Annotated in this window: 108 protein-coding genes, 2 tRNA genes and 3 pseudogenes (2 of these 113 cut by a window edge); 60 read left to right on the forward strand and 53 right to left on the reverse strand. The window is 74.8% G+C overall.

Going from position 1 to position 114472, the window contains the following annotated elements; translation table 11 throughout:
* Positions 1–479: the 5' portion of a response regulator gene (locus WHI96_RS16430; protein WP_345646194.1), read on the reverse strand. 220 nt of this gene lie to the left of the window's left edge; only the first 479 of its 699 coding nucleotides appear in the window; it begins with the start codon at positions 477–479; its stop codon lies beyond the left edge, outside the window.
* Positions 476–2113, reverse strand: coding sequence for a sensor histidine kinase (locus tag WHI96_RS16435; protein WP_345646192.1), 1638 nt, complete (start codon positions 2111–2113; stop codon positions 476–478). Before WHI96_RS16435 ends, WHI96_RS16430 begins: the two co-directional genes overlap by 4 nt.
* 144 nt (positions 2114–2257) lie before the next feature.
* Here WHI96_RS16435 and WHI96_RS16440 point away from each other — a divergent pair.
* From WHI96_RS16440 to WHI96_RS16480, 9 genes and pseudogenes are all read left to right on the forward strand, one after another.
* Positions 2258–3282: pseudogene (locus WHI96_RS16440) on the forward strand (Bug family tripartite tricarboxylate transporter substrate binding protein).
* Positions 3283–3525: 243 nt separating this feature from the next.
* Positions 3526–4488: a Bug family tripartite tricarboxylate transporter substrate binding protein gene (locus WHI96_RS16450; RefSeq protein ID WP_345646186.1), complete on the forward strand. Its 963-nt coding sequence runs from the start codon at positions 3526–3528 to the stop codon at positions 4486–4488.
* Complete coding sequence (locus tag WHI96_RS16455; RefSeq protein ID WP_345646183.1) at positions 4485–5009, forward strand: tripartite tricarboxylate transporter TctB family protein; 525 nt, start codon at positions 4485–4487, stop codon at positions 5007–5009. The genes WHI96_RS16450 and WHI96_RS16455 overlap by 4 nt, the downstream gene beginning before the upstream one ends.
* A gap of 16 nt (positions 5010–5025) precedes the next feature.
* Entirely contained in the window at positions 5026–6528 is a 1503-nt protein-coding gene (locus WHI96_RS16460) for a tripartite tricarboxylate transporter permease (RefSeq protein ID WP_345646180.1), read from the forward strand.
* A 156-nt stretch (positions 6529–6684) separates the two neighbouring features.
* On the forward strand, positions 6685–7059 hold the full coding sequence (locus WHI96_RS16465; protein ID WP_345646177.1) for a hypothetical protein: 375 nt from the start codon (positions 6685–6687) through the stop codon (positions 7057–7059).
* 246 nt (positions 7060–7305) lie between these two features.
* The gene (locus WHI96_RS16470; protein WP_345646174.1) at positions 7306–7440 is read left to right on the forward strand and encodes a hypothetical protein; all 135 of its coding nucleotides are present in this window, start codon (positions 7306–7308) and stop codon (positions 7438–7440) included.
* Between the two features lie 269 nt (positions 7441–7709).
* Positions 7710–8828 carry a dimethylsulfone monooxygenase SfnG gene (gene sfnG / locus WHI96_RS16475; protein ID WP_345646468.1) on the forward strand — a complete coding sequence of 373 codons (1119 nt, stop codon included), beginning with the start codon at positions 7710–7712 and terminating at the stop codon, positions 8826–8828.
* Between the two features lie 146 nt (positions 8829–8974).
* A complete protein-coding gene (locus WHI96_RS27875; protein ID WP_350590274.1) occupies positions 8975–9046 on the forward strand; it encodes a putative leader peptide in 72 nt (23 codons plus the stop codon).
* Positions 9047–9239: 193 nt separating this feature from the next.
* On the forward strand, positions 9240–10478 hold the full coding sequence (locus tag WHI96_RS16480; protein ID WP_345646171.1) for an acyl-CoA dehydrogenase family protein: 1239 nt from the start codon (positions 9240–9242) through the stop codon (positions 10476–10478).
* A gap of 69 nt (positions 10479–10547) precedes the next feature.
* On the opposite strand, the gene WHI96_RS16485 is transcribed toward WHI96_RS16480, so the two are convergent.
* Together WHI96_RS16485 and WHI96_RS16490 are read right to left on the reverse strand one after the other, a co-directional pair.
* Positions 10548–11375 (reverse strand): SDR family oxidoreductase, encoded by an 828-nt coding sequence (locus WHI96_RS16485; protein ID WP_345646168.1) that lies wholly within the window; start codon positions 11373–11375, stop codon positions 10548–10550.
* A gap of 102 nt (positions 11376–11477) precedes the next feature.
* Positions 11478–12791, reverse strand: a complete 1314-nt coding sequence (locus WHI96_RS16490; RefSeq protein ID WP_345646165.1) for a TMEM165/GDT1 family protein — start codon at positions 12789–12791, stop codon at positions 11478–11480.
* A 316-nt stretch (positions 12792–13107) separates the two neighbouring features.
* Between WHI96_RS16490 and WHI96_RS16495 the strand changes: the two are divergent.
* From WHI96_RS16495 to WHI96_RS16505, 3 genes and pseudogenes are all read left to right on the forward strand, one after another.
* Positions 13108–14084: pseudogene (locus WHI96_RS16495) on the forward strand (thiolase family protein).
* 17 nt (positions 14085–14101) lie between these two features.
* Positions 14102–14848, forward strand: coding sequence for a GIDE domain-containing protein (locus WHI96_RS16500; RefSeq protein WP_345646162.1), 747 nt, complete (start codon positions 14102–14104; stop codon positions 14846–14848).
* A 111-nt stretch (positions 14849–14959) separates the two neighbouring features.
* Positions 14960–16468, forward strand: coding sequence for a S1C family serine protease (locus WHI96_RS16505; RefSeq protein ID WP_345646159.1), 1509 nt, complete (start codon positions 14960–14962; stop codon positions 16466–16468).
* A 142-nt stretch (positions 16469–16610) separates the two neighbouring features.
* Here the strand turns inward: WHI96_RS16505 and WHI96_RS16510 are convergent, their stop codons facing one another.
* From WHI96_RS16510 to WHI96_RS16520, 3 genes are read right to left on the reverse strand one after another with little or no spacing between them, the layout of a single operon-like run.
* Entirely contained in the window at positions 16611–17267 is a 657-nt protein-coding gene (locus WHI96_RS16510; RefSeq protein ID WP_345646157.1) for a DedA family protein, read from the reverse strand.
* Positions 17264–18064 carry an MBL fold metallo-hydrolase gene (locus WHI96_RS16515; RefSeq protein WP_345646154.1) on the reverse strand — a complete coding sequence of 267 codons (801 nt, stop codon included), beginning with the start codon at positions 18062–18064 and terminating at the stop codon, positions 17264–17266. The genes WHI96_RS16510 and WHI96_RS16515 overlap by 4 nt, the downstream gene beginning before the upstream one ends.
* 16 nt (positions 18065–18080) lie before the next feature.
* A complete protein-coding gene (locus WHI96_RS16520) occupies positions 18081–18515 on the reverse strand; it encodes a TIGR03618 family F420-dependent PPOX class oxidoreductase (protein ID WP_345646151.1) in 435 nt (144 codons plus the stop codon).
* A gap of 211 nt (positions 18516–18726) precedes the next feature.
* Between WHI96_RS16520 and WHI96_RS16525 the strand changes: the two genes are divergently transcribed.
* Positions 18727–19446: a hypothetical protein gene (locus tag WHI96_RS16525; RefSeq protein WP_345646148.1), complete on the forward strand. Its 720-nt coding sequence runs from the start codon at positions 18727–18729 to the stop codon at positions 19444–19446.
* 161 nt (positions 19447–19607) lie between these two features.
* Entirely contained in the window at positions 19608–20195 is a 588-nt protein-coding gene (locus WHI96_RS16530; RefSeq protein ID WP_345646145.1) for a class F sortase, read from the forward strand.
* On the opposite strand, the gene WHI96_RS16535 is transcribed toward WHI96_RS16530, so the two are convergent.
* Positions 20135–21445: a citrate synthase gene (locus tag WHI96_RS16535; RefSeq protein WP_345646142.1), complete on the reverse strand. Its 1311-nt coding sequence runs from the start codon at positions 21443–21445 to the stop codon at positions 20135–20137. The two genes, WHI96_RS16530 and WHI96_RS16535, sit on opposite strands and share 61 nt — an antisense overlap.
* 69 nt (positions 21446–21514) lie before the next feature.
* On the opposite strand from WHI96_RS16535, the gene WHI96_RS16540 reads away from it, so the two are divergent.
* From WHI96_RS16540 to WHI96_RS16560, 5 genes are all read left to right on the forward strand, one after another.
* Positions 21515–22687, forward strand: a complete 1173-nt coding sequence (locus WHI96_RS16540) for a citrate/2-methylcitrate synthase (protein ID WP_345646140.1) — start codon at positions 21515–21517, stop codon at positions 22685–22687.
* Between the two features lie 103 nt (positions 22688–22790).
* A complete protein-coding gene (locus WHI96_RS16545; RefSeq protein ID WP_345646137.1) occupies positions 22791–24263 on the forward strand; it encodes an MFS transporter in 1473 nt (490 codons plus the stop codon).
* A gap of 543 nt (positions 24264–24806) precedes the next feature.
* Positions 24807–26756 (forward strand): 3-oxoacyl-[acyl-carrier-protein] synthase III C-terminal domain-containing protein, encoded by a 1950-nt coding sequence (locus WHI96_RS16550; protein ID WP_345646135.1) that lies wholly within the window; start codon positions 24807–24809, stop codon positions 26754–26756.
* A 182-nt stretch (positions 26757–26938) separates the two neighbouring features.
* Positions 26939–32560, forward strand: coding sequence for an ATP-binding protein (locus WHI96_RS16555; protein ID WP_345646132.1), 5622 nt, complete (start codon positions 26939–26941; stop codon positions 32558–32560).
* Complete coding sequence (locus tag WHI96_RS16560) at positions 32557–33324, forward strand: beta-ketoacyl-ACP reductase (RefSeq protein ID WP_345646129.1); 768 nt, start codon at positions 32557–32559, stop codon at positions 33322–33324. The genes WHI96_RS16555 and WHI96_RS16560 overlap by 4 nt, the downstream gene beginning before the upstream one ends.
* A gap of 69 nt (positions 33325–33393) precedes the next feature.
* Here the strand turns inward: WHI96_RS16560 and WHI96_RS16565 are convergent, their stop codons facing one another.
* Together WHI96_RS16565 and WHI96_RS16570 are read right to left on the reverse strand one after the other, a co-directional pair.
* A complete protein-coding gene (locus tag WHI96_RS16565) occupies positions 33394–34581 on the reverse strand; it encodes a glycoside hydrolase family 3 N-terminal domain-containing protein (RefSeq protein WP_425571613.1) in 1188 nt (395 codons plus the stop codon).
* Positions 34582–34706: 125 nt separating this feature from the next.
* Positions 34707–35696 carry a glutathione S-transferase family protein gene (locus WHI96_RS16570; protein WP_345646124.1) on the reverse strand — a complete coding sequence of 330 codons (990 nt, stop codon included), beginning with the start codon at positions 35694–35696 and terminating at the stop codon, positions 34707–34709.
* Positions 35697–35731: 35 nt separating this feature from the next.
* On the opposite strand from WHI96_RS16570, the gene WHI96_RS16575 reads away from it, so the two are divergent.
* From WHI96_RS16575 to WHI96_RS16585, 3 genes are all read left to right on the forward strand, one after another.
* On the forward strand, positions 35732–36937 hold the full coding sequence (locus tag WHI96_RS16575) for an acetyl-CoA hydrolase/transferase C-terminal domain-containing protein (RefSeq protein WP_345646121.1): 1206 nt from the start codon (positions 35732–35734) through the stop codon (positions 36935–36937).
* Between the two features lie 340 nt (positions 36938–37277).
* The gene (locus WHI96_RS16580) at positions 37278–38129 is read left to right on the forward strand and encodes a glycine/sarcosine N-methyltransferase (RefSeq protein ID WP_345646119.1); all 852 of its coding nucleotides are present in this window, start codon (positions 37278–37280) and stop codon (positions 38127–38129) included.
* Entirely contained in the window at positions 38126–38962 is an 837-nt protein-coding gene (locus WHI96_RS16585; RefSeq protein ID WP_345646116.1) for a methyltransferase domain-containing protein, read from the forward strand. The genes WHI96_RS16580 and WHI96_RS16585 overlap by 4 nt, the downstream gene beginning before the upstream one ends.
* Before the next feature lie 47 nt (positions 38963–39009).
* Here WHI96_RS16585 and WHI96_RS16590 read toward each other — a convergent pair whose 3' ends face one another.
* The 6 genes from WHI96_RS16590 to WHI96_RS16615 all read right to left on the reverse strand — a co-directional run bounded on the left by WHI96_RS16590 (position 39010) and on the right by WHI96_RS16615 (position 43377).
* Positions 39010–39237, reverse strand: a complete 228-nt coding sequence (locus tag WHI96_RS16590) for a hypothetical protein (protein WP_345646113.1) — start codon at positions 39235–39237, stop codon at positions 39010–39012.
* Between the two features lie 26 nt (positions 39238–39263).
* Complete coding sequence (locus WHI96_RS16595) at positions 39264–40175, reverse strand: alpha/beta fold hydrolase (protein WP_345646110.1); 912 nt, start codon at positions 40173–40175, stop codon at positions 39264–39266.
* Positions 40139–40714, reverse strand: a complete 576-nt coding sequence (locus WHI96_RS16600) for a GtrA family protein (protein ID WP_345646107.1) — start codon at positions 40712–40714, stop codon at positions 40139–40141. Before WHI96_RS16600 ends, WHI96_RS16595 begins: the two co-directional genes overlap by 37 nt.
* A gap of 127 nt (positions 40715–40841) precedes the next feature.
* The gene (pcaG, locus tag WHI96_RS16605; protein ID WP_345646105.1) at positions 40842–41429 is read right to left on the reverse strand and encodes a protocatechuate 3,4-dioxygenase subunit alpha; all 588 of its coding nucleotides are present in this window, start codon (positions 41427–41429) and stop codon (positions 40842–40844) included.
* On the reverse strand, positions 41426–42124 hold the full coding sequence (gene pcaH / locus WHI96_RS16610; protein ID WP_345646102.1) for a protocatechuate 3,4-dioxygenase subunit beta: 699 nt from the start codon (positions 42122–42124) through the stop codon (positions 41426–41428). Before pcaH ends, pcaG begins: the two co-directional genes overlap by 4 nt.
* 29 nt (positions 42125–42153) lie before the next feature.
* On the reverse strand, positions 42154–43377 hold the full coding sequence (locus tag WHI96_RS16615; RefSeq protein ID WP_345646099.1) for a 4-hydroxybenzoate 3-monooxygenase: 1224 nt from the start codon (positions 43375–43377) through the stop codon (positions 42154–42156).
* A gap of 70 nt (positions 43378–43447) precedes the next feature.
* Between WHI96_RS16615 and WHI96_RS16620 the strand changes: the two genes are divergently transcribed.
* On the forward strand, positions 43448–44206 hold the full coding sequence (locus WHI96_RS16620; RefSeq protein WP_345646096.1) for an IclR family transcriptional regulator: 759 nt from the start codon (positions 43448–43450) through the stop codon (positions 44204–44206).
* Between the two features lie 57 nt (positions 44207–44263).
* Complete coding sequence (locus WHI96_RS16625; protein ID WP_345646093.1) at positions 44264–45391, forward strand: epoxide hydrolase family protein; 1128 nt, start codon at positions 44264–44266, stop codon at positions 45389–45391.
* Between the two features lie 4 nt (positions 45392–45395).
* Here the strand turns inward: WHI96_RS16625 and WHI96_RS16630 are convergent, their stop codons facing one another.
* Positions 45396–46625 carry an FIST signal transduction protein gene (locus WHI96_RS16630; protein ID WP_345646090.1) on the reverse strand — a complete coding sequence of 410 codons (1230 nt, stop codon included), beginning with the start codon at positions 46623–46625 and terminating at the stop codon, positions 45396–45398.
* Positions 46626–46721: 96 nt separating this feature from the next.
* On the reverse strand, positions 46722–47189 hold the full coding sequence (locus tag WHI96_RS16635) for a S24/S26 family peptidase (RefSeq protein WP_345646087.1): 468 nt from the start codon (positions 47187–47189) through the stop codon (positions 46722–46724).
* Here WHI96_RS16635 and sodN point away from each other — a divergent pair.
* From sodN to WHI96_RS16665, 6 genes are all read left to right on the forward strand, one after another.
* Positions 47142–47549 carry a superoxide dismutase, Ni gene (gene sodN / locus WHI96_RS16640; RefSeq protein WP_345646084.1) on the forward strand — a complete coding sequence of 136 codons (408 nt, stop codon included), beginning with the start codon at positions 47142–47144 and terminating at the stop codon, positions 47547–47549. The genes WHI96_RS16635 and sodN overlap by 48 nt on opposite strands.
* Positions 47550–48044: 495 nt before the next feature.
* Positions 48045–48536 (forward strand): MarR family winged helix-turn-helix transcriptional regulator, encoded by a 492-nt coding sequence (locus WHI96_RS16645; RefSeq protein ID WP_345646081.1) that lies wholly within the window; start codon positions 48045–48047, stop codon positions 48534–48536.
* The gene (locus WHI96_RS16650; protein ID WP_345646079.1) at positions 48533–48898 is read left to right on the forward strand and encodes an antibiotic biosynthesis monooxygenase family protein; all 366 of its coding nucleotides are present in this window, start codon (positions 48533–48535) and stop codon (positions 48896–48898) included. The genes WHI96_RS16645 and WHI96_RS16650 overlap by 4 nt, the downstream gene beginning before the upstream one ends.
* Positions 48899–48958: 60 nt before the next feature.
* Complete coding sequence (locus tag WHI96_RS16655) at positions 48959–49138, forward strand: hypothetical protein (protein WP_345646076.1); 180 nt, start codon at positions 48959–48961, stop codon at positions 49136–49138.
* 50 nt (positions 49139–49188) lie between these two features.
* The gene (locus WHI96_RS16660; protein WP_345646073.1) at positions 49189–49743 is read left to right on the forward strand and encodes a DUF1697 domain-containing protein; all 555 of its coding nucleotides are present in this window, start codon (positions 49189–49191) and stop codon (positions 49741–49743) included.
* Positions 49744–49997: 254 nt separating this feature from the next.
* Positions 49998–50597: a superoxide dismutase gene (locus WHI96_RS16665; protein WP_349302401.1), complete on the forward strand. Its 600-nt coding sequence runs from the start codon at positions 49998–50000 to the stop codon at positions 50595–50597.
* Positions 50598–50655: 58 nt separating this feature from the next.
* Here WHI96_RS16665 and WHI96_RS16670 read toward each other — a convergent pair whose 3' ends face one another.
* On the reverse strand, positions 50656–51948 hold the full coding sequence (locus WHI96_RS16670) for a competence/damage-inducible protein A (protein ID WP_345645620.1): 1293 nt from the start codon (positions 51946–51948) through the stop codon (positions 50656–50658).
* 405 nt (positions 51949–52353) lie between these two features.
* Here WHI96_RS16670 and WHI96_RS16675 point away from each other — a divergent pair, with 405 nt between their 5' ends.
* Complete coding sequence (locus tag WHI96_RS16675; RefSeq protein ID WP_349302402.1) at positions 52354–53796, forward strand: glycosyltransferase family 2 protein; 1443 nt, start codon at positions 52354–52356, stop codon at positions 53794–53796.
* A gap of 16 nt (positions 53797–53812) precedes the next feature.
* Here WHI96_RS16675 and WHI96_RS27880 read toward each other — a convergent pair.
* Positions 53813–54376: pseudogene (locus WHI96_RS27880) on the reverse strand (acyl-CoA thioesterase); the annotation flags it as partial.
* A gap of 86 nt (positions 54377–54462) precedes the next feature.
* Here WHI96_RS27880 and WHI96_RS16680 point away from each other — a divergent pair.
* The 3 genes from WHI96_RS16680 to WHI96_RS16690 all read left to right on the forward strand — a co-directional run bounded on the left by WHI96_RS16680 (position 54463) and on the right by WHI96_RS16690 (position 56251).
* Entirely contained in the window at positions 54463–54855 is a 393-nt protein-coding gene (locus WHI96_RS16680) for an STAS domain-containing protein (protein WP_345640270.1), read from the forward strand.
* 6 nt (positions 54856–54861) lie between these two features.
* Positions 54862–54954 (forward strand) — tRNA-Sec (locus WHI96_RS16685).
* A gap of 43 nt (positions 54955–54997) precedes the next feature.
* The gene (locus WHI96_RS16690; protein WP_345640268.1) at positions 54998–56251 is read left to right on the forward strand and encodes an amidase family protein; all 1254 of its coding nucleotides are present in this window, start codon (positions 54998–55000) and stop codon (positions 56249–56251) included.
* 31 nt (positions 56252–56282) lie between these two features.
* Here the strand turns inward: WHI96_RS16690 and cds1 are convergent, their stop codons facing one another.
* Positions 56283–57383, reverse strand: coding sequence for an L-cysteine desulfhydrase Cds1 (gene cds1, locus WHI96_RS16695; protein ID WP_345640266.1), 1101 nt, complete (start codon positions 57381–57383; stop codon positions 56283–56285).
* A 20-nt stretch (positions 57384–57403) separates the two neighbouring features.
* Positions 57404–58438, reverse strand: coding sequence for a selenide, water dikinase SelD (gene selD, locus WHI96_RS16700; RefSeq protein ID WP_345640264.1), 1035 nt, complete (start codon positions 58436–58438; stop codon positions 57404–57406).
* Positions 58439–58589: 151 nt separating this feature from the next.
* On the opposite strand from selD, the gene WHI96_RS16705 reads away from it, so the two are divergent.
* The 5 genes from WHI96_RS16705 to WHI96_RS16725 all read left to right on the forward strand — a co-directional run bounded on the left by WHI96_RS16705 (position 58590) and on the right by WHI96_RS16725 (position 63753).
* A complete protein-coding gene (locus WHI96_RS16705) occupies positions 58590–59480 on the forward strand; it encodes a hypothetical protein (RefSeq protein ID WP_345640260.1) in 891 nt (296 codons plus the stop codon).
* Between the two features lie 69 nt (positions 59481–59549).
* Positions 59550–60881, forward strand: coding sequence for an L-seryl-tRNA(Sec) selenium transferase (gene selA / locus WHI96_RS16710; RefSeq protein WP_345640257.1), 1332 nt, complete (start codon positions 59550–59552; stop codon positions 60879–60881).
* 3 nt (positions 60882–60884) lie between these two features.
* Positions 60885–62705, forward strand: coding sequence for a SelB domain-containing protein (locus WHI96_RS16715; RefSeq protein ID WP_349302403.1), 1821 nt, complete (start codon positions 60885–60887; stop codon positions 62703–62705).
* Positions 62706–62753: 48 nt separating this feature from the next.
* Positions 62754–63167, forward strand: a complete 414-nt coding sequence (locus tag WHI96_RS16720; protein ID WP_062400770.1) for an STAS domain-containing protein — start codon at positions 62754–62756, stop codon at positions 63165–63167.
* A gap of 259 nt (positions 63168–63426) precedes the next feature.
* Positions 63427–63753 (forward strand): WhiB family transcriptional regulator, encoded by a 327-nt coding sequence (locus tag WHI96_RS16725; RefSeq protein WP_060710891.1) that lies wholly within the window; start codon positions 63427–63429, stop codon positions 63751–63753.
* A gap of 95 nt (positions 63754–63848) precedes the next feature.
* On the opposite strand, the gene WHI96_RS16730 is transcribed toward WHI96_RS16725, so the two are convergent.
* Both WHI96_RS16730 and WHI96_RS16735 read right to left on the reverse strand, forming a co-directional pair.
* Entirely contained in the window at positions 63849–64334 is a 486-nt protein-coding gene (locus WHI96_RS16730) for a hypothetical protein (RefSeq protein WP_345645800.1), read from the reverse strand.
* 410 nt (positions 64335–64744) lie between these two features.
* Positions 64745–67075 (reverse strand): SpoIIE family protein phosphatase, encoded by a 2331-nt coding sequence (locus WHI96_RS16735; RefSeq protein ID WP_345645803.1) that lies wholly within the window; start codon positions 67073–67075, stop codon positions 64745–64747.
* 214 nt (positions 67076–67289) lie between these two features.
* Between WHI96_RS16735 and WHI96_RS16740 the strand changes: the two genes are divergently transcribed.
* The 4 genes from WHI96_RS16740 (at position 67290) to WHI96_RS16755 (ending at position 70318) form a co-directional block, all read left to right on the forward strand.
* Positions 67290–67718: an STAS domain-containing protein gene (locus WHI96_RS16740; RefSeq protein WP_226355518.1), complete on the forward strand. Its 429-nt coding sequence runs from the start codon at positions 67290–67292 to the stop codon at positions 67716–67718.
* An 82-nt stretch (positions 67719–67800) separates the two neighbouring features.
* Positions 67801–68232, forward strand: a complete 432-nt coding sequence (locus tag WHI96_RS16745) for an ATP-binding protein (protein ID WP_226366845.1) — start codon at positions 67801–67803, stop codon at positions 68230–68232.
* Between the two features lies 1 nt (position 68233).
* Positions 68234–69010 carry a SigB/SigF/SigG family RNA polymerase sigma factor gene (locus tag WHI96_RS16750; protein WP_345645810.1) on the forward strand — a complete coding sequence of 259 codons (777 nt, stop codon included), beginning with the start codon at positions 68234–68236 and terminating at the stop codon, positions 69008–69010.
* Between the two features lie 90 nt (positions 69011–69100).
* Positions 69101–70318: an NAD(P)/FAD-dependent oxidoreductase gene (locus WHI96_RS16755; protein WP_345645813.1), complete on the forward strand. Its 1218-nt coding sequence runs from the start codon at positions 69101–69103 to the stop codon at positions 70316–70318.
* 53 nt (positions 70319–70371) lie between these two features.
* On the opposite strand, the gene WHI96_RS16760 is transcribed toward WHI96_RS16755, so the two are convergent.
* Entirely contained in the window at positions 70372–70593 is a 222-nt protein-coding gene (locus WHI96_RS16760) for a DUF3618 domain-containing protein (RefSeq protein WP_062404273.1), read from the reverse strand.
* 275 nt (positions 70594–70868) lie between these two features.
* Between WHI96_RS16760 and bcp the strand changes: the two genes are divergently transcribed.
* A complete protein-coding gene (gene bcp / locus WHI96_RS16765; protein WP_345645817.1) occupies positions 70869–71336 on the forward strand; it encodes a thioredoxin-dependent thiol peroxidase in 468 nt (155 codons plus the stop codon).
* Positions 71337–72015: 679 nt separating this feature from the next.
* A tRNA-Leu gene (locus WHI96_RS16770) sits at positions 72016–72089 on the forward strand.
* A gap of 18 nt (positions 72090–72107) precedes the next feature.
* Here the strand turns inward: WHI96_RS16770 and WHI96_RS16775 are convergent.
* Positions 72108–72821, reverse strand: a complete 714-nt coding sequence (locus tag WHI96_RS16775; protein ID WP_226355513.1) for a TVP38/TMEM64 family protein — start codon at positions 72819–72821, stop codon at positions 72108–72110.
* A 178-nt stretch (positions 72822–72999) separates the two neighbouring features.
* Here WHI96_RS16775 and WHI96_RS16780 point away from each other — a divergent pair, with 178 nt between their 5' ends.
* Positions 73000–73398: a carboxymuconolactone decarboxylase family protein gene (locus WHI96_RS16780; protein WP_345645822.1), complete on the forward strand. Its 399-nt coding sequence runs from the start codon at positions 73000–73002 to the stop codon at positions 73396–73398.
* A 3-nt stretch (positions 73399–73401) separates the two neighbouring features.
* On the opposite strand, the gene WHI96_RS16785 is transcribed toward WHI96_RS16780, so the two are convergent.
* The 10 genes from WHI96_RS16785 to WHI96_RS16830 all read right to left on the reverse strand — a co-directional run bounded on the left by WHI96_RS16785 (position 73402) and on the right by WHI96_RS16830 (position 79904).
* Entirely contained in the window at positions 73402–74088 is a 687-nt protein-coding gene (locus WHI96_RS16785) for a non-canonical purine NTP pyrophosphatase (protein WP_345645827.1), read from the reverse strand.
* Positions 74085–74834, reverse strand: coding sequence for a ribonuclease PH (gene rph / locus WHI96_RS16790; protein ID WP_425571605.1), 750 nt, complete (start codon positions 74832–74834; stop codon positions 74085–74087). The genes WHI96_RS16785 and rph overlap by 4 nt, the downstream gene beginning before the upstream one ends.
* Before the next feature lie 67 nt (positions 74835–74901).
* Positions 74902–75690, reverse strand: coding sequence for an MBL fold metallo-hydrolase (locus WHI96_RS16795; RefSeq protein ID WP_345645833.1), 789 nt, complete (start codon positions 75688–75690; stop codon positions 74902–74904).
* 8 nt (positions 75691–75698) lie between these two features.
* Positions 75699–76100, reverse strand: a complete 402-nt coding sequence (locus tag WHI96_RS16800) for a hypothetical protein (RefSeq protein WP_345645836.1) — start codon at positions 76098–76100, stop codon at positions 75699–75701.
* Positions 76093–76467 (reverse strand): hypothetical protein, encoded by a 375-nt coding sequence (locus WHI96_RS16805; RefSeq protein ID WP_345645839.1) that lies wholly within the window; start codon positions 76465–76467, stop codon positions 76093–76095. Before WHI96_RS16805 ends, WHI96_RS16800 begins: the two co-directional genes overlap by 8 nt.
* Before the next feature lie 64 nt (positions 76468–76531).
* A complete protein-coding gene (gene murI, locus WHI96_RS16810; protein WP_345645841.1) occupies positions 76532–77362 on the reverse strand; it encodes a glutamate racemase in 831 nt (276 codons plus the stop codon).
* Positions 77359–77961 (reverse strand): rhomboid family intramembrane serine protease, encoded by a 603-nt coding sequence (locus WHI96_RS16815; protein WP_345645844.1) that lies wholly within the window; start codon positions 77959–77961, stop codon positions 77359–77361. Before WHI96_RS16815 ends, murI begins: the two co-directional genes overlap by 4 nt.
* 49 nt (positions 77962–78010) lie before the next feature.
* Entirely contained in the window at positions 78011–78958 is a 948-nt protein-coding gene (locus WHI96_RS16820; RefSeq protein WP_345645847.1) for a PLP-dependent cysteine synthase family protein, read from the reverse strand.
* Between the two features lie 62 nt (positions 78959–79020).
* Positions 79021–79296, reverse strand: coding sequence for a MoaD/ThiS family protein (locus WHI96_RS16825; protein ID WP_062404265.1), 276 nt, complete (start codon positions 79294–79296; stop codon positions 79021–79023).
* Between the two features lie 113 nt (positions 79297–79409).
* Entirely contained in the window at positions 79410–79904 is a 495-nt protein-coding gene (locus WHI96_RS16830; RefSeq protein ID WP_149665789.1) for a M67 family metallopeptidase, read from the reverse strand.
* 134 nt (positions 79905–80038) lie between these two features.
* On the opposite strand from WHI96_RS16830, the gene WHI96_RS16835 reads away from it, so the two are divergent.
* Complete coding sequence (locus WHI96_RS16835) at positions 80039–81724, forward strand: bifunctional metallophosphatase/5'-nucleotidase (RefSeq protein ID WP_345645857.1); 1686 nt, start codon at positions 80039–80041, stop codon at positions 81722–81724.
* A gap of 16 nt (positions 81725–81740) precedes the next feature.
* On the opposite strand, the gene WHI96_RS16840 is transcribed toward WHI96_RS16835, so the two are convergent.
* The gene (locus tag WHI96_RS16840; protein WP_345645860.1) at positions 81741–82292 is read right to left on the reverse strand and encodes a DUF2017 domain-containing protein; all 552 of its coding nucleotides are present in this window, start codon (positions 82290–82292) and stop codon (positions 81741–81743) included.
* 2 nt (positions 82293–82294) lie between these two features.
* Positions 82295–82603, reverse strand: a complete 309-nt coding sequence (gene clpS / locus WHI96_RS16845; RefSeq protein ID WP_345645862.1) for an ATP-dependent Clp protease adapter ClpS — start codon at positions 82601–82603, stop codon at positions 82295–82297.
* Positions 82604–82751: 148 nt separating this feature from the next.
* On the opposite strand from clpS, the gene WHI96_RS16850 reads away from it, so the two are divergent.
* Positions 82752–84038: a nicotinate phosphoribosyltransferase gene (locus WHI96_RS16850; RefSeq protein WP_345645865.1), complete on the forward strand. Its 1287-nt coding sequence runs from the start codon at positions 82752–82754 to the stop codon at positions 84036–84038.
* 3 nt (positions 84039–84041) lie between these two features.
* Complete coding sequence (locus WHI96_RS16855) at positions 84042–84617, forward strand: isochorismatase family protein (RefSeq protein ID WP_345645867.1); 576 nt, start codon at positions 84042–84044, stop codon at positions 84615–84617.
* Between the two features lie 106 nt (positions 84618–84723).
* Here WHI96_RS16855 and WHI96_RS16860 read toward each other — a convergent pair whose 3' ends face one another.
* Entirely contained in the window at positions 84724–84864 is a 141-nt protein-coding gene (locus WHI96_RS16860) for a BCCT family transporter (protein WP_349302404.1), read from the reverse strand.
* Between the two features lie 536 nt (positions 84865–85400).
* Between WHI96_RS16860 and WHI96_RS16865 the strand changes: the two genes are divergently transcribed.
* Together WHI96_RS16865 and WHI96_RS16870 are read left to right on the forward strand one after the other, a co-directional pair.
* Complete coding sequence (locus WHI96_RS16865) at positions 85401–86549, forward strand: aromatic ring-hydroxylating oxygenase subunit alpha (RefSeq protein ID WP_345645870.1); 1149 nt, start codon at positions 85401–85403, stop codon at positions 86547–86549.
* 134 nt (positions 86550–86683) lie between these two features.
* On the forward strand, positions 86684–87349 hold the full coding sequence (locus WHI96_RS16870) for a GntR family transcriptional regulator (RefSeq protein ID WP_345645871.1): 666 nt from the start codon (positions 86684–86686) through the stop codon (positions 87347–87349).
* 276 nt (positions 87350–87625) lie between these two features.
* Here WHI96_RS16870 and WHI96_RS16875 read toward each other — a convergent pair whose 3' ends face one another.
* The 8 genes from WHI96_RS16875 to WHI96_RS16910 all read right to left on the reverse strand — a co-directional run bounded on the left by WHI96_RS16875 (position 87626) and on the right by WHI96_RS16910 (position 98229).
* On the reverse strand, positions 87626–90136 hold the full coding sequence (locus WHI96_RS16875) for a GcvT family protein (protein WP_345645874.1): 2511 nt from the start codon (positions 90134–90136) through the stop codon (positions 87626–87628).
* A gap of 32 nt (positions 90137–90168) precedes the next feature.
* The gene (locus tag WHI96_RS16880; RefSeq protein WP_345645877.1) at positions 90169–90837 is read right to left on the reverse strand and encodes a sarcosine oxidase subunit gamma; all 669 of its coding nucleotides are present in this window, start codon (positions 90835–90837) and stop codon (positions 90169–90171) included.
* The gene (locus tag WHI96_RS16885) at positions 90827–93643 is read right to left on the reverse strand and encodes a 2Fe-2S iron-sulfur cluster-binding protein (RefSeq protein WP_345645880.1); all 2817 of its coding nucleotides are present in this window, start codon (positions 93641–93643) and stop codon (positions 90827–90829) included. The genes WHI96_RS16880 and WHI96_RS16885 overlap by 11 nt, the downstream gene beginning before the upstream one ends.
* On the reverse strand, positions 93640–93930 hold the full coding sequence (locus WHI96_RS16890) for a sarcosine oxidase subunit delta (protein WP_345645883.1): 291 nt from the start codon (positions 93928–93930) through the stop codon (positions 93640–93642). The genes WHI96_RS16885 and WHI96_RS16890 overlap by 4 nt, the downstream gene beginning before the upstream one ends.
* Before the next feature lie 17 nt (positions 93931–93947).
* Positions 93948–95225 carry a sarcosine oxidase subunit beta family protein gene (locus WHI96_RS16895; protein WP_345645886.1) on the reverse strand — a complete coding sequence of 426 codons (1278 nt, stop codon included), beginning with the start codon at positions 95223–95225 and terminating at the stop codon, positions 93948–93950.
* Positions 95222–96526: a serine hydroxymethyltransferase gene (gene glyA, locus WHI96_RS16900; protein ID WP_345645889.1), complete on the reverse strand. Its 1305-nt coding sequence runs from the start codon at positions 96524–96526 to the stop codon at positions 95222–95224. Before glyA ends, WHI96_RS16895 begins: the two co-directional genes overlap by 4 nt.
* A 180-nt stretch (positions 96527–96706) precedes the next feature.
* Positions 96707–97876: an NAD(P)/FAD-dependent oxidoreductase gene (locus tag WHI96_RS16905; protein ID WP_345645892.1), complete on the reverse strand. Its 1170-nt coding sequence runs from the start codon at positions 97874–97876 to the stop codon at positions 96707–96709.
* Positions 97876–98229 (reverse strand): bifunctional 3-phenylpropionate/cinnamic acid dioxygenase ferredoxin subunit, encoded by a 354-nt coding sequence (locus WHI96_RS16910; RefSeq protein WP_208825742.1) that lies wholly within the window; start codon positions 98227–98229, stop codon positions 97876–97878. Before WHI96_RS16910 ends, WHI96_RS16905 begins: the two co-directional genes overlap by 1 nt.
* A 316-nt stretch (positions 98230–98545) precedes the next feature.
* Here WHI96_RS16910 and WHI96_RS16915 point away from each other — a divergent pair, with 316 nt between their 5' ends.
* The 3 genes from WHI96_RS16915 to WHI96_RS16925 all read left to right on the forward strand — a co-directional run bounded on the left by WHI96_RS16915 (position 98546) and on the right by WHI96_RS16925 (position 102065).
* Positions 98546–99985: an MFS transporter gene (locus tag WHI96_RS16915; protein ID WP_345645899.1), complete on the forward strand. Its 1440-nt coding sequence runs from the start codon at positions 98546–98548 to the stop codon at positions 99983–99985.
* 119 nt (positions 99986–100104) lie between these two features.
* Complete coding sequence (locus WHI96_RS16920; RefSeq protein WP_345645902.1) at positions 100105–101478, forward strand: L-serine ammonia-lyase; 1374 nt, start codon at positions 100105–100107, stop codon at positions 101476–101478.
* Positions 101479–101561: 83 nt separating this feature from the next.
* On the forward strand, positions 101562–102065 hold the full coding sequence (locus WHI96_RS16925; protein WP_345645905.1) for a hypothetical protein: 504 nt from the start codon (positions 101562–101564) through the stop codon (positions 102063–102065).
* A gap of 5 nt (positions 102066–102070) precedes the next feature.
* Here the strand turns inward: WHI96_RS16925 and WHI96_RS16930 are convergent, their stop codons facing one another.
* A complete protein-coding gene (locus WHI96_RS16930) occupies positions 102071–102961 on the reverse strand; it encodes a thioesterase family protein (protein ID WP_345645907.1) in 891 nt (296 codons plus the stop codon).
* A gap of 145 nt (positions 102962–103106) precedes the next feature.
* On the opposite strand from WHI96_RS16930, the gene WHI96_RS16935 reads away from it, so the two are divergent.
* The gene (locus WHI96_RS16935) at positions 103107–105200 is read left to right on the forward strand and encodes an ATP-dependent DNA helicase (protein WP_425571606.1); all 2094 of its coding nucleotides are present in this window, start codon (positions 103107–103109) and stop codon (positions 105198–105200) included.
* Between the two features lie 73 nt (positions 105201–105273).
* Positions 105274–105690 (forward strand): organic hydroperoxide resistance protein, encoded by a 417-nt coding sequence (locus WHI96_RS16940; protein WP_345645910.1) that lies wholly within the window; start codon positions 105274–105276, stop codon positions 105688–105690.
* On the opposite strand, the gene WHI96_RS16945 is transcribed toward WHI96_RS16940, so the two are convergent.
* The 4 genes from WHI96_RS16945 to ctaD all read right to left on the reverse strand — a co-directional run bounded on the left by WHI96_RS16945 (position 105674) and on the right by ctaD (position 109794).
* The gene (locus tag WHI96_RS16945) at positions 105674–105892 is read right to left on the reverse strand and encodes a hypothetical protein (RefSeq protein ID WP_345645913.1); all 219 of its coding nucleotides are present in this window, start codon (positions 105890–105892) and stop codon (positions 105674–105676) included. The two genes, WHI96_RS16940 and WHI96_RS16945, sit on opposite strands and share 17 nt — an antisense overlap.
* 136 nt (positions 105893–106028) lie before the next feature.
* Positions 106029–106784, reverse strand: coding sequence for an aminoacyl-tRNA hydrolase (locus WHI96_RS16950; protein WP_345645916.1), 756 nt, complete (start codon positions 106782–106784; stop codon positions 106029–106031).
* The gene (serB, locus tag WHI96_RS16955) at positions 106781–107992 is read right to left on the reverse strand and encodes a phosphoserine phosphatase SerB (protein ID WP_425571602.1); all 1212 of its coding nucleotides are present in this window, start codon (positions 107990–107992) and stop codon (positions 106781–106783) included. Before serB ends, WHI96_RS16950 begins: the two co-directional genes overlap by 4 nt.
* A 47-nt stretch (positions 107993–108039) precedes the next feature.
* On the reverse strand, positions 108040–109794 hold the full coding sequence (ctaD, locus tag WHI96_RS16960) for an aa3-type cytochrome oxidase subunit I (RefSeq protein WP_345645919.1): 1755 nt from the start codon (positions 109792–109794) through the stop codon (positions 108040–108042).
* A gap of 237 nt (positions 109795–110031) precedes the next feature.
* On the opposite strand from ctaD, the gene WHI96_RS16965 reads away from it, so the two are divergent.
* Positions 110032–111153, forward strand: coding sequence for an acyltransferase family protein (locus WHI96_RS16965; RefSeq protein WP_345645921.1), 1122 nt, complete (start codon positions 110032–110034; stop codon positions 111151–111153).
* On the opposite strand, the gene WHI96_RS16970 is transcribed toward WHI96_RS16965, so the two are convergent.
* Positions 111146–111952 (reverse strand): PIG-L family deacetylase, encoded by an 807-nt coding sequence (locus WHI96_RS16970; RefSeq protein ID WP_345645924.1) that lies wholly within the window; start codon positions 111950–111952, stop codon positions 111146–111148. The genes WHI96_RS16965 and WHI96_RS16970 overlap by 8 nt on opposite strands.
* A 126-nt stretch (positions 111953–112078) precedes the next feature.
* Between WHI96_RS16970 and WHI96_RS16975 the strand changes: the two genes are divergently transcribed.
* From WHI96_RS16975 to boxC, 3 genes are all read left to right on the forward strand, one after another.
* Complete coding sequence (locus tag WHI96_RS16975; RefSeq protein ID WP_345645928.1) at positions 112079–113746, forward strand: benzoate-CoA ligase family protein; 1668 nt, start codon at positions 112079–112081, stop codon at positions 113744–113746.
* A 98-nt stretch (positions 113747–113844) separates the two neighbouring features.
* Entirely contained in the window at positions 113845–114288 is a 444-nt protein-coding gene (locus tag WHI96_RS16980; RefSeq protein WP_345645930.1) for a GNAT family N-acetyltransferase, read from the forward strand.
* Positions 114289–114388: 100 nt separating this feature from the next.
* A protein-coding gene (gene boxC, locus WHI96_RS16985; RefSeq protein WP_345645932.1) for a 2,3-epoxybenzoyl-CoA dihydrolase crosses the window boundary here: on the forward strand, positions 114389–114472 show its start. It continues 1650 nt past the right edge of the window; 84 of the gene's 1734 nt are visible here — the first part of the coding sequence; its start codon is at positions 114389–114391; the stop codon falls past the right edge of the window.

Below are 114472 nucleotides of genomic sequence, written 5' to 3' on the forward strand. Positions count from 1 at the left end.
GTCAGCCCCTTCGGCATCCGTTCCGGGCCGCCGGGGGTGCGGGCCGGGGCGGCACCGGTGCCGCCGAAGAGCCGGTCGATGTCGGACTGGTCGCGGACCCGGTCCAGGTCGCGCCGGATCCGCGTCGCCCGGTGCACCTGGGCGGCGAGCGCGGCGGAGTCGAACGGCTTGACCAGGTAGTGCAGCGCACCGCCGTGCAGGGCGGCGGCGACCGTGTCGGAGTCGTCGGCCGCGGTCACGACCAGCACGAACGGGTCGTCGGAGGCCCCGGTGCGCAGCCGCGTCAGCACCTCCAGGCCGGACATGTCGGGGAGGTAGACGTCGAGCAGCACCAGCTCCGGGCGGAGCCGGGCGGCGGCGTCGAGGGCGTCGGCGCCGTTGTGCGCGACGCCGACCACGGTGCAGTCCGCGATCCGCTCCACGTAGCCGGAGTGGACCTTCGCGACCATGAAGTCGTCGTCGACGACCAGGACCCTCACACCCGCACCCCCGTCGGCGCCACCGGCAGCACCGGCAGCACCGCCTCGAACACCGCACCGACGCGGCCCGCCGGTGCCGGCCGCACCGCGATGGTGCCACCCCGGCGCAGGCACGCCTGCCGGGCCAGGGCCAGGCCGAGCCCGCGGCCGCCGATCTCGGCGGCCTTGGTCGAGTAGCCGGCCCGGAACACCTCCTCGGCCAGCTCGGAGGCGATCCCGGGGCCGGAGTCGCGGACCTCGACCCAGACCTCGTCGCCGTCGGTGTCGCCGCCGCCGGCGAGCCCGATCTCGATCCGGCGCGGGCCGTCCCGCCCGGCGGTCGCGTCGATCGCGTTGTCGATCAGGTTGCCGAGCACGGTCACGAGGTCGGCGGACAGGTCCGGGTCGTGGTCGGGGTCGGTCGGGTCGAGCCGGGACTCCGGGTCCAGGGCCAGCTCGACGCCGCGCTCGGCGGCCTGGCTGTTCTTCGCGACGAGCAGCGCGGCCGTCGCCGGGTCGCCGACGCTGGCGGTGACCTCGCGGCGCCACCCCTCCGAGGCGGCGACGATCCCGGCGACGAACCGGCGCACCTCGTCGTGCTCGCCGAGCTCGGTGAGCCCGGCGATGGTGTGCAGCCGGTTGGAGAACTCGTGGGCCTGGGCGCGCAGGGTGTCGGTGACGGTGTGCGAGGCGTCGAGCCGGTGCTGCAGGGTGGTGAGCTCGGTGCGGTCCCGCAGCGTGACCACGGCGCCCACGTCGCGGCCGTCGACGCGGACCGGGCGGCGGTTGAGCACCAGGGCCCGGGTGTCGCGCAGCACGAGCTGGTCCTCGCCGTCGGCGGCACCGGTGAGGACCTCGCGGAGCCGGTCGTCGAGGCCCAGGTCGGCGACGGCGTCGCCCTCCCGGGCGCCGGGCAGCTCCAGCAGCTCGCGGGCGACCGGGTTGAGCAGGGTGATCCGGTCCGCGGTGTCCAGCCCGACGACGCCCTCCTTGATCCCGAGCAGCATCGCCTCGCGGCGCTGTACCAGCTCGACGATCTCGTCGGGCTCCAGGCCGAGGGTCTGGCGGCGGACCCGCCGGGCCAGCAGCAGCGACCCGAGGACGCCGACGCCCAGCGCCAGCCCGAGCAGCGCGCCGGTCTCCGCGCGGGCCCCGGCGAGGGACTCCCACAGCGACGGCGCGCGGATCCCGGCCGACACCAGCCCGGCGACGGCGCCGCGGTCGTCGATCACCGGCACCTGGGCGACGACGGTGCGCCCGTCGGGGTTGCCGACCCAGGCCCGGCCCTGCGGCGCGGTGCTGGCACCGGGGTCGAAGCGCTGCCGGACCCGGGACGGGTCCGGCGAGGTGCGCACGACCAGCCCGGCGTCGACGATCTCGATCTCGTCGGCCCCGGACAGGTTCTCCGCGCTGCGGGCGAACGACGGCAGCAGGTCGTAGCGGCGGGTCTGCAACGCCTCGCGGACGGTCGGCACGGACGCGACGTCCTCGGCGACCGACAGCATCCGGCGTCCCTGGGTCTCGCGGAACGACTCCGAGGACTGCACCGCGGCCAGCGCCGCGACCGCGCCGAGCAGCACGAGCACGACCACCAGCTGCCAGACGAGGAACTGGCGGGCCAGCGGTCCGCCCGTGCCCCCGGCGCGCCGTCGCATGCGCCCAGCGTAGGACGCACGGCGACGGCGGCGGCCACGCGAGGCGGTGGGACCACGACGCGTCGCGCGGCTCACCCTCGGTGGACCGGCCCGGCCGCGGACGCGCAGACTCACCGGCGGCGGCACGGCGACGGGCGGGTGGACATGGCGGGGACGGTGACGCGGCCCGGCGGGCCACCGGTCGCCCGCCGGGGTCCGGTCGTCGCGCTGGTCGCGGTGCTCGTGCTGGCCCTCGCCGCGGTCGTCGTCCCGATCGTGCTCACCGACGGGCCGCGGCCGTTGTCCGACCTGCGGATCCTGGTCCCCAATCCACCCGGCGGCGGCTACGACGTCACCGCCCGCAGCGCGGCGAAGGTGCTGTCCGACAACGGGATCACCGGCCCGGTCGAGGTGTTCAACCTGTCCGGCGCCGGCGGGATCGCCGGGCTCGGCCGGGTCGAGGGCGAGGCAGGCAACGGCAGGCTCCTGATGAGCATGGGGCTCGGGATCGTCGGGGCGACCGCCTCCCGCGACACCCCGCTCTCGCTGGCCGACACCACGCCGATCGCGCGGCTGACCGAGGAGTCGGAGATCGTCGTCGTGCCCGCGGACTCGCCCTACCGCGACGTCCGCGCGCTGCTCGACGCCTGGCGCGCCGCCCCCGGCGGACTCACCGTCGGCGGCGGCTCGACCGTGGGTGGGCCGGACCACCTCGCCACGATGCTGCTCGCCGAGGGCACCGGCATCGCGCCGCCCGGGTCCGCTACGTGTCCTACGAGGGCGGCGGTCCGCTGCTCGCGGCGGTGCTGCGCGGCGAGGTGGCCTTCGCGGTGTCCGGGGTGGGCGAGTTCGCCGACCAGATCGGGTCCGGTGACCTGCGGGTGCTCGCGGTGACCGCGGGCGAGCGGGTCCCCGGCCTCGGCGTGCCGACGCTGCGCGAGTCCGGGGTGGACGTCGAGTTCAGCAACTGGCGGGGGCTGGTCGCGCCGCCCGGCCTGCCCGACGCCGACCGCGCCGCGCTGGCCGACGCCGTCGCCGCGATGCGCGACACCCCCGAGTGGCGGCAGGTGCTGGCCGCGAACGGGTGGCACGACGCCTGGCTCCCGGGCGCGGACTTCGCCCGGTTCACCGCCGCCGAGAACGAGCGGGTGGAGCACGTCCTGGGTGAGCTGGGCCTGCGGTCACGCTGACCCCGCGGTCCCGGTCCGCGATGACCGAAACGACCACAAGGACCGTTGTGGTCGTTACCGAGACACGGGGCGGGTGGGTCCGCACACTTCACCGCGTTCGCTTCGCAACGGTGAGATCGGACGCACATGCCCCAGTCGACGGCCCCTCCGCAGTCGCAGGAACCGCCCTCGCAGCACCGGCCCGCGCCGGACGACCCCACGCCGCCCGTGCCGCGGCCCCGGGTCGGACCCCTCCTCGGCACGGTGGTGGCCGTCCTGGCCGCCCTGCTCCTCGTCCCGCCCGCGGTGGGCGCTATCGGCGGCGGCGGCGACGGCACCCAGCTCCGCGGACTGCGGATGCTGGTCCCGAACGCCCCCGGCGGCGGCTACGACGTCACCGCCCGCAGCGCGGCCAAGGCCATGGAGGACGCCGGGCTGACCGGGTCGGTCGAGGTCGTCAACCTGCCCGGTGCGGGCGGCACGGTCGGGCTCGGCCGGACCGTCAACGAGGCCGGGGACGACCGGCTCGTGATGAGCATGGGCCTGGGCGTGGTCGGCAGCGTGTACTCCAACGACTCGCCGGTCACGCTCGAGCAGACCACGCCGGTCGCGCGGCTCACCGAGGAGACCGAGATCGTCGTCGTCCCCGGTGACTCGCCCTACCGGAACCTCGGCGACCTGTTGGCCGCCTGGCGGTCGGCCCCCGGGAGGACCCCGGTCGGCGGCGGATCCTCCCCCGGCGGTCCGGACCACCTGGCCCCGATGCTGATGGCCGAGGGCGCCGGGGTGGATCCGCGCACGGTCAACTACGTCTCCTACGACGGCGGCGGCGAGCTGCTCGCCTCGGTCCTCGGCGGCAAGGTCGCGTTCGGGGTGTCCGGGCTCGGCGAGTTCGCCGACCAGGTCGCCTCCGGCGACCTGCGGGTGCTCGCGGTGACCGCGGGCGAGCGGGTCCCCGGCCTCGACGCGCCGACGCTGCGCGAGTCCGGCATCGACGTCGAGTTCACCAACTGGCGCGGCGTCGTCGCGCCGCCGGGGCTGGACCCCGAGGGCGTCGCCGAGCTGGAGCGCGCCTACGCCGACCTGCACGCGACACCGGAGTGGCGGGAGGTGCTGGCACGCAACGGCTGGCAGGACGCGTACCTGCCGGGGCCGGAGTTCGGCCGGTTCCTGGCCGAGGAGGACGCCCGCGTCGAGCGGGTGCTGACCGGGCTGGGGCTGACGTGACGACCGTCGGGGACACCGGGACCACTCGCTCGTGGTGGTCCGAGCACTCCGAGCTGGGTGTGTCGGTGCTGCTGGCCCTCACCGGCCTGCTGGTGCTCGGCGACACCCTCGCCGAGGGCGGCGGCGGCACCGCGTCCGACCCGCTCGGACCCCGCACCGTCGCGTTCGCGCTCGGCACGGCGCTGCTGGTCCTGGCGGCGCTGCTGACCGTCGACGTGCTGCGCGGCGGCCGCGGCGAGGCCGAGGGCGGCGAGGACGTCGACCTCGACACCGCCATGGACCTGCGCACGGTCGGGATGCTGGCCGGGGTGATCGTCGCGACCGCGGCGCTGATCCCGGTGGCCGGCTGGCCGATCGCCGGGACCGTCCTGTTCGCCGGCGCCACGTACGCGCTCGGCTCGCGCGCGGTGCTCCGCGACCTCGGCATCGCCGCCGGGGTCTCCCTGCTGACCTGGGTCCTGTTCGACGCGGTGCTCGGCGTCGACCTCCCGGGCGGCCCGCTGATGGGGGTACCGGGATGATCGAGGTGCAGTGCTGATGGGCACGTTCGACCTCCTCATGAACGGGTTCGCGCACGCGCTGACCCCGCAGAACCTGCTGTTCGCCGCGTTCGGGGTGCTGCTCGGCACCGCGATCGGCGTGCTGCCGGGCATCGGCCCGGCGATGGCGGTGGCACTGCTGCTGCCGGTGACCTACGCGTTCGACCCGACCGGCGCGTTCATCATGTTCGCCGGCATCTACTTCGGGGCGATGTTCGGCGGGTCGACGACGTCGATCCTGCTGAACACCCCCGGTGAGTCCGCCTCGGTGATGGCGGCCATCGAGGGCAACCCGATGGCGAAGTCCGGGCGCGGCGCCCAGGCGCTCGCCACCGCCGCGATCGGGCACTTCATCGGCGGCATCGTCGGCGTGACCGGGCTGGTCCTGGTCGCCCCGCTGATCGCCTCGGTGGCGGTCGACATCGGCGCACCGGACTACTTCGCGATCATGGTGCTGGCCTTCGTCGCCGTCAGCGGCGTGCTGGGCGCCTCGCGGGTCCGCGGGTTCGCCGCGCTCGCCCTGGGCCTGACGATCGGCCTGGTCGGGCTCGACCCGATCTCCGGGCAGCCGCGGCTCACCTTCGGGGTGCCGCAGCTGGCCGACGGCATCGACGTCATCATCGTCGCGGTCGGGCTGTTCGCGATCGGCGAGGCGCTCTGGGTCGCCGCGCACCTGCGGCGACGCCCGCAGGAGGTCATCCCGGTCGGCCGTCCGTGGCTGGGCCGCGAGGACCTGAAGCGCACGTGGAAGCCGTGGCTGCGCGGACCGTTCATCGGGTTCGGGTTCGGCTCGATCCCGGCCGGCGGCGCCGAGATGTCGACGTTCATGGCGTACGTGACCGAGCGGAAGCTGTCGAAGCACCCGGAGCAGTTCGGGAAGGGCGCCATCGAGGGCGTCGCCGGGCCGGAGTCCGCGGCCAGCGCGTCGTCGGCGGGGACGCTGGCGACGATGCTGACCCTCGGCCTGCCGACGACGGCGATCGCCGCCGTCATGCTCGCCGCGTTCCAGCAGTTCGGCATCCAGCCCGGCCCGCTGCTGTTCCAGAAGGAGCCGGACCTGGTCTGGACGCTCATCGCGAGCCTGTTCATCGGCCTGGTCATGCTGCTGGTGCTGAACCTGCCGCTGGCCCCGGCCTGGGCGACGCTGCTGCGGATCCCGCGGCCGTACCTGTACGCGGGCATCCTGTTCTTCGCCTGCGTCGGCGCCTACGCGGTGTCCGGCCAGCCGGTCGACCTGCTGGTGCTGCTCGCGATCGGCGGCATCGGGTTCCTGATGCGCCGGTTCGGGCTGCCGGTGCTGCCGGCGATCATCGGCGTCATCCTCGGCCCGGACGCGGAGCTGCAGCTGCGCCGCGCCCTGCAGATCGCCGACGGCGACGTCACCACCCTGGTCTCCACACCGCTCGCGATCGTCGTGTACTCGCTGATCGCGATCCTGCTGGTCGCCCCGGTCGTGCTCCGCGCCGTCCGCGCCCAGCGCCGCGACTCCGAGCGGGTCTGACCCGGTCGGTGCCCCGACGCCCCCGCGGCCGCACCGGCCGCGGGGGCGTCGTCGTGCGCGCGGTGATCCGTGCGCCGCGCGCGTCCGGACGCACGCGCGGCACGGATCACCGCGCGCAGCGGATCACGTCACGGCGGGGTGGGGCAGGATCGGGTCATGGGGTTCGACGCCGCCCGCGCGCTCGCCGAGACGCTGCTGGCCCACCAGCGCCCGGAGCTGTGGGAGCGTGCGCAGCGGGCGGCGATCGCGGCCCGCGCCGCCGCCGAGGACGGCGGGCACGACCGGGACCTGCTGATGACCGCCGCGGTGCTGCACCCCATCGGGCACTCGCCGGTCGCCCGCCGGACCGGGGACCCGCAGCGCGACGCCGCCCGGTTCATCGAGGTCCGCGGCTACGACCCGCGGGTCGTCGAGCTCGTCGCCGGGCGCGGCCCGCTCGCCGGTGCGCTGCTCGCCTGCACCGACGCGGCGACGGTCACCCCACCGCGTGCGGACGATCCGCCCGCAGGAGCGGCGCCGACCGTGTCGTAGCGCGATCCCGGGCCGGTGGCGATCACCGAGACCCCGCGGCGGGTCCGCGACCGGCCCGGCGCCCGTGGCCGGGCGGCGGCGCTGCGGCCGGGCGCATCGGCGACGTCGACGCGCCCGGTCAGGTTCCGGTCGAGCGCGTCGGCACCCGTCACCACGACCTCGGCAGCCCGAGCCCGCCGTAGACGGCCGCGACGGCGGCGACGGCCGCCCGCAGATCGCGTTCCCCGTCGGTCCCGGTGAGGGCGCGTGCTGGTGCACGCCTGCATCGGCGCGATCCGGTCGACGCTGTTCCTCCGCACCGGCCCGGACCAGCACCGGCTCGTGGGGCTGCTCGGCGGGCCGGCGCACGGCCTGCTCGGGGTCGACCCGGTCCGCCGGTGAGGACCCGTGGTGATCTCCCCGGCATCCGGTTGACAACAACCGGCTCCGCGGGTTCGGTGGGAACGTGACCGGCTTCCTGCTGACCCGACGCCGTCACGTCGACAATCTCGTCGTCGTGAGCCAGGCCTGTCGCTGATCGCGTCACCGCAGGTCCGTTTCCTCCTTCTTTCCTCTCTTTTCGGCGCCGTCGTGCGCCCGTCTGCCGTGCCCGGCACACCCCCGAGGAGTCTCCCGTGTCCGATGCTCTCGACACCACGCCCAACACCCGGATCCAGGAGCCGCTGAAGTTCGCGTACTGGGTCCCGAACGTCTCCGGCGGACTGGTCACCAGCACCATCGAACAGCGCACCGACTGGGGCTTCGAGTACAACAGGAAGCTGGCGCAGACCGCCGAGAACAACGGCTTCGAGTACGCGCTGTCCCAGATCCGCTACATGGCCAGTTACGGTGCCGACCACCAGCACGAGGCCACCGCGTTCTCCCTGGCCCTGGGCCTGGCCACCGAGCGGCTCAAGGTGATCGCCGCCGTCCACCCCGGCCTGTGGGAACCGTCGGTGCTGGCCAAGTGGGTCGCCACCGCCGACCACCTGACGAACGGCCGGCTCGCGGTCAACGTCGTCTCCGGCTGGCTGAAGGCCGAGTTCACCGCGATGGGCCAGCCGTGGCTCGAGCACGACGAGCGCTACCGTCGCAGCAACGAGTTCATCCGGGTGCTGCGCGAGATCTGGACCTCCGACGGCGGCGCCGAGTTCGCCGGCGACTTCTACCGGATCCGCGACTTCGACCTCAAGCCCCGCCCGGTCGACGTCCCCGGCCGTCCGCACCCGGAGATCTTCCAGGGCGGCAACTCCACCGCGGCCCGCTACAACGGCGGCACCGTGTCGGACTGGTACTTCTCGAACGGCAAGGACTACGACGGCTTCTCCGAGCAGGTCGAGGAGGTCCTCGGCCACGCGAAGACCGCCGAGCGCCTCCAGCCGGTCCGGTTCGGGCTCAACGGCTTCATGATCGCCCGCGACGGCGAGAAGGAGGCCAGGGACACCCTGCGCGAGATCATCGAGAAGGCCAACCGGCCGGCCGTCGAGGGCTTCCGCGACGCCGTCCAGCAGGCCGGCAACTCCACCGGCGACAAGCGCGGCATGTGGGCGGACTCGTCGTTCGAGGACCTCGTCCAGTACAACGACGGCTTCAGGACCCAGCTGATCGGTACCCCGGAGCAGATCGCCGACCGCGCGATCGAGTACAAGCGGCGCGGCGCGAACCTGCTGCTGCTCGGCTTCCTGCACTTCCAGGAGGAGGTCGAGTACTTCGGCGCGAAGGTGCTGCCGATCGTCCGGGAGAAGGAGGCCGAGCTGGCCGCCCGCGAGCCGCAGCTCACCACCGTCTGACCGACACCGTCCGCACGGGCCCGGCGACCGTCGTCGCCGGGCCCGTCCGCGTTCCCGGGGTCCGTCCTGACCGGACATCCCGCGCCGCGTCCCATTCCCGGGAACGTCTCGTTGACTCCGCCGTGATCTCCCCGAACACTGGGACCGTGCTGTTCACCGAGCTCACCCGTCGACGCCACGTCGACCTCTCGCGTGTGACCTCGTCGCTCTGTCGCTGACCGGCATCCCCGCGGAGCAGGCTCTCTGACCTGGGCCGCGGCCGGCGACCCGCTCGCCGGTGACCGCCCCGACAGTTCCCTCCCGTCCGGGCACACCGCTCTCCCGCCGATCCGGTGCGCATTCCCGCGCGTATCCGCCGAATCGTGCGCCACCGCGCCCGGACACCTTTCTCCGACGACGAGGAGACACGTCATGACCACGACCGAGAACCGTTCCGCGCCGACCACCGTCGAGTCGCTCGACTGGTCCGCCACCCCCACCGACGCCGCGGGCTGGCTGGCCCGGGCCCGCGACGTCCGCCGCGTCCTGGAGCGCGACGCCGCGGCCCGCGACCGGGCGGGCGCCACCCCGCACGACGAGGTCGCCCTGCTGAAGGACTCCGGCCTGGTCACCCTGCTCGGCCCGGTCGAGCACGGGGGCGGTGGGCAGGAGTGGCCGTTGGCCTACCGGGTGATCCGCGAGGTCGCCGCGGGCGACGGCTCCATCGGTCAGCTCCTCGGCTACCACCTCCTCTGGTTCTGGGCCGCCCGGCTGGTCGGGACGCCCGAGCAGATCGCGGCGGTCGAGGCCGACGCCACCCGGAACCGCTGGTTCTTCGGGGGCGCGGTCAACCCGCGCGACGCCGACCTGACCATCCGCGACGACGGCGACGAGCTCGTGTACTCCGGCCGCAAGTCCTTCTCCACCGGCAGCAGGGTCTCCGACGTCACCGTGCTGGAGGGTGTGATCGAGCAGACCGACACCCACGTCTTCGCGATCGTGCCGAGCCACCAGGAGGGCATCGTCTTCGGCGACGACTGGGACAACGTCGGCCAGCGCCTCACCGAGTCCGGCAGCGTCACGATCACCGACGTCCGGGTGCCGTGGGCGGCGGCCGCCGGGTTCACCGACAGGGTGTTCACGCCGCGGGTCTACAACACGCTCAACGTGCCGATCATCCAGCTCGTCTTCGTGTCGTTCTACCTCGGGATCGCCCGCGGGGCGCTCGAGACCGCGGCGCGCTTCACCCGCGAGCGGACCCGGCCGTGGCTCTACGGCGGTCACGAGCGCGCCGTCGACGAGCCCTACCAGCTCGACCTCTACGGCGACCTGCACGCCAAGCTGTGGGCGGTCGAGGCGCTGGCCGACGCCGTCGCGCAGGAGCAGCAGGTGATCCACCGCGACGCCGACGGCGTCACCGCCGAGCAGCGTGGCGAGCACGAGGTGCGGGTGGCCGCGGTGAAGGCGCGGGCGTCCGACGTCGCGCTGGAGATCACCTCGGGGATCTTCGAGGGCCTCGGGGCCCGCGCGACGACGACGGAGCTGGGCTTCGACCGGTTCTGGCGCAACGTCCGCACACACACCCTGCACGACCCGGTCGCCTACAAGCGGCGCGAGGTCGGGGCGTGGGTGCTGCGCGACGAGCTGCCCGAGCCGACCTGGTACACCTGATCCCGCCCGCGGTGCCCGCCCCGTCCGGTCGGGGCGGGGCGGGCACCGCGCCGGGACCGCGGCGGCGCGTCAGGTCAGGGCGGCGCGCAGCGACCCGGCGTGCTCGGCCGCCCAGGCCTCCACGGTGGTCCCCGGCCGCCCGGTGACCTGCTCGACCACACCGTTCGGGGCCGCCGCGCCGGCCCGCAGGAACTCCCCGAGGACGGTGTGGACGACGACGTCCGCCCGGTCGGCGCCCATCGACCCGGCCAGCGCGGCGGCCGCCTCGTCCGGGGTGACCTGCTCGAACCCGATCGGCACCCCGGTCGCCCCCGCGATCGCCGCGACCCACCGGCGACGGGTGACGGCCTCCGGGCCGGTGAGGGTGAGCGCGCGCCCGTGGTACTCCTCGCCCGCGGTCAGGGCGACGGCGGCGACCTCGGCGATGTCGGTCATCGCGGTCGGGGTGCTCGCCAGGTCCGGCCACGGCTCGCGGACCACCCCGTGCGCCGCGATCTGCGGCAGCCACATCCGGCAGTTCTCCACGAAGTCCGCGGGCCACAGGTGGGTCCACGGGACCGGCGCGGCCTCGACCGCGGTGACGACCGTCCCCCACCAGCTCTCCGGCTCCCCGGACAGGTCGACCACGTGCCCGACCCCGGCGGCCGCCGCCCGGTCGAGGACCTCGGCCACGGTGGGCACGTGCGGCGCGAGGTAGAGCGCGCGGACGCCGTCGAACACCCCGTCCAGCGACGCCGGCCGGTGCAGTGAACCGCGCACGACCTCGACGTCGCCGGGCAGGGCGGCCCGGACCGGGTCGACGGTCAGCGCGCGGACCGGCTCGTCGGTGCGCGCCAGCAGGTGGTCGACGACCATCCGGCCGATGTTGCCGGTCGCGCCCGTGACCAGAACCGTCATGTCCCCACCGTACGACGGCGCGGACCGCCCGACACGACACCGCCCGCCCCGGTCGCGCCGCGGCGGGCGGTGTCGTCCCGCGGCGCCGCGGTGTCGTCGCGCTCAGCCGACGGTCGTGCGGTCGCCCTCACCCGCGGGGGTGCGGTCGGTGCGGATCCGCGGGAGGAACCGGCCGGTCCGGGCGCGGTACTCGTCGTACTCGGCGCCCAGTGCGGTGCCCAGGCCGAGCTCGTAGACCGCGCGGGCCTGGATCTGCACCGCGACCAGGATCAGCACCCCGGCGAGCACGCCGAGCAGGGTCGGGGCCATGAACAGCATCCCGGCACACCCGACGATCAGGCCGGTCAGCGCGGGGTTGCGGACGCGGCGGTAGATCCCGCCGGTGGCGAGCACCGGGCGTCGTGCGGCGTCCGGGTCACCGGCCGCGGCCGCACCGGCCTCGGTGGCCGAGCGGCGCCACACCGTGCCGAGCTGCAGCATCGCGACCGCGACGACGGCGAAGCCGAGCAGCAGCAGCCCCGCTCCGACGACGGCGACCGCCGGCCGGGCCAGCACCGAGATCGGCTGGAGCACGTCGAGGGCCACCAGCAGCGGCGCCCCGAAGCCGAGCACCGCGGCCAGCACGAACAGCGTGCGGGCCCACCAGGCCGGGCTCCCCGGGGTCCGGGCGACGTCGAGCCTGCGCTCCCCGCGGGCGCGGTGCGCGCGACCGCGGAACCACAGCCCGGCGCCGACGGCGAGCGCCCCCAGCACCAGCGCGGCCCAGCCGAGCCCGTGGTGTCCGGCGACGTCGAACACGCGGCCCCAGGCGCCCTCGCCCCACACCTGCGGGACGGCCTCGTACAGCAGCCAGGCGCCGAACACGAAGAACATCGCCGCGGCGCCGACCGAGATGGCCCGCTCCGGGAGCCGCTTGCCGAGCTGGCGCCCGACGACGATGGCCAGCCCGTCCGCGGCGACCATGCCGACCGTGGACCCGGCCCAGATGCCGATCGACCCGGCGAGGGTGCCGTGCTGGGCGGCCAGGGTGATCGTCGCGAGCATCGTCTTGTCACCGAGCTCGGCGAGGAAGAACGCGACCGACGCGGCGACGACGGCGGACCCGCCGGCCCGCTTGGCCTTGGCCTCCTCGTCCTCGGAGAGGCTGTCGCCGCGCAGCGTCCAGGCGCCGAACGCCAGGAAGGCGACCGCGGCGACCAGCGCGATCCAGCCGGTCGGGATCGACGCGCCCAGGCCGTAGCCGACGGCGACCGACACGAGGTGGGTCACCGAGGTGGCGATGGTGATCCCGATCAGGACCGGGATCGCGTTGAAACGCGTGGCGAACGTGAGGGCCATGAGCTGCGACTTGTCGCCCAGCTCGGCCACGAAGATGACGCCGAAGCTGATCGCGAACGCGATCAGGAATCCGTCCATGTCCATCCCTCGATCTCGACCGGACCGAGGTTCGGGGTGCCCTCGATCCGGTGCATCCGGATCGAAGGTCTCGCTCGCCTGGTGGTGGTCAGGCCGCTGCACCCGGGTCGGCCGTCGGAGTACGAGGCGGACCAGTATGTCGAGCGCAGCGTTGGGAGCTACTCCCCTTCGCGTACGCCGGAGACGGTACCTCATCGATCCAGAGCGTCTCGACACCTGATGCGCATCCGGTGCTGTGACCGCCCTCTCAGCGCCGACCCCTCCGATGGCTTAGCGTCGCGAACGAGTCGTGTCACCGGTGACCGGGGAGGACCCCGTGCCCGAGGCCGTCGTCCGCGCCGCCGTCCGCACACCGATCGGGAAGCGGAAGGGGTCCCTGGCCGGGGTCCACCCGGTCGACCTGTCCGCCGCCGTGCTGAGCGCCCTGGCCGAGCGGACCGGGATCGACCCCGCCGTCGTCGACGACGTCGTGTGGGGCTGTGTGAACCAGGTCGGCGACCAGGCCGCGCAGATCGGCCGCTACGCGCTGCTCGCCGCGGGCTGGCCGGAGACGGTGCCCGGGGTGACGGTGAACCGCGCGTGCGGGTCGAGCCAGTCCTCGTTCGACTTCGCGGCCGGGATGGTGCTGGCCGGGCAGTACGACGTCGTCGTCGCCGGTGGGGTGGAGTCGATGACGAGCTCGCCGCCGCCGCGATCGACGCCGGTGTGTTCGACGACCAGCTCGTCGACGTGCCCGGCGCGCCCGGGTTCGCCGCCGACGAGGGCCTGCGCCGTGGCACCACCGCCGACACCCTGGCCGCGCTGACGCCGTCGTTCTCCGCGGACGGGGTGATCCACGCCGGGAACAGCTCGCAGATCTCCGACGGCGCGTCGGCGGTCCTCGTGACCACCCCGGAGCGGGCCCGCGAGCTCGGCCTGACCCCGATCGTGCGCCACCACTCCGGGGCCGTGTCCGGTGCGGACCCGCTGCGGATGCTGACCGGGCCCGTCCCGGCGACGCAGAAGGTGCTGAAGCGTTCCGGGCTGTCGATCGGTGACATCGGCGCGTTCGAGGTCAACGAGGCGTTCGCGCCGGTCCCGCTGGCCTGGCAGGCCGAGCTGGGCGCCGACGACGCCGTGCTCAACCCGCTCGGCGGGGCGATCGCCGTCGGGCACCCGCTGGGGGCCTCGGGCACCGTGCTGCTCACCCGCCTGGTGCACCACATGCGCGACCGCGGGATCCGCTACGGACTGCAGACCATGTGCGAGGGCGGCGGCACCGCCAACGCCACGATCGTGGAGCTGGTCGCCTGACCTGCTAGGTTCCGCCCGTGCTGTGGGTGGGGATCATCGCGCTGCTGGCCGGGGCCGCCTGCATCTGGGTCGCGGTCCGCACCCAGCGCCGGGTGCACGCGATGATGGCGGCCGAGACGCTGTCGGTGCCCGAGCTGCTCGACCTCGCGGGCGTCGCGGCGGAGCTCGCCGGGCGGCCGGGCACGTTCCGGAAGGTCTGCGAGGTCGTCGGACGGACCGCGCCCGCCCCGGTCGGGGTGCTGCGCTCCGAGCTCGCGGGCGTCGACTGCGTGTGGCACATGCACCGGGTCGAGCGCCGGTTCGAACGCCGGGAACGCGACGACGAGGGCCGCACCCGGACGCAGACCCACACCGAGACCGTGTCCGAGCGGACGTCCCCGCACGGCTGGGCGCTGCTGCGCGACGGTCACACCGTCGGCGTCGACCCGGGCGGGCGGCACCCGGACCCGGTGGAACGGGTGCTGGACCGGTTCGACCCGGCCGACGACCGGGGCCGTGGGGGGGACCGGACCGTCGGCTACCGCAACCAGGAGTGGGTGCTGCGCCCCGGCGTCGCGATGTACGTCCTCGGCGAGGTCGACGACCGCGACGGGCCTCTGGTGATCCGGCCGCCGCAGGACCCCGGCGGGACCTTCGTGCTGTCCACCCGCACCGAGGCGGAACTGACCGACTCCGACCGGCGCGCGCAGCGGCTGTGGGCACGCGGCGGTGCCGCCCTCGCGGTGCTGGGACTGGTGCTCACGGTGGTCGGCGCGATCTCCTGACCTGCCCGGACCGCCGGTGAGGACCCGCGTGCCGGGCACTCTCACCCGATGCCCGAGCGATTCCCAGCGCGGTCACAGGGTCGTCTCAGGGTCACGGCGCACAGTTGCCCCATGACCGAGAACGGGCCGGGAACGGGCGAGTCGTCCGACGGACGGACCTCCACCGGAGGCGGCGCCACCGACCCCGTCCGGCCCGCACGGCGTCACGAGGGGGCGGTCCCCGCCCACCCGGCCGGCGACGACGGCACCCGCGCACAGGAGGCGACCACCGTGACCGACACCGACCACCGGCAGCAGGGCGGCAGCCAGGGGGGCTCCCCGGGCGCGCAGACCCCCCCGCCGTGGGCGACGACGAGCAACCCCACGATCCCGGCCTACGGCGCGGGCAGCCCGCCCACCTCGGTGTACCCGCCGTTCCCGCAGCAGGGTCCGGCACCGAGGCCGCCGCGCCGGTTCGGTGCGGGCCTGGCCGCCGTCGCGCTGACTGCCGCCCTGGTCGGCGGTGCGGCCGGCGTCGGCGGCGCCTACCTGGTGCTCGACGGTTCCTCCACCCCGGCCACGCTGACCAGCGCCGCCGCCCCCGGCACCCCGGCCACCCCCGCCGACGGCTCGATCGCCGGCGCCGCGGCCGCGATCACCCCGAGCACGGTGGACATCCAGGTCCGCACCGCGCAGAGCGTCGCCGAGGGGTCCGGGGTCGTCCTGACCTCCGACGGCCAGATCCTCACCAACAACCACGTGGTCGCCAACGCCACCGACGGCGGCCGGATCACCGTGTCCACCGCCGACGGCAGGCAGTACACCGCGACCGTCGTCGGCACCTCCCCCAGCTACGACCTCGCCGTCATCAAGCTGCAGGGCGCCACGGACCTCAAGCCCGCCACCCTCGGGGAGTCCTCGAGCGTGCAGGTCGGCGAGCAGGTCGTCGCGAACGGCTCGCCGCAGGGCCTGTCCGGCACCGTCACCGCGGGCATCGTCTCGGCGCTGAACCGGACCGTCACCGCGGGCGGCGACGGCCAGGCCCCGGTCGTCTACAACGGCCTGCAGACCGACGCCCCCATCAACCAGGGCAACTCCGGCGGCCCGCTGGTCAACCTGGCCGGGCAGGTCGTCGGCATCAACTCCGCGATCGCCACCGCCGGGCAGAGCTCCGGCTCGATCGGGCTGGGCTTCGCGATCCCGGTCGACACCGCCAAGCGGGTCGCCCAGGAGCTGATGGACTCCGGCGTCGCGACCAAGCCGCAGCTCGGCGTGCAGGGCTCGGTGTCGGCCTCCGGCAGCGCCCCGGGTGAGACCGCGGGCGCCCAGATCACGACGGTGGAGCCGGACTCGCCGGCGGCCGCCGCGGGCATCACGGCGGGCGACGTCGTCACCAAGGTCAACGAGTACCCGGTGTCGAGCTTCGCGGACCTGATCGCCCGGGTCGGCAACTTCACCCCCGGCCAGCAGGTCACGCTGACCGTCGGCAGCGGGTCCGGTGCCCGCGAGGTGCCGGTGACGCTCGGCAGCGTGCGCGACACCGCCGCCGCGACCGCCCAGAACGGGGCGCGCACCGTGCCCGAGGGCGGCTCCACCGGCGAGCTGCCGTTCGGCATCGACCCCTTCGGCGGCGGCAACTGACCCGATCCCCGGGGCGACGCCACGCCCCGGGCATCCGCTCCGGCCGGGCGCGACATCCCCCCTCCCGTCGCGCCCGGCCGGTTCCGTGTGCACCGGTGGACGGGCGTGCCGCGCGCGTGCCGGGACGGCGGGGCTGCCGGGCTCAGCCGGTGGGGCGCCGGGTCCGTAGCCGGGTCCGCACCCGCCCGGCCAGCGCGGTGACCGCCGCGACGACGGCCACCAGCCCGACCGCGAGCAGCGCAGCCACCAGCGGGGAGTCGGTGAGGTTGCCGGTCAGCACCCCGAGCACGCCGTAGAGCAGCGTCCACAGCACCGCCCCGGCCGCGACCGCGGGCACCAGCTTCGCCCAGGCCATCCCGGAGACCGCGGCCGCGATCAGGGTCGGCACCCGCCCCGCGGGGGCGACCCGTCCGACCAGCACGACCAGCCAGCCGCGCTCGGCGAACGCGCCGCGCATCCGTTCGATCCGGACCGCGGTGCGCTCACCGCCGAGCCGCCCGCCCGCGACCGCGGCGCGGACCGGGTCACCGGCCAGCCGGGCGACGGCGAAGGTGATGACGTCACCGAGCAGGGCCGCGGCGAAGGACAGCAGCAGCACCACCGGCAGCGACAGTGCGGAGCTGGTCATCGCCGTCGCGGCGGCGGCGCCGACGATCGCACCGGTCGGCACGACCGGCACCACCGAGCCGAGCAGCACTCCCCCGGCGACGACGAGGTAGGCGATCCGCCCGGCGTCCGGGCTGAGCTCGGCGTCGAGCCACTCCTGCGCGGACGCGGCCAGCAGGTGCGGCGCGCTCACGCCGGCGTTCCGACGGCGGCACCGGGCGGGAGCACGAGGGTGCGGGTGGGCAGCCCGGCCGCGGCGACGGCGTCGGCGAAGTCGTGGGGCGGGCGCACGAGCAGCTCCCGCATCCGGGACCCGGTCCGGCCCGGGACCGAGCACAGCCCGGCGACGGCGAGGGTGCCCCAGTGCACCGGCAGCGCGACGGCCGGTGCGAGCCGCCGGACGGCCTCGGCGGCACCGGCCGGGTCGAGGTGGCCGGGGCCGAGGTTCGGGCCCCAGCCCCACACCGGCAGCGCGGCGAGGTCGATCGGGCCCCGGGCGGCGACGTCGTCGAGCCCGGGGAACAGGCCGGTGTCCCCGGCGACGTAGACGCGCAGCCCGTCGCCCTCCAGCAGGTGCCCCATCGCGTCGGCCTGCGGGCCGTGGGTGAACCGGGGCCCCCACCGGTGCCCGGAGTGGTCGGCCGGTGTGCCGGTGACGCGCAGCCCGTCGAAGACCCGGGTCTGCCCGACGGCGAGCTCGGAGACCCGGGCGACCCCGCGGCGGCGGAGCCAGTCGCCGGCGCCCGCGGGCACCACGACCTCCACCGCGCGCGGCAGCCGGCGCAGCGAGGCGAGGTGCAGGTGGTCGGCGTGCAGGTGGGAGATCAGGACGAGGTCGGCCCCGGCGGGCCCCCGCGGGTCGACGGCCGGCGCGGCACGGCGCAGCGGCCCGACCGAGCGCCCCAGCACGGGGTCGGTCAGGACGGTGCGCCCGCCGATCCGCAGCCGCAGGGTGCTGTGGCCGAGGAAGGTCGTCTCCGGCAGGTCCACACCGGCGAGTATCCCCTCAGGCGTTGCCGAGGACCCGGTCGACCGCGATCTGCAGCACCACCCGCTGGGGGTTCTCCCGGGGCTGCTTGTACTCGGCGGCGTAGCGGCGCTCGGCGTCGGCGACGACGTCGGGCTCGTCCCGCACGACGGCGCGGCCCTCCAGCGTGGACCAGGTGCGCCCGTCGACGACGGTGACGCTGACCCGGGCCCCGTCCGGCCCGGCCGCGGCGACGTTGCGCGCCTTCTGCGACCCACCGCTGCAGATCACCCGGGCGATGCGCTCGGCCACGTCGACGGTCACCCCCACCGGAACCGCGTGCGGGGTGCCGTCGCGGCGCGGGGTCACCAGGACGCACGGGCGGCGCTGGGACCAGAACTCGACGAACGCGTCGGAGACGGCGTCGTCGAGGGACCGGCGGCGGCGCCGGGGCGGTTCGGGGGTCGTCGTCACGGTCGCCATCCTGGACGTCGCACCGGGCCCCGCGCGCCGCGGCACGCCGAGGCCCCGGTCACTCCGGGCGACGCCACCCGCCCCGGTGATCCCCGTACGGGCGACTTCCCTGGCCCTGTCGACCGGGTGTCGCTTCACTCTCCGCCATCGGACAGGGCGTCACGTTCGCCCCACCGGTCACCAGGATCACGTTCGTCACAGGGAGTGGATCATGACCGCACGTTCGCTCGTCCGCCGCACCGGCGCCCTCGCCGCGTCCCTCACCCTCGCCGCGCTCGCCGGGGTCCCGCTGGCCGGGTCGGCGTCGGCCGCGGAACCGGCCGTCACCCCGGTGGCGAGCCCCGTCTCGGCCGCCGTCGCCACCGCGGGCCCGGTCGTCACGGCCCCGGCCCAGGAGGACACCGAGGAGCCGCCGGCCGAGGAGCCCGCGGACGACGCGACGCCGGCCGACGAGGACCCGGACGCCACCGCCCCGGACCCGACCGCACCCGAGGAGACGGCGCCCGAGGAGACGGCGCCCGAGGAGACCGCCGCGGCCCCCGAGGCGACCACCCCCGCGGCCGGCGCCCCCGCCGCCGGAGCTCCCGCCGCCGGGCGCGGCAGCGACCTGGACTGCGTCGACCTCTCCCGTGGTCAGGCCCAGGCCGTGCTCGCCGCCGACCCGTCGGACCCGAACAACCTGGACCGCGACGACGACGGCCGGGCATGCGAGGGCTCGGACCTCGTCGCGGCCGCCGGTACCGGGCAGGTGCGGGCCGTCCCGGGCGGCGGCGTCGAGGCCGGTGACGGCTCCGGCGGCGCCGGGGTCGACCCGACGGTGTTCCTGCTGGTGGGGACGGGCGCGATCCTCGCCGCCGGGGCGGGCGTCGTGGTGGGGAACGGGCGTCGCACCGGCCGCGCCGCACTCCCCCTGACCACCCGCCACTCGTGACCCCCGCCCCCGCACCCGCGCACCCGTGGGGACACCGGACGCGCACCGGTCCGGAGAACGCGCTCCCGATCGGGGACGCGTCCTCCGACCCCGCGCGCGTCCGGGATCCGCGGGGGCCGCTCGGGCCACGTGGGTCGCGCGGGCCCCGTGCGGTGCGACGGGTGTGGTGGGGGGTGCTCGTCGTGCTGGCCCTGGCCGTCCCGCTCGGGGCGCCGCCGGTGGCGCTCGGCGGGGCGGTGCCGCCGCTGCCCACCACCACGCTCCGTCCGGCGGCGGCCCCGCTGCCGCCGTCGGAGCCGGTGCGGGTGCGGGCGCCCTCGATCGGGCTCGACAGCGGGCTCGTCCCGCTCGGACTGACCGGGCGCGGAACCCTCGAGGTGCCGCCCGACGGCGCCGACACCGGCTGGTACACCGGCGCCCCCACCCCGGGCGCCCGGGGACCGGCGGTGCTCGCGGCGCACGTCGACTGGGACCACGAGCCGGGCCCGTTCCACCGGCTGCACGCACTGGCCCCCGGTGACCTGGTGTCGGTCGACCGCGCCGACGCCACCACCGCGACCTTCGAGGTCCAGGCCGTGCGCCGCTACGCCAAGGACCGCTTCCCCACCGCGGCCGTCTACGGCGACCTGCCCGGCGCGGGCCTGCGGATGATCACCTGCGGCGGGACGTTCGACCGGGGTGTGCGCAGCTACACCGACAACGTCGTGGTGCTCGCCTCGCTGGTCGACCCGGGCCGCGGACCGGTGTAGACGCCGGTCGGCCGGAACCGCGGACCGGGCTCGGCGTACTCCTCCCGGGCGTGCGCCACCCAGCCGACCGTCCGGGCGCAGGCGAACAGCAGCTCGCCGGCGTCGGGGCGCAGGTCGTGGGCGTGCATCAGCGCGGCGAGCGCCAGGTCGACGTTCGCGGCGGGGCCGTCGCCACCGCGGTCCATCCCCGCGACGACGGCGTCGACGCAGGCCACGACGCGGTCCGCGGCCGGGTCGGCGCGCAGCCGGTCGAGCAGGACCGTGGCCCGCGGGTCGGTGCCCCGGTAGACCGAGTGCCCGAAGCCCGGGACCCGCTCGCCGGCCCGCAGCCGCTGGGCGAGCGCGCCGGGCGGATCGTCCAGCGCGTCGGCGAGGAAGCGGTACGCGAGCCCGCTGACCAGACCGTGCCGGGGCCCGTCGAGGGCGCCGAGCCCGGCCGAGACGACGGCGTGCACGTCGGCCAGGGTGCTCGCGGCGACCCGGGCGGCGACCGTCGACGACGCCAGGCCGTGGTCGGCGAGCAGGACCAGCGCGGCGCGGACGTGTCCGGCCGTCGCCGGCGCGGGTACCCGGTCCGGCTCACGGACCAGTGCCGGCAGCAGCCGCTCCGCCAGGTCGGCCCGGTCGGACCCCGCGAGCACCGGCTCCGCCCCGGGGCCCGACTCCTCGCCGGGCCCCGCCCCCACGGCGCCCCGTGGCTCGCCCGCGGCGCCCGGGTCCCCGGCGAGCGCGGTCACGACCGTCCCCAGCAGCGACGACGCCGTCGCCACCACCGCGCCCGGCCGCGCGTCGGCGCGCAGCGGGTCGGCCGCGGCCACCGCGGCGACGGCGAGCCGGAACCGGTCGGTCGCCCGGGCCCCGGCGGGGGCGGCGGCGAGCACGGCGCGCGCCGGGGCGAGCAGGTCCGGGTCGGCGTCGAACGGCACGCGGCCCGGGACCTCCCACAGCAGGGCCGCGACGTGCTCGAGGTCCGAGGACCCCGCGAGCGCGGGCACCGCCACCCCGCGGAACCACGGCCCGCCGTCGGCGACGAGTGTGATCCGCGTCCTGATGCGCTCGACCGTCCCGGACGGCTCGCCCGACTCACGGCCGCGCGCGGCCAGGGCCTCCACCTCGTCCTGGGCGAACCGGCTCCCCCGCCGCTGCGCGCCGCGCACGCTGGTCAGCAGCCCGCGGCTGGCGTAGGCGTAGACGGTCTCCCGCTTCACACCGAGGCGTTCCGCGGTCTCGGCGGCGGTCAGGTACTCCACGACGTGCACCGTATCAACATTGACTGGATCAATATTGACAATGGTTCCCGACGGGCGGACGGTCCGGTCATGACCAGCACCGACAGCATCGGCGCCGCCGTCCCGCAGGTCCCACCGGGCCTGCGCGGCGTCGCCGTCACCAGCACCCGCATCGGGGACGTCCGCGGCGACGAGGGCTTCTACCACTACAGCCGGTACTCCGCGGTCGACCTCGCGCGCACCCGCACCTTCGACGACGTGTGGTTCCTGTTCGTCCACGGCCGCCTCCCGGACGCGGACGGGGCCGCGGAGTTCGCCGCCACCACCGCCCGGCGCCGGGCCCTGCCCGCCGCCGTCGCCGCGCAGCTGCCCGCGATCGCCGACGCCTGCGGGCCCGACCTGCTCGCCGGGCTGCGCACCGCGCTGTCGCTGCTCGGCCCGCAGCACGGGATGCGCCCGCTCTGGGACGACCCGGCGGCGGGAGCCCGCGACGCCGCGACCGTCTGCGCCGCGACTCCGACCGTCCTCGCCGCGCTGCACCGGCTGCGCCACGGCCTCGACCCGGTCGCGCCGCGCACCGACCTGTCCTCCGCAGCGAACTGGCTGTGGATGCTGGACGGGGCCGAGCCCGCGCCGGCGCACGTCCGCGCGCTCGACGCCTACCTCGTCGCGACGGTGGACCACGGCTTCAACGCCTCCACCTTCACCGCCAGGGTGGTCGCCTCCACCGGCGCCGACGTCGCGTCCTGCGTGGTCGCCGCGCTCGGGGCGTTCGCCGGGCCGCTGCACGGCGGCGCCCCCGACCGGGCGCTGGAGAGCCTCGACGCGATCGACCGCGACGCCGACGGCTCGCCGGAGCGCTGGGTGGCCGACCGGCTCGCCGCGGGGATGCGGATCATGGGGTTCGGCCACGCCGTCTACCGCGGGCCGGACCCGCGCTCGGCGCTGCTGCGCGAGGTCGCCGCGGAGCTGGGCGGGCCGCTGCCCGCGCGTGCCGCCGACGTCGAACGGCGGGTGGCCGCCACCCTCGCGGAGCTGCGCCCGGACCACCCGCTGTTCGCGAACGTCGAGTTCCACGCGGGCGTCGTGATGGAGGGCTGCGGGATCCCCCGCAGCATGTTCACCCCGACGTTCGCGGTCAGCCGGGTCGTCGGCTGGTGCGCGCACGTGCTGGAGCAGGCCGCGCAGCGACGGCTGATCCGGCCCTCGGCGGTCTACGACGGCCCGCCGCCGCCCGAGCCGGTCCCCTCGCGCGGGGGATGACCCGGGTTGCCGGACGGGTGACCGGCGTGCTCATCTGATGGGTGACTCCCGCTTGCGCGGGGCTCACCCGTCGGCACGATCTGTCACCCACCACGGAGGTCGAGTGTTCCGGGCACGCCGTCCGCACCAGCAGCCCGGGAGCACCCACCCCGAGGGAACCGCACCGGCGCCACCGCGCCCCGGCGTCGCGATCGCCGTCCTGGCCTCCTGCGGGCTGCTCGTCTCGCTGGTCCAGACCATGGTCGTCCCGCTGCTGCCGCGGTTCCCGGAGCTGCTCGACGTCAGCGGGTCGACGGCGTCGTGGCTGATCACCGCCAACCTGGTCGCCGGCGCGGTGTCGGCGCCGGTACTGGGGCGGCTCGGCGACATGTTCGGCAAGCGGCGGATGCTGCTCGTCGCGCTCGGCCTGGTCGGGGTGGGGTCGCTGCTGGGCGCGCTGGCGCCCGGGATCGGGCTGCTGCTCCTCGCCCGGGTGCTGCAGGGCGCCGCGTTCGGGGTGATCGCGCTCGGGATGAGCCTGATGCGCGACGTCCTGCCCGCCGACCGGGTCGGGTCCGGGGTCGGACTGATGTCGTCCTCGCTCGGGTTCGGCGGGGCCATCGGGCTGCCGATCACCGGCGTCGTCGCCCAGTTCGCGAGCTGGCGCTGGCTGTTCGCCGGGGCCGCGGTGCTCGGCGTCGTGCAGATCCTGCTGGTCCGCCGGCTGGTGACCGAGTCACGGCTGCGCACCGGCGGCCGGTTCGACGTGCCCGGGGCGCTCGGCGTCGGCGGGGCGCTGGTGTGCCTGCTGCTGGCGATCTCCAAGGGCAACGACTGGGGCTGGGCCTCCCCGACCGTGCTCGGCCTGTTCGCCGGCACCGTGGTGCTGGTGGCCGCGACCGTCCGGTACGAGCTGCGCGTCCCCGCGCCGCTGGTGGACCTGCGGGTCTCGGCACGGCCCGCGGTGCTGCTGACCAACCTGGCCTCGGTGCTGGTGGGCTTCGCGATGTTCGCCGGCTTCGTGCTCGCCACGCAGATCCTCCAGGCGCCGGCCGCGACCGGCTACGGGTTCGGGCTCTCGCTCGTCGTCGCCGGGCTGGTGCTGCTGCCGATGGGCGGGTCGATGGTGGTGTTCTCCTCGGCCTCGGCGCGGCTGTCGCGGCTGCGCGGCCCGCGCACCACGCTGGTGGTCGGCACGCTCCTGCTGGGGGCGGGCAACTTCGCCTTCGCCGCGATGCCCTCGACGGTGCCGCTGCTGATGACCGCCTCCACCGTGGCCGCGGTCGGTGCCGCGCTCGCCTACTCGGCGATCCCGCTGACGATCATGCGGGCGGTGCCGGAGTCCGAGACCGCCGCGGCGAACAGCCTCAACACCCTGGCCCGCCAGCTCGGCACGAGTTCGTGCACCGCGGTCGTCGCCGCCGTGACCGCGACCTACGTGCTCGGCGAGGGCGGACCCCCCTCGGCGACGGCGTACACGATCTCCTTCGTCGCGGCGGGCGCCGCCGGGCTGCTCGCCACGGTGCTGGTGCTGCTCACGCCCACTCCGGCGGCGGGGACCGTCGGGACCCCGGCCCCTGCCACCGCCCACGGCTGAGCACCGGACGACCCGGGAACGGGACCCCGGAAACGCGACCGCATTCCGCCGACGCATTCCTCCCCGGGTGCCGTTCCGGCGGTCCCGCGCGCCCGCCGCGCCCCCGCGGACGACCGTCCACATCGGAGGCACGACGCCACCCTCCCCCCGTTCGGACGACGGCGCACCCCACCAGGTGCAGGTGGCGACCACCGCACGGGCTGTGACGCCGACGACCACACTCCCGCCTGCATGTGCACCCGTCGGGGCCGACCGGTCGTACCCGGTGATCATTCCACTGTGGACGGACCCTGCCCGCCAGCCTGCGGATCTGCCGAACTCCTTTGGGGAACCGACGAGTAGAACCGACCGGTAACATTCTCGCCGGTAACAGTCCGAGTTGACCTACCATCCGTGAGAGCGCACACTCGGCGGCTGGATCACATTCCGATCGTGACTGTTCATCGATAGCGTTGCAGCCACCGCAACCGATCCGATCGACCAGGCCGCACCGCGTCCCGCCTGGCGATTCCGCCGGTCGACGCCGCTGCTGGAGGTCGTCACATGAAACCGTTCGTGGTCAACAACCACGACCGACTGGTCTTTCCCGCCAATTTTCTCGGAGAACTCGACTTCTCCGTCATCGACGAAATGGAGCAGTTCACCGCCATCGTCGGTCGCGATTTCGAGGCAAAGGCGCCCACCGGCACCGACATCCTCGAGCGGGTCACCAGCGGCGCCTACGAGAGCCGCTTCGCGCTGCTGCGCGACATGAGCCAGAACCTGTTCTGGGTCAACCGGTACACGCTCACCATGTTCGAGAAGCGTCCGACCCGCTGGCGTGACCTGCCCCGCCACCGCAACGACGTCTTCCTCCCGCTGCTCACCCCGTGGCGCGACGGCGACAAGAAGGTGCGGGCCGTCGCCGACGCCTTCGCCGCGCTCCCCAGCACCTGGGACGAGGAGACCGAGCGCCGCATCTTCGACCTCCTCTTCGACGTCTACGGCAACCGTCGCCACCACGCGACCGAGCTGCCGGCCGTCAAGCCGACCGTCGAGCAGTTCCTCACCACGCCGGGGGCGCAGACCTTCGTCGTGCCGCGGCACGACCCGGACTACCCGGTCTTCTCCTTCAACGAGATCCTCGACGCCCACGCCGAGCGTCCCGAGCTCGAGGCCCTGACCCGCTGGGCCATGGTGCTGCACAACCAGTACCCCTGGGACCGTGCCGCCACCGAGCTGCGCACCGCCGACGAGATCGGCGACGACGAGTACGTCATCGCCTTCCACCCGCGCAACCGCGACGTCGAGCAGTTCCTGGACCGCGCCACCGGCACCCGCCCGGCGCGCCGTGGCCGGCTCTCCACCCAGTCCGACCCGGTCGAGCCCGCCACCCCGCTGCCCCCGATCCGGGTCCGCGAGGTGTTCGCGGTGCAGCCGAAGGTCGAGGCGCTCGCCGTCGTCCGGGGCGAGCACGTCTGCTCCAACGACGACGTCGTCCGCAACTCCGCGTTCTCCTGGTCGCCGATGAGCGCCGACGAGATCTCCGCCAAGACCGGTATCGACCAGCGCCGCTACACCGAGCTGGACATCGAGGACCTGGCCTGGGCCGCCGCGGTCCGCGCGCTGGAGCACTCCGGCCGCGACCGCTCCGAGATCGGCGCCGTGCTCGTCGCCACCTGCACCAGCGAGCGGCTCATCCCGTCGCTGTCCACGTGGCTGTCCGGGCGGCTCGGCCTGCTCCAGACCCACTGCTCGGCCGACATCGTCGCCGCCTGCGCCGGGCTGCCCTACGGCCTGTCCGAGGCCGTGCGCCAGCTGCAGGAGGTGAACCGGCCGGTCCTGCTGGTCTGCGTCGAGAAGTTCTCCGACAAGATCGGCAACGTCCGCACCTCTCGGATGATCTTCGGTGACGGCGCGGCCGCGATGGTCGTCGCCCCGGCCGCCGAGGGCGAGCGCGGCGACATCGACCTGCTGCAGACCTACGCGTCGGGCCCGGACACCCAGGTGAACTCGATCATCTGGCCGAACCCGGAGTTCGACAACGACATCACCGTCTACGGCCCCGAGGTCAAGGCGCTCGTCGCCCGCTACCTGACGCAGATGATCGGCGAGCTCACCGAGCAGCCCGGACCCGAGGGCGAGGGCTCGATGCTCGACGCCGTCGACCTGATCGTCCCGCACCAGGCCAACAAGACGATGATCCTGCAGCTCGCGGGTGAGGCGGGACTCTCGGCCGACCAGCTGTACTTCAACATCGAGTCGATGGGCAACGTCTCGGCGGCGTCCATCCCGATCGCGCTGTTCGACTCGGTGGCCGACGGCGTCGTGTCCGGCCGGACCCGGGTCTTCGCGCCCGGCTTCGGGGCAGGCGCGGTGGGCGGCTACGCGGTGCTCGAGGTCGACCCGGCCGTGATGGCACCGGAGGTCCACCTGGACCCGACCACCGCGACGGTGGCCGAACCGGTGGCCGCACCGACCTCGGACGACGTCCGCATCGCCTTCGGAGAGTAGCCACGAGCGGGTGACACGGGCCACAGTAGGCGGGAAGATCCCCGTCAGAGAGGTGAGCCCGCCCGCATTCCGGCACCGACCGGGCCACCGTCCGCCGACCGCCGACCGCACGACGACGATGTCGATGCGGCACCCCCGCCGCCATCTCGTCGTCGCACCCGTAGGAGCAGTGAAGCCCAGCCATGTTCTCGCGCATCGCCATCGTCAACCGCGGCGAACCTGCCATGCGGTTGATCAACGCCGTCCGTGAGTGGAACGCCCAGAACGGGCCCGACCACCGCCTGCGCACGATCGCGCTGCACACCGCCGTCGACCGGCGGTCGATGTACGTCCGCGAGGCCGACGAGGCCGTCCTGATCGGGCCGGACGACCCGGACCACATGGGCGCCAGCCCCTACCTCGACCACGCCGAGCTGGAGCGCGCGCTGCGCGCCACCCGCGCCGACGCGGTCTGGCCGGGCTGGGGCTTCGTCTCGGAGAAGGCCGACTTCGTCGAGCTGTGCGAGCGGCTGGGGATCACCTTCGTCGGCCCGTCGGCCGAGGTGATGCGCCGGCTCGGGGACAAGATCGCCTCCAAGCAGCTGGCCGAGTCGGTCGGCGTGCCGATGGCGCCGTGGTCGGGCGGCCCGGTCGCGGACCTGGACGAGGCGCGCAAGGCGGGCGAGTCCATCGGCTACCCGCTGATGGTCAAGGCGACCGCCGGCGGCGGCGGGCGCGGCATCCGGTTCGTCGCCGGTCCCGAGCAGCTGGACGAGGCGTTCGAGCGGGCCGCGTCGGAGGCGTCGCGGACCGCCGGTGACGCGACCGTCTTCCTGGAGCGGGCGGTGTCGGGCGGGCGGCACGTCGAGGTGCAGGTGGTCGCCGACGCCACCGGCGACGTCTGGACCCTCGGCGTGCGCGACTGCTCGGTGCAGCGCCGCAACCAGAAGGTGATCGAGGAGTCGGCCTCCACCGCGCTGGACGCCGAGCAGGAGGCGCAGCTGCGCGCCGCGGCCGCCGACCTGGCCCGCGCCGCGGGCTACGTCAACGCGGGCACCGTCGAGTTCCTGTACCAGCCCGAGGAGAAGCTGCTCTCCTTCCTCGAGGTCAACACCCGGCTGCAGGTCGAGCACCCGGTCACCGAGGCGTGCACCGGCATCGACATCGTGAAGCTCCAGCTGCACGTCGCCGCGGGCGGCACGCTCGCCGAGGTCGCACGCCAGGTCCCGGTGGCCCGGGGCTGGGCGATCGAGGCCCGGCTGACCGCCGAGGACCCGGAGCGCGAGTTCGCGCCCGCGCCGGGACGCATCGAGCACCTCGCGCTGCCGTCCGGCCCGGGCATCCGGGTCGACACCGGCGTCGCCGCGGGCGACGTCATCCCGCCGCAGTTCGACTCCATGATCGCCAAGGTGATCGCCTGGGGCCGCGACCGCGACGAGGCCCGCGCCCGGCTCTCCCGTGCGCTGCGCCAGACCTCCGCGGTGATCGACGGCGGCTCCACGAACAAGGCGTTCCTGCTGGACCTGCTCGACCGCGACGAGTTCCGCTCGGGCGAGCTGCAGACCACCTGGCTCGACGGGATGATGGCCGACGGCTACGCCCCGCCGCGCCGCCTGGACGTCGCGCTGCTCGCCACCGCCGTGCAGAGCCACGACGGCCACGTCGCCCGCCAGCAGGACCGGCTGTTCCGCTCCGCCGAGGCCGGCCGGCCCGAGGTGGGCTACGAGACCTGGCACCAGACCGACGTCACCGTCGCCGGGCAGTCCTACAAGCTCACGGTCGCCCGCACCCGCGCCGGCCGCTACACCGTCGAGCTGGACGGGGTGTCGGTCGACGTCGACGTCGAGCGCAACGGCGCCTACGAGCGCCGGCTCACCGTCGGCGACCTGTCCTGGACCGTGCTGTCGGTCGCGCAGGAGGCGGACTACCTCGTCGAGGTCGACGGCGCCGTGCACCGCATCTCCGGCGGCGAGGCGGGCATCGTCCGCGCCCCCGCCCCGGCGATGGTCGTCGCGCTGCCCGTCACCGCGGGCCAGACCGTCGCCGAGGGCGACACCCTCGCCATCGTCGAGTCGATGAAGCTGGAGACCTCGCTGCGGGCGCCGTTCGCCGGCATCGTCGCCGAGATCCTCGTCCCGGCCAACACCCAGGTCGACGGCGGCACGAAGCTCGTGCGGCTGGAACCGTCGGCCGACGCGGACGCAGCAGGCCCCAGCGGGGAGCGCGCCGACCTGTCCGCGTTCGCCGCGTCCGGCGCCGACACCGACGCCGCCGCGACCGCGGCCGACGCCCTGTCCGCGCTGCGCTTCCAGGTGCTGGGCTTCGACGTCGACGAGCGCCAGGCCCGCCCGCAGCTGCGCCGCCTCGCCGGCGCCCGCGAGCAGCTGGCCGCCGACGACCCGGCCGTGCTGGCCGGGGAGACCGCCGTCCTGCAGATCTTCGCCGACCTGTGCCAGCTCTCGCGCAACCGGTCCGAGACCGACGACGAGACCGGCGAGACCGAGCGCAACCCGCAGGAGTACCTCTACGCCTACCTGCGCTCCCGCGACGCCGACGACGAGGGCCTGCCCGAGTCGTTCCGGGCCAAGCTGCGCCGGGCGCTGGCCCACTACGGCGTCACCGAGATCGACGGCGGGGCCGGCCGCGCCGACGACCTGGGACCCGCGCTGTACCGGATGTTCCTGGCCCACCGGCGCGCGCCGCAGCAGGTGCCGGTCGTGCTGGACCTGCTGAACTGGCGGCTGCGCCACCCGGAGTCGGTCGCGAACCTGTCCCCCGCGGCGCGCGAGGACTACCTGCGCACCCTCGACGAGGTCGTCGTCGCCACCCAGCTGCGGCACCCCGTCGTCGGGGACACCGCGCGGCTGGCCCGCTACCGGGCGTTCGACGCCCCGGTCGTCGCCGCCGAGCGGGACCGGGCGCTGGCCGAGGTCCGGGAGAGCCTGGACGTGCTCGCCGCGGACCCGGAGACCGCGGACCGGGCCCGCCGGATCGACATCCTCGTCGGGTCCTCGGAGCCGATCCTGGGCGTGTTCGGGGAGCGGCACGACGCCGTGCTGCTCGAGGTCATGACCCGGCGCTACTACCGGGTGCGGGTGCTGCGCGACCTGGAGCTCGTCGAGCACGCGGGCAAGCCGCTGCTGACCGCCCGCTACCAGCACCTGGGCCGGGACCGCACGGTCTTCGCCTCGGTGATCGACAACAACGACCCGGCCGCCGCGCAGGCCGTGTCCGACGAGCTGCGCCGCCGCGTCGGCGAACTCGACGGGGACCGCACCGCACTCGTCGACCTCTACGTCACCTCGACCAAGGCCGACGACGGCGGTGACCCCGACGCCCGCGCCGAGCGCGTCCGCGCCGCGCTGGGGAAGGTGCCCGCGCACCTGCACCGGGTCGCCGTCGCCGTCCGCCCGAACCCGCGTGCCGCGGGTGCGGCGAGCGACGAGGCCGAGCCGCCGACCTGGTTCACCTTCCGGCCCGACGAGACCGGCGAGCTGGTCGAGGACCGCACGCTGCGGGGCATGCACCCGCTGGTCGCGGACCGGCTGCGGCTGTGGCGCTTCCGCAACTTCGAGCTGCACCGCCTGCCCGCCGCCACCGACGTGCACCTGTTCCGGGCCACCGGCCGCGAGGTCACCGCCGACGACCGGCTGGTCGCGATGGCCGACGTCCGCGAGCTGACCGTGCTGCGCGACGAGGAGACCGGGAAGGTCCGCTCGCTGCCGCAGTTCGAGCGCGCCCTCGACGCCTGCATCAACTCGCTGCGTGCCGCCCGCGCCGGGGACCGCACCCTGGCCCGGATGTCGTGGAACCGGATCGCGCTCTACGTGTGGCCGGAGGTCGACGTCCCGCTCGCCGAGCTGGACTCGGTGGTCCGCCGGCTCGCGCCGCGCACGGCCAACCTCGGTCTGGAGCAGGTTCTCGTCGAGTTCCGCACCGCCGATCCGCAGGTCACCGGCGGCCAGGGCGGTCCGCGCTCGATGCTGCTGCGCATGTCGCGCCCGCCCGGCGCTGGGCTCACGGTCAAGCTCGACCAGCCCCCGACCGAGCCGATGCGCGAGCTCGACGCCTACGACCAGAAGGTGCTCAAGGCCCGTCGCCGCGGCGCCGTCTACCCGTACGAGATCGTCCCGCTGCTCACCGCCCCGGTCGACGCCGGCCCGGGCACCTGGCAGGAGTACGACCTCGTCGACCCGGCCGACCCGGCGCTGCCGGTGCCGGTCGACCGCGCGCCCGGCGGCAACAGCGCCAACCTGGTGCTCGGCGTCGTCTCGGTGCCGACCCGGCGCTACCCGGACGGGATGAAGCGGGTCGTGCTGCTCGGCGACCCGACCCGGGCGCTCGGCGCGATCGCCGAGCCGGAGTGCCGCCGCGTGATGGCCGCGATCCACCTGGCCCGCGAGCTGGACGTGCCGATCGAGTGGTTCGCCGTCTCGGCCGGCGCGAAGATCGCGATGGACTCCGGCACGGAGAACATGGACTGGATCTCCCGGGTGCTGCGCGGGATCATCGAGTTCACCCAGGACGGCGGGGAGCTCAACGTCGTCGTCACCGGCATCAACGTCGGCGCCCAGCCCTACTGGAACGCCGAGGCGACGATGCTCATGCACACCAAGGGCATCCTGGTGATGACGCCGGACTCGGCCATGGTGCTGACCGGCAAGCACTCGCTGGACTTCTCCGGCGGTGTCTCGGCCGAGGACAACTTCGGCATCGGCGGCTACGACCGGATCATGGGCCCGAACGGGCAGGCGCAGTACTGGGCGCCGGACCTGGGCGGCGCCGTGGGCGTGCTGCTGGCGCACTACGCCCACACCTGGACCCAGCCGGGTGAGCGGTTCCCGCGGCCCGCGCCGACCACCGACCCGGTCTCCCGCGACGTCACCACGGCGCCGCACTCCGGGCCGAACTGCGACTTCACCACGCTCGGCGAGATCTGGGCGCCGGAGACCAACCGGGAGCGGAAGAAGCCGTTCGACATCCGCTCGGTGCTGCGCGGCGTCGCCGACGCCGACCACCCGACGTCGGAGCGGTGGGCCGACATGCACGACGCCGACTCGGTCGTCGCGCTCGACGCCCACCTCGGCGGCCAGCCGGTCGCGATGATCGGCATCGAGTCGCGGCCGCTGCCGCGGCGCGGGCCGCGCCCGGTCGACGGGCCGTCGCAGTTCACCGCCGGGACCCTGTTCCCGCGCTCGTCGCGCAAGTGCGCGCGGGCCATCAACGCCGCGTCGGGCAACCGGCCGCTGGTCGTGCTGGCGAACCTGTCCGGGTTCGACGGCTCGCCGGAGTCGCTGCGCGGCCTGCAGCTGGAGAACGGCGCCGAGATCGGCCGGGCCATCGTCAACTTCGACGGCCCGATCGTGTTCTGCGTGGTCTCCCGCTACCACGGCGGCGCGTTCGTCGTGTTCTCCGGGACACTGAACGACAACATGGAGGTCGCCGCGATCACCGGCTCCTACGCCTCCGTGCTCGGCGGGGCGCCCGCCGCGGCCGTCGTGTTCGCCGGCGAGGTCAACGACCGCACCGCCAAGGACGAGCGGGTCACCGGCCTGGAGACCCGGATCAAGCAGGCCGTCACCGACGGCGACGAGGCGACGGCGGCACGGCTGCGCGGCGACCTCGCCACCCTCCGCCCCGACGTCCGCTCCGAGAAGCTCGGCCAGGTCGCGGACGAGTTCGACACCAAGCACTCCATCGAGCGGGCGCAGTCCGTCGGCTCGGTGCACCGGATCGTCTCCGCCGACCAGCTCCGGCCGTACCTGGCCGACGCGGTGCAGCGGGGAATGAAGCGCACTCTCGACACCCTTGGAGGACATGCATGACCGCGATCACCGACACCCACCCGGAGCAGCGCGTCGCCATCGTGACCGGCGGTGCGCGCGGGATCGGCGCCGCGATCACCACCACCCTGGCCCGCGCCGGGGTGCACGTGGCCGCCGGCTACTCGTCGAACTCCCGGGCCGCCGACGAGCTGAAGGGCAAGCTGGAGGCCGAGGGCGCGTCGGTCTCGGTGCACCAGGGCAACGTCGGCTCGCCCGAGGACTGCCAGCGGGTCGTCAACGAGGTCCTGGAGCAGCGGGGCCGCGTCGACTACCTGATCAACAACGCCGGCATCACCGTCGACAAGACCGTCCGCAAGCTGACCGTCGACGACTGGCACGCCGTGCTGCGGATCAACCTGTCCGGCGCGTTCTACATGGCCAAGGCCGTGCTGGAGCACATGACCGACAACGAGTTCGGCCGGATCGTGAACATCTCCTCGGTGATCGGCCAGACCGGCGCGATGGGACAGGCCAACTACGCCTCGTCGAAGGCCGGCCTGATCGGCTTCTCGAAGTCGCTGGCGCAGGAGGTCGCCCGCAAGGGCGTCACCGTCAACTGTGTCGCCCCCGGCTTCATCGAGACCGAGATGGTCGCCGCGGTGCCGGAGAAGGTGCTCGAGAAGATCGTCTCGAAGATCCCGGTCGGCCGCCTCGGCCAGGCCGACGAGATCGCCCGCGCCGTGCAGTTCCTCGTCGACGACCGCGCCGGCTACGTGACCGGTTCGGTGATCAGCGTGAACGGCGGGCTGGACATGGCGTCCTGACCGTCGTTCTCTCCGGCCGAGGGCCTCGCACGGTGTCGTGCGGGGCCCTCGTGCCTTCCGCGGGTGCGCTCAGCCGCGGCTGCAGAGCCCCTTGGCCGCCAGCACCCGCGCGACGGCGGTGTCGTTGGCCTGCACCGTGATCCGTCCGTCGGTCAGCGCCTTCTCCGCCGCGTCGAGCAGCGGGGCGACCGGGGTGACGTTGGAGAACAGGGCCATGTCCGCGCCGGCGGCCAGGGCCCGGGTGGTGGCCTCGGCGAGCCCGAAGCGGTCGGTGATCGCCTTCATCGCTCCGAGGTCGTCGGTCATGGCGAGGCCGTCGAACCGGTAGTCCTCGCGCAGCAGCCGGTAGGCGGCCGGGGCGATGCTGGTGGGCACGTCGGTGGTCAGACCCGGGACGTCGAGGTGGCCGAGCATGACCCCGACCCGCCCGTCGAGCGGCTTCCCCGGTCCGACGAGGTCGGCGTAGGGCCGGAGGTCATCGGCACGCAACCGGTCCAGCGGCGGTGTGCTCACCGAACCCTTGTGCGAGTCGCCGGAGCTGTGCCCGTGGCCGGGGAAGTGCTTGAGGACGCCGAACACCCCGCCGGCCTGCTGCCCCTCGGCCCAGGCCGCGGCGTAGCGGGTGACGGTGGCCGGGTCGTCGGAGAACGAGCGGTCCCCGACGACGGCGGCGCGCGGCTGGTCGGAGACGTCCACCGACGGCGCGAGGTTCCAGGTCACGCCGCGGGCCCTCAGCTGCCCGGCGCGCTCACGGGCGATCCCGGCGACCTGCTCGGGGCTGTCGGACGCGGCCATCTGCCGGGCGCTGGGGACGTCGCCGTCGAGCTCGTCGATGCGCTGGACCCGGCCGCCCTCCTCGTCGACGGCGACGGCGAGCGGCGTGCGGGACGCCTTCTGCAGCGCCGCGAGCCGGTCGTCCTGCAGCAGCGCGGTCGCGTTGCCGCCGAGGAACACCCCGCCGACCTGCGAGTCCCGCACGATCGCGGTGGCGCCGGCCGGGTCGGCGGCGTCCACCCCGACCATGAGGCGCTGGGCGAGCCGGTCGCGCGGGGACAGCGCCGCCACCATCGGGGCGCAGGTGTCCGGGTCCGGCGCCGGCTGTGCCGCCGGCGCCGCCTGCGGCTGTGCGCCCGGCGGGGCGGCGTCGGTGCTGTTCGCGGTGAGCCGGGGCCCGGCGACGGCGACGAGCCCCGCCGTCAGCGCGCCCACGACGGCGGCGGTGAGCAGTCCGGTGCCGCGACGGCGTCGCTGCCGGATCACGGGGTGGGGTCGTCCAGGCGCTCGCATCGCGACCATCGTGACAGGCCCTCCCCGGCCCGGCGCCCCCGCCGCGCCGCGGTCACCGGCTCCCCCGGCTCGACCCGCTCCTCCGGATGCGGGGCTCAGCCGATCGCGGGGACCCGCTCGGACTCCGGCGGCGGGCCGGGCGGGGTGCCGTCGCCGAACGGGCGTCCGCCCAGCTCCGCGCGGCCGTGCGCGGTCGTCCAGCCCGCGGTGTCGGGCCCCTTCGGGACGATCCCGGTCGGGTTCACCGACACGTGCACGCCGTAGTAGTGCTGCTTGACCTGATCGAAGTCGATGGTGTCGCCGAAGCCGGGGGTCTGGAACAGGTCCCGGGCGTAGGCCCACAGCACGGGCAGCTCCGTGAGCTTGTGCCGGTTGGCCTTGAAGTGGCCGTGGTAGGCGGCGTCGAAGCGGACCAGGGTCACCCACAGCCGGATGTCGGCCTGGGTGATCGAGTCACCGACCAGGTAGCGGCGCGTCGACAGGTGCTCGGACAGCTCGTCCATCCGGGACCACAGGGCGTCGTAGGCGCGGTCGTAGGCGCGCTGGGACGAGGCGAACCCGCACTTGTAGACGCCGTTGTTGACGTCGTGGAAGATCCCCTCCCCGATCTCGTCGATCGCCTCCGGGTCGGTCCACAGGTCCGGGGCGCCGTCGCGGTGGAGCCCCCGCCACTGGGTGGACAGGTCGCGCTCCAGCAGCGCGTACTCGTTGGTGACGACCTTGCCCGAGGCGACCTCGACCATCGCGGGCACGGTGACGCCCTCGTCGTAGCCGGGGACGGCCTTCTCGTAGGCCTCGCGCAGGTACTCGATGCCGAGCACGGGGTCGACGTTCCCCGGGGCGAGGTGGAAGCGCCAGCTGCGCTCGTCGTGCAGCGGGCCCGCGATGCCCATCGAGATCGCGTCCTCCAGCCCGAGCAGCCGCCGGGTGATGATCACCCGGTTCGCCCAGGGGCAGGCGCGTGCGCCGACGAGGCGGTAGCGGCCCGCCTCGACCGGCCACGGCGACGACCCGTCGGCCGTGATCCGCTCGGCCACCCCGAGCGCCTCCCGTACGAACTCACCGCTGTCCTGGTCGGTCCCCATGCCCGCCAACGCTAGCCCTGTGGTCGGATGGGCGCATGGGCGTCGACGGTGACCTCGCACGCGGTCTGTCCGAGCTGGTCGCGCCGGGTTCCCGGGTGGCGCTGGCCGACAGCTGCGGGCTCCCCTACGCGCTCGCCCGCCCGCTCTCGGCGGTCGCGGCCCGGGCCGGGGGTGTGCGGCTCGTGCTGGGCTGGGTGCCCGGCCCGGCCCCGGACCTCGAGCCGGACGCGTTCGCCGACATCCGCACCGTCGTCGGGGGGCCGGGAGCGCGGGCGCTGATCGAGTCCGGGCGCGCGCACCGGGTCCCGGCCCGGCTCTCGGCGACGCCCGCGCTGCTGGCCGGCCCGCTGCGCCCGGACCTGCTGCTGGCGACCGTCGTCCGCGACGACCGCGGTGACCTGCGGTTCGGCGCGGAGGCCTCCTGGATGCGCGGCCTGTACGACGCCGGGGTCCCGGTCGCGGCGGTCGTGTCCCGCTCCGCGCCGCACGCCGACGCCGGTCCCCCGCTGGCCGGAGTGGCGGTGCTCGGTGAGGTCGACGGACCGGACGGGGCCCCGCACACCGTCGCCACCCCCGCGCCGCGCGACGCCGACCGGGCGGTGGCCGCCGCGGTCGCGGGCCTCGTCCCGGCGGGGGCGCGGATCCAGTTCGGCCCCGGGCGGCTGGCCGCGGCACTCGTCGAGGCCCTGGACGTGCCGGTCGCGGTGGACTCCGGGCTGCTCGCCGACGCGGTCGTCGACCTGGACGAGCGCGGGCTGCTGCGCGGGACACCGTCGTCGACGGCGCTCTACGGCAGCCCCCGGCTCTACGACTGGGCCGACCGGCTGGGCCGGGCCGGCTGCGGCACGGTCCGGCCGGTCGAGCACACCCACGACGTGTCCCGGCTCAGCACGGACCCGGGGCCGCTGGTCGCGCTGAACACCGCGCTGGAGATCGACCGGGACGGCCAGGTCAACGTGGAGGGAGTCGCCGGCTCGGCGACCGGGATGATCGGCGGGCACCCGGACTTCGCCGCCGCCGCGGCCCGCGGGCCGGGGCTGTCGGTGATCGCGCTGGCCTGCGCGCATCGGGGCCGCCCGACCCTGGTGGAGCGGCTGGGCGGACCGGTGACGACGCCGTCGTACGACGTCGACGTGGTCGTCACCGAACGGGGTACGGCGGACCTGCGGGGGCTCGGCCGCGGGGAGCGGCGACGCGCGCTGAGCGCCCTGTGGGACGGCGCCGTTACGCCGGACGGATGAACTCCGATCCACGGTGTGACCGGAACCACAGATCACCCGGGGTGAACGGATCGCCGACGTCCCGGCCGCGGGCCGCCGCCGGCCGGACGGCCGCGCCGCGACGTCCACTCCGGACCCACGACGTGTGACGACCACATGACGTCACTGGTGGGCCCGCGCGCCGCCGGTCACCGCCCGGGCCCGCTCGCCGCCGCCCGGAAAATCCCCGGATGACCGGCTGAGTTGCGCATAACACAACTCCGGCGGCCGTTCCAGGCTCACCCTGGGTGAGCGGACAGGGGCCGCGGGGGCACCTACGGTCAGGACCGTCCCGCACCCGAGCGCCGAGGAGGCGCGCCCCATGACGGCAGACCACCGCAGCGGGCTCCGGGGGCCCGCCAGCACCGTGCAGGAGTTCGGCGACGCGCCCACCGAGGTCCGCGAGTCCACCCACTACAAGCACGAGTACGTGCAGACGTTCGTCGACAAGTGGGACGAGCTGATCGACTGGCGGGCCCGCTACGCCAGCGAGGGGCGGTTCTTCGTCGACCAGCTCCGCACGCGCGGCGTCACCAGCGTGCTCGACGTGGCGACCGGCACCGGCTTCCACTCCGTCCGGCTGCTGGAGGAGGGCTTCGAGACCGTCGTGTCCGCCGACGGCAGCGCCGAGATGCTGGCGAAGGCCTTCGACAACGGGATGAAGTTCGGCGGGCACGTGCTGCGCGTCGTGCAGGCCGACTGGCGGTGGCTCAACCGGGACGTGCACGGCGAGTACGACGCGATCATCTGTCTCGGGAACTCGTTCACCCACCTGTTCTCCGAGCGGGACCGCCGCAAGGCGCTCGCCGAGTTCTACGCGATGCTCTCCCACGACGGCGTGCTGATCCTGGACCAGCGCAACTACGACGCGATCCTGGACAACGGCTTCACCTCGACGCACCGGTACTACTACTGCGGCGACGACGTCGTCGCCGAGCCGGAGTACGTCGACGACGGTCTCGCCCGGTTCCGCTACCGGTTCCCCGACGGGTCCCAGTACCACCTGAACATGTTCCCCCTGCGCAAGGACTACACCCGCCGCCTCATGCACGAGGTCGGGTTCCAGCGGGTCGACACCTACGGCGACTTCCAGTCGACCTACGCCGACGACGAGCCCGACTTCTTCGTGCACATCGCCGAGAAGGCATACCTCGACCAGGAGGACGCCGAGTGACACGGACGACCCAGGACACCGCCGAGCACACCGCCCGGTCCTACTACGACTCCGACGACGCCGACACCTTCTACTCCCGGGTCTGGGGCGGCGAGGACATCCACGTCGGCGTCTACGACGCACCGGACGAGCTGATCTCGGTCGCCAGCGCCCGCACCGTGACCCGGATGGCCGAGGTCGCCGGGGTCGGCCCCGGCACCCGGGTGCTCGACCTCGGGGCGGGCTACGGCGGCGCGGCCCGCCGGCTGGCGGCCGCACACGGGGCCACGGTGCACTGCCTCAACCTCTCCCCGGTGGAGAACGCCCGCAACGAGCGGATGACCCGGGAGCAGGGCCTGGCCGGTCGGGTCGAGGTGACCACCGGCAGCTACGAGGACGTGCCGGTCGAGGACGCCTCGGTCGACCTGGTGTGGTCGCAGGACGCGTTCCTGCACTCCGGCTCCCGCGACACCGTGCTGGACGAGGTCGCCCGGGTGCTCCGCCCCGGCGGGCAGGTGGTGTTCACCGACCCGATGGCCGTCGACGGGCTCGACCAGTCCTCGATCCAGCCGATCCTCGACCGCATCGCACTGTCCACGATGGCCACGCCCGGCTTCTACACCGACGGCCTGGAGCGGCGGGGCTTCACCGGGGTCCGGTTCCTCGACCACGCCGAGCACCTCGCGACCCACTACCGCCGGGTGCGCGAGGAGCTGGTGGCGCACGAGGAGGAGCTGTCGTCGTCGATCTCGGGGCCCTACCTGACGGCGATGAAGGCGGGCCTGCAGCACTGGGTGGACGGTGGCCGCGCCGGCAAGCTCACCTGGGGGATCGTGCACGCGGTCCGGGCCTGAGGACGGGCTCCGGCCCGGACCCCGCACGGGGCACGGGCCGGGCGCGCTCAGCCGTCGTCGTCGGCGTCGTTGCCGCCGTCGTCGCCGTCCTGCCGGCCGTCCTGGTCGTCGTCGCCGTCGCGGTCGTCGTCGTCCGTGCCCTGCTGCTGTTGCTGCTGCTGGGGGGCCGGCGCGGGGGTCGCGGACCCGCCGCCGCAGGACGCGGCGGTCGTGAGGACGAGCGCGAGCGCCGCGAGGGTGCCGAGCAGCGCCCGGAGAGGGGTGGTTCGTCGCATACGCACGAGTCTTCCGGATCGCCCGGTCAGCCGCAGAGGAAGGCGCGCACCGCCGCGGTGGTGGCGGCGGGCTGCTCGTCGACGAGGAAGTGCCCGGCCCCGGTGACCGCCTCCCCGGTGACCAGCCCGGGATCGGCGGCCGCGCGGCGCCAGACCTCCAGCGGGCTCTCGCCGTTGGCGCCGACGACGCCGCGCTCGCCCCACAGCACCAGGGTGGGCGCGGCGATCCGCTCGCCCGCCGCGTCGGAGGCGGCGTCGTGCTCCAGGTCGATCGAGGCGCCGGCGCGGTAGTCCTCCAGCATCGCGTGCCGGGCCGCCGGGTCGGCGAACGCGCGCTCGTAGCTGGCCAGTGCCTCGGGCGGGTGCGCGTCCAGTCCGGAGCCCCAGCCGCCGAGCAGCGAGTGCAGGTAGCCGATCGGGTCCCCGGCGATGAGTCGCTCGGGCAGGTCGGCGGGCTGGATGAACAGGAACCAGTGGTAGTACGCCGTCGCCAGCGCCCGGTCGGTGTGCGCGTAGACGTAGGCGGTGGGGAGGATGTCGAGCAGCGCGGCCCGCGCGACGCGCTCGGGGTGGTCGAGCAGCATCCGGTGGGTGACACGAGCGCCGCGGTCGTGACCGACCACGGCGAAGCTGTCGAACCCGAGCCGCGCCATGACGTCGACCTGGTCGGCGGCCATCGCCCGGAACGAGTAGCCGGCATGGTTCTCGCCGTCGGAGGGGCGGCCGGACTCGCCGTAGCCGCGCAGGTCGGTGGCGACGACGGTGTGGTCGCGCGCCAGGTCCGCCGCGAGCGGCCCCCACATGGCGTGGGTCTGCGGGAAGCCGTGCAGCAGCAGGACGGGCGGGCCCTCGCCGCCGCGCACCCCGTGGACGACGACCCGCTCCTCGGGCGGGCCGACGGTCAGGTCGAAGGCGTCGAAGTCGACTGTTCCGGGCACGGGTGCCGTCCTCCCTGGTCGGGTCGCGCACCGGCGGCCGGCCGCGCCACATCGAACACCCAGAACCGCAGCACCGCGAACCGCAGCAGCCCGCCGGCGAGGCTGGCGACCGCGACGACCGCGGCCTCCTCCCCCGGCGTGGTGGCCCCGGCCAGCTGGTGCAGCGCGAGCAGCACCGCGGAGGTGTAGGTCGCGTAGAACGCGACGGTGCCCGCGTCCTGCACCCACTCGCGCAGCCGGTGCGCGGGGGCGCCGTCGAAGGCGAAACGGCGGCTGGCCTCGGTGCTGATCGCGGTGGTGAGGACCAGCGCGACCAGGTTCGCCGGGACGGCCGGGAGCACCGGGCGGAACAGCAGGAACAGGGCGGCGTTCAGCGCCGTCGCCCCACCGCCGACGGCGGCGTAGCGGGCGAGCTGCACGGCCAGCGGGTACCGCCGCGACAACGCGACGACGGTACCGGTGACGCGCCCGCGGACCCGGGCCGCGGAGGTCGCCGGGTCCCCGAACGGCACGTGTGCCGCCGACTGTGCTGCGTCCACCGGTCCTCCCGCCCCTGCTGGGTAGATCTTCGCAGGAGTACCCCCGACGGATCACCGGGAATCAACCGGACGCGTCACACCTCCACGGTGTGATGCCCCGGGCGGGTGCGCGCGCGGCCGGGCACCGTCACAGAGCGAGGAACACCGTCTCCCCCTCGCCGCGCAGGCGGATGTCGAACCGGTACCGGCCCGGCCCCTCCGCGACGGCGACGAGCGTGTGCCGGCGCGTCTCCGGGACCGCGGCGAGCAGCGGGTCGGTGGCGTGGGCCTCGGCGTGCTCGGGGAAGTAGATGCGGGTGACGACGCGGTCGAGCAGGCCGCGGGCGAACACCGAGACGTTCACGTGCGGAGCCTCGACGGAGCGCGCATCGGAACCGGGGGACGCCCCGTCGGGCAGCGCACCCGGTAGCACGGTGCGGATCCGCCACCGGCCCTCGTCGTCGGTGGGGCAGCGGCCGAAGCCGCGGAAGCCCTCCACCGTGGACGTCGCCGCGCCGCGCGGGTCGTCGGGGTGGTCGAAGCGGCCGTCCGGGTCGGCCTGCCAGGTCTCGACCAGCGCGTCGGGCACGAGCGCGCCGGTGCCGTCGACCACGGTCCCGCTGATCAGGACGGCGCCCGGGGTGCCGTCGGGCACGACGTCCGGGCCGTCCGGCCAGGGCAGGCCCAGCGACAGGTAGGGGCCGACGGTCTGGGTGGGGGTCAGCGGCAGGCTCATGCGTGGGGCTCCTCGAACGCGGTGGCGCCGCGGCCGCGCAGCACGATGTCGAAGCGGAAGGCCAGCGCCCACTCGGGGCGGGTCGCGTCGAGGTCGAAGGTGGACACCAGCCGCCCGCGGGCCGCCTCGGGCGTCGCGTTGTAGATGGGGTCCTGGCCGAACAGCGGGTCGTCCGGGAAGTACATCTGGGTGACCAGCCGCTGGGTGAACGCGCGGCCGAACAGCGAGAAGTGGATGTGGGCGGGGCGCCAGGCGTTGTGGTGGTTGCCCCAGGGGTAGGCGCCGGGCTTGATCGTGGTGAAGGAGTAGGCGCCCCGGGCGTCGGTGAGGACGCGGCCGCCGCCGGTGAAGTTCGGGTCGAGCGGGGCGGGCCGGTCGTCCCGGCGGTGGGCGTAGCGGCCGGCGGCGTTGGCCTGCCAGACCTCGACGAGGGTGTCCGGCACGGGGCGGCCGTCGGAGTCCAGGACGCGGCCGGAGACGACGATGCGCTGGCCGATCGCCTCGCCGCCGGCGCCGACCGTGAGGTCGTCGTCGCCGGGGCGGACCGGGCCGGTGAGCAGCGGGCCGGTGATCTCGGTGAGCCGGTGCGGCAGGATCACCGGCTGCTCGGACGGCGCCCGCAGCGCGGTGCTGCGGTAGTCCGGGGAGAGCAGCGGTGCGTGGGTCCCGGCCGGGACGGGGGCGTAGCCCTGCATCGGCGGTCCTTCCTCGTGGTGGGTGGGGGCTAGACGGCGCCGTGCGGGAGGCCGACGTAGTTCTCGGCGAGGCTCGTCGCGGCGGCGCGGGAGGTGACGGTGTAGCGCAGCTGGGAGCGCTGCAGGCCGACCCCGAACGCGTCGCCGCCCTCGGTGGCGGGGTCGAAGCGGTGCAGCATCGAGGTCATGGACCAGGAGAAGTGCTCGGCGCGCCAGACCCGGCGCAGGCAGGTGTCGGAGTAGGTGTCCAGGCCCCCGGTGTCGCCGTCGCGCAGGGCGCGGACGACGGCGTCGGCGAGCACCCGGACGTCGGCGATGGCGAGGTTCATGCCCTTCGCGCCGGTGGGCGGGACGATGTGCGCGGCGTCGCCGGCGAGGAACAGCCGCCCGCGGCGCATCGGGGCGGCGACCATGCTGCGCATCGGGGTGACCGAGGGCTTCTCCAGGAACTCGCCCTCGTTGGTCGTGAAGCCGTCGCAGGCCAGGCGGGTGTGCAGGGCGTCCCAGATGCGGGCGTCGGACCAGTCGGCCGACCTGGTGTCATTCGGGACCTGGACGTAGAGCCGGGTCACCTCGGGGCTGCGCATCGAGTAGAGCGCGAAGCCGTCGTCGTGGTGGGCGTAGACGAGCTCGTCGGTGGTGGGCGCGGCCTTCGCGAGCACCCCGAGCCAGGAGAACGGGTGGACCCGCTCGGCGACGTCCGGCGCCACCAGCGGGCGGGAGACGCCGTGGAAGCCGTCGCAGCCGGCGACGACGTCGCAGCGCAGCACGTGCCCGGTGCCGTCGGCGTCGGCGTAGGTGACCGACGGGGTGTCGGTGTCGACGTCGTGCAGCGCGACGCCGGAGACGCCGAACTCGACCGGCAGACCCGCGTCGTCGACGCGGTCGGCGAGCAGGTCCTTCACGACCTCCTGCTGGCCGTAGACGGTGATCCCGGTGCCGACGAGGTCGGCGAAGTCGATCCTGTGGTCGGCGGCGGGGGCGCCGGGGGCCTCGGCGAAGCGCAGCGAGATCCCGGTGTGCGGCATGCCCTCGCGGTCCAGCCGTCCGGCGACGCCCATCCCGCGCAGCAGCTCGACCGTGGGCGCCTCCAGCACCCCGGCGCGGACCCGGGCCTCGACGTAGGCGCGGTCGCGCGACTCCAGGACCACCGAGTCGATCCCGGACAGCGCGAGCAGCTTCGCCAGAACGAGCCCGGCCGGGCCCGCTCCGACGATGCCGACCTGGGTCCGGGACTCGCGTCGCTGCGTCATGGGGGTCACCTTCCCGCCCCGGCACCGGAGCATTCGACCTCGCTTCCGCTCTGCGGAAGAATGCCCGGTCATGACGACGCGTCCGGTCCGCTCGGGGGTCACCGCGCGGGTGCTGGACGTGCTGGGCGCGTTCAGCGCGCAGGCCCCGGTGCTCGGGCTGACCGACATCGCCCGGCGCACCGGGCTCCCGCTGACGACGGTGCACCGGATCGCCGGCGAGCTCGCCGCGGGCGGGGCGCTGGACCGCGGCGACGACGGCCGCTACCGGATCGGGCTGCGGCTCTGGGAGATCGCGCACCTGGCCCCGGCCAGCCGCGGGCTGCGGGAGTCGGCGATGCCGTTCCTGGAGGACCTGCACGAGGTCACCCGGCACAACGTGCAGCTCGCCGTGCTCGACCCGGACGACGCCGGCGAGGTCGTCTACGTCGAGCGCCTGTCCAGCCGTGACGCCGTCTCGATCGTCACCCGGACCGGGTCACGGCTGCCGTCGACGGCGACCGGGGTCGGGCTCGTGCTGCTCGCGCACGCCGACCCGGCCGCGGTCGAGGCCGTGCTGGCCCGTCCGATCCGCCGGTTCACCCCGTGGACGGTGTGCCACGCCGACGGCGTCCGGGCGCTGCTCGCCCAGGCCCGGACCAGCGGCGTCGTGGTGTCCGACCGGCAGATCGAGGAGGTGTCGATGTCGGTGGCCGCCCCGGTGCGCAGCGGCGACGGGCCGGTCGTCGCCGGGCTGTCGATCGTCGTGCCGGCCGCGACGAACCCGCACACCCTGGTGCCCGCGGTGCGCGCCGCGGCGCGCGGCATCAGCCGGGCGCTCGCCGCATCGTGATCGTTCCGATGCCGTGGCCGGTACGCCCGTCGGGGTGTTCCGTGCCACCGTGACGACGTGCGCGACTTCCGGATCGAGATCCCCGACGCCGAGCTGGACGACCTGCGTGAGCGGCTCGCCCGCACCCGCTGGCCGGACCCGGCGACCGTCGACGGCTGGTCCCAGGGCGTCCCGCTCGACTACGCCCGCGAGCTGTGCGAGTACTGGCGCACCCGCTACGACTGGCGCCGCGTCGAGGCCGAGATCAATGCGTGGCCGCAGTACCGCACCGGCCTCGACGGCGGCGGCGACGACTCGGTCGAGATCCACGTGCTGCACGCCCGCTCGAAGCACCCGGACGCGATGCCGCTGCTGCTCACCCACGGCTGGCCGGGCTCGCTGGTCGAGTTCCTCGGCGTGCTGCCCGCACTGACCGACCCCGAGGATCCGGCCGACGCCTTCCACGTCGTCGTGCCGACGCTGCCCGGGTTCGGGTTCTCCGGCAAGCCCACGGCGACCGGGTGGGGGGTCGAGCGGATCGCCGTCGCCTGGGCGCAGCTGATGGACCGGCTCGGCTACGAGCGCTTCGCCGCGCAGGGCGGCGACTGGGGCTCGATGATCACCTCGGCGCTGGGGACCGCGGCCCCGGAGATGCTGTACGGCATCCACCTCACGATGGCACTGGCCCCCAAGCCCGACGACGCCGCCGAGCTCACCGCGCAGGAGAAGGCCGACATCCGCTTCTCCAAGGAGTTCTCCCGCTACGGCTCCGGCTACTCCGCCGAGCAGTCCACCCGTCCGCAGACCATCGGCTACGGGCTCGCCGACTCCCCCGCCGCGCAGTGCACCTGGATCGTGGAGAAGTTCTGGGACTGGACCGACTGCGCGGGCCACCCGGAGAACGTGATCAGCCGGGACCGGCTGCTGGACAACGTCATGCAGTACTGGCTGGGCTCGGCCGGCGCGTCGTCGGCGCGGATCTACTGGGAGAGCTTCGTCCGCCGCCGCCTCGACGACGTCGAGGTCCCGACCGGCGTCGCCCAGTTCCCGCACGAGATGGTGAAGCTCCCCCGGTCCTGGCTGGAGCGCCGCTACACCGACCTGCGCTGGTTCTCGCGTCCCGACGTCGGCGGGCACTTCCCGTCGCTGGAGCAGCCCGAGTCCTTCGTCGACGAGGTGCGGGGGTTCTTCCGGACCCTGCGCTGAGGTCTCAGACCACCAGCACGGACGCGGTGAACGCGTGCAGGTGGTTGCCCGGACCGACCGGTCCGATCTCCCCGGCGGCGAAGAAGCCGGCCACCCGGGGACCGGCCGCGTCGCCGGAGCCGCTCGCGTGCGGGTCGAGACCGACGCGCACGGCGTGGACGTCGTGGTCGGCGTCGCCGAACATGCCGGCGCCGCGGCCGTTGCAGGAGAACAGCAGCGCGCCCGCGGCCGGCGCGGCGCGGCGCACCGGGGCGAGCAGCTCGTGCAGGTCCTGGGCGGCACCCGCGGCGTCGCGGACCTGGAAGCGCACGGTGGTGCCGACCTCGACGACGTCGCCCGCGATGACGGCGCCGTCGCCGACGTCGACGGCCAGCACCGCGCGGACCAGGAAGTCCCCGCGGTCGTGGGACTCGGCGTACTCGTCGACGGCGACGCCCAGGTGCAGCCCGGTCAGCGCCTGCTGCTGCTCCTCGGGCGGCAGCGCGGTGACGATCTCGCGCAGCCGCTCCGCCGCGGGCCGCCCGGCGAGCTCGGCGATCCGGTTCTCCTCCGCGCGGGTGACGACCATCGGCGGCCCGATCGGGCGGCACCCCTGGCTGACGACGACCCGCGCGTCGGACGTGCCGCCGAGCAGCACCCCGACCGCGCCGCCGTGGTGCACCGTGCCGCCGGCGAACAGCCGGTCGACCCCGGGGCCGCCGGGCCCGCTGGCCAGGCCGCCGATCACCGGGAAGCCCGGGTTCGTCGACGCGAGCCGGTCCAGCACCCCGCTGACCGGGAACACGAACGGGTCGGCGAGCAGGACGGCGACGCGGTCGTCCTCGGCGGGCGGGACCAGGCCGCGCACGCCGATGGCGTCGCGGCCGTCCGGTCCGGCGCCGGGGCGGCGCTCGGCGACCGGGAAGATCGTCCGGACCCGGGTGCCGGGCAGCGACGCCGCCCAGACGGCGACGGCGGGCTCGCCCTCGACGCCGCGGCCGTCGGCCATCACGCCGTGCGCGGTGGTCCCGATCGTCGCGCCGGGCGCGGCGAGCTCCATCACCCGCAGCCCCGCGGCCTCGACCTCCTCGACGGGAGCGGCGGGCCCCGCACCGGGGCAGAGGAAGAACACCACGAGGTCCGGGACGACGCCGAGCGCCGCCAGCGCCTGCCCCGTCGCGACCTCCGCGGCCCCGACGAGATCCGGCCCGACGGCCAACCCGTCCCCGACCCGCACACGCCCGTCCGCACCCATGGCTCCCGACGCTACGTCAGCCGGCGGCTCGCACACGGGTTCGGGCGTCCCGCACGGGATCGGGACCCGTGGGGGACGCCGGTTCCCGTGCGGGACTCAGCGGCGGGGGGCGGGGACCCGGCCGGGGCGGGGCCAGAGGCGGTGGCGGGCGACGGCGTGGACGCGGGCGGGGCCCAGGGTGGTCGAGTCCGTGGACCCGAACGGGTTGTCGCCGCGGACGTGCCAGCCGTCGCCGTCGGGGTGCACGGCCCGCTTCACCGACAGCTGTCCGGGGCGGGACCCCCAGGTCACGAGGACGACGTCGCCGGACCGGACGGGTGCGCCGAACCGGACCAGCACGACGTCGCCGTCGGACAGGGCCGGGGACATCGAGGGCCCCCGCACCGTCACCCTCCGCAGGCGCATCGCGGACTCCCTCCAGAGTGGATCTCCCGTGACGTGGTCGTCCTGCCCGACCACCGTCGCGAGGGTAGGGTCGCCGATGCCAGAACGATCACCCCACCAGGGAGGACACTCATGCGGCTGTCCCGCATTCTCCGTCCGCGACTGGAGGCCACCGCGCACTGCGACCTCCCCTGCGGCGTGTACGACCCGGCCCAGGCCCGGATCGAGGCCGAGTCGGTCAAGGCGATCCAGGAGAAGTACCAGGGCAACGAGGACGTGGACTTCCGGTCCCGCGCCATCGAGATCAAGGAGCAGCGCTCCGACCTGGTCAAGCACCACCTGTGGGTGCTCTGGACCGACTACTTCAAGCCGCCGCACTTCGAGAAGTACCCGGAGCTGCACGAGCTGTTCAACAAGGCCACCAAGGCCGCCGGCGCGTCCGGCACCAAGGGCTCGAACGACCCGGCCACCGGCCAGGAGCTGCTCGACTACATCGCCCAGATCGACAAGATCTTCTGGGAGACCAAGCAGGCCGCCTGATCACAGGCTCTGAGACGGCGCTGACCAGCGGGAACCTTCTCCCGTCGGTCAGCGTCGTTCTCGTTGTCGGGTGGTCTCCGACGGCCCCACCACGGCCCAGGGGCGCCCTCGCCGGCCCCGCTCTCCCCCACACGCCCCGGCTGCGGTTCGAGTGCCATCCCGTCGGCCTGGCGCGGCCCGACCGCGCGGTCGTCCGTGAGCAGCCCCTCGACGCACACCGGCGGCCGACCGTCTACGACGAACACGCCCACGACGTCATCACCCGATCCCCCGCACCGGCACCCGGCCCCCGACCCGGTTCAAGGCCGACGGTGTCCGAGACCCGGCAACCGGCCAGGAGCGGTCACCGATCATCTGAAGCCGGCCCGTCGCGCATCATCCGAACCCGGACACACGCTTCGACCGCGTCTGCCGATGCACCGCCCGCAGGGCCCGACCCCACGAGAGCACCACTCGGGTCTTGACAGCTACCTGTCGTATCGACAGGATCCTGTCATGAAATCAGGGGCGGCGGCAGCGGGTACCGAACTCGTCCTGGACGTGTTCATGATCAATGGCCTACTCCTCGGTGCCGGCGACCGGCTGGCGGCTACCGAAGGTCTGACGTCCGCGCGCTGGCAGGTTCTGGGCGCGATCGCCCTCGCCGGCGAGCCTGCACCGGTCCCTCGCGTCGCCCGTCGGATGGGATTGACCCGGCAGAGCGTGCAAGCCTCGGTGAACCGGCTCGTTCATGACGGGATGCTCACCTCCGAGCCGAACCTCGATCATGCGCGCTCGCCGCTCTTCGGCCTGACCGACATCGGGACGGCGGCCTACGAGCGCCTCACCGCCATACAACAGGAGTGGATCGAAGGACTCGTGGCCGATCTGCCCGCCGCCGAGCTGCAGGCCGCGTCCCGCATCCTGCGGACCCTGTCCGTCCGCCTCGGGTTCGACACCGAGCCGGCTGCGCAGATCTCACGAACGACGAGAGGGGTTGCGACATGAAGTTCCGAGAGGTCGACCGGCAGGTCACGTACGCCGAACAGCTCGACGGCGACGAAGGGCCGATAGAGCTGATCAACCTCTTCACCATGGATATCGCCGATGTGGACCTCTTCCTGCGGGTCTGGAGCGATGACGCGGCGTTCATGAAGCGCCAGCCGGGCTTCGTCCGGACTCAGCTGCACCGCGGTACCGGCGGAAGCGCGACGTTCGTCAACATCGCCACCTGGGAGTCGGCAACCGCACTACGTACGGCCTTCACCTCGCCCGAGTTCCGCGCCGCGGTCGCCAGATACCCGCACAGCGTCGAAGCGGCGCCGCAGGTATGCACCCCGGTCGCGGTCCCCGGAATCTGCACGGCCTGATCGCCGGGGAGGTCGGCCGGGCGAACAGAACTGCGGGCAGCCGCCCGCAGACGGCCCGGAGTGAGCACGACCAGCGTCCGTGCGTGGTGCGACGGGTCGGCACTCGACCGGGCCCTGAGCCGGCTGGACCCGGCGGCCGCAGGCCGGCAGCGGGCGGGGACCCTGGTCCTGCGCTCGGACCGGCTCACCCCGGCGGGGCCGGCCGCCGCCGTGCCGGCCGCCGCCGACCGCCCGTCGTGACCCTCGGGGTCAGGATGACTCGTCGTCGTCGACGCGGCACCATCCCCGGCATGCGTACCCACGTCGCGCTGCTGCGCGGGATCAACGTCGGCGGCCACGGCAGAGTCCCGATGGCCGACCTGCGCCGGGCGCTCGGCGAGCGCGGCTGCGCCGACGTCGTCACCCACATCCAGTCCGGCAACGTCGCACTGACCAGCCCCGCGGGCGACGACGAGGTCGCCGCCACGGTCGGTGCGGTGCTGGTCGAGGAGTTCGGCGTCGAGCGCCCGGTGGTCGTGTTCGGCCGCGACGACTACCTCGCCGCGGTGGCGGCGAACCCGTACCCGGAGGTCACCGACGCGAAGCAGCTGCACGCCGTGTTCCGGTCCGACCCGGTGTCCGACGACGACCGCGAGCGGATCGCGGCCGCACTGGCGGCCGAGCGGGCGAAGGGCGGGCGGGGCGACGCCGTCGCCCGCGGGCGGGTGGTCTGGCTGCACCTGCCCGACGGACTGGGGCGCAGCGAGCTCGCCACCCGGCTGGCCGCCCGGACGAAGGGCGGCGGCCAGGGCGGGACGATGCGGAACCGGGCGACCGTGGAGAAGCTGGCCGAGCTCCTGGGCTGATCCGGACGCGCGACGGCGCCGCGGCCGCGTCCGGCCGGACGTGGCGCACGGCGCCGTCGACGGTGGATTCGAGCTGCCAGAACGATCCCCACCGCGTCGCCCGCATTCCTGCAAGTGACTTGCAGAAGGGTACATGTGGCGACTCGCTGCGTCCATGCGTGCGCGTCACCCGTCGCGGGTAGGCAGCAGTTGCTACATAGTGGCACGTGACCACGCGTGGCATCCCGCCGCGCGTCCCCACGAGGAGAGGACCCATGGCCGAGTACACGCTCCCGGACCTGCCCTACGACTACTCCGCGCTCGCCCCGCACATCGCGCCCGAAATCATGGAGCTCCACCACTCCAAGCACCACAACACCTACGTCCAGGGCCTCAACACCACCCTCGACAAGCTCGCCGAGGCCCGCGACAAGAACGACTTCGGCGCCGTCGTCGGACTCGAGAAGACCCTCGCGTTCAACCTCGGCGGCCACGTCAACCACACCGCCTTCTGGAACAACCTCTCCCCCGACGGCGGCGACAAGCCCACCGGCGACCTCGCCACCGCCATCGACGCCGACTTCGGCTCCTTCGACGGCTTCCAGGCCCACTTCACCGCCGCCGCCACCACCATCCAGGGCTCCGGCTGGGCCATCCTCGGCTACGACCAGCTCGGCGGCCGCCTGCTCATCCACCAGCTCTACGACCAGCAGTCCCAGCTCCCCGCAGGCCAGACCCCCATCGTCCTGCTCGACATGTGGGAGCACGCCTTCTACCTGCAGTACAAGAACGTCAAGCCCGACTACGTGAAGGCCTGGTGGAACGTCGTGAACTGGGCCGACGCCGCCGAGCGGTTCGCCGCCGCGAAGGGGTGAGCCTCCCCCGCACCGCCAGCGCGCCCCGTCCGGGATCCCCGGGCGGGGCGCCGTGCTCTCAGCGGTGCGCGCCCGGCCCGGTGACGCCGGTGGCGCGCAGCAGCAGGTGCATCGCCAGGTCGACCGAGCGCTCGCGGACGTCGGCGCGACCGCCGGGCAGCTGCGGGTCGCGCGCGATGACCTGGCCGTCGGCGGTGGTCACGCAGAAGCAGACGTAGCCGACGGGCTTGGCCCCGGTACCGCCGCCGGGGCCCGCGACGCCGGTGACACCGACGCCGACGTCCGCCCCGAACCGCGCCCGTGCACCGTCCGCCAGTGCCCGCGCGACCTCCGGCGACACGGCTCCGTGCGCCTCGATGAGCGCGGCGGGGACGTCGAGCAGCGCGGTCTTGGCCTCGTTCGAGTAGGCGACCACGCCCCCCGCGACGTAGGCCGACGACCCGGCCCGGTCGACGAGCCGCCCGGCCAGCAGCCCGCCGGTGCAGGACTCCCCGGTCGCGACCGTCCAGCCCTTCGCGCCCAGCGCCGCGGCGAGCAGCTCGTCGGTGGTGCTGCCGTCGTCGCTGACGAGTGCGCGGCGGTGGCGGTCGACGATGCGGGCGGCCAGCTCGCGGGCCACGGGCTCGGCGCCGGGCAGCGGGTGCAGGTCGACCTCCAGCTCCGAGCGTCGCAGGCAGGTGGTCACCTCCACCCCGGACACGTCGAGCTCGGCCTCCAGGTCGCGCAGCGTCTCGGCGATCTCGGACTCCGGCAGCCCGGCGAAGCGCAGGAGCGTGGCCTCCGCGCGGGGCACCCGGGTCAGCAGCTCCGCCACCGGGGCCGACTCCAGCGCGGCGGGCCACATGCCCTGCAGCTCGCGCGGCGGCCCCGGCAGCACGACGACGAGCGGCCCGCCCGGCCGCGTCACGGCCAGCCCCGGCGCGGTCCCGACCGGCTCGAGGACGCTCGCGCCGCGCGGCACCCTGGCCTGCTTGGCCGTCGCCGCGTCGAGCGCGGGCCCGGCCCAGCCGGCGCGGCTCGCCCAGCCGGCGACCCGGTCGTGGATCCGGCCCTGCAGCGCGGTGTCGACCTCCGTCTCCGCGCCCGCGAACCCGGCGACGACCTCGGCGGTCAGGTCGTCGGCGGTCGGCCCGAGCCCGCCCGAGGTGACGACGAGGTCGTCCGAGGCGACGAACTCCAGCGCCGAGCGCAGGTCCTCCGGGCGATCCCCCACCAGGAGGACCCGGGAGACGGCGAACCCGAGCTCGCCGAGGGCGCGCGCGACGAAGGGGCCGTTGGCGTCGGCGACGTGGCCGGTGAGCAGCTCGCTCCCGGTGACCAGGACCGACGCGGTGGGACGGGACTCGCTCATGATCCGAACCTACCCGCGCCGGGACGTCCGCACCCCGTCGCGCGCGGGGTCACCATCGGTGCAGGTCCGCGGCGTCGGGACGCCGTCCGGTGTGGACTCGCCACCCGTTCGGGTGATGACCGTGGGCGACACGCCCGGAACCGGACCACTCCGGCGTGTCGTCGCATCGCGAACGCCGCTCGTCGTGCCCCCGGACGGCCGTGGGCAACCGCACACAGCGGCCGCCGTCGTCACCCGTACGGCACACGATCGGGCGGCACGGCTCCGACCTGCGTCGACGCCGCCCGTCGCACCACATCCGGTGAACTCCGCGACCACGCACACGCATGGTGTCCGTTCTCCGGCAGCTGCGCACTCTCAGTGTGAGCACAGCGGGCGTACCCGACACTGTGTCCCATGTCAGGGATGTCTGCGCCGAACGACGCCGCGACCTGGGTCGGTGAACTGGACCGGCTCGGCCCGCTGCGTGATCTGCGGGTCGACCCGGCCTTCCACGCCGCCCGTCTGCTCGTCACCGTCGGTGGCACTCCGCAGGGCCAGGTGACCGTGCCGCTGCGTGGCGGTCGCGCGACGGTCGCGGAACTGCGGTCCGCGCTGATCACCCTGGGGTCACCCGAGCAGGTGGCCCCGGCGCCGGTCGCGGGCGCCCCGGTGACGGTGGTGATCGCGACCCGCAACCGGCCCGAGTCGCTGGCCCGCTGCCTGCGCGCGGTGCTCGCCTCCGACCACCCGGCACTGTCGGTCGTCGTGGTCGACAACGACCCGCCGGACGAGCTCACCCGCGACACCGTCGCCGCTGCCGGGTCCCCGCGGGTCCGCTACGTCCGCGAGCCCCGCCGGGGCGCGTCGGTCGGGCGCAACCGGGGTCTGGCCGAGGCCCGCACCGAGATCGTCGCCTTCACCGACGACGACACCGAGGTCGACCCCGCCTGGGCCTCGCGCATCGCCGGCGCCTTCGCCACCGACCCCGAGCTCGCCTGCGTCTCCGGCCCGGTGCTCGCCGCCCGCCTGGGCAGCCCCGAGGAGCGCGCCGCCGACGTCGCCCTGGCCTGGAACAAGGGCTTCACCCCGCGCCGGTTCACCCTCGCCGAACCCCCCGCGGACTCCCCGATCTTCCCGTTCGCCCCCGGGCTGTTCGGCATCGGCGCGAACCTCGCCGTGCGCGCCGGGGCCGCCCGCGCCGTCGGCGGCTTCGACGAGGCCATGGGCCCGGGCACCCCCACCCACGGCGGCGAGGACTGCGAGTTCCTCGTCCGCATGATCCTGGCCGGCCACGTGCTCGGCTACGCCCCGGGCGCCTACCTGTGGCACCACCACCGCCCCGACCAGGCCGCGCTGCGCAAGCAGATGGAGGGCTACGCCGTCGGGCTGGGCAGCTTCCTGGCCAAGGTGGCGCTGTCCCCGCAGGGCCGGTCGGTCGCGCTGCGCCGGCTCCCGGCGGCCGTCGCCCGGCTGCGCCACATCTCCGACCGCGAGGCCGGGGCCGGCGACGCGATGCCCGACGACGCCGACCAGACGCGCAACCGGGGCCTGCTGAACGGCCCGCGGGCCTACCTCCGGTCGCGCCGCGCGGTGCGGCGGGCCGGCGGAGCGGTGCCGCCGCTGATCGGGCCGGCGCGGGCCGGGACGACCGCCCCGCACAAGATCCTCGCGACCGGCGGCCACCCGGCCGTCACACCCGCCCGGCCGCAGGGCACCGGCGGGTACCCGGCGGTCGCGCCGGACCGGCCCCGGAGCACCGCACACCCGGCCGCCGCACCCGGGCGCCCGCAGGACACCGGCGGGTACCGGCCCGTCCCCGTCCGCACCGGCGGCCCGTACGGCGCCGGTCCCGCCCGGCGCGGCTGAGCCGCCGCGGGCCGGCGACCAGCCGTCGCGTCGTCGTGTCGAGAACCCCCAGGGTGCACTCCACCTCGGCCGCGAGATCGTCCGTTCGGGCGCCGTCGGCCGCGGCCACCCGGACGATCCGGTGACTCATCGTGAACGGCTTGCGCGCCGTGCACGCGATCACCGCGTCGATCCGCAGCTGGTCGCCGGCGCTCGGCTCGGCCCGGGAGTGCGCCGTCGTCGGCAGCAGCACGATCGTCGGACCGTGCGTGCCGAGCGCGTGCTGGGACGCCCCCGCGGCGCGGACGTGCTCCCTCCGGGCGTGCTCGCCGCACTGGTGGTAGACGGCGTGGTTGACGTGCCCGTTCACGTCCGTCTCGTAGCTGCGGACACCGATCCGTACCCCGAACGGCGGAGACTGCTCGACGCCCGTGGTCCACTCCCTGCCGGCTGCGCCGGACCACCCCGGGCAGCGCGCCCGACCGCGTCGCGGAACGTTTGTGCCACCCACGACCGCGGTCGTAGGGTGGGAGGCCGCGCTGACTAGGCTGGTGCGGAGGCAGCACGAGCGGTACGTCAAGCAACGGCGGCCGGTTGTCACTCACGGTGAGGTCGACGGCGCGTCCCGGAACGGACACGAGCACGTCGACGGCGCCGACGGCGACGACTCGCGAGGGAGCACGACACATGAGCAGTGAGACGCCCACCGGTGTGGGGGGAGACCAGGGCCCCGACGTCGGCGAGGTCGTCCGCTTCGAGGTGGTCGAGCACGGTGACGGCGCCGTCGTCGTCCACGTGCACGGCGAGATCGACACGATGACCGCGCCCGTGCTGAGCGCACGACTCGCCGAACGGATCGGCTCCGCGAGCCTGCTGGTGGTGGATCTGACCCGGGTCACGTTCCTCGGGTCGGCCGGGCTGGCGGCGCTCGTCGAGGGCAAGGAGAAGGCGGAGAACGCCGGCAGCCGGCTCCGGCTGGTCTGCGGCTCGCACGCCGTCACCCGCGCACTCGAGGCGACCAACCTGATGTCCCTGTTCGACGTGGCCGACGGCGTGCCGGAGGCGCTCCGCACGGCCTGACGACCCGGAGGCGTATGGGTGCCTGGTGGCCCCCGCGGTCTTCAACACCGACGTGGCCGAGCATCTCGGCCAGGCGGGTTCGATTCCCGTCCGCCTCCGCCGACCACCACCCCCGACGACCGGGACGACGAGCCCCACCGCGATGAGCATCCGGCACCTGGACGAGCTGTCCCCCACCTCGGGTGACGGCCCGTCCGGGGTGTCGGGGCTCGCGGCCGCGGTGCGCGAGGGACGGCTGAGCGCGGCCACGGTCGCCGAGCGGCTCCTCGCCACCCCCGACGACGCGGTCCCCGTGGGCGCCGGGCTGGTGATGGACCCCGGGCCGCTGCGCGCGGCCGCCGCGGCGCTCGACCGACGCACCGACCGGTTCGCCCTGCCGCTGGCGGGCGTCCCGGTGGTGGTCGAGGACGGCATCTCCGTCGCCGGGCGGGGGGACGAGATCGTGCGCAGGCTGCGGGCCGCGGGCGTACTCGTCGCCGGGCGGGTGCGGACCGCCGAGCACGACGTGGGCCTCGACGCCACCCCGGGCGGCCGGGCCACCGCCACCGTGGTCGCCTCCGGCGTCGTCCCCCTCGGGATCGGCGTGGACGGCGACGGCACCCTGCGCTGCGCGGCCGCCGCGCACGGGATCGCCGCACTCAAGCCGGGCCGCCGGGTGCTCCCGCTGCCCGACGCCGCCGAGCGGCGCTGGTGCGGGCTGGCCGAGCCGACCCTGCTCGCCGGGCGCGCGGAGGACCTCACCGCGGTACTCGACGCGCTCTCCCGCGGCACCGGCGGGCCGCCCGCGCCGTCGTCGGTGCTACGGCTCACCACCCCCGCCGGCACCGACCCCCGATCCGCCGCGGCGCCCGTCTCCTCGCTGGCCGCGTCGCTGCGCACCGGCCGCACCCGGCTCGCCGGGCCGGACTCGGCGTCCGCGGTGCACGCGGCGATCCGGCTGCTGCAGGACGCCGGGCTGGGCCTCGTCGCGGCCGACCCGCCGTACCGGGCCGTGCTGGTCGTGCACTCGGCCCGCCGCCGTCAGGCCGGGCTCGCCCGCCGGGTGGAGGACCTCGGCCTCGACCCCGCCGAGCTGCCGCGCAGCGCCCGCAGCCTCGTCCGGCGTGGCCGCCGCGTCCGGCGCCTGGGCGGGCTGCGTCCCGCGACGCCCGCGTCGTGGCGGCAGCGGATGGTCGGCTGGCTCGACGACGCCGGCGCCGAGGCCGGTCTGCTGCCCGCCCCGCCCGGGGCGTCCGGGGCCGGCTCCACCGGGGTGGCCGCGTGGAACCTGGCCGGTCTGCCGTCGGTGGTCGCGCCGGTGCACCGGCCCGGGGAGCACGGCTGCGTGCAGCTCGTGGGACGGCCCGGGTCGGAACGGCGGCTGCTCGCGACCGCCGCCCTGCTCGCCGGGGAATGATCCGCGGCCCGGTCCGGGCCGGCGTGCCGGCTCAGTCCGCGGGCGGGGACCAGACCCCGGTCGCGACGAACCGGTCGAGGGTCTCCGTGTAGGGCGCCAGGTCCATGCCCTGGGCGGCGACCCAGGCGTCGTCGTAGTAGCTGTGGCGGTAGCGCTCGCCGCCGTCGCACAGCAGGGTGACGACGCTGCCCGCGCGCCCGGCGCGCAGCATCTCCGCGACGACCTGGTAGACGCCCCACAGGTTGGTGCCGGTCGATCCGCCCGCCCACCGGCCGGTGCGGTCGCGCAGGTGGCGCGCGGCGGCGACGCTGGCCGCGTCGGGCACCGGGACCATCCGGTCGATCACCGACGGGACGAAGCTCGGCTCCATCCGGGGCCGCCCGATCCCCTCGATCCGCGACGCCGACCCGGTCGCGTACGCCGGGTCCCCCGCCGTCCAGCCGGGCAGGAACGCCGACCCCTCCGGGTCGACGACGGCCAGCCGGGTCGCGAGCCGCCGGTAGCGCAGGTAGCGGCCGATCGTGGCGGAGGTGCCCCCGGTCCCGGCCCCGACGACGATCCACTCCGGCACCGGGTGCGGCTCCTCGGCCAGCTGGGCCAGGATCGACTCGGCGATGTTGTTGTTGCCGCGCCAGTCGGTCGCGCGCTCGGCGTAGGTGAACTGGTCGAGGTAGTGCCCGCCGGTGGCCGCGGCGAGCCGCTCGGCCTCGGCGTAGACCTCACCGCCGTGGTCGACGAAGTGGCAGCGCCCGCCCTCCCGCTCGATCAGCGCGATCTTCTCCGGGCTGGTCGAGCGCGGCATGACCGCGACGAACGGCACCCCGAGCAGCCGGGCGAAGTACGCCTCGGAGACCGCCGTCGACCCGGAGCTGGCCTCGACGACCGTGGTGCCCTCGGTGATCCAGCCCGACGCGAGCGCGTAGAGGAACAGCGACCGGGCCAACCGGTGCTTGAGGCTGCCGGTGGGGTGCACCGACTCGTCCTTGAGGTAGACCTGCACGCCCCACCCGGCCGGCAGGTCCAGCACGTGCAGGTGGGTGTCGGCGGAGCGGTTCGCGTCGGCCTGGACACGGCGCACCGCCTCGTCGACCCAGGCGCGGGTACGGGCACAGGAACGGTCGACGGGCTGCACGCCCCGACCCTAGATCGGTCTCAGAGCCGGACCAGCCCGGTCCCCTCGGTCACGGTGCCGATCCGGGCCGCGTCGTACCCGCGCCCGCGCAGCCACGCGACGGCGGCGTCGCCGCGGCCGGGGGCGGCGCCGAACAGCAGCCCGCCGGAGGTCTGGGCGTCGGACAGGACCAGCAGGTCCTCCTCGCCCGCGGAGCCCGCGACGATCCGGTCGTCGATCCAGGCGCGGTTGCGCAGCGTGCCGCCGGGGACGACGCCGTCGGCGACCAGCTCCCGCACCCCGCCGAGCAGCGGCACCGCGGCGACGTCGACGTGGGCGTCCACCCCCGAGGCGACGGTCATCTTCGTGAGGTGCCCGAGCAGGCCGTAGCCGGTGACGTCGGTGCAGCCGGTGGCGCCCGCCCCGCGGGCGGCCGCGGCGGCGTCGTCGTTGGGGGTGGTCATGACGGCGACGGCGGCGTCGACGTCCGCGGGAACCCCGCGCTTCACCGCGGTGGTGGTCACGCCGATCCCGAGCGGCTTGGTCAGCACCAGCTCGTCGCCCGGGCGCAGGCCGGCGTTGGTCAGGACCCGGTCCGGGTGCACCTCCCCCACCACGGCGAGGCCGTACTTCGGCTCCGGGTCGTCGATCGTGTGCCCGCCGACGACGGCGAACCCGCACCGGCGCCCCACCCCGGCGCCGCCCTCCAGGACGGCGGCCAGCACGTCCGGCCCGAGCTGCTCGGACGGCCAGCAGACCAGGTTCAGCGCGAACAGCGGGGTGCCGCCCATGGCGTAGACGTCGGAGACGGCGTTGGTGGCGGCGATCGCGCCCCAGGTCCCCGGGTCGTCGACGATCGGGGTGAAGAAGTCGGTGGTCGCGACCAGCGCACGGTCCGCGGACAGCCGCCAGACCGCGGCGTCGTCGCCGGTGTCGGTGCCGACCAGCAGGTCCGGATGGGACGGGGGCGTGACCGCCGCCAGGACCTCCCCCAGCTGGGCCGGTCCGAGCTTGCAGCCGCAGCCCGCGCCGTGGCTGAACTCGGTGAGACGACGGACGACACCGGTGTCGGACATGCCCCCATCCTGGCAGCGTCGCTCCGTGATCGCCCGCGTCACACACCGTCGACCGCCGGGCTGCCGCCGTCCGCCGAACGGGGGCTGTCGGGCTGCGCCGGGGACACGGAGACTGACGCACCGTGAGCAGCTGCACGGGGGGTACGACGAGGTGACCGACGGTGTCACGGATGCCGGCGCCGAGGTGACGGCCGAGGACGTACGCGACGACGAGACGACCCGTTCCGGGAACGCGGTCCCCCCGGCCGGACCCGTTCCCGAGGCCGCGGTCCCTCCGACGACGGCCGCCGGACTGCCGCAGCGCGCCCCGCGCGGCGGCGACGGTGCCCGCAGCGTCGAGCACACCGTCGAGGACCTGGTGGGCCGCCTCGCCGCGGCCGAGCACGGCCGCGACGCCGCCGAGCGCCGTGCCGAGGCACTCGCCGCCGCCCTGGCGGACGCCCGGTCCCGGCCCGCGGAGACCTTCGGGATGCGCGCGGACAAGGTGCTGCGCATGGCCGAGCACGAGGCCGCGATGCGGCGGCGCACCGCCGAGACCGAGGCCGCGCAGCTGGTGGAGGCCGCCCGCGACGAGGCCGCCCGGATCGTCGACGACGCCCGTGCGGAGGTCGACCGGCTCCGTGCGGCCGGGGTGGCCGCGCGGCGGGACGGCGAGCTCGTCGCGGACACCGCGGCGTCGATGCACTCGCACGTGTCCGCGCTGCGCTCGTCGGTGCGCGAGGAGATCGCCCGGCTGCACGAGATCCTGGGGTCCGAGCTCGGCAGGCTCGACGCACCCGCCCGCGCCGCGCGGGGCGCCGACCAGGGCGAGCGTGTCCGGCGCCCGGTGGGCGGCCCGGCGCACGCGCTGCGGACCGGGGAGGCGCCCGGGGCCGACGGGGCCCCCACCGTCGACGCCGCCGCGGTCGAGGACCACGACGACGAGGCCGTCGACCTCCCGGCGGTGGTGCTGCCCGAGCAGCGGGAGCCGGAGCCGCCGGCCGACGCGGCCCCGGCGACCGGCACCGCCGCCACCACCGAGGGCGAGCAGCGGACGTCCTGACCCCGGGCCCCGGAGCGCGACGGCCCGGAGCACGGGACAGCGCGGTGTGACGGGGGTTACGGTGCGCCGGTGACCCCCGCCGAGCCCGACCCGCGCCGGCGCGTCCCCCGGACCGACGTCGTCCTGGCCGATCCGGCGCTGGCCGGGGCCGCCGCACGGCTGGGCCGCCCGCGGGTCAAGCGCGCCGTCGTCGCGGCGCAGCAGGACGCGCGGGCGGGCCGGATCACGCCGGAGGAGGTCGCCGCCGTCGCCGGGGCGGCGCTGCCCGCCGCCGCGACCGGGATCCGGGCGGTCCTCAACGCCAGCGGCGTCCTGCTGCACACCAACCTGGGCCGGGCGCCGCTCTCGGCCGCCGCCGTCGACGCGCTGGGGGTGGCCGCGGGCACCTGCGACGTCGAGCTGGACCTGGCCACCGGGCGGCGCGGGCCGCGCGGCACGGACGCGCTGGCCGCGCTGCGCGACGCCGTCCCGGGTGCGGGGGCGGCCTGGGTCGCGAACAACGGCGCCGCCGCCCTCGCGCTGGTCTGCGCCGCGCTCGCCGGCACCGGCCGCGAGGTCGTGGTCTCCCGCGGGCAGCTCGTCGAGATCGGCGACGGCTTCCGCATCCCCGAGCTGATCGAGTCCACCGGGGCCCGGCTCCGCCCGGTCGGCACCACCAACCGCACCCACCTGCGCGACTACGCCGGCGCGATCGGCCCGGACACCGCGTTCCTGCTGGTGGTGCACCCGTCGAACTTCGTGGTGACGGGGTTCGTCTCGGCCGTCGGGGTCCGGGAGCTGGCCGGGCTGGGGCCGCCGGTCGTCGTCGACATCGGGTCCGGGCTGCTGACCCCGCACCCGCTGCTGCCCGACGAGCCCGACGCCGCGGGCACCCTCGCCGACGGCGCCGACCTCGTCACCGCCTCCGGGGACAAGCTGCTCGGCGGACCGCAGGCCGGTCTGCTCCTCGGCGGCGGGGACCGCGGGGCCGCCCTGGTCGAGCGGGTGCGGCGCTTCCCGCTGGCCCGGGCGGTGCGCGTCGACAAGCTGACCCTCGCGGCGCTGGAGGCGTCGGTGGCCGGTCCGCCGACGCCCGTCCGGGAGTTCCTCGACGCCGACCCGGCGGCGCTGCGGGCGCGGGCCGGCGCGCTCGCCGCGGCCCTGGCCGCCGACGGGATCGACGCGACCGCGGCGGACACCGTCGCCGGGGTCGGCGGGGGCGGCGCGCCCGGGGTGGAGCTGCCCAGCGCCGCGGTCGCGCTGCCCGAGCGGTACGCGGCCGCGCTGCGCGCCGGTGACCCGCCGGTGCTGGGCCGGGTCGCCGACGGGCGCTGCCTGCTCGACCTGCGGGCGCTGCCGCCGTCGGCGGACGCGACGCTGGCCGGGGCCGTGCGCGCGGTGCCCGTGCGTCCGGGGGGCTGAGCCGTGCACGTGCTGTGCACCGCGGGCCACGTCGACCACGGCAAGTCCACGCTGGTCCGGGCGCTGACCGGGATGGAGCCCGACCGGTACGCCGAGGAACGCCGCCGCGGGATGACCATCGACCTAGGCTTCGCGTGGACCGAGGTGCCGGGGGCGGGCACGGTCGCGTTCGTCGACGTCCCCGGGCACGAACGCTTCGTCGCCACGATGCTCGCCGGGGCCGGCCCGGTCCCGGCGGCGCTGTTCGTCGTCGCCGCGGACGAGGGCTGGATGCCCCAGTCCGGGGAGCACGCCGACGCGCTCGCGGCCGCGGGCGTCACCGACGGACTGCTCGTGGTCACCCGCTCCGACCTGCTCGACCCCGAGCCGGCCCTCGACGACGCCCGGGCCGCGCTCGCCGCCCGCGGGCTCGGCGGCTGGCCCTCGGTCGCCGTCTCCGCCCGCACCGGCGCCGGTCTCGACGCGCTGCGCGGCGCGCTGGCCGCGCTCACCGCCCGGCTGCCCGCACCCGACCCGGACGGGCCCGTGCGGCTGTGGGTGGACCGGGCGTTCACCGTCCGCGGGGCCGGGACGGTCGTCACCGGCACGCTGCGCAGCGGCACCGTGCGCCCCGGTGACACCCTGGAGCTCGACGGCGCGGCCGGGCGGACACCGGTGACCGTGCGCGGGGTGCAGGAGCTCGGCGAGCCGGTCGACGCCGCCGTAGCGGTCGCGCGGGTCGCGCTCAACCTGCGGGGCGTCGCACGCGACCGGGTCGACCGCGGCGACGCGCTGCTCGGCCCGGGGGCGTGGCCGGTGACCGGGGAGGCCGACGTCCGGCTGCACGGGGTCGGTGGGCCGGTGCCGCCGCCGTCGTCGCCGGTCGGGCTGACCCTGCACGTCGGCTCGGCGGCCGTGCCGGTGCGGGTACGACCGCTCGGTCCCGGCCCGGCGGGCGGCGACCCGGTCGTGCGGCTGACCCCGGCGCGGCCGCTGCCGCTGCGGATCGGGGACCGGGCGGTGCTGCGTGATCCGGGTGCCGGGCGGATCGTGGCCGGGGTGACGGTGCTGGATCCGGCACCGCCGCCGTTGCGCAGGCGCGGCGCGGCCCGCCGCCGGGCCGACGAGCTCGCACGGGTCGGTGCCGTCCCCGACGCCGACGCCGAGCTCGCCCGGCGCGGCACCGTCCGGGCCGACGACCTGGTGCGCTGGGGTGTGCCCGCAGGGGAGGTGGCCGCGCTCGCGGCCCGGGTCCCCGGCGCGGCGGGCCGGTTGCTGCACCCGGCCACCGCCGCGTCGGCGGCCGCCGCACTGGCCGTCGCCGTCGCGGCGCACGACGCCGAGGACCCCCTCGACCCCGGGCTGCCGCTCGCCGCGGCCCGGCGCGCCGCGGGGCTGGCGGACGTCGCGCTGGTGGAGACCGTGCTGTCCGCCGTCGACGGGGCCGGTCTCGTCCTGCGCGACGGGCGGGTGCGGGCCGCCGCGGACACCGGCCCGCCCGCCGCCCTGCGCGACGCCGCGGCCCGGGTGCGCGCCGACCTCGCCGGGGCCCCGTTCGCCGCGCCGGGGGCGGCCCGGCTCGCGGAGCTGGGGCTCGGGCCGCGGGAGCTGGCGGTGCTCGACCGCGCCGGGGAGCTGCTGCGGGTGGCCCCGGAGGTCGTGCTCGGCCCCGACGCGCCGGAGCGGGCGGTCGCCGCGCTCGGCGGGCTCGACGGCGCGTTCACCGTCTCCGCCGCCCGGGAGGTGCTCGGCAGCAGCCGCCGCGTCGTCGTGCCGCTGCTGGAGCTGCTGGCCCGCAGGGGCCTCACAGTGCGGATGCCCGACGGGACACACCGCCTGCGCTGAGCGGGCTCCGAGTGGCGACGCCGTGCCGCGGTGCCTACCGTCGACCCAATGACCGACCCCCGTCCGCCCGCCGCCGGCACCACCGACGGCTCGGGCGGGACGTCACCCGATGTCACCGACACCTGCGACGGGCTGCGGCTGGAGACCTCCCGGCCCGCGGACGGGACGGTCGTCGTCGCCGTGACCGGTGAGCTGGACATGCTGACCGCGCCGGAGCTGCGGCACGCGGTGGCCGAGCAGATCTCCGCGGCCTCGCTGGTCGTGCTGGACCTCGACGGGGTCCGTTTCCTCGGCACCTCCGGGCTGGCGGCGCTGATCGAGCTGCGGGAGCAGGCCCACCGGGCCGGGGTCGAGCTGCGTCTGGCGTGCACCGAGCGGCGTGTCCTGCGCCCGATCGGTATCGCCGGGCTGCACCATCTGTTCGACATCCACGACGATGTGCAGGCCGCACTCGACTCCTGAGAAAGTGACCTGAGTCACATCTCGTGATGCCCGGATCGGCCCGTCATCGCGGCGCAGCTCGCGGCGCGGAGGCGCGTGGCGGTGTCGTGAACAGGGGCGATGTCCGGCCCGTCCGACCGCGCGACCGGCCCCGGCCACCTCGCACGGCCCGTCGCTAGCACCGATCCCGACTTCGCGCAGGTTTGATCTCGAACCCCCTCGGGAACCGGGGTGAGGAGCCAACCCGGTCCTCCCGGGCCCCGAGCGACGAGGTGAGCACGTGAGCGACGTTTCCCGGCTTCCCGGCCCGATGGACGACGTGTGGCAGTGGCAGCGACTGGGTGCGTGCCGCGGCATGGACAGCGCCGTGTTCTTCCACCCCGACGGGGAGCGCAACCCCTCCCGGTCGCGTCGCACCGAGCGCGCGAAGCAGGTCTGCCGGGGATGTCCCGTGCTGCAGGAGTGTCGCCGCTTCGCGCTGGCCAGCCGCGAGCCGTTCGGCGTGTGGGGCGGGCTGGGCGAGTCCGAGCGACGCGCCATCATCGAGCGTCGCGACGCGGAGCGCATCGTCGCCGAGCAGGGCCCCGGTCTCGCCGCCGTCGTCTGACGGGCCACGTACGACGGATCACCGATCCGGCACGGCCCGCCCGGGATCCGGGCGGGCCGTCGTGCTGTCCGGCCGTCCTGCCGCACGGCCGGGTGTCAGACCGCCGAGGGCAGTGCCTCCGGCTCGGTGACCTCCTCCGCGACGGGCCCGGCGGGCCGGTAGGGCAGCACCGGCAGGCCGTAGACGCGGGCGACGCGGCGCACCGCGCGGCGGACCACCTCGAGCTCCGGGTCGTTCACCGGTCCGGCGGCGGCCGGGGCCACGCACCAGGTGTCGTCGTCGGGGTCGAACCCGACCAGCTCCGAGAGCGCCGCGACGAGGTCCGCCTCGTCGCCGTCCTGCACCGCCCAGCGCAGCCCGAGCCGGTGCACCCGCACCCGCTCGACCGGCAACGCCTCCACCGGCACGTCCTCGGTGTCGTCCTCGGCCGCCAGCAGCTCCCGCGCCTCGGCCGGTGTCAGCGGGCGCCGCGTGGGGGCCGGGTCGTCCCGCACGACCAGCAGGTCGGTCTCCCCCGCCGCACCGGAGAGCGCCGCGAGCGGGCCCCCTGCACGGGCGGACTCCGCCGCGGTCAGTGCCACCGCGACCAGCCTCCGCGGTCGCGTCGTCCCCAGCCCCACGCTCGCCCCCGTCGATCCCACACGCCGTCGTCCGTCGAGTACAACGCCCGGATCCCCGATTCGGCCGCCGATTACCCACCCGGACGGACGAGTGGGGTCACCCGGTCCACGAGCGGGAGACGACCCCCTGTCCGGAACCCGTGGACGGCGCCGACCGCAACACCGCCGTGACCTCGGCCCGCCCACCGGTAGCGCGTATGGGCCGGACGGTCGAACGGCGCAGGCCGACCGCCGAGCGGGGCACCGCCGGTGAGCGGTCGCCCCGGACGGTCGAACCCGGACGCCCGACGCGGCCGGAGCGGTCGGCCCGATGGGTCGGTGCGGCCGGTCCGGTCGGTCGGTGCGACCGGTCGGGCCGGTCCAGCGGATCGTCAGGCCTGGTGGTCCAGACGGATCGCGAGCAGCGCGATGTCGTCGTCGAGCCGGTCCGGCAGGCACACCTCGAGCACCCGCTCCACCACCCGCTCCGGGTCGGCGTCGGACGGCAGCTCCTCCAGCGTGCGTTCGATGAGGTCGGTGCGGGCGTCGGCGTCCTCACCGACGATGTCGGTCAGACCGTCGGTGTAGAACACCAGCAGCGACCCGGCGGCGCACGGGACGGTGGCGCCGCCGCGGTGCGCCCCGGCGGCCCGCCCGAACTCCGGCACCGCGCCGAGCATCGGCGAGTGGTGCGCGTCGAGCCGGTGCAGCCGGCCCTGCGGGTCGCGCAGCAGCGGCGGCGGGTGCCCGGCGTTGGCGTAGGTCAGCTCGCGTCCGCCGTCGGGGCCCGCCGGCCCGAACCGGGCGTACACCGCGGTCGCCATCGCGGCGATGTCCAGGCCCTGCACCAGCTGGTCGCAGCGGTCGAGCACCGGCCCGGGCGCGTCACCGCCCCAGGCGTAGGAGCGCAGCACCCCGCGCAGCTGCCCCATCGCGGCCGCCGCGGACAGGTCGTGCCCCACCACGTCGCCCACCGCGGCGCCGACCGAGCCGTCCGGCATCGGCAGCACGTCGTACCAGTCCCCGCCCACCTGGTTGCCGTCCGCGCCGACCAGATAGCGGGCCGCGACCCGCATCCCCGGGACCTGCGGCAGCGCCGGGAGCAGACTGTGCTGCAGGGTCGCCGCCGCGGCCCGCTCCACCTCGTAGAGCCGGGCGTTGTCGACGGCCAGCCCGGCCCGCCCGGCCAGGTCCGAGGCGAGGTGCAGGTCGCGCTGGGTCCAGCGACGGCCGTAGGGGAACTGGGTGGACAGCGTCACCAGGCCGAGCACCCGGCCGCGGCCGAGCAGCGGGACGACCATCGCCGAGCGCAGCCGCAGCCGCTCGTAGGCGTCGGCGGCCTCCGGGTCGTCGGGGTAGACCTCGCGGCCGTCGTCGGGCAGCTCCTGCACCAGGTACGGCTTGCCGGTCCGCACCGCGGTCTCGGCCTGCTGCTCGATCCGCACGGCCCCCAGCGGACCGGACCGCGACAGCAACGCCTCGTCGTCGGCGTCGCGGGCGGCGACGGCCATCCGTTCGCGGGTCGCCCCGTCGGGGGTGTCGAGCAGGTCCACCGTGCACAGGTCGGCCAGCTCCGGCACCACGATCCGGGAGAAGCGGCGGCAGGCGTCGGCCACGTCGAGCGCCGTCGTCATCTGGGTGGTCGCCTCGGCCAGCAGCCGCAGCTGGGCCCGCGCGGCCTCGGCGTCGGCGAGCGCCGCCCGCCGCTCCTGCTCGACGACGACCCGCTCGGTGACGTCGCTCTGCACGCCGACGAAGTTGACCAGCTCGCCGTCGCCGTCGTGCACCGGCGAGATGGACACCTGGTTCCAGAACGCGGTGCCGTCGCGCCGGTAGTTGAGCAGGACCTCGGTGATCGCACGCCGTTCCCGCAGCGCCTCGCGCACCCGGCGGACCGCGGACCGGTCGGTGTTGGGGCCCTGCAGGAACCGGCAGTTGCGCCCGACGACCTCGTCGAGCGGGTACCCGGTCAGCCGTTCGAACGACGGGTTCACCCAGGCCAGCGGGTCGTCCTCACGCTGCGGGTCGGAGATGGTGAACGACATCTCGGTGGCGAGCACCGCACGGTCGCGCAGGAACCCCATCCGGTCGCGGTCCTCGCCCTGGCCGGCCTCGGAGTCCGACAGCGGCAGCAGCACGGCCAGCGCCCGGCCGGGCCCGGTGGTCGAGGCCTGCGCGAACGTGCCCTGGCCCTGGGCGCCCGGGTCGGCCAGCGCGAACCCGGTCACCCAGACCAGGGTGCTGGTCGCCGTGCCCCCGTCCGGGAGCGCGGAGCTCGCGTGGCGCGCACCGGCACCGTCGACCGGGACGCCGTCGCGGTCGGGCATCAGGCCCGGCCCGTGCAGCGCGACCGGCTCGCCCGACACCGCCTCGCCGGAGGCGATCCTGGCCAACGGGGACCCCTCGCCGGTGTACGGACGGCCGTCCAGGTCGGTCAGCCGCGCGGCCTCGCTCCACTCGCGGACCCCGATGGGCAGCCGCACCGGGCGGTCACCGGCCAGCTCCAGCGCGGTGGTGTTGGCGTAGACGATCCGGCGCTCGGAGATGTCGATCATCAGGACGGCCACCTGCGCCCCGCCGCGCACGTGCGGCATGGCCGGGGTGCTCGGCTGCTCCCCGAAGGACTCCACCGAGGTCGCGACCGCCTGGTCGACGGCCCGGTCCACCGCGTCACCGGGGGGACCGGCCGGGGCGTCGGGGCCGAGATCGGAGTACCGCGTCACCCGCGCGAGCCTAAGGGCAGGCGCCGTGCCGGGCCCGCCGAGCCCGGCCGGTATCGTCGGGCCCGGTCTCCTGTCGTGGGTGGACCGGACCCGGCGCGGGCCAGGACGGCCCCGCCGCGACCCGGTGCGTCGTGCGGCGCGAGAAGACACCTGCCCGTCGAGAGCACGGCGGCGCTCCGCAACGCTTCCGCGCCGCCCGGCGCCCGACACGGAGGTGATCACCCTGCCCGGATCCGCGCCGGCGCAACCGTCCCGGGGGGACGGGGACGCCGAGCTGGACGGCACCGACTCCGCCCACCTCGGTGTCGGCTTCTCCTCACCGCGCAGCGGCCTCACCGTGCTGACCGTGCGCGGCGAGGTCGACACCCTGACCGCACCGCGTCTCGAGACCGCACTCGACGAGCTGCTGGACCTCGCGCCCGACGGCGACGGCCGCGACCTCGCCGTGGACCTGGAGGGCGTCACGTTCCTCGCCTCCAGCGGCCTCGGCGTGCTCATCCACACCGCCCGGCGGGCCGCCCGGGACGGACGGCGGCTGTTCGTCGTCGCCACCAACCGGGCCGTGCTCCGGCCGCTCGAGGTCACCGGCTCCGCCCAGCTGTTCACCGTCCTGCCCGACCAGGAGGGCATTCCCGGCGCCTGAGCGGGCACCCGGTCCTGCACACCCCCGCCGGAGGCGACATGATCCGGCCCGACACCCCCGTCGTACGAAAGGACTCGTCAGCGTGGCCCAGGAGGACGTGGCAGGCACGGCGCACGGCGCCGGCACCGACAACACCGTCGAGATCAGGGTCGCGGCGCGGCCCGCGCTGATCCCCACGGTCCGTGCGGTGGCCTCCGACCTCGCCGCACGCGCGGACTTCGACCTGGACGCGGTCTCCGATCTGCGGATGGCCGTCGACGAGGCGTGCGCGACCCTGGTCGCGATGGCCGCCCCCGGTTCGCCGCTGCGGTGCACCTTCGCCGTCTCCGACGAGCGGATCGAGGTCGCCGCCCGGGTCGAGACCGGCACCGGCGCGCAGCTGCCCACCGACTCCTTCGGCTGGCGGGTCCTGCAGACCCTGGCCGACCACGTCGCCGTCGAGTCCGGTGAGGAGGACGGCGGGCGCCCGGCCCTCACCATCCGGCTGCACAAGCTCGCGGGTCACGGGCTGTGACGTGACGGCGGACCCCCAGTACGCCCACCTCACCCCGCTGCTCGAGCAGTACGCGGGTCTCGACGACGGCGACCCCCGCCGGGAGCGGCTGCGCGAGCAGCTCGTCACCGGCTACCTGCCCGTCGCCCAGCACATCGCCCGCCGGTTCAACCACCGCGGCGAACCCCTCGACGACCTCGTGCAGGTCGCGACGGTCGGGCTGATCAACGCCATCGACCGGTTCGACCCGGAGAAGGGCGGCGAGTTCTTCTCCTTCGCCGTGCCCACGATCTCCGGTGAGGTGCGCCGGCACTTCCGGGACCAGAGCTGGTCGATGCGGGTGCCGCGACGGCTCAAGGACATGCACGTGTCGATCAACGGCGCGGTGTCCGAACTGTCCCAGACCCTCGGCCGCGCGCCCCGGCCCTCGGAGCTCGCCGAGTACCTCGACCTGCCCGTCGCCGAGGTCCTGGAGGGGCTGGAGGCCGCCGAGGCCTACCGCAGCTCCTCGCTCGACGAGATGCTGTCGTCGGAGGACGGCAGCGCCACCGTGGGCGAGCTGGTCGGCGACGCCGACGCCGAGCTCGACCGGGTCGACTACCGCGAGTCGCTGCGCCCGCTGCTCGCCGAGCTCGCGCCCCGCGAGCGGACCATCGTGATGCTGCGGTTCTTCGGCAACCGCACCCAGACCCAGATCGCCCAGGAGGTCGGCATCTCCCAGATGCACGTCTCCCGGCTGCTCGCGCAGACCCTGTCGCGGCTGCGCAACCGGCTCGACCCGGAGGACCGCACCTTCTGACGCCCGGGCCGCGCGGCGGCCTCGTGCCCCGTCCGCGAGGATCGGGGCGGGACCGGCGCACCGTCCGGGCCCGGAGCGGGGAGGTAGGAGATGAGCGTGCCGGAACACGTGCTGGTGGTCGGCGCAGGTCTGGCCGGGCTGCGCACCGTGGAGAACCTGCGCCGGGACGGTTACGAGGGCCGGATCAGCCTGGTGGGGGCCGAGGAGCACCTCCCCTACGACCGCCCGCCGCTGTCCAAGCAGTTCCTGGCCGGTGAGTGGGACCGCATCAAGGTCGACCTCTGCACCGCCGAGGACCTCGACGAGCTCGGCGTCCGCACCCACCTCGGCCGCTCCGCGGTCGCCCTGCGGCCCGCCGAGGACCCGGCCGACGGCTCCGAGGTCGAGCTCGACGACGGCACCGTGCTGCACGCCGACGCCGTCGTCCTCGCCGTGGGGGTCACCTCCCGGGTGCTCGACGACCAGCCCGGCTCCGCGCACCTGCTGCGCGCCGTCGACGAGTCCGAGCAGCTGCGCGACGCGCTGGCCGCGGCGTCGTCGCTGCTCGTGGTGGGGGCCGGGTTCATCGGGGCCGAGGTCGCGAGCACCGCCCGGGACCGGGGCGTCGCGGTCACCGTGGTCGAGAGCGGCGCCGTGCCGATGGCGCGGCTGCTCGGCGAGGAGGCCGGCGCGGTGGTGGCCCGGCTGATGACCGAGGCCGGTGTCGACCTCCGCACCGGGGTCTCGGTGTCGGAGCTGACGGACGCGGGAGCCACGCTGTCCGACGGGTCGACGGTGACGGCCGACGAGATCGTCGTCGGCGTCGGCGGGATGCTCGACCTGGGCTGGCTGGAGGCCACCGGCGTCGACGTCGCCGACGGCATCCCCTGCGACCACCGCGGCCGCGTCGACGGGCTGACCGGGGTGTGGGCGGCGGGCGACGCCGCCGCCTGGACCGACCCGGACACCGCCGAGCGCACCCGGCTCGAGCACTGGACCTCGGCGAGCGACCAGGCCGCCGCGGTCGCCGCGGACATCACCGGCACGACCCCGCCGCCCGCCGCGGTGCCGTTCTTCTGGTCCGACCAGTTCGGCATGAAGATCCAGCTCGTCGGGCGGCCGGACCGCGCGGACTCGCTGCTGCCGCTGCACGGCGGGGGTCTCGACGACGGCCCGGTGAAGGGCACGGTGCTCGGCTACCTGCGCGGCGACGACCTCGTCGCCGTCGCCGGGTTCGGCGCGGCCCGGCTCGTCGCCCGCTACCGCCGCCCGCTGGCCGAGGGCGCCGACCGCGCCGCGACGCTGGAGCTGCGCGACTCGCTGTCCTGACACACGAACGCCCGGCCGGTGCGCACACCGGCCGGGCGTGACGTGCAGGCGGTCTAGCGGAAGATCGAGCGGACGATCGCCAGCCCGACCAGCGCGCCGACCGCGATCAGCGAGTACTTGACCTTCGGGTCGGCGAGCCGCTCCGCGAGCTGCTCCTTGCCGCCCTCGATGAGGTTCTTCGGGTTCGCCCGGTCCGCCAGGGCGTCCAGACTCTCGGCCAGCGCGTCCCGGGTCTTCTCGATCTCGCGCTGGATGTTCTCGGGGTCGCGGGCCACCACGTCCACCTCCGGTTCGGCCGGTACGCGTCCGCGCCCGGGAGTCCTGCTGCTCGCGCCCGACGCTGCCCGGACACCGACGTCCGGGCAGCGCGAGCGGCGTGGCACACACCGTAGCCACCGCACGGACCGGTCCGCGCGCCCGGCCACCGGCGCGCCGCCGATCGGGTCGGCCCGACGGTCGTCCGCGCCGCCTCCGTCCACAACCGGCGGGTACGTCCACAGGCACCGCACTCGGGTCCGCGGCCCGCCCGGCGGGTGGCACGCTGATCGTCATGAGCACACGGCTGCAGGCGGGCGACACCGCCCCCGACTTCACCCTCGACGACGCCGACGGCACGGCCGTCTCCCTGGCGGACTACCGCGGCCGCAAGGTCGTCGTCTACTTCTACCCGGCGGCGAGCACCCCGGGCTGCACGAAGGAGGCCTGCGACTTCCGCGACAACCTCGCCGAGCTGAACGGCGCGGGCATCGACGTGCTGGGCATCTCCCCGGACGAGCCCGCCAAGCTCGCGACGTTCCGCGACGACGAGGAGCTGACCTTCCCGCTGCTGTCCGACCCGGACCGCGGGGTCCTCACCGCCTGGGGCGCCTTCGGCGAGAAGAAGCTCTACGGCAAGACGGTCACCGGCGTCATCCGGTCCACCTTCCTGGTCGGCGAGGACGGCACGATCGTCGACGCGCAGTACAACGTGAAGGCGACCGGGCACGTGGCGAAGCTGCGCCGGGACTGGAAGGTCTGATGCCCGTCCGGCCGGCGGGCGCGGGGTGAGCGGACGTGCCCCGCGCCCGCCGGTGGACCGACGAGGAGCTGGTCGCGGCGGTGGCGGCGGCGCGGACCCTGGCCGAGGTGTGCCGGGCCCTCGGGCTGCGCCCGGGTCGCTACGACCGGCTGCGTGCCCACATCGCACGGGTGGGCGCCGACGCGAGCCACCTGCCGGGCCCGGTGGAGGGCCGTCGACGCCACCACTGGACCGACGACGACCTGGCCGACGCGGTCCGCAGCTCGGTCTCCCTCGCCGAGGTGATGCGCAGACTCGGCTACCGCCCCAGTGGTGGCATGCACCGGTTCCTGCGGTCCCACATCCGCACCCTCGGGCTGGACACCTCGCACTTCACCGGCCGGGCCTGGGCCCGGGGTCGGACGTTCCCCGGGCGGCGGCCCGTCCGGCCGCTCTCGGAGATCCTGGTGCGGGACTCGGACCACCGTGGCAGCGCGGGGCTGCGGCGCAGGCTGATCGCCGAGGGGCTCAGGGCCGCGCGGTGCGAGCAGTGCGGCCTGACCGAGTGGCGGGGCAGCCCCGCACCGCTCGAGCTCGACCACATCAACGGAGACCACACGGACAACCGGCTGGAGCACCTTCGTATCCTGTGTTCCAACTGCCACTCGCTCACCGAGACGTGGTGCGGCCGAAAGAACCAGCCGGCGTACTCCAACTGGCAGAGAGACACGGCTTAGAACCGTGACAGTGCGGGTTCGAATCCCGCCGCCGGCACGCGTCGCGTCGCCCGCCTCACCCGGCGGGCGGCGCGGTCCCGGCCGGCTCCGCGCCCCCGGGCGCGACGCCGTCGGCCTCGTCCGGCAGCGGCCGCCGGGCGGCGAGCAGCACCCCGCCGAGCCCGAGCACCGCGCAGATACCGGAGACCAGCAGCAGGGCCGGCGGTACGTGCCCGGTCACGGCGTCGCCGAGCGCGACGACGGCGATGGTGCTCGGCGCCGACCCGATCACGGTGCCGACCAGGTAGGGCCAGAACCGCACCTGGGACAGCCCGGACAGGTAGTTGAGCACCGCGAACGGCACCATCGGGATCAGCCGCAGCGAGGTCACCGCGAGCACGCCGTGGTGGTCGAGCCTGCGGCGCACCCACACCGCGCGCGGGTGGCCGGCGTAGCGGGCGACGAGCCGCCCGCCGGTGGCCCGGACGAGCGCGAACGCCACGACCGCGGACAGCGCGGTCGCGAACAGGGTCAGCGCCGCACCGCCGACGGCGCCGAACAGCACGCCGGCGGACACGGTGAACACCGTCCGGGGGAAGGGCGGGACGTTCAGCGCGACCTGGAGCAGCACGAACACGACCGGGCCCCAGATCCCGGCGGCCTCCACGGCGCGGCGCAGCTCACCGAACCGGGGGACGGCGGACAGCCCCAGGGACCGGGCCACGAGTACGACGAGTGCGGCCGCGAGCACCAGCCCGAGGCAGCCCAGCAGAAACCGCCACCACCGCACGGAGATCACGGTACCGAGACCCGCGCCGGTGCCGTCGGCCGCGGTCGCCGCACGTGACCGGGCTCCCCCGTGTGCGCCGCCGACCGCGGCCGACCGGCGTGGCCGGACACCTCCGGGCGCTGCGCCGGGCCCGGTCGGCGCGCGTGCCGCCGGGGTCGGCCGTGGGACGCTGCCGACCATGAGCGACTCGGGTATCGACCCCGCCGAACTGGACGCCGACGGGCTGGCCGTGCGCCGCGAGGTCCTCGGCTCGGACCACGTCGACGCGGCGCTGGGCCGCGTCGACGGCACGACCGCCGACTTCCAGAAGCTGATCACCCGCTACGCGTGGAACGAGATCTGGACCCGCCCCGGGCTGGAGCGCCGGATGCGCTCGGCGGTGACCCTGACCGCGCTCGTCGCGCACGGGCACTGGGAGGAGTTCGAGCTGCACGTGCGGGCGGCCCGGCGCAACGGCCTGACCCCCGACGAGATCGTCGAGATCATCCTCCAGACCGCGATCTACTGCGGGGTCCCGGCGGCGAACTCGGCCTTCCGGATCGCACAGCGCGTCCTGGCCGAGCCCGCCCCCGAGTAGCCCTCAGCCGTCGACGAGCAGCGCCTGCAGGTGCGGGACGAGCGCGCGCAGCGCGGTTCCCCGGTGCGAGGCCGCGTCCTTCTCCTCGGCGCTGAGCTCCGCCGAGGAACGGCCGTCGCCCTCCGGGGCGAAGATCGGGTCGTAGCCGAAGCCGTTCTCCCCCCGCGGGGCGCGCAGCAGGGTGCCGCGCCACGTCCCGTGCACCACGGTGCGCCCGGGCACGGAGGCCTCCGCGTCGGGGCCGCCGGGGCCGTCGGTGCTGTCCGGGCCACCGGAGACGGGGACGGCGGCGGCCGCCTCGGGCGTCACGAGCGCGGCGGCGCACACGAACGCGGCGCCGCGGCGCTCGTCGGGGACGTCGGCGGTCTGTCCGAGCAGCAGCTCGAGGTTGGCCCCGTCGTCGCCGTGCCGGCCGGACCAACGGGCGGAGAAGATGCCCGGCATGCCGTTCAGGGCGTCGACGGTGATGCCGGAGTCGTCGGCGATCGCGGGCAGCCCGGTCGCCGCGGCCGCGTCGCGGGCCTTGGCGAGCGCGTTCGCGGCGAAGGTCGCACCGGTCTCGGGCGCCTCCGGGAACTCGGGGACGTCCGCGAGCCCGACGATCTCCACCCCGGAGAGCCCGGCGGCCTCGGTGATCCGGCGCAGCTCGACGAGCTTCTCGGCGTTGCGGGTGGCGAGCAGGATCCTCACGCCTCGTCCTCCTCCCCCGCGTCGTCGGCGGCGGACGCGGCGGCCAGCTTCGGGTGCGGTGCGGCGAGCACCTCGACCTGCAGGCGGGCCAGCTCGGCGATCCCGGCGAGCGCGGAGTCCAGCATGGCGTCGAGGGTCGAGCGGGAGAACGTGGCGCCCTCGCCGGTGCCCTGGACCTCGATGAGGGTGCCGGTCTCGGTGGCGACGACGTTCGTGTCGACCTCGGCCCGTGAGTCCTCGGAGTACGGCAGGTCGAGCCGGACGCGGCCGTCGACGACGCCGACCGACACCGCTGCGACCTGGCAGGAGATCGGCTTGGGGTCGGAGAGCTTGCCCTGCTCGCCGAGCCAGGTGACGGCGTCGCACAGGGCCACGTAGGCGCCGGTGATGGCCGCGGTGCGGGTGCCGCCGTCGGCCTGCAGGACGTCGCAGTCGATCGCGATCGTGTTCTCGCCGAGCGCGCGCAGGTCGATGCAGGCGCGCAGGGACCGGCCGATCAGCCGGGAGATCTCGTGGGTGCGGCCGCCGATCCTCCCCTTCACCGACTCCCGCGACGAGCGGGTGTCGGTGGCCGAGGGCAGCATCGCGTACTCGGCGGTGACCCAGCCGAGGCCGGATCCCTTCCGCCAGCGCGGTACCCCGTCGGTGACGCTGGCGGCGCACAGCACCTTCGTGTCACCGAACTCCACCAGCACCGATCCCGCGGGGTGCTTCTGGAAGCCCCGGGTGATGGTCACCGGCCGCATCTCGTCGTCGGTCCGGCCGTCGGCCCTGCCCTCTGTTCGTGTCACCCGGCCATCGTAGGAAGCCGGCTCAGACCTCGAACACCGCGTCGGGCCGGGCGAGCTCGACGGTCCCGCCGAAGGCCGCCTTGGCCTCGGCGCCGAGGGACTCGCGGTCGAACCAGGCCGGGACGTGCGTGACGACCAGGCGCCGGGCCCCGGCGGCGGCGGCGGCGTGCTCGCCCGCCTCCCGACCGGACAGGTGCACCCCGGGCGGCCCGGCCTCGGCGTGCGGCCAGCTGGCCTCGCAGAGCAGCAGGTCGGCGTCGCGCGCGGCCTCGACGAGCCCGGGGCAGGCGGCGGTGTCCCCGGAGTAGGTCAGGACCCGGCCGCGGTGCTCGAGGCGCAGGGCGTAGGCGGGGCAGACGTGCACGACCTCGTGCGCGGTGACGGTGACGGCGTCCTCGCCGGTGCCGACGGTGAACGGCTCGCCCACCACGAGGTCGTGGAAGGAGAAGACGTCGGTGAGGTCGGTGCGGGCGTAGTCGGCCTCGGTGACGGCGTCGGCGCGGGCGAAGCGGGTGTGCGCACCGGCCGGGGCGTGCACGGCCAGCTTGCGTGCGGTCGCGTCGAACGGGGGCCGGGGGTGGTAGCGGCGGTGCACGACCAGCGAGGGGAAGTCCGAGCAGTGGTCGGGGTGCAGATGGCTGAACACGGTGGCGTCGAGGGAGAACGGGTCGGCGTGCCGTTGCAGGGCGCCGAGGGTGCCGTTGCCGAGGTCGAGCGAGAGGCGGGTCGCCCCGGCCTCGACGAGGTAGCCCGATGCCGGGGACTCGGGTCCGGGGCCGCTGCCGGAGCACCCGAGAACGATCAGCCGCATGCGCGACCCTAACCCGTTCGTGAGGTACGCCGCAGCCACCAGAGACCGACGAACGGCAGCACCAGCGGGACGAAGCCGTAGCCGGCGCCGAAGTGCGACCAGACCGTCCCGCGGGGGAAGTCGGCGGGGACGAAGGTGGTGAACGCGCCGACGGCGAGCACGCCGACGAGCTCGAACACCACGGCGGACCGGGCCAGGCGGCGGAAGCCGGGGCCGGTGCCCGCCAGACCGACGGTGGCCAGGATGTAGACGAAGCCGGCGAGCGCGGACAGCGAGTACGCGAGCGGTGCCTCGCCGAAGCGTTCGGCGATCTGCACGCCGGCCCGCGCCGAGGCCGAGAGCGCGAAGACGCCGTAGACGGCGATGAGGATGCGGCCGGGGCCGGTGGCGGTGGCGCGGGGCTCAGGCACCGGGCACCCCCGGGATCCACAGGCCCTGCAGGCGCAGCACGGCGACGAGCGTCCCGATCGCGCCGACGGCGATCACGGCGCCGCCCCAGCGGCTCGGCTCGGCGGTGGCGAACTGCAGCGCGATCACCGGGACGCAGACCGCGACGGCGAGGTAGATGAGGAAGGTCGACTGTTCGGGCAGGGTGACCCCGCCGAGCAGGACCCGGTACGCCGCGATCGCCGCCTGCACGACGATGAGCGCCACACAGATCCCGACCGCGACGGAGTGCACCCGGCTCGGGGGCCGGTTCAGCGCCGTCGTGACCAGGCCGAACAGCGCGGTGGCCGAGAGCGCCACGGTGATCACCAGGACGAGCGTTCCGATCACGGCCGGAACGCTACCCCGCGCCCCCCGGCCCGCTGCCGGAGGACCCGCACCGGCGGGCGGACCGTCATGCGGACGGGAGCGCGGCGCCCGCGCGGCCCACGACCGAGCCGATCTCGGGGCCCAGGAAGCGGCGGCCGAGCCTGGCGAAGGGCTCCGGGTCGCCGGTGGCGAGGAAGCGGTGCGGCGCGGGCGGGGTCGTGTCGTCGCGCAGCAGGTCGTGCGCGTGCAGGGTCCGGACCAGGGTGCGGGCGGTCTCGTCGGCCGAGGACACCAGCGTCACGTCCGGGCCGAGGACGATCTCCAGTACCCCGGACAGCAGCGGATAGTGGGTGCAGCCGAGGACGACGGTGTCGACGCCGGCACGCTGCAGCGGCTCCAGGTACCCCTGGGCGACGCCGAGCACCTGCCGTCCGCTGGTGGTGCCGCGCTCCACGAAGTCGACGAAACGGGGGCAGGCCACCGAGGTGATCTCGGTGTCGCGGGCGGCGTCGAAGGCGTCGGTGTAGGCACCCGACGCGATGGTCGCGGCGGTGCCGATGACGCCGATCCGGCCGTTGCGGGTGGCGGCGACGGCACGGCGCACGGCCGGGCGGACGACCTCGACGACCGGCACCGGGTAGCGCTCGCGGAAGTCGGCGAGACAGGCCGCCGAGGCCGAGTTGCAGGCGATGACCAGCGCCTTGACACGTGAGTCGACGAGTTCGTCGCCGATGGCGAGCGCGAGGCGCCGGATGTCGGCGAGCGGGCGTGGGCCGTAGGGGCTGTGCGCGGTGTCGCCGACGTAGACGATCTGTTCGGCGGGCAGCAGGTCGATGACCGAGCGGGCGACGGTGAGCCCGCCGACGCCCGAGTCGAAGATCCCGATCGGTGCGTCGATACCGGGTGCGTCGCTCACACCCGCGAGGGTAGGCGGTCCGCCCTGGCGACCCAGTAGGCGGCGGCGACTCCGCCGATCGCGCCGAACAGGTGGCCCTGCCAGGACACCATCGGGTCCGACGGCAGGACGCCCCAGAGGATCGAGCCGTAGAGCAGGAACAGCAGGACCGCGAGCAGGATCTGCCTGCCGTTGCGGGCGTAGAAGCCGCGGGTGAGCAGGAACAGGAACCAGCCGAACACGATGCCGGAGGCGCCGAGGACGGGGGCGGGCGAGGTCAGCCACACCCCGAGCCCGCTGACCAGCCAGATCGTGGCGGTGACGGCGACCCACTGGACGGGGCCGCCGGACATCGCGAGGAAGCCGAAGATCAGGAACGGGAGGCTGTTCGCGGCGAGATGGGCGTAGTCGCCGTGCAGCAGCGGCGCGGTGAGGATCCCGGACAGCCCGTCGACGTCGCGCGGGTAGATCATCGCGGCGGAGTCGACCATCCCGCCCGATGCCTGGTCGACCGCCTCGATCGCGTAGAGCGCAACGGTGAACACCAGCATGATCACCGCGGCGCGAACCGGCGCGGGCGGCAGCACACGGGCGGGGCGGCCGTCCGGGAGTGCGGTCATGTCACCCACGGTACCGGCACGGCCGCCCACTATGCCCGTTGTGCCCGGTTCAGGCCCAGAGGTGACCGTCGATGCCCTGCGCAGCGGTGCCCAGGTCGCCGGAGTAGGCACCGGTGGACAGGTACTTCCAGCCGCCGTCGCAGACGATCATGACGACGTCGGCGCGCTGCCCGGCGTCGAGCGCCTTGTTCGCGACGCCGAGTGCGGCGTGCAGGATCGCGCCGGAGGAGATCCCGGCGAAGATGCCCTCCTGCTCGACGAGCTGGCGGGTGCGGCGCAGCGCGTCGTAGGAGCCGACCGAGAACCGGCCGGTCAGCACGGTCTCGTCGTAGAGCTCCGGGACGAAGCCCTCCGACAGGTTCCGCAGGCCGTAGACGAGCTCGCCGTAGCGGGGCTCGGCCGCGACGACCTGCACGTCGGGCTTGTGCTCGCGCAGGTAGCGCCCCGCGCCGACGAGGGTGCCGGTGGTGCCGAGCCCGGCGACGAAGTGGGTGATCGACGGCAGGTCGCGCAGGATCTCCGGGCCGGTGCCGCGGTAGTGCGCGTCGGTGTTGGCCGGGTTGCCGTACTGGTAGAGCATCACCCAGTCCGGGTGCTCGGTGGCGAGCTGCTTGGCGACGGCGACGGCCTGGTTCGACCCGCCCGCCGCCGGCGAGGAGATGATCTGCGCGCCGTACATGGCGAGCAGCTGCCGGCGTTCGGCGGAGGTGTTCTCCGGCATCACGCAGATGATCTCGTAGCCCTTGAGCTTCGCTGCCATCGCGAGCGAGATCCCGGTGTTGCCCGAGGTGGGCTCCAGGATCGTGCAGCCGGGCGTGAGCAGCCCCTGCTTCTCGGCGTCCTCGATCATCGCCAGCGCGGGCCGGTCCTTGATCGAGCCGGTCGGGTTGCGGTCCTCCAGCTTCGCCCACAGCCGCACGTCCTCCGACGGCGACAGGGACGGCAGCCCGACCAGCGGGGTGTCGCCGACGGCGTGCAGCAACGAGTCGTAACGCACGGGTTCTCCTCACACGACGGCACCGGGCGGGGACGCCGCCCGGTGCCGGGGTCCGGTGGGGCTCAGCGACCGCCGGCCACGGCCGGGAGGATCGTGAACGTGGAGGACTCCGTGACCGGGGCCTCCAGGCCGCCGGCGAAACGGATGTCCTCGTCGTCGACGTAGATGTTGACGAAGCGGTGCAGCTTGCCGTCGGTGATCAGACGGTCCTTGATGCCGCTGTGCCGCGACTCCAGGTCGTCGATGACCGCCGAGACGGTGTCGCCCTTCGCCTCGACGGTCTTCTCGCCGTCGGTGTGCGTGCGAAGGATGGTGGGGATGGAGACGGAGACGGCCATCTCGGTGATCACTCCTGGTGGGTCGCTCTGGCGTGGATTCTGCACGCGGCAACGCGGCCGGAGTACGGCGACATTCCCGCGCGACCTCCGGCGCGGGTGCGCGAGAGGGTCGATCAGGCCCGGTCGGGCACGTCGTCGGAGCCGGTGTGGGAGAACATGTAGGACTCCACGACCGCCAGCTCGTCCTCCACGACCTCGCCGTCGGCGAGGTGGTAGGAGCGCACCTCGGGCTCGGCGTCGGCGGTGGCGAGGCCCACGATCAGCCAGTGCTGGTCGGGGGTCCACTCCATCTGGGCGACGTCCTTGGGCGACGGGTAGGCCTCGGGCAGGCCGGTGTGCGCCACCGGCCGCCGCGGCAGCCGCGTGTGGGAGTGGACGACGAGCATGCGGCGCTCACCGGCCGCGTCCAGCTCGCGCTCCAGGCGGATGTCCTCGGCCGGGGAGAAGGCGAAGTCGCTCGCCACCTCGTCGGCGTTGGTCATCGGCACGTAGCGCTCGGGGTGCTCACCGGTCTCGGGACCGACGAGCTGCCCGCACGACTCGACCGGGAAGTCCCGGCGGGCATGCGCGACGATCGCATCGACGAGGTCGGACCGGAGGACGAGCACGACCAGAGGATACGCGGACCCGTCCGCGGGACCGCACACCCGCCGGGCCGGAACCGGCCGTGCACCCACTCGACACCACGATCTGTGATCCCGGCCACGGCCTCCCGCGCAGGGGTACGTCCATACTGCCCTGCGTGCCCTCCTCCGGTCGCCGTGTCGGATTCGTCCTCGCCGCCGTGCTCGTCGTCGTCCTGGCGGTGGGGGTCACCGTCGAGGCGGTGACGCTGTCGGGCCGCCCCGCCGCGGGCGCGCCCGGCTCCGGCACGGTGCGGCTCATCGCGCTCAACGACCTGCACGGCAACCTGGAGCCGCCCGCGGGTTCCTCGGGCCGGGTGAGCGACGACGCCGGCGCGCAGGTCGAGGCCGGTGGCGCCGCGTTCCTGGCCGCGCACGTCGCGGCGCTGCGGGCGCAGGTCCCGGCGAGCGTGGTGCTGTCCACCGGCGACAACGTCGGCGCGTCCCCGCTGGCGTCGGCGCTGTTCCGCGACGAGCCGACCGTCGAGGTGCTGGAGCGGATCGGCGTCGCCGCGTCCGCCGCGGGCAACCACGAGTTCGACGAGGGCATCACCGAGCTGCGCCGGCTGCAGCGCGGCGGCTGCCACCCGGCCGACGGCTGCCGCTTCACCCCGTCCTACGACGGTGCGTCGTTCCCGGTCCTGTCCGCGAACGTGACCGAGGGCAGGCAGCCCGCGCTCGCCGCGTCGACGGTGGTGGAGGCGGGCGGCGCCCGGATCGGCGTGATCGGCGCCACCCTGTCCGAGCTGCCCGACCTGGTCTCCCCCGACGGCATCCGCGGCCTGGAGGTCGGCGACGAGGTCGCCGCGGTCGACGCGGCGTCGCGCGAGCTCACCGCGCGGGGGGTGCGGGCGCAGGTGCTGCTGCTGCACCAGGGCGACGAGGCGACCGGCGACGGCGGCCCGGACGCCTGCGCGATCGAGCCCGGCGGGCCGGGGTCGCGGATCGCGGCGGCGGTGTCCGCCGACGTCGACGCGGTGTTCTCCGCGCACACCCACCAGCAGTACACGTGCTCGGCGACCGACCCGGCCGGGAACCCGCGACCGTTCGTGCAGGGCCTGTCGTTCGGCAGGCTGCTGTCGGTGGTCGACCTCGCCCTGACCGGCGACGGCGACGTGGACCGCGGCGCGACGACGGCCCGCAACGAGGTCGTCACCCGCGACGTCACGCCCGACCCGGCCGTCGCCGACGTCGTCGACCGTGCGGTCGCGCAGTCGCGGCCGCTGGCCGAGCGTCCGGTCGGGACGGTGGCCGGTCCGCTGCTGCGCGCGGCCGCGCCGACCGGGCTGTCCCCGCTCGGCACGGTCATCGCCGACGCCCAGCTCGACGCCTCCCGCGGCGACGGTGCCCAGCTCGCCCTCACCAACCCCGGCGGGGTGCGCGCGGACCTGGTGCCCGGCGCGGGCGGGCGGGTCACCTACGGTCAGGCCTACACCGTGCAGCCGTTCGGCAACATCCTGCAGACCATGACGCTCACCGGCGCCCAGCTGCGCGCGGTGCTCGACCAGCAGTTCACCGTCGACGACGGCCCGACGGTCCTGCAGAGCTCGTCGAACCTGCGCTACACGGTGGTGGCCGGGAACCGGGTCGGTGACATCTCGATCGGCGGCGTCCCCGTCACCGACGACGGACGCTACCGGGTCGCGACGAACAACTTCCTGTCCGCGGGCGGCGACGGCTTCGACACCTTCACCGCCGGGACCGAGCTGGTCGGCGGCCCGGTGGACCTCGACGCGTTCGTCGCCTACCTGGGCGCGAACCCGGGTCTGGCCGCGCCGTCCACCGACCGGATCGTGCGCCGTTGAGGGGTGGCCCGGCGGGTCAGAGCCCGCGGACGCGGACCCGGACCAGGGAGTCCTGCACGTAGGTCAGCCAGTGGTAGACGCCGAGGTGCTGGGCCCGCGGGTCGTCGTCGGGCAGCTGCTCGGGCATGTCCTCGTTCACGTCGAGGGCGGTGCCGAGCGCGAGCCGCACGTCGTTCAGGGCGGTCAGCCAGGCGTCGACCTGGGCCTCGGTGAGCTCGAGCCGCCCGCCCGCCTCGGGCAGGGTGTCCAGCACGGTCGCCGCGGCGGTGTCCTTGGCCTCGATCAGCGACGGCTCGTGCAGCGAACGCATCCCCCCGGCGAGGTCGGAGTCCTCGGTGGTGAAGTCCGGCAGCAGCCGGGCCAGCACCCGGTCGGTCGGCCGCGACGTCGGACCGGTGCGGATGCCGGTGAGCTCGGCGAGCTCGTCGGTGGACGCGAGCTCGGCACGACCGGCGAGCATCTGGCGGATCTCGACGAACAGCCCCCGCAGGACGACGGCCTCCTCGCCGGAGAACCCGGAGGTGTAGCGGACGCGGTCGCCCCGGCCGCTGCGCTTCCAACCGTTCACGCTCAGGCCCGCTGCATGGTGGCCCACAGGCCGGCCGCGTGGAGCTGGGCGACGTGTCCCTCCACGGTGTCCTTGTCCCCCGCCGACACCGCGGCGCGTCCCTTGTGGTGCACGTCGAGCATCAACGCGGTGGCCTTCGACTCGGGGTAGTGGAACACCTTCTGCAGCACGTAGGTCACGTACGACATGAGGTTGACCGGGTCGTTCCAGACGATGGCCTGCCACGGCGTGTCGGGGCCGGCGGACTCGTCCAGGTCGGGCGTGACCTGCTCGGTGGGCGCCGGGGACGGCGCTGGGGACGGCGCGGACATGCGCCCCATGGTGGCACAGCCGGGACAGCGGTCACGGCCCGACCGCACGCCCGCGGCGGTGCCCTCCGGCCCGGCCGCACGGCCCGCGGACGGCACCGGCCACAACGGCACCGACCACGGCGGCGCGGGCGGCCGTAGGCTCCCGGCCATGACCGGCCCGGCCCTGCTGACCGACCGCTACGAGCTGACGATGGTGGCGGCGGCCCTCGCCGACGGCACCGCGGAACGCCACTGCGTCTTCGAGCTGTTCGCGCGCCGCCTGCCCGACGGGCGCCGCTACGGCGTCGTCGCCGGGACGGGGCGGCTGCTGGACGCGATCGAGCGCTTCCGGTTCTCCGACGCCGACCTGGAGTTCCTGGCCCCCGTCGTCGACGCGGCGACCCTGGATCGGCTGCGCGACCACCGCTTCTCCGGCGACGTCGACGGCTACCCGGAGGGCGAGCTCTACTTCCCCGGCTCCCCCGTCCTGACCGTGACCGGCTCCTTCGTCGACGCGGTGATCCTGGAGACCGTGGCCCTGTCGATCTACAACCACGACAGCGCGATCGCCTCGGCGGCGGCGCGGATGGTGACCGCGGCGGCCGGGCGGCCGCTGATCGAGATGGGCTCGCGGCGCACGCACGAGGAGGCCGCGGTGGCCGCCGCACGGGCGGCGTACCTGGCGGGCTTCGCGACGACGTCGAACCTCGCCGCGGGCGCGCGGCACGGCATCCCGACCGCGGGCACCGCCGCGCACGCCTGGGTCCTGCTGCACGACGACGAGCCCACCGCCTTCGCCAGCCAGGTCGCGGCGCTGGGGACCGGGACCACGCTGCTGGTCGACACCTACGACATCCGCCGCGGCATCTCCCACGCCGTCGCGGCCGCCGGGCCCGGGCTGGGTGCGGTCCGCATCGACTCCGGGGACCTCGGCGAGCTGGCCCGCCAGGCCCGCGAGCAGCTCGACGCGCTCGGTGCCACCGGGACCCGGATCGTGCTGTCCGGCGACCTCGACGAGTACGCGATCGCCTCGCTGCGCGCCGAGCCGGTCGACTCCTACGGCGTCGGGACCTCGGTGGTCACCGGGTCGGGCTCGCCGACGGCCGGGATGGTCTACAAGCTCGTCGAGGTCGACGGGCGGCCGGTGTCCAAGCGGTCGAGCGCGAAGGAGTCCCGCGGCGGGCGCAAGGCGGCGCTGCGCCGGTTCAAGCCGACCGGGACCGCGGTAGAGGAGGTCGTGTACCCCTACGGCACCGACCCGGTCCTCGGCCCGCACGACCGGGCGCTGCCGGTGCCGCTGGTGCGGGACGGGAAGGTCGTCGCCGACGACGCCGTCACCGGGCTGGAGGCCGCCCGGGAGCGGCTGCGGACGGCGCTGGTCGCCGTACCGTGGGAGGGTCTGAAGCTGTCCCGCGGCGAGCCTGCGATCCCGACCACCTTCGTCACCGGGAGCTGAGCCATGGCACGAGCGTTGATCGTCGTCGACGTCCAGAACGACTTCTGCGAGGGCGGCGCCCTCGCGGTGGCCGGTGGGGCCGCCGTGGCCGCCGGGATCGGGCCGCTCGCGAACGGCGGCCGCGACGGGCAGGTCTACGACCACGTCGTCGCCACCCGGGACGTGCACGTGGACCCGGGGCCGCACTTCTCCGACACACCGGACTTCGTCGACTCCTGGCCGCCGCACTGCCGCGCGGGGACGCCGGGCGCGTCGTTCCACCCGGCGCTGGACGTCGCGCCGATCGAGTGCGTCTTCGACAAGGGCGCCTACACCAGCGCCTACTCCGGGTTCGAGGGCGCGAGCGCGAACGAGTCGGGCACACCGCTGGGCGACTGGCTGACCGAGCGCGGGGTGACCGAGGTCGACGTCGTCGGACTGGCGACCGACCACTGCGTCCGGGCGACCGCCCTCGACGCGTCCCGGCTCGGGCTGGCGACGACGGTGCTGCTGCACCACTGCGCCGGGGTGGCCCGGGAGACGACGGAGCGGGCGCTGGCCGCGCTGGCCGAGGCCGGCGTGGAGCTCCGCACCGCCTGAGCCGGGAACGCGTTCCGGACCTGCGTCGACCCGGTCGTCGCCGGCGCGGCGGACCCGGGTGGCGGGGACCGGAAGAAGGTCGGCGGCTCGGTGACCCCGGAGAACGTCAGCCCGATGCCCGTGCCGCCGAGACCGTCATCGCGGTCCAGGAGACCGTGCGGAACTCGGGCTCGTCGTCGTCTCCGCCGAGCGTGATGCGCCCGAACCGGGCCCCGGCAACACGTGCTCGAGCAAGATACTCGATCAATATATCTGTGCACGCCAGAGTGGGTCCGAAGCGGCCGTCGAGCCCCGACCGGCCGCCCGGAACCCGGCGACACCGGAGTCGTCACCGTGCCCCCAGCGGTTCCGACGCCCACCCGCGGCGACCGGCGCACGCCCCGGGCCTGCACGAACACCACCGCTGCGGCCCCTTGACACCGACCCGGGGGACGCGTTCCCATCGTGGTGCGTATTGAGCGACTCGTTCCTTGTTACGCAACAGTTGCCGGTATTTCTCGTGTGTTTCCGCGGCCCCGACCGCCGCCGTCGTCATCGCGTCGCATCCCGCTGCAGGAGGTGATCCGCTGTGCCGCACCGTTCCCACCGTGACCGCACGCCGGTCGCCTCCGGCGCCCGGCCGTCGCGCGGGCCCCCGGCCCCACGGCGCCGGCCTCCGTCACGCACCGACGCCGTCGCACCGGTCCCGAGCTCGGCCCGGGAGGGCGTCACCCGTCGACGCGCCCGATCTCGACCCGACCCGCCGGCCGCCCCGTCCCGACCGTCGCCACGAGGAGTACCGCCATGACGACCGGCGAGTTGTCGAACCCCGCCACCGGGGGGCAGAGCCTCCCGGACAGCCTGCGAGAGACCCTCGCCGGCCGCTACTACACCGACCCCGCGATCTTCCGGGCCGAGCAGGACACCATCTTCCACACGACGTGGTTCTGCGCGGTGCTGGCCGCGGACCTGGACAAGCCCGGCGCGTTCGAGACCGTCCGGATCGGACGGGAGAGCGTGATCGTCACGCGGGCCGGGGACGACTCCGTGCGGGCCTACCTCAACGTCTGCCGGCACCGCGGCGCGCGGCTGTGCGCGGAGGAGAAGGGCGAGGTCAAGCGCTCCTTCCGGTGTCCGTACCACGCCTGGACCTACGGGCTGGACGGCAAGCTCGTCGCGGCGCCGAACCTGAGCTCGATGCCCGACGTCGACAAGGTCGGGTACGGCCTGCACACCGTGCACGTCCGCGAGTGGCTGGGCTACGTCTGGCTGAGCCTGGCCGAGGAGCCGCCCTCGTTCACCGACTCGGTGATCGGCGACGTCACCACGCGGCTCGGCTCACCGGACGCGATCGTCGGCTACGACGTCGAGAACCTGAAGCTCGGCCGGCGCATCTCCTACGACGTGAAGGCGAACTGGAAGCAGATCGTCGAGAACTTCATGGAGTGCTACCACTGCGCGACGATCCACCCCGAGCTCACCGAGGTGCTGCCGGAGTTCGCCGACGGCCTCGCCGCCCAGTACTTCGTCGGGCACGGCGCGGAGTTCGGAGCGGAGATCCAGGGCTTCACCGTCGACGGGTCCGAGGGACTCGCCCGCATCCCGGGCGTCGCCCAGGACCAGGACCGCCGCTACTACGCCATCACCGTGCGGCCGTCGGTGTTCATCAACCTGGTCCCCGACCACGTGGTGTTCCACCGCATGTTCCCGCTGACCGCCGAGCGCACCCTGGTCGTCTGCGACTGGCTGTACCTGCCCGAGGTCGTCGACTCCGGCGCCGACATCGACCACTCGGTGGAGCTGTTCCACCGGGTCAACGTCCAGGACTTCGACGCCTGCGAGCGCTGCCAGCTCGCGATGGACTCGCGCTCCTACGAGAAGGGCGGCGTGCTCGTGCCCAGCGAGCACCATATCGGCGAGTTCCACGACTGGGTGCGCGACCGGGTGGGCTGATCCCCGCCTCGGTCGGGCGCGCTTCGCGGAGGCCGCGACACGGCATGGACGGTGCATTGATACATCAGTCTCAGGCAAAAGGTGTGGGCATATCCGGCGACTGTTACGCACGTCGGTCGCGTTAACATGCGACCGTGACCGCATCACCCGACGACGCCGAGCCGGAGTACACGTCCCTCGCCGACAAGGCGTACACGGTGATCCGGGATCGGCTGATCATGCTCGACATCCCGCCGATGACGGCCATCGACGACGTCGCCCTCGCGAAGTCCCTGGAGGTCGGTCGCACCCCCGTCCGGGAGGCCCTCAAGCGGCTCGAGATCGACCGGCTGGTCGTCTCCTACCCGCGCCGCGGGACGTTCGCGACCGGTGTCGACATCACCGACCTCGCCTACATCTCCGAGATCCGCGTGCAGCTGGAGCCGCTCGCCGCGCGGCGCGCCGCCGAGTACGCAGGCCCCACCACGCGGGCCGACCTGGCCGAGCTGGCCGAGGCGATCGACCGGATCGACGTGCGCACGCTCGACCGCGACGAGCTGATGCGCTGGGACCTGCACGTGCACCGGACGATCTACTCCGCGGCGGCGAACCCGCACCTCGAGGACACCCTGATCCGCTACGACAATCTGGCGACCAGGATCTTCTGCCTGTTCCTGGACCGGATGACCCACTTCGACCGGCACGTCGGCGAGCACTCGGGCCTGCTGCGGGCGATCGCGGGCCAGCAGGCCGACGAGGCGGCCGACCGGGCCCGCGCGCACGTCAGCGGGTTCGAGAAGGCGGTCCGCGAGGTCGTCTGAGCCCGGCTCGGACGTGGGCGCGCGCCGAGCGGACGGTGTGCGCCGGCAGCAGGGCCGTGGTCACCGGTCGCGGGCGCGCGCGGTCCCGCCGAGCAGGACGTGGTCGGGCCGGTCGTCGCGCCGCCCCGGGGGCGGGGACGCGGGCGGCCAGGTCCCGAGGAACCGGTCGAGGGTGTCGGAACGCGCGGGGGTCCCTTCCGTGCGGCGGCGCGACGGGCGGGGTGGCGCGTCGGCCCGGGGCCCGGCCGGGCGGGCCGGGCCCCGTGGTCGTGCGGGTCAGCGCCGGATGCGGCTCATCTCCGGGTCGAACAGCGGCTCGGCGGCGACCGAGGCACGGATCCGGCGGTCGAAGTACCGGATCTCGACCCCTGCCCCGACCGGCAGGCCGGCGGGCAGCCAGGCGTAGGCGATCGGGGTGCCCAGGGTGTAGGCGTACGCCGCGGAGGTGACGTGGCCGGCCGGCTCCCCGTCGACGAGCACGGCCTCGTGACCGAGGACGACGCTGCGGCCGTCGTCGATCGTGAGGCAGGTCAGCCTGCGGGTGACGGCGTCCGGGTCGATCTTCTCGAGGGCCTCGCGGCCCACGAAGTCGCCCTTGGTGTGCGGGCGGACGGCGAAGCCCAGCCCGGCCTCGTAGGGGTTGTGCTCGGTGGAGACGTCGGCACCCCAGGAGCGGTAGCCCTTCTCCAGCCGCAGGCTGTCGAACGCCGCGCGCCCGGCCGCGACGACGCCGAGCGGGCGCCCGGCCGCGTAAAGCACGTCCCACAGCTTCCGGCCGTACTCGGCGCTGGTGTAGATCTCCCAGCCGAGCTCGCCGACGTAGGACAGCCGCATCGCGGTCACCGGGATGCCGGCGATGTGCGCGGACATCGCGCGGAAGTACTTCAGCCCCTCGTGGGAGAAGTCGTCGCGCGACAGCGGCTGCACCAGGTCGCGGGCCAGCGGGCCCCAGACGCCGATGCAGCAGGTACCGCCGGTGATGTCGCGCAGCACCACCGAGTGGTCGCGCGGCAGCGCGCGGCGCAGGTGGTCGAGGTCGAGGTGGGAGTTCGCGCCGACCTGGAACAGCTGCTCGCCCAGCCGGGCGACGGTGAGGTCGCTGCGGACGCCGCCGGCCTCGTCGAGCATCAGGGTGTAGGTGACCGCGCCGACGGACTTGTCCATCCTGCCGGTGGTCAGGCCCTCCAGGAACGCACACGCGCCGGGCCCGGACACCTCCAGCCGCCGGAGCGGGGTCATGTCGTACATCGCGACCGCGGTGCGGGTCCTCCACGCCTCGACCGCGACGACCGGCGAGTGGAACTTCGCCGACCAGGCGTCGCGGGACGGGGCACGCCACCGCGCCGGCAGGTCCTCGGCCAGGACGGCGTTGGCCTCGTACCAGTGCGGGCGCTCCCAGGCGTGCGACTCCAGGAAGAACGCCCCCAGCTCGCGCTGGCGGTCGTGGAACGGGCTGGTCCGCAGGTCGCGCGGGGAGACCCTGGGCTGCAGCGGGTGCACCACGTCGTAGATCTCGACGAAGTTCCGCTGCGCGGTCTCGTCGACGTGGGCGTCGGTGGTCTCGACCTCGTCGAAGCGGTGCACGTCGCAGCCGTGCAGGTCGAGCTCGCTGCGGCCGTCCACGAGCAGCTGCGCGACCGCTCGGGCGACGCCCGAGGAGTGGGTGACCCACACGGCCTCGGCGATCCAGAACCCGGCGACCTCGGCCGACTCGCCGATCAGCGGCCCGCCGTCGGGGGTGAAGGAGAAGACCCCGTTGAAGCCGTGCTCGACCTTCGAGGTCTGCAGCCCCGGCAGCAGCCGGCGGCTCTCCTCCCACTGCGGGGCGAAGTCCTCGGAGGTGAAGGGCAGCATCGAGGGCTGGGTCCGCTCCCCCACCCCTCCGTCGCCGACCTCGGGCAGCTCGGACAGCGACACCGGCATCGGGCGGTGGGCGTAGGAGCCGATGCCGATGCAGTCGTCGTGCTCGCGGTAGTAGAGGTCCGCGTCCTGGTGGCGCAGGATCGGCAGCCGCGCCTCGACGGGGTCACCGTGCGGAGCCCCGGCGGAGCGCGCATCGGCGCTGTTGCGCCCGACGAGCTGCTCGACGCGGGTGGTGCGGACGTACTGGTGGGCCAGCGGCAGCAGCGGCACCCGCATGCCGACGAGCGTGCCCAGCTCACGGCCCCAGAACCCGGCGCAGGACACGACGACGTCGGCGGGGACGGTCTCGCCGTCGGCGGTCTCGACGCCGGTGACCCGGCCGCCGGACTGCGCGATGCCGGTGACGCGCACCGAGCCGCGGAAGACCGCGCCGCGGGACTCCGCGCGCCGGGCCAGCGCGACGACGGCGCGGGCGGCCCCGGCCAGGCCGTCGGTCGGGGTGTGCAGGCCGCCGAGGACCTGGCCGGCGTCGAGCAGCGGGTGCAGGCGGGCGCACCCGGCGGCGTCGACGACCGACGCCGGGACCCCGCGGGAGACCGCCCAGCCCTGCTTGCGGTGCAGGTCGGCGAGCCGCTCCGGGGTGGTCGCGACCTCCAGGCCGCCGACCTGGTCGAAGCACCGGCCGCCGGCCGTGCCGTCGTCGAGGCCCGCCAGCTTCTCGACGGTGTAGGTCGCGAACGCGGTCATGGTCCTCGATCCGGTGGTCTGGAAGACCAGGCCGGGGGCGTGCGAGGTGGAACCGCCGGTCAGCGGCAGCGGCCCCTGGTCCAGGACGGTGACGTCGGTCCAGCCGCGGACGGTGAGCTCGTCGGCCAGGTTCGCCCCGACGATCCCGGCTCCGATGATGACGACGCGGGGGGGCATGGTGGTCTCCTTCTCGGTGGTCGTCGGGTGGGTCAGCCGGCGCGGGCCGGCGACGCGGCGGGGTCGGTGGCGGGGTCGGCGGCGGGATCGGCGCGGAACTCCAGGGCGGCGTCGAGCAGCCAGTCGGCGAGGTGGCCGGCGAACGAGCTGCGGACGTGGACGTCGAGGACCGCTCCCCCGTCGGAGTCGGCGGCGGCGTCGCGGGCCAGGAGGATCACGGCGGTCCGGCCGAGCAGCGTCTGGGCGCTGCGCCCGGCCGGGAACGAGCGGGGGTGCAGGTCCAGCGAGCAGCCGAAGGACAGCAGCTCGCGGGCCAGGCGGCCGCCGATCCGCAGCACGACGCGCTGGGCGGAGGTGTCGACCGCGGCCCCGCCCGCCTCCCCGGTGACGAGCGCGCGCAGCACCGCCTCGCCGACCGCGGCGTTCGGAGAGCGGCTGGTGACCAGCCACTCGTCGGGGCCGAGCCAGACGACCTCGCCGTCACCGGCGGCGACCCAGGTGTTCGCACCCGTCGGCAGCGCGGTGCCGAGCGCGGCGTCGACGCCGGCGCGGGCCGGGCCGGCCGGGTCGAGCCGCAGGGTGACCGACTGCGCGGTCGGCAGTACCTCGACCGAGAGGCCGCCGCCGGTGTCCCGGGCGAGACCGGCCAGTGCCGGGGCGTGCGCGTCGAGCGGGTGCGTGGTGGGCAGCTCAGCCGTCACGGCGGGCTCCTTCCGGGTCGACGAGGACGGGTCCGGTGATCTCGACCGGGACCAGCGCCCCCTGGTGCGGGACGTGCACGACGTCGCCGATGCGGTCGCGGCCGCCCGCGAGCAGGGCCAGGGCGAACGGCCGCGCCAGCTCCGCGGACAGGTAGCTGGAGGTGACGTGGCCGAGCATCGGGACCGGCGGCGGGGGCAGGGTGCCGTCGGGCGAGAACTCGACGATCTGCGCGCCCTCGGGCAGCCGGGTGCCGCGGTCGGTCGGGAGCAGCCCGACCAGGTGCTTGCGCATCGGGTCGGTGTTGGAGGCGCGGGCGAAGGAGCGCTTGCCGACGAAGTCGACCTTCTTCTTCGAGACCGCCCAGCTCATCCCCAGGTCGTGCGGGGAGACGGTGCCGTCGGTGTCCTGCCCGATGATCGGGTAGCCCTTCTCGGCGCGGAGCACGTGCATGGTCTCGGTGCCGTAGGGGGTGATGCCGTACGGCTCGCCGGCGGCGACCAGCCGCTCCCACACGGCGAGGCCGTACCGGGCGTCGACGTTCACCTCGAAGGCCAGCTCGCCGGAGAAGGAGATCCGGGCCAGCCGGACCGGGACGCCGTCGAGCTCGGTGTCGCGCCAGGTCATGAACTCGAACGCCGCGGCGGAGGCGTCGACACCGGGGAAGACCGCGGCGACCACGTCGCGCGAGCGGGGCCCGACGACCGGGAACACCGCCCAGTGCTCGGTGACCGACACGAGGTGCACCCGCAGGTGCCCGACCTCGGTCTGGCGCCAGTCCTCGAGGTGGTCGAGGACCGGGGCCGCACCGCCGGTGGTCGTGGTGAGCAGGAACCGGTCCTCGGCGATGCGCAGCACGGTGCCGTCGTCGACGACCATGCCGTCGTTGCCGCACATGACGCCGTAGCGGACGCGGCCGACCTTCAGGCTGCTCATCAGGTTCGTGTAGACGAGGTCGAGGAACTCCCCCGCGTCCGGCCCCTGGACGTCGATCGTGCCCAGGGTGGAGCCGTCCATGATCGCGACGTCGCGGCGGGCCGCGGCGCACTCCCGCAACACCGCGGCGTCGGAGTCCTCGCCGGCCCGCGGGAAGTGGCGGGGCCGCTTCCACTGGCCGACGTCGGTGAACACCGCGCCGTGCGCGACGTGCCACGGGTGCACCGCGGTGGTGCGGACCGGGTCGAACAGCTGCCCGCGCTCGCGGCCGGCGAGCGCGGCGAACGACACCGGGGTGTAGGGCGGACGGAACGTGGTGGTCCCGAGGTCGCCCGCCGGGCGGACCAGCAGCTCCGCGGTGATCCCGGAGGCGATGGTACCGGAGGTCTTCCCCTGGTCGTGGGCGGTGCCGATGGTGGTGTAGCGCTTCACGTGCTCCACCGAGCGGAGCCCGGCCCCGACGGCCCGCTCGATGTCGGCGACGGTCGCGTCCCGCGCGAGGTCGACGAACTGTCGCGAGGAGTCCCCCGCGGTGCGCCACAGCACCAGGCCGGGGGTGCGCGCGGGCTCCGGGGCGCAGCTCGGGGCGTCGCCGCCCGCGCCCTCGGCCAGGCAGCCCGCCAGGTCGAGGGTGCCGTTCGCGGCGCCGATCACCTCGGTGCCCGCGATGTCGGCGCCCGGCCGGAAGGCTCCCAGACCGGAGTCGTGGACCAGCTGTCCGCGCACGTGGCTGAACAGGTGCGCGGTGGGCGTCCAGCCGCCGGAGACCAGCAGCAGGTCGCAGGGCAGCACCTCGGTGGCCCCGCCGTCGGCGACGTGCGCGGCGCGGACCCGGCCGGCGTCGTCGGCGTCGGACCCGACGACGGTGGCCCCGGCGCGCAGGGTCACCCCGGCCTCGGTGCACTCCCGCGCCCGCTCGGCGGGCGGCGCGGTGCGGGCGTCGACGAGGGTGACGCGCGCCCCGGCCCCGGCCAGGTCGGCGGCGGCGAGGTAGGCGGCGTCGTCGGTGGTGAAGACGACGACCTCCCGCCCGGCGAGCACGCCGTAGCGGTGCAGGTAGTCCCGCGCCGCGGAGGCGAGCATGACGCCCGGCCGGTCGTTGTCGGCGAACACCACGGGGCGCTCGATCGCGCCGGCCGCGACGACGACCCGCCCGGCCCGGATCCGGTGCACCCGCTGGCGGGAGCGGTGGGTCGGGGCGGCAGCGCCGAGGTGGTCGGTGCCGATGCTCGTTCCGCCGGCTCCACTCGTGCGCCGCTCCAGGGCCAGGACGAACCCGTCGTCGTAGTGGCCGAAGGCGGTGGTGCGCTGCAGGTGGGTCACCTCGGGGTTCTCCGCGAGCTCGGCGACGACGTCGGCGACGAACCGGTGCGCGGCGCGGCCGTCGATCCGGTCGGTCGGGACCAGGGAGCCGCCGGCCTCCGGACGGTCGTCGACGAGCACCACGCGGTCGCCGCGGCGGGCCGCGGTGCGCGCGGCGAGCAGCCCGGCCGGGCCGGCGCCGATCACCAGGGTGTCGCAGTGGGCGTGGCGGCGGTCGTAGCGCGCGGTGTCGGGGACCGTCGCGAGCCGGCCCTGCCCGTGCAGGCCGCGGGCGACCAGACCGTCGTAGAGCTCGACGGTGGCGGCCTGCAGCATCGGTTCGGGGAACGGCTCCTCGATCTGCACGAGGCCGACCGGGTCCTCGGTCCAGGCCCCGCCGATGCCCCGCGGGCGGCCGAGCGCGACCGAGCCGCCCAGCACGGTGACCCCGTTCGCGAGCAGCGCGGAGGCCAGCGTGTCGCCCGGGTGGCCGGTGTGGGTGGTGCCGTCGACGACGAAGGTCAGGGTGCGGGTCCGGTCGACGCGACCGAAACCGTCGATGCGGGTCATGCGCGGGTCCCCGGGATCCGCGGCCGGGTCCCACCGATCGGGTAGACGGCGAGGAACCGGTAGGTGTGGGTGTCGCGGACGGCGTTGAACCAGCGCCGGCAGCCGGCGGAGTGGCTCCAGCGCTCGGCGAAGGGGCCCATCGGGTTGTCCCGGAAGAACACGTAGCGCGCCCACTGCTCGTCGTCGAGCTCGGCCGGCGCGGCCGGGTACTCGACGTGGGCCTGGCCGCCGTAGTGGAACTCGACCTCCTCGCGGGGGCCGCACCAGGGGCAGTCGATGAGTTGCACGTCGGGCTCCTGGGGGGTCAGTGGGCGACGCCGGCGGCGCCGTGCTCGTCCACGAGCGCGCCGGTGACGAACCGGTCGAGGGAGAACGGGGCGATGAGCGGGTGCAGCTCGCCGGTGGCGAGGGTGTGGGCCAGGCACCAGCCCAGCCCGGGCGTCACCTTGAAACCGCCGGTCCCCCACCCGGCGTTGACCAGCACGTTCGCGTACGGGGTGCGCCCCACGATCGGCGACGCGTCCGGCGTGACGTCGACGATGCCCGCCCAGCTGCGCAGCAGGTGCGCCCGCGCGAACACCGGGAACAGCTCGACCGCGGCGGCCATCTGGCGCTCGATGACGTGGAACGCGCCGCGCCGGCCGTAACCGTTGTAGGCGTCGACGCCGGCACCCATCACCAGCTCGCCCTTGTGCGCCTGCGAGACGTAGACGTGCACCGCGTTCGACATGACGATCGTCGGGTGCACCGGCTCCAGCAGCTCGGACACCAGCGCCTGCAGCGGGTGCGACTGCAGCGGGGTGTCCACGCCGAGCCGGTCGAGCAGGGTCGAGGTGTGCCCGGCCGCGCAGAGCGCGACCTGCCCGCACGCGATGTCGCCCCGTGTCGTCCGGATCCCGGTGACCCGGGCTGTGCCGTCCCCACCGCCGTCCTCGACCGAGCCCTCGGTGACGAAGTCCAGCACCTCGCAGTCCTGGATGAGGTCGACCCCGGCGGAGTCGGCGCGGCGGGCGAAGCCCCACGCGACGTAGTCGTGCTTGGCGATGCCGGCCCGGGGCTGGTAGGTCGCGCCGAGCACCGGGTAGCGGATGTCGTGCGAGACGTTGACGATCGGGCAGATCTTGGCGACGTCGTCGGGGCCGAGGTACTCGGCGTCGATCCCGTTGAGCTTGTTCGCCTCGACCCGGCGGACCGAGTCGCGCACGTCCTGCTCGGTGTGGGCGAGGTTCAGCACGCCGCGCTGGGAGAACAGGATCGGGTAGCCGAGGTCCTCCTCCAGCCCCTCCCACAGCGTCAGCGCGTGCTCGTAGACGAAGGCCGACTCGTCCAGGAGGTAGTTGGAGCGGATCAGCGTGGTGTTGCGGGCCATGTTGCCGCCGGCGAGCCACCCCTTCTCCAGCACCGCCACGTCGGTGATCCCGTGGTTGCGGACCAGGTAGTGGGCGGTGGCCAGCCCGTGCCCGCCGCCGCCGACGATGACCACGTCGTAGGAGCGCTTCGGCTCGGGGTTGCGCCACAGGGCGTCGGGGTGCTCGGGCAGGTGCGCCCCGGGGGGCGTGGTGCCGGCCTTCTGGGGGCTCATGCCGTCAGCTCCGGATAGAGGGGGTGGCGGTCGGCGAGCACGGCGACGCGGGCGGCGAGCTCGTCGAGCTCGGCGTCGCCCGCGGCGGGCCGCAGGGCGCGGGCGATGACGTCGGCGACCTCGGTGAAGTCCTCGGCACCGAAGCCGCGGGCGGCCGGCGCGGGGGTCCCGATCCGGACCCCGGAGCTCACCATCGGCGGGCGCGGGTCGAACGGGACGGCGTTGCGGTTGACGGTGATGCCGACCCGGTCCAGCCGGTCCTCCGCCTGCTTGCCGTCGAGCTCGGAGTCGCGCAGGTCGACCAGGACCAGGTGGACGTCGGTGCCGCCGGAGACCACGCCGACGCCGGGCTCGGCCAGCAGCCGCTCGGCGACGATCCGGGCGCCCTCCAGCGTGCGCTGCTGGCGCTCGGCGAACGCGGGCTCGCCGGCGAGCTTGAACGCGACGGCCTTGGCCGCGATCACGTGCTCCAGCGGGCCGCCCTGCTGGCCGGGGAAGACCTGGGAGTTGAGCGTCCTGGCGAACTCGCCGCGGGCCAGGATGATGCCGCCGCGCGGGCCGCCCAGGGTCTTGTGCGTGGTGCTGGTGACGATGTCGGCGTACGGCACCGGCGACGGGTGCAGCCCGGTCGCGACGAGGCCCGCGAAGTGCGCCATGTCGACCATCAGGTACGCGCCGACCGCGTCGGCGATCCGCCGGAACCCGGCGAAGTCGAGCTGCCGCGGGTAGGCCGACCAGCCGGCGACGATCAGCTTCGGGCGGCGCTCGTGGGCCAGGCGCTCCACCTCGGCCATGTCGACGCGGTGGTCCTCGGCGCGGACGTGGTAGGCGGCGACGTCGTAGAGGCGGCCGGAGAAGTTGAGCCGCATGCCGTGGGTGAGGTGCCCGCCGTGGGCCAGGTCGAGGCCCAGGATCGTGTCGCCCGGGTCGAGCAGCGCGGCCATGGCGGCGGCGTTGGCCTGGGCGCCGGAGTGCGGCTGGACGTTGGCGTAGTCGGCGCCGAACAGCGCCGTCACGCGGTCGATGGCGAGCTGCTCGATGACGTCGACGTGCTCGCAGCCGCCGTAGTAGCGGCGGCCGGGGTAGCCCTCGGCGTACTTGTTGGTGAGCACCGAGCCCTGCGCCTGCATGACGGCCAGCGGGGCGACGTTCTCGCTGGCGATCATCTCCAGGGTGCCGCGCTGGCGATCCAGCTCGGCGGCGACGGCCGCGTGCACCTCCGGGTCCACGTCGCGCAGCGTCCCGTCGAGGACCCCCGTCGCACCGCCCGACGGACCCCGATCCACGGTGGACGTCGTCATGGGCACCTCCAGATATCTTCTCCAGCAGACTGATATATCAACTGTCCGCGTTGAGCGTCGCACGGCACTCCCGGCAGGTCAAGAGGCTGGTCGTGGTCCGTGCGACCGGGCTGCGACCGGCCCCGGACACGCCTGCGGCGCAGGTCCGCACGGGACCTGCGCCGCTGGTGACGTGCCGGGTCAGCGGAGCCGCTTCGCCAGCTCCCGGCGCATCCGTCCGACGGGGCGGGGACGGTCGACGCCGAGCACGCCGACGGCCTCGCCCGCCGCGTTGAGGAACACGGCGAGGAACCCGCCGTCGGCCCCGGGGTCGCCGTCCTCGATCCGGACCGAGCCGTCCGCGGCCCGGTGTCCCGCGAACTGGATGCTGTGCCCGTACTGGTCGGACCAGAAGTAGGGCACCGCGTGGTGGACCGGCAGCGAGTGCCCGGTCCCGAGCATGGCCGCGGCCGCGACGGCCGGTTGCTGCAGCGCGTTGGTCCAGTGCTCCAGACGCAGCCGGGAGCCGGTGTAGTCGCGATGGGTGCTGGCGCAGTCCCCCACCGCGACGACGCCGGGCAGGTTCGTGCGGCCCGCGGCGTCGGTGACGACGCCGTCGTCGAGGTCGAGGCCGGAGCCCTCCAGCCACTCGACGTTCGGGATCGCGCCGATCCCGACCACGACGACGTCGGCGGGCAGCTCGCGGCCGTCGGAGAGCTCGACCCCGGTGACCCCGGGCGAGCCGACGAGCCGGGCCACCCCCGTCCCGAGGTGCAGCGGCACCCCGGCGGCGGTGTGCAGGCGGCCGCAGGCGGTGCCCATCTCGGGCCCGAGGGTCCGCTGCAGCGGCACCGGTGCGGCCTCGACGACCGTGACGTCCAGACCGAGGCGGTGCGCGGTCGAGGCGACCTCGGCCCCGACGAACCCGGCGCCGACCACCACCAGCCGCCGGCCCGGGACGAGGTCGGCGCGCAGGGCGCGGGCGTCGTCGAGGGTGCGCAGGGTGTGCACCCCGCCGGGCAGTTCGCCCGGCAGGGTCCGGGCGCGGGCGCCCGTGGCGAGGACGACGGCGTCGGCCGAGAGGGTCGAGCCGTCGTCGAGGGCGACGGTCCGGGTCGGACCGTCGAGGGCGAGTGCGGTGCGACCGAGGCGCCACTCGACGTCGAGGGCGGCGTCGTCGTCACCGGTCAGGGCGATGGCGTCCTCGTCGGAGCGTCCGGCGAGGAACTCCTTGGACAGCGGAGGGCGGTCGTAGGGGGCGTGCTTCTCGTCGCCGACGACCGTGATCGTCCCGGTGAAGCCCTGGGCGCGCAGGGCGCGCGCCGTGGCGAGGCCGGCGAGCGAGGCGCCGACGACCGTGACGTCGCGCATCAGGTACCGGCCCGTACGCCCGGGCGGACGCCGGTCGCGGCACCGGAGGCGGGGACCGACTCGACGACGTGGACCACACCGTCGGCGATCACGACCTGGTGCGTGCGGACGGGTGTCTTCGCGGGCGGGCCGCTCGGCATCCCGGTCCGCAGGTCGAAGCAGGCCGCGTGCAGCGGGCACTCCACCGCACAGTCCTCGAGCCATCCGTCGGACAGCGAGGCGTCCTGGTGGGTGCACGTGTCGTCGATGGCGTACAGGTCGCCGTCGACGTTGAAGACGGCGATGGGCACCGTCCCCTGAACACGAACGGACTCCCCGACGGGGATGTCGGACAGCTCGCCCACGAAGATCATGCTTCCTCCACTGTTGCCTATCGCGAAACTCGCCATGCCATACGCAACCGTATGGTGAGGCCGCAGGTCACGGCCGTCAATGAGCGATTTCCGGAGGGACCCGAGGAGGGGCGACGGCGTCACGACGTGGAAATGCGAGCGGCTGTCCCCGGTGACCGAATGACCCCGAGAACCGGCACCGGCACATTCCGGGCCATCCGTCGACGAAAGATATATCACTCGTGGACACGTGCCGCCACGGCCGCGAGGATGGTGGTGTGGCGTCGCCGCCCCGCCACGACGACGGGGCCGACCCGTCCGCCACGGAGGGGGACCCATGACCGACGGACCGCGCAGGCCCCGACGCCGCGGTCCGGTCGCGGTCGAGGAGGAGCGCACGGTCCGGCGGGCGGCCGCGGCGGCCTCGGTCGGCAACGTCGCCGAGTGGTACGACTTCGGCCTCTTCTCCTTCCTCTCCGCGGTGGTGCTCAACCGGGTCTTCTTCCCCGAGGCCGGCGAGTGGTCGCTGGTGCTGACGCTGGCGACGTTCGCGGCCGCGTTCGTCGTCCGGCCGCTCGGCGGGTTCGTGTTCGGCCCGCTCGGGGACCGGATCGGCCGCACCCGGGTGCTCGCGTTCACGGTCCTGCTGATGACCGTCGCGACGCTCGCGCTGGGCTTCGTGCCCTCCTACGGGACGGCCGGGATCGCCGCGCCGCTGCTGGTGCTGCTCGTCCGGATACTGCAGGGCTTCTCCGCGGGCGGGGAGTACACCGGTGCACTGACCCTGGTCGCGGAGTACGCGCCCGACCGCCGTCGCGGCTTCTTCGGCAGCTGGCTGGAGTTCGGCACGATCGCCGGCTACACCCTCGGCGCCGGCGTCTGCGGCGTGCTCGTCGCGGTGCTGCCCGAGGAGGACCTGCTCGCCTGGGGCTGGCGGATCCCGTTCCTGCTCGCCCTCCCCCTCGGGATCGCCGGCATCTACCTGCGGATGCGCCTGGAGGACACCCCGGCGTTCCGGCAGCTGATGGAGCGCTCCCCCGCGCTCGCGACGATGCCCTACCGGCGGGCGATGCAGATCCTGGTCCGCCGCTACCGGGCACCGGCCCTGGTGACCGCGGCGCTGGTGGTCGCCTGGAACGTCACCAACTACGTGCTGACCAACTACGTGCCCACCTACCTGACCGGGACGCTCCCCCGGCACGGCCGGCACGGCGCCTCCGGAGCCACCACCGGCGCCATGCTCGTCGCGGTCATGCTGGTCATGCTGTGCGCGATCACCGCGGTGGGCAGGCTCAGCGACCGGGTCGGCCGCAAACCGGTCCTGATGGTCACGAGCCTGGCCCTGGTGGCCGTCGGACTGCCCGCGGTCCGGCTGATGCACGACGGCACGATCGGCCAGTTCGTGGGCCTGCTGCTGATGGCCACGGTGCTGGTCGGCTTCGCCGCCGTGCTGCCGTCGACGCTGCCCGCACAGTTCCCGACGATGGTCCGCTACGGCGGCCTGGGTGTGGTGTTCAACCTGTCGGTGTCGCTGTTCGCGGGCACCGCACCGACGCTGATCGAGACCGCCGTGACCGCCACCGGCGACCTCGACTGGCCGGGGTACTTCCTCGTCGCCGCGGGCCTGGTCGGCGTGGTCGGCGTGGTGTTCCTGCCCGAGACCGCGGGCCGCCCGCTGGCCGGGGCGGCACCGCTGACCTCCAGCGCGGACCTGCCCCCGCCGCCGACGTCGGCCGACGGCGTCCCGCTCGAGCAGCCGTACGACCACACGCACTGACCCACCACACCGGCCCACCCGCGCCGGTACGGACCGCCCGGCGCCCGTCTCTTGGCACGATTGATATATCAATCTAACATCGTCGGCATGACCAGAGCCCGGCGTGGATCGGAGCGACCGTGAGCATCTCCGTGTTCGACCTGTTCACGGTCGGGATCGGGCCCTCGAGCTCGCACACCGTGGGCCCGATGCGGGCCGCGGGCCGGTTCGTCGCGCGGCTCGCCGCCTCGGGCGGGCTGTCCCGTACCGCGTCGGTGCGGGTCGAGCTGTTCGGCTCCCTCGGCGCGACCGGGCACGGCCACGGCAGTGTGAAGGCCGTCGTGCTCGGGCTCGCCGGGCAGGAACCGCACCTCGTCGACCCGGCCGGGGCCGACCCGATGGTCGCCGACGTCCGTGCCGAGGGCCGGATCCGCCTCGGCGGGATCCACGAGATCACCTTCGCCCCCGACGACGACGTGGTCCTGCACCGCGACCGCCGGCTCGACTTCCACGCCAACGGCATGCTGCTGCAGGCCTTCGACGCCGACGGCGCCGTCCTGGACGAGCGCGAGTACTACTCGGTCGGCGGCGGCTTCGTACTCGACTCCGACGAGGCGGGCCACCCCGTCCTGGTGGAGGACGCGACCCCCGTTCCCCACCCCTTCACCACCGGGGACGAGCTGCTCGGTCTCACCCGCGCCCACGGCCTGTCGATCTCCGACGTCATGCTGGCCAACGAGCTGTCCCGGCGCACCGAGGACGTGGTGCGCCGCGAGCTGCTGCACCTCTGGTCGGTGATGCGGGAGTGCGTCGAGCGCGGCACCCGCACCGGCGGCACGCTGCCCGGCGGGCTGAAGGTCCGGCGCCGGGCGATGGCGCTGCGCGAGCGGCTGGAGTCCGCGACCGGCGAGCCCGACGCACTGCACGCGATGGAGTGGGTGACGCTCTACGCCCTCGCGGTCAACGAGGAGAACGCGGCGGGTGGCCGCGTCGTCACCGCCCCCACCAACGGCGCCGCCGGGATCGTCCCGGCCGTGCTGCACTACGCCGAGCGCTTCCTGCCCGGCTTCGACGACGACTCCGTCGTCCGGTTCCTGCTCACCGCGGGCGCGGTCGGGCTGCTGTTCACGGAGAACGCCTCGATCTCCGGTGCCGAGGTCGGCTGCCAGGGCGAGGTCGGGTCGGCCTGCGCGATGGCGGCCGCCGGGCTCGCGGAGATCATGGGCGCCACCCCGGAGCAGGTCGAGAACGCCGCCGAGATCGGCATCGAGCACAACCTCGGGCTGACCTGCGACCCGGTCGGCGGGCTCGTGCAGATCCCGTGCATCGAGCGCAACGCGGTCGCCTCGATCAAGGCCATCACCGCGGCGCGGATGTCGGCGCACGGCGACGGGATGCACCACGTCTCGCTGGACAAGGCCATCACGACGATGCGGGAGACGGGCGCGGACATGAAGGACAAGTACAAGGAGACCGCCCGCGGTGGTCTCGCCCTGAACATCGTCGAGTGCTGAGCCGTGCTCCACGGACAGGACGAGCCGGCGCGGTTCCCGCTGTCGCGGCCGGACCGCGCGGCCGTCCCGCAGGGGCAGCAGGCATGACGATCACCGAGGACGTGTTCGTGGACTTCGACAGCCCGCGGTCGCTGGCCGACCGGGCCTACGTGGCCATCCGGGACCAGCCGATCGTGCTGGAGATCCCGCCGCCGGCCCCGATCCGCTACTACCACCTGGCCACGCGGATCCACTGCCTGTTCCTGGACCGCATGGACCAGGTCGGCCACCACGTGCACGAGCACGGGGCGCTGCTGACCGGCGATCGCCGACGGCGACGCCGACCGCGCCGAGGCCGTCAGCCGCGACCACGTCGTCGGCTTCGAGACCGCCGTCCGCGCGGTCCTCTGAACCCGCTGCCCTCCACCGGACGGAACCACTGTGCCGCAGCGTGCCCCGGTGAGGCCGGCGTGGGGATCCGGGCCTGCGGGGTCTGCCACACCGACCTGCACGACAAGCTCGGCCGCGCCGGCCCACCCGTCGCGATGCAGCTCAGCGGGGTGTGGAGATCCACGACTCCCGCCGAGCTGCACCGCGATGCATCGTGACGAGGTCAGTCCCGGAAGCGGAACGGGGCGAGCCTCTCCGCGAGGAGGACCGGGTCGCCGTCCTCACGCGGGGCGTGGTGGAAGCCCTCGGCCTCGGCCAGACCGATGAGCTCGCGGTCGTGGAACAGGCCGCAGACGTAGCGGACGGTGTCCTCGCCGATCTCGGTGACCGCGACGCGCATCTGGTAGATGCCCGGGTAGTGCACCTCCGAGAGGTACTGCACCGACAGCGTCGACGGGGAGAGCCCGTCGAGCGGGCCGCCCGCGGGGTAGCCCAGCACGTCGGAGTGCAGCTCGGCGAGGCCGTCGAGGTACCAGGAGGCCAGCGCGACGTTGTTGACGTGGCGGTTGGTGTCGAGGTCGGTGAAGCGGGTGCGGACGTCCCAGCGGAACGGGTAGTTCTCGCGGACGGCGCGGGCGTCGCCGCGCTCGGGACGGACCGGGGCGGGGGCCTCGACGCGCAGGGCCGTCAGCGCGCCGTGGACCTCGTCGGTCAGCGGGGCCGGGGCGTCGCCGTCGGTGTGCACCGAGGTGGACTCGCCGGTGGCGACGCACTCGTCGCCGGCGAAGACCGCGTACCGGTAGGAGAACGACGTGGTGCCGATGTGGCTGACACCGACGCCGATCCGGTAGGAGCCGGTGACCCGCAGCGGGGCCAGCACGTCGACCCGGATGGCGGCGAGCAGCAGCCGTACGCGGGACTGCAGGCGGGCGACCAGGTCGGCGCCGAAGGTGTCGCGCTCGACGGCGACGCGGGCGTCCTCGAACCAGCGCACCAGGGCGTCGCGGCCGATCCGGCGGCTCGGGTCGAGGTCGGCGTAGCGGGCCTCGTGCTCGATCAGCACCGGGAACATCCCCGGCTCGGGCACGGTCGGCGTCGTGATGGTTGCTGTCACCCCCCCATCGTGACGCTGTGTCGCCGCTCACCGGCAACCGGCCGTCCGACATCACACCCGGTGAGCTGCCCGGGCACACCGGGTGCGCGGTCCCGGGTGCCGGGCGGCACGGTCACGGCCGGGCCCGTCGGAGGTGCTCGGTAACCTGCCTGACGTGCCTCCCCCCTCACCGGCCCCCGTGCGGACCCAGGACCTGCCCGGTGTGCACGAGCTGCTCGAGGTGGCCGTCACCTCGGTCGGCGGGTCGCGCCGCGAGGGCCAGGACCGGATGGCCGACGCGGTGCGCCGCTCGCTGTCGTCCGGGGAGCACCTGGCCGTGCAGGCGGGCACCGGCACCGGCAAGTCGCTGGCCTACCTCGTGCCCGCGATCCGGCACGCGATCGCCCGCGACACCACGGTCGTCGTCTCGACGGCGACGATCGCGCTCCAGCGCCAGCTCGTGGACCGGGACCTGCCGCGCGTCGCGAAGAGCCTGAGGAAGGTGCTCGGCCGCGAGCCCACCTTCGCCATCCTCAAGGGGCGGCGGAACTACCTGTGCATGAACAAGCTGCACGGCGACATGGGGGACACGACCGACGATTCCGAGGAACTGTTCGACGCGTTCGCCATCTCGGCGCTCGGGCGGCAGGTGAAGCGGCTGCACGAATGGTCGTCGGACACCGGGACCGGGGACCGCGACGAGCTGGTCCCCGGCGTCCCGGACTCCGCGTGGCGGCAGGTGTCGGTGACGGCGCGGGAGTGCCTCGGCGCGAGCCGCTGCCCGGTCGGCGAGGACTGCTTCGCCGAGAAGGCCAAGGCCGAGGCGGGGCGGGCGGACATCGTCGTCACCAACCACGCCCTGCTCGCGATCGACGCGATGGGCGAGGCACAGGTGCTGCCCGAGCACGACGTGGTGATCGTCGACGAGGCGCACGAGCTGGTGGACCGGGTCACCGGCGCGGCCACCGCCGAGCTGACCGCGGGCGCCGTCGCGACCGCGGCCCGGCGCTGCGGCAAGCTCGTGGACCAGGACACCGCGGACCGGCTCGCGGAGGCCGGTGAGGGTCTCGCCGCGGTGCTGGAGGACATGGCTCCCGGGCGCTGGGAGTCGCTGAGCACCGCCGCCGCGGGCGCACTGAACGCGATCCTGTCGGCCGGGGCGGGCTGCCGGCAGTCGATGGGCGCGAACAAGCGCAGCGACGACGCCGACCCCGAGGGCGCCGCCGCCCGCAAGCTCGCCCAGGCCGTGCTCGACGAGGTCGTCGACACCGCCGCGCGGCTGCTGGAGACGTTCACCGAGACCGACGCGGCCACGCGCCGCGACGTCGTCTGGCTGGGTGAGCAGGGGCCCGACGGTTCCCGCCACAAGGTGCTGCGGGTCGCGCCGCTGTCGGTCGGCGGGCTGCTGCGCGAGCGGCTGTTCAACACCCGCACCACCGTGCTGACCTCGGCGACGCTGGCCCTGGGCGGGTCGTTCGACGCGCTGGCCCGGCAGTGGGGCCTGCCCGCGTCGCAGCCCAGGGAGGCCGGGTCCACCCCGCCGTCGAGCGTCGACGAGGGGCACGGTCCGGTGCAGGACCCGGAGGCGCCGCGCTGGCAGGGCCTCGACGTCGGGTCCCCGTTCGCGCACGCCAAGTCCGGGATCCTCTACCTCGCCCGGCGGCTGCCCAGCCCCGGCCGCGACGGCCTCGCGCCGGAGACGCTGAGGGAGATCGAGGGACTCGTGCGCGCCGCCGGGGGCCGCACGCTGGGCCTGTTCTCCTCCACCCGCGCGGCGAAGCAGGCCACCGAGGCGCTGCGCGGCACGCTCGACACCCCCCTGCTGTGCCAGGGCGAGGACTCCACGATGTTGCTGGTCAAGCGGTTCGCCGAGGACCCGGAGACCTCGCTGTTCGGCACGCTGTCGCTGTGGCAGGGCGTCGACGTGCCCGGCCCGTCGCTGTCCTGCGTGATCATCGACCGGATCCCGTTCCCGCGCCCGGACGACCCGCTGATCGCGGCCCGGCAGAAGGCCACCGACGCGCGCGGCGGGAACGGCTTCCTGTCCGTGTCGGCGACGCACGCGGCGCTCCTGCTCGCCCAGGGCGCCGGGCGGCTGCTGCGCGCCACCGACGACCGCGGCGTCGTCGCGATCCTGGACCCGCGGATCGCGACCGCGCGCTACGGCGGCTTCCTGCGGGCGAGCCTGCCCCCGTTCTGGGAGACCACCGACCGGGAGAAGGTGCACGGCGCGCTGCGCCGGCTGCGCGGGTCCTCGTGACCGGCTCCACACGGCGGACGGGCCTCGTCCCGAGATAGGTTGTGCGCAACCAATCGAGTCCGGAGGAGCACCCATGGCGAACTACACGACCGAGGCCACCTCGACCGGCGGTGGCCGCGACGGCCACATCCGCAGCGACGACGGCTTCATCGACCAGGACCTGACGATGCCGCCGGAGCTGGGCGGTCCCGGGGGCGCCACCAACCCCGAGCAGCTGTTCGCCGCGGCCTACGCGGCCTGCTTCCACGGTGCGCTGCGGCTGGCCGCCCGCGAGTCCAAGACCGCCGTCCCCGACGACACCCAGGTCACCGCCACCATCCAGCTGGCGCCCGACGACGTCAGCTTCCACGTGGCCGCCGACATCACCGCGCACCTGCCGGGCCTGGACCAGGCGGCCGCGGACGAGCTCGTCGAGGCCGCCCACCAGGTGTGCCCGTACTCCAAGGCCACCCGCGGCAACGTCGAGGTCACCCTCACCGCGACCGTCTGACCCGCAGCGCCGACACCGACAGGTACAGGCCGGTGGGGTGCACGGTGTCGAGCACCCCACCGCGGCCGGGCGCGGCCTCGGCCGCGGCGCAGGTCCCGCCGGACACCCGGCGCGTGCGGACGGGCCCGTCGACGAACCGGTGCACGACGAGCTCGTCGCCGGTCGGCACGTCGGCGGCGGTGCCGTCGTGCAGCGCCCGCACCGCTGGTCGGTGCCGACCCGGCGGTCGAACGCCGTCCCGGGGCCGGGCCGCGGCACGACGGTGTCGAACGGGCCGGTCGGGCCGCCGTCGTCGGTGGCGGCGGAGCCGGACTCCTCGGCCCGCCGGACCCGGTGGATCACCGCCCGGCGGTCCCGGCACACGCGGCCCGGGCCAGCGCGAGGCAGGTCATGGTCCCCGGGTCGACCTCGGTGAAGCCGGCGTCGCGCACCCCGACCACCCCGTCGGCGCCGTCGTCGGCGGCCGGGCACAGCCGGTCCCAGGTGGCACGGTCCGCGGTCCGCACCGCGCACACCGGCGCCGCGCCGACCGGCCAGCCGAGGGCCGCGCCGAGCAGCATCGTGGCGTGCCCGACCTGCGCGGCGGCCTTGCCGACGGTCATCCGCGCGTGCGGGGACAGCAGCACCAGCGGGGCGTCGGGGTCGGGCGGGCCCGGCTCGTCGACGGGCAGCTCGGTGCCGCCGATCTGCAGCCGCGAGACCACCTTGGGGACCTCGTCGACCGGACCGGGCAGCAGCGCGCGGGCCTCGGCGTCGCCGACCCGCACCGTCACGCCGGGCAGCTCCTGGACCGCGCGCCAGTGCGCGCCGCGCGCCCGGCGGGCGATCTTGCGGATGCGCCCGTCCACCCAGGGTGCGACGGCGTCGGACCACTCGCCGGCGGGCTGGGCCCGCGGGTCGGTGCAGACGGCGACCGCGGCCGTCGCGGCGGCCTCCAGCAGCGCGGTGCGTCCGGGGAGCGGGTCGCGCTCGATCCGCAGCACGACCGGCATCGCGCGGACGACGCCGTCGGCCTCCGGCGCGATGTCGCGCTTCCGCGCCCCGGCCCCGTAGCGGCCCGCGAGCAGGTCCAGCAGCGGTGCGGGACCGGTCACGCCAGCGGGACCCGGCGGAGCACACCCTCGGCGGCGTCGGCGGCCTCGACCTCGGTGCGGGTGATGCCCAGGACGAACAGCACGACGTCGAGGTAGGGCACAGACACCGAGGTGTCGGCGATCTCGCGCAGGGCCTGCTTGGCGTTGAACGCCACCCCTAGCCCGGCGGTGGAGAGCATGTCGATGTCGTTCGCGCCGTCGCCGACCGCGACGGTCTGGTCGAGCGGGATGTCGTGGGTCTCGGCGAACCGGCGCAGTGCGACGGCCTTCCCGGCCCGGTCGACGACCTCGCCGACGACCCGCCCGGTGAGCCGCCCCCCGGAGATCTCCAGCTCGTTCGCGGCGACGAAGTCGAGCTTGAGCTCGCGGGCGAGGCCGGCGATGACCTGGGTGAACCCGCCCGAGACGACGCCACAGCGGTAGCCGAGGCGGCGCAGCGTGCGGATCGTGGTGCGGGCGCCGGGGGTCAGCTCGATCTCGGCCGCCACCTCGTCGACGACCGAGGCGGGCAGCCCCTCCAGCGCGGCGACGCGGCGGGTCAGCGACTCGGTGAAGTCGAGCCGGCCCGCCATGGCCTCGTCGGTGACCCGCCGGACCTCGGCCTCGACGTCGGCCCCGGCGCGGGCGGCCAGCATCTCGATGACCTCGCCCTGGATCAGGGTGGAGTCGACGTCGAACACGATGAGCCGCTTGCTGCGCCGGGCCAGCCCGGCCCGGGCCACCGCGACGTCGACGCCCGCCTGCCGGGCCACCCGGACCAGCCGCCTGCGCAGCGTGCCGGGCGGGTAGGCGTCGGCGTCGCCCTCGGGGACCGGGGAGACGAGCAGTTCCAGCCCGGTCACCGGGTAGTCGGCGACCCGGCGGATGGAGTCGATGTTGGCGCCGACCGCGGCGAGCTCCGCGGCGATCGCGCCGAACGCGCGGGCCGTGATCGGCCTGCCCAGCACCGTGACGACGTGCGACGACGGCGTCCGCGCGGCCTGCCGGCCGTCGCGCTGGATCTCGATGTGCACGGTCATGGCGATGGAGTCCATCGCCGCACCGACCGTGTCCTGCAGGTCCTCCGGGTCCCCCGCCGGCACGACGAGCGCGCCGAGGGTGAGCCGGCCGTTCACCACGACCTGCTCCAGGTCGAGCAGCTCGACGCCGGCCGCGGTGAGGGCGGTGAACAGGACGGAACTGACACCAGGCCGGTCCGGCCCGGTCACCGTGACGAGCACGGTGGGCCGGGCCGGACCGGGGAGTTCTGGGACCACTACTTCGACTTGGGGTCGCTGTCCGGCTGCGACTCCTTGCCGACCGACTGCGCGAGGACCTCGCTCGGGTGTGCCCGGTTGCCGACGTGCGCCTCGGCGCGCGCCTTCTCGACCAGGTGCGGGTAGTGCAGGTCGAACGCCGGGCGCTCGGAGCGGATCCGGGGCAGCTCGGTGAAGTTGTGCCGCGGCGGCGGGGACGAGGTCGCCCACTCGAGCGAGTTGCCGAAGCCCCACGGGTCGTCGACGGCGCAGACCCGGCCGAACCGGTAGCTCTTGAACACGTTGTAGAAGAACGGCAGCGTCGAGGCACCGAGGATGAACGCGCCGATCGAGGAGATCGTGTTCAGCGTGGTGAAGCCGTCCGAGGGCAGGTAGTCCGCGTAGCGACGCGGGTAGCCCTCGTTGCCCAGCCAGTGCTGCACCAGGAACGTCAGGTGGAACCCGACGAAGGTCAGCCAGAAGTGGATCTTGCCGAGCTTCTCGTCGAGGAACCGGCCGGTCATCTTCGGGAACCAGAAGTAGATCCCGCCGAAGGTCGCGAACACGATCGTGCCGTAGAGCACGTAGTGGAAGTGCGCGACGACGAAGTAGGTGTCCGACACGTGGAAGTCCACCGGCGGCATCGCGAGCAGGATGCCGGTCAGACCGCCGAAGAGGAACGTGACCAGGAAGCCGACCGAGAACAGCATCGGCGTCTCGTAGGTGATCTTGCCCTTCCACAGGGTGCCGATCCAGTTGACGAACTTGACGCCCGTCGGGATGGCGATGAGGAACGTGGTGAAGGCGAAGAACGACAGCATGATCGCGCCGGTGGCGTACATGTGGTGCGCCCACACCGCGACCGACAGCGCCGCGATGGCGATGGTGGCGAAGACCAGGCCCTTGTAGCCGAACAGCGGCTTGCGGGAGAACACCGGGAAGATCTCCGAGACGATGCCGAAGAACGGCAACGCGACGATGTAGACCTCCGGATGGCCGAAGAACCAGAACAGGTGCTGCCAGAGCACCACCCCACCGTTGGCCGGGTTGAAGATCTGCGCACCGAGGTGGCGGTCCGCGGCCAGCGCCAGCAGCGCGGCGGTCAGGATCGGGAACGCGATCAGCACCAGCAGCGCGGTGATGAAGATGTTCCAGGTGAAGATCGGCATCCGGAACATCGTCATGCCCGGCGCCCGCATGCAGACGATGGTCGTCACGAAGTTGACGCCACCGAGGATCGTGCCCAGACCCGAGACGACCAGGCCCATGATCCAGAGGTCACCGCCCGGCCCCGGCGAACGCACCGCGTCCGACAGCGGGGTGTAGGCGAACCAGCCGAAGTCCGCCGCGCCGCCCGGGGTCAGGAAGCCGGAGACGACGATGAGGCCGCCGAACAGGTACAGCCAGTACGAGAACGAGTTGAGCCGCGGGAACGCGACGTCGGGGGCACCGATCTGCAGCGGCACGATGTAGTTCGCGAAACCGAAGACGATCGGCGTCGCGAACAGCAGCAGCATGATCGTGCCGTGCATCGTGAACAGCTGGTTGTACTGCTCGGTCGACAGGAACTGCAGCTCCGGCCGTGCGAGCTCGGCGCGGATCAGCAGCGCCATGACCCCGCCGACGGCGAAGAAGCCGAACGACGTCGTCAGATAGAGGATCGCGATGTCCTTCGGGTCCGTCGTCCTCAACATCTTGAGGAACGTGGATCCCTTGCCCTCGCGCCGCGCCGGATACGGGCGCGTCGAGATCGGCTTGGGCTCGACGGCTGTCACCTGGGCCTCCATGCACTTGCCTGACCTGAGCACGTCCTCGCGGACGGGCAGACTCTACTTCCCGACCGGCGAGCGGCGCCCGTCCGGTCCGGGAGATCCACTCCGTGGATCCCGGCCCGTCGCACGGCGCGCGCCGATTGTGCTCTACGGAGAGTAGAACCGACAGCCCCCGACCGCGCACTCAGGGCGCCCTTCACCCGGATCCACAGGTCGCCGGCGGTGTGCGACGGTGGAGGTGTGGTGGTTCCGACACCCCCGCCGGGGACCCGTCGCCGGGAGCCGGGCTGGGACGTGCTGCGCAGCACCTTCGTGCTGCTCGTCGTGCTCTACCACGCCACGCACCTCGGACCGGTGCTCCACCCGGAGCTGGCGCCGCGCAGCGTCTCCTTCGACCACCAGGTCGGGGCGAGCCTGCTGCTGGTCGTCTCGGCCTACTTCGCCTGCGCGACGCTCGGCCGCCACTCCCCCGGGCGCTACTGGTGGGGGCGGGTCGCGCGGCTGCTGCCGGCGTTCGTCGTCGCGGTGCCGCTGGCCTGGGTGGCCCTGCGCTTCGTGTCCCCGCCGGACTGGGCGTCGCCGCCGGCACGGGAGATCGTCGTCAACTGGCTGATGCTGGGGAACTGGGACACCGGGCGCTATCCGTGGCTCGACCCGGCGTTCTGGACGCTGCCGCTGCAGCTGATGGCGTTCACCGCCGCCTCGGTGCTGAGCGTGACGCGCTGGGGGTACGGGCCGCGGTTGCGGCTGCTGCTGTGGGCGATGGTGACCGTCCCGCTGCTGCTGTGGCCGCTGCGGGCACGGCCGGGCGACGTCGCGGACCCGCCGTGGTGGTACCGGACCCTCGTCGACGGGCTGGGGTTCCACCGGCTGCACCTGTTCGTGGCCGGGATCGCGGTGTGGCTGTGGTCGACGCGGCGGATGCGCACCCCGCACGCGCTCGCCCTGCTCGCGGTGTGCGGCCTGGCCCAGTTCGTGCACGGCCTCGAGCCGGGGCCCGACGGCGTCGTGCGGATCGACCTCGACCACCTCGACGCGGTCGCCGCCGCGCTGGTCTGCGCCGGGATCGCGCTCGTCGCCGTGGTGGCCCGGCTGCCCCGGCCGGGCTCGCGGATGCCCGGCCCGCTGGCGACGGCGGTGCGCAGGCTCGCCGGCATCTCCTACGGCGTCTACCTGGTGCACCAGACCGTCGGCTACGTGCTGATGCGCCGGCTGCAGGACCTCGGCGCCGGGCCGCTGCTGCAGTCCGCGGCGATGCTGGCGGCGGCGGTGCTGCTCGGCTGGGCGCTGACCCGGCTGGTGGAACGCCCGGCCCACGCCGCGCTGATGCGGGCGTGGGACCGGCGCGCGGGCGTCACCTGAGCGGCTCGAAGACCTCGGTCCAGATCTCGGGCGCGGTGGCCGGGTTGGGCTGCGCGTCGACGATGTAGAACTCGGTGCCCAGCCCCATCGCGAACACCGGGTCCGGCATCGTCAGCATGAAGTGGTCGGGGCCCATCTGGCTGGCGTGCGCGCGCATCGAGGCCCGCTTGGTCCCGGCGTACTCGACGGCCTCGACCCGGTGGGTGATCTCGGACTCGGGCTTGCCGAACGACCCGTCGTCGGGGATCTCGGGCATCTGCCAGTCGCTGCCGCGCTCCTTCCGGAGCCCGCGCATGCCGCGGAGCAGCCAGTCGCGGTTGGTGGTGTTCTGCGCGACGACCGGGACCCCGGCGAGCTCACCGGCGCGGGCGCCGACCCGGTGCACCTGGATGTGGTCGGGGTGGCCGTAGCCGCCGTTGTCGTCGTAGGTGGTGAGGACGTCGGCCTCCTCCTCCTCGAGGATCAGCGCGAGCCGCTTGGCCGCGTGCTCCACCGGGGCCTGCCAGAAGCAGTAGGGGGCGTCGTTGCTGGGCTCGCCCATCATCCCGGAGTCGACGTAACCGAGGAACTCCACGCGGGCGACGCCGAGGGTGCGGGCCGAGGCGTGGCACTCCGCGGACCGGCGGACCGGCAGCTGCTCCCCCTCGGCCAGGACGCCGGGTACCGGCTCCCCGAGCTCACCACGGGTGGCGAAGACGAGGACGACGCGGTGGCCGAGCGCGGCGGCCTTGGCGAGCGTGCCCGCGGTGCCGATCGACTCGTCGTCGGGATGGGCATGGAAGCTGACGAGGGTCCCCACGGACGGTGAGCCTAGGAGCCGGTCGCGGCGGTGCCGCACCGGGCCGCCGTCGATCTACAGACCGTTGACGCGCCGTCCGATGTGTGTAGCATCACAGGCCCCGAACCGGCACAGGAGCCAGCCACCATGGCCGATGTCGTCAGCGTCGACAACGCCGATCCCGCCCACACCACCGTGCCCGTCCCCCGCGGACCGCAGGAGGCACCGGCGACCTTCAACGCCGCCGCCCACCTCACCGCCGCCCGGGTCGGGGCCGGGGACGGCGGCCGCACCGCGGTCCGGTTCCCCGGCGGCTCGCTCACCTACGCCGCCCTGACCGACCGGGTCCGGCTCGTCGCCGGGGCCCTGCGCCGGGCCGGCGTGCGCCCCGAGCAGCGCGTGCTGCTCGTGATGCCCGACGACGTCGAGCTGTTCACCGCGATCCTCGCGACCCTGTGGGCGGGTGCGGTCGCCGTGCCCTGCTCGACGATGCTGACCGGGCGCGAGCTCGCCGTGCTCGTCCGGGACTCGCGGGCGACCACCGTGATCGGCGGCGAGGCGTTCGCCGCGCACCTCACCGAGGCCGTCGCGGGGGCGCCCGACCTGGAGCGCGTCGTGCTGACCGGCGCCGACCCGCTGGTCGCCGGGGTCACCTCCCTGACCTGGGACGCCCTGCTCGACGGCGCCGACCCGCTGCCCGAGCCGCACCCGACCTGGGCGGAGTCCCAGGCCCTGTGGCTCTACACCTCGGGCACGACCGGCAGGCCCAAGGGCGCCATGCACCGCCACGACGACATCCGGTCCGTCGCCGACACCTACGGCCGCCAGGTCCTCGGCATCCACCGCGACGACGTCTGCCTGTCGGTCGCGAAGCTGTTCTTCGCCTACGGCATCGGCAACTCGATGTTCTTCCCGCTCTCGGTCGGCGCCTGCGCGGTCCTCGAACCGTCCCGGCCGGACCCCGATCACTACTCCCGCCTCGCCGAGCAGCACGGCGCGACGCTGTTCTTCGCCGTCCCCAGCTTCTGGGGTCCGATGATCGCCGCCGAGCTGCCGCGCGAGCGGTTCGCCACCGTGCGCCACGGCGCCTCGGCGGGCGAGGCGCTGCCCGCGCGGATGTTCCGCGGCGTTCTGGACCGCTACGGCGTGGAGGTCCTCGACGGCATCGGCTCCACCGAGGCGCTGCACATCTTCATCTCCAACCGGCCGGGCGAGGTCGTGCCGGGCAGCTCCGGCTTCCCGGTTCCCGGCTACGAGGTGGAGCTGCGACGCCCGGACGGCAGCGTCATCGACGGGCCGGACGAGCAGGGGATGCTCTACGTGGCGGGCGACTCGGTGTGCACCGGCTACTGGTGCCGCACCGAGGTCAACCGGGCGGTGTTCCAGGGCCGCTGGATGCGCACCGGCGACCAGTACGTCCGCGGCGCGGACGGGTCGTGGACCTGCCTGGGCCGGACCGACGACGTCCTCAAGGTCGGGGGCATCTGGGTCTCCCCCGGCGAGGTCGAGACCCGCCTGCTGGAGCACCCCGGGCTGGCCGAGGCGGTCGTCGTCGGGGTCCCCGACGCGGACGGGCTGGACAAGCCGGTCGCGTTCGTCGTGCCCCGCGACCCGGGCGCGGCCTCGTCGGAGACCGAGCTCGTGATGTTCTGCCGGGACGGGCTGGCCGCGTTCAAGCGGCCCCGCGCCGTGGTCACCGTCGCGGAGCTGCCGAGGACGCCGACCGGCAAGATCCAGCGCTTCCGGCTCCGCGCGCAGGCCGCCGGGCTGCCGGGGGTCACCGGGAGCCCGACCGACCCGCAGTCGGTGGTCTGACGCCCCGCTCCGACCTGTCTCGATCTGAGACGTCCGCTCGACCCGGGCCACCCCGCCGGGGTCGACTCGGCGGACGCACCGACGGCGAGGAGGCCGGCGTGGACACGTGGGACTGGATCCCGGAGACCCCTGCGACCTGGGACGACCGCAAGAGCGCGGTCCTCGACGGTCTCGACCCCGCGCTGTTCGGGCTGGGCAGGCCCGGCGACGGCGACCCGCTCGGCGACGAGTGGTGGCGGGTCGACGACACCGACGGCCGGACCGTCGCCTACGGCAGGCTCGACGACAGCTGGGGCGACGCGGAGATCCTCGTCCTCGTCGCGCCGGGGGCGCGGCACACCGGCGTCGGCTCGTTCGTGCTGCAGCGGCTGGAGGCCGAGGCGGGCCGGCGCCGGCTGAACCATCTCTACAACGTGGTGCCGCACGGCCACCCCGACCCCGAGCCGGTGACCGCCTGGCTCACCGCGCGCGGCTTCGCCCGCAACGACGTCGGCGAGCTGCGCAAGCAGGTCCCGGCCGCGCTGGTGCAGCACCAGGGCTGAGCCGGCCGGGGCCGCGCCCCGATAATCCACACTCTTCCGTCGCCACGTCATCTGGCTGTAGTCTTTGACGGCCGCAACGACGCGAGGAGGAGCGGGGTCCATGAGCAGTGCAGACCCGTCCGTCGACCCGGACGACGGCGACGTCCCGCGGGTGGACTTCGACCGCGACCCGTCGGGCTACCGG

The organism is Pseudonocardia tropica, from assembly GCF_040105315.1.
Lineage (GTDB): Bacteria > Actinomycetota > Actinomycetes > Mycobacteriales > Pseudonocardiaceae > Pseudonocardia > Pseudonocardia alni.

Coding starts and splice junctions, on each gene's coding strand:
- WHI96_RS16555 (WP_345646132.1), top strand. CDS start 26,939: ATGTTCTCGCGCATCGCCATCGTCAACCGCGGCGAACCTGCCATGCGG.
- clpS (WP_345645862.1), bottom strand. CDS start 82,603: ATGTCCGCGCCGTCCCCAGCGCCGTCCCCGGCGCCCACCGAGCAGGTC.
- WHI96_RS16690 (WP_345640268.1), top strand. CDS start 54,998: ATGAGCATCCGGCACCTGGACGAGCTGTCCCCCACCTCGGGTGACGGC.
- WHI96_RS16460 (WP_345646180.1), top strand. CDS start 5,026: ATGGGCACGTTCGACCTCCTCATGAACGGGTTCGCGCACGCGCTGACC.
- WHI96_RS16855 (WP_345645867.1), top strand. CDS start 84,042: ATGGCACGAGCGTTGATCGTCGTCGACGTCCAGAACGACTTCTGCGAG.
- WHI96_RS16465 (WP_345646177.1), top strand. CDS start 6,685: ATGGGGTTCGACGCCGCCCGCGCGCTCGCCGAGACGCTGCTGGCCCAC.
- WHI96_RS16680 (WP_345640270.1), top strand. CDS start 54,463: ATGAGCAGTGAGACGCCCACCGGTGTGGGGGGAGACCAGGGCCCCGAC.
- WHI96_RS16885 (WP_345645880.1), bottom strand. CDS start 93,643: ATGACCCGCATCGACGGTTTCGGTCGCGTCGACCGGACCCGCACCCTG.
- pcaG (WP_345646105.1), bottom strand. CDS start 41,429: ATGAGCCTGCCGCTGACCCCCACCCAGACCGTCGGCCCCTACCTGTCG.
- WHI96_RS16505 (WP_345646159.1), top strand. CDS start 14,960: ATGACCGAGAACGGGCCGGGAACGGGCGAGTCGTCCGACGGACGGACC.
- WHI96_RS16560 (WP_345646129.1), top strand. CDS start 32,557: ATGACCGCGATCACCGACACCCACCCGGAGCAGCGCGTCGCCATCGTG.
- WHI96_RS16815 (WP_345645844.1), bottom strand. CDS start 77,961: ATGACCGCACTCCCGGACGGCCGCCCCGCCCGTGTGCTGCCGCCCGCG.
- selD (WP_345640264.1), bottom strand. CDS start 58,438: ATGTCCGACACCGGTGTCGTCCGTCGTCTCACCGAGTTCAGCCACGGC.
- WHI96_RS16665 (WP_349302401.1), top strand. CDS start 49,998: ATGGCCGAGTACACGCTCCCGGACCTGCCCTACGACTACTCCGCGCTC.
- bcp (WP_345645817.1), top strand. CDS start 70,869: ATGAGCACACGGCTGCAGGCGGGCGACACCGCCCCCGACTTCACCCTC.
- WHI96_RS16905 (WP_345645892.1), bottom strand. CDS start 97,876: ATGCGCGACGTCACGGTCGTCGGCGCCTCGCTCGCCGGCCTCGCCACG.
- WHI96_RS16660 (WP_345646073.1), top strand. CDS start 49,189: ATGCGTACCCACGTCGCGCTGCTGCGCGGGATCAACGTCGGCGGCCAC.
- WHI96_RS16850 (WP_345645865.1), top strand. CDS start 82,752: ATGACCGGCCCGGCCCTGCTGACCGACCGCTACGAGCTGACGATGGTG.
- WHI96_RS16865 (WP_345645870.1), top strand. CDS start 85,401: ATGACGACCGGCGAGTTGTCGAACCCCGCCACCGGGGGGCAGAGCCTC.
- WHI96_RS16435 (WP_345646192.1), bottom strand. CDS start 2,113: ATGCGACGGCGCGCCGGGGGCACGGGCGGACCGCTGGCCCGCCAGTTC.
- WHI96_RS16910 (WP_208825742.1), bottom strand. CDS start 98,229: ATGATCTTCGTGGGCGAGCTGTCCGACATCCCCGTCGGGGAGTCCGTT.
- WHI96_RS16915 (WP_345645899.1), top strand. CDS start 98,546: ATGACCGACGGACCGCGCAGGCCCCGACGCCGCGGTCCGGTCGCGGTC.
- WHI96_RS16645 (WP_345646081.1), top strand. CDS start 48,045: ATGAAATCAGGGGCGGCGGCAGCGGGTACCGAACTCGTCCTGGACGTG.
- glyA (WP_345645889.1), bottom strand. CDS start 96,526: ATGACGACGTCCACCGTGGATCGGGGTCCGTCGGGCGGTGCGACGGGG.
- WHI96_RS16925 (WP_345645905.1), top strand. CDS start 101,562: ATGACGATCACCGAGGACGTGTTCGTGGACTTCGACAGCCCGCGGTCG.
- WHI96_RS16580 (WP_345646119.1), top strand. CDS start 37,278: ATGACGGCAGACCACCGCAGCGGGCTCCGGGGGCCCGCCAGCACCGTG.
- WHI96_RS16780 (WP_345645822.1), top strand. CDS start 73,000: ATGAGCGACTCGGGTATCGACCCCGCCGAACTGGACGCCGACGGGCTG.
- WHI96_RS16795 (WP_345645833.1), bottom strand. CDS start 75,690: ATGCGGCTGATCGTTCTCGGGTGCTCCGGCAGCGGCCCCGGACCCGAG.
- rph (WP_425571605.1), bottom strand. CDS start 74,834: ATGCGGCCGGTGACCATCACCCGGGGCTTCCAGAAGCACCCCGCGGGA.
- WHI96_RS16480 (WP_345646171.1), top strand. CDS start 9,240: ATGACCACGACCGAGAACCGTTCCGCGCCGACCACCGTCGAGTCGCTC.
- WHI96_RS16485 (WP_345646168.1), bottom strand. CDS start 11,375: ATGACGGTTCTGGTCACGGGCGCGACCGGCAACATCGGCCGGATGGTC.
- WHI96_RS16490 (WP_345646165.1), bottom strand. CDS start 12,791: ATGGACGGATTCCTGATCGCGTTCGCGATCAGCTTCGGCGTCATCTTC.
- WHI96_RS16575 (WP_345646121.1), top strand. CDS start 35,732: ATGGGCGTCGACGGTGACCTCGCACGCGGTCTGTCCGAGCTGGTCGCG.
- WHI96_RS16550 (WP_345646135.1), top strand. CDS start 24,807: ATGAAACCGTTCGTGGTCAACAACCACGACCGACTGGTCTTTCCCGCC.
- WHI96_RS16525 (WP_345646148.1), top strand. CDS start 18,727: ATGACCGCACGTTCGCTCGTCCGCCGCACCGGCGCCCTCGCCGCGTCC.
- WHI96_RS16675 (WP_349302402.1), top strand. CDS start 52,354: ATGTCTGCGCCGAACGACGCCGCGACCTGGGTCGGTGAACTGGACCGG.
- WHI96_RS16570 (WP_345646124.1), bottom strand. CDS start 35,696: ATGGGGACCGACCAGGACAGCGGTGAGTTCGTACGGGAGGCGCTCGGG.
- WHI96_RS16540 (WP_345646140.1), top strand. CDS start 21,515: ATGACCAGCACCGACAGCATCGGCGCCGCCGTCCCGCAGGTCCCACCG.
- pcaH (WP_345646102.1), bottom strand. CDS start 42,124: ATGCAGGGCTACGCCCCCGTCCCGGCCGGGACCCACGCACCGCTGCTC.
- WHI96_RS16755 (WP_345645813.1), top strand. CDS start 69,101: ATGAGCGTGCCGGAACACGTGCTGGTGGTCGGCGCAGGTCTGGCCGGG.
- WHI96_RS16875 (WP_345645874.1), bottom strand. CDS start 90,136: ATGCCCCCCCGCGTCGTCATCATCGGAGCCGGGATCGTCGGGGCGAAC.
- WHI96_RS16940 (WP_345645910.1), top strand. CDS start 105,274: ATGGCGAACTACACGACCGAGGCCACCTCGACCGGCGGTGGCCGCGAC.
- WHI96_RS16630 (WP_345646090.1), bottom strand. CDS start 46,625: ATGGGTGCGGACGGGCGTGTGCGGGTCGGGGACGGGTTGGCCGTCGGG.
- WHI96_RS16825 (WP_062404265.1), bottom strand. CDS start 79,296: ATGGCCGTCTCCGTCTCCATCCCCACCATCCTTCGCACGCACACCGAC.
- WHI96_RS16670 (WP_345645620.1), bottom strand. CDS start 51,948: ATGAGCGAGTCCCGTCCCACCGCGTCGGTCCTGGTCACCGGGAGCGAG.
- WHI96_RS16650 (WP_345646079.1), top strand. CDS start 48,533: ATGAAGTTCCGAGAGGTCGACCGGCAGGTCACGTACGCCGAACAGCTC.
- WHI96_RS16720 (WP_062400770.1), top strand. CDS start 62,754: ATGACCGACCCCCGTCCGCCCGCCGCCGGCACCACCGACGGCTCGGGC.
- WHI96_RS16620 (WP_345646096.1), top strand. CDS start 43,448: ATGACGACGCGTCCGGTCCGCTCGGGGGTCACCGCGCGGGTGCTGGAC.
- WHI96_RS16975 (WP_345645928.1), top strand. CDS start 112,079: ATGGCCGATGTCGTCAGCGTCGACAACGCCGATCCCGCCCACACCACC.
- WHI96_RS16615 (WP_345646099.1), bottom strand. CDS start 43,377: ATGACGCAGCGACGCGAGTCCCGGACCCAGGTCGGCATCGTCGGAGCG.
- sodN (WP_345646084.1), top strand. CDS start 47,142: ATGCGGCTGTCCCGCATTCTCCGTCCGCGACTGGAGGCCACCGCGCAC.
- WHI96_RS16895 (WP_345645886.1), bottom strand. CDS start 95,225: ATGAGCCCCCAGAAGGCCGGCACCACGCCCCCCGGGGCGCACCTGCCC.
- WHI96_RS16590 (WP_345646113.1), bottom strand. CDS start 39,237: ATGCGACGAACCACCCCTCTCCGGGCGCTGCTCGGCACCCTCGCGGCG.